This window comes from Streptomyces sp. NPDC026377 (assembly GCF_055567715.1).
This window is the reverse complement of record NZ_JBVHPV010000012.1, coordinates 113,592-228,439: the sequence shown is the minus strand read 5'-3', so window position 1 is coordinate 228,439 and position 114,848 is coordinate 113,592. Positions and strand designations below refer to the sequence as shown.

The window sequence follows — 114,848 nt, the reverse complement described above, 5'->3', positions numbered from 1 at the left end:
CACTGGCATGCGGTGAGGCGACCCCGACGGCCTCGACGGTCTCGTCCCGACGACCTCGTCCAGTCGGCCTCGCTTCCGACGCCCTCATTGTCCTGCACCGGGAGAGCGGGGCGTCCGCGGGCGCCGGTGCAGGCGCGCACCGCGTGCCCTGCCCAGCACCGGACGCGGGCGGGTACGCCACGCGAGCTGACACAAGGCTCCAAAGGCACGCCGGGAAGCCTGTGGGATCTCTTGCCTGTGTACCGGTCGGTAGCCACGAAGACTGGTTGGCTCCTGATGTCTACGAGGGGAACCGTGGGATGACCGGCATGCGAGGCTCACGCGTCGTCGCGCTCGGGCACTACCAGCCCGCCAAGGTGCTCACCAACGACGAGCTCGCCGCCATGGTCGAGACCAGCGACGAATGGATCAGGAGCCGGGTCGGCATCCGCACCCGCCATGTCGCCGGGCCGGACGAGCCCGTGGACGAACTGGCCGCGCACGCCGGCGCCAAGGCGCTGGCCGCCGCCGGGCTGGCCCCCGCCGACATCGACCTGGTCCTGGTCGCCACCTCCACCGCCGTGGACCGCTCCCCGAACACCGCGGCCCGGGTCGCCGCCCGCCTGGGCATGGGCGCGCCCGCCGTCCTCGACCTCAACGTCGTCTGCGCGGGCTTCACCCACGCCCTGGCCACCGCCGACCACGCCGTCCGGGCCGGCTCGTCCGCGCGGGCCCTGGTCATCGGCGCGGACAAGATGACCGCCATCACGGACTGGACCGACCGCACCACGTGCGTCCTGGTCGGCGACGGCGCGGGCGCGGCCGTGGTGGAGGCGTCGCAGGAGGAGCTGATCGGTCCGGTGCTGTGGGGCTCGGTCCCCGAGATGGGCCACGCCGTACGGATCGAGGGCACCCCGCCCGTCTTCGCCCAGGAGGGCCAGGCCGTCTACCGCTGGGCCACCACCCAGCTGCCGCCGATCGCCCGCCGGGTGTGCGAGCGCGCCGGGGTAGCCCCCGAGGAGCTGGCCGCGGTCGTCCTGCACCAGGCGAACCTCCGCATCATCGAGCCGGTGGCCCGCAAGATCGGCGCGGTGAACGCGGTGATCGCCCGCGATGTGGTCGACTCCGGCAACACCTCGGCCGCGAGCATCCCGATGGCCCTGTCCAAGCTGGTGGAACGCGGCGAGATCGGCACCGGCGACCCGGTCCTGCTCTTCGGCTTCGGCGGCAACCTGTCGTACGCGGGGCAGGTCATCCGCTGCCCGTGAGGCGTCGCGCGAGGGGGCGCGGGAGGTGACGGGGCGGTACGCGTGGGCGAGCGGCCGGTGCGGGTGCGGCGCCACCGGCCCGCCACCCTCCCGGCCTCCGGCCCGGGGCCTACGCGCCGCGCTTGCGCAGGGCGGCGAGCGCCCGGTCGGCGTGGACGCTCATCCGGAGCTCGCTCCTGACGATCTCCAGCACCCGCAGATCCCTGTCGATGACGAAGGTGACGCGCTTGGTGGGGGCGATGCTGAGCCCGCGCCGCACGCCGAACAGCTCCCGTACGGCACCATCGGCGTCCGAGAGGAGCGGGTAGCCGAAGGAGTGCTTCCGAGCGAACTCCGCCTGGCGCTCCACGTCGTCGGCGCTGATGCCCACGGGCTGGGCCCCGAGCGCCCGCAGCTCCCCGGCGATGTCGCGGAAGTGGCAGGCCTCGGCGGTGCAGCCCGGGGTGAAGGCCGCCGGATAGAAGAAGAGCACCACGGGCCCCTCGGCCACGAGCCCGGAGAGGGTGCGCAGGGTGCCGGTCTCGTCGGGGAGCTTGAAGTCGTCGACCGTGTCGCCAATTCTCATGCGCGCAGTCAACCACCCGGGGTGGAGGGAGGTCCGATGCCGGGCCAGCACCCGTCGCCCCCGGGCCAACGCCCCCGGCGGCGCTTGGCGGCCTGCGGACCAGGCCCCCCGCACGGCACCGGTGCGGCCGCCGCGGGTCACGCTGCGCACCGGGAGGACCACGCTCGGCCTCCACCCGGCCGACCACCGCCCAGAACGCCCGACGCCCCACCCATGCCAAGGCCCGCCACTCGCCTGACCACGCAATATGCGGGTGAAGACCACCTCGAACCCCTGGTAGAGTTATCTGTGTCGCCGCGGGGCACGAGCCCGCGAGACAGACACCTTGTCCGGGTGGCGGAATGGCAGACGCGCTAGCTTGAGGTGCTAGTGCCCTTTATCGGGCGTGGGGGTTCAAGTCCCCCCTCGGACACCAGCTGAGACCCCACTTCACGTGGGGTTTTCTGCTTTTCCAGGCCGTGGCGTGACCAACCACGTGACCAACGGCCCAGCGATCTTGCCCTGGGCCAGGGCGGCGAGACCGAGTCGGCCCGCGCTGGGCGCGGCCAGCCTCCGCGCCCCGTTCTTCCTGCCGGCCCGTATTCGATGGAGCCCTCATCCCAGTCGATGAGGGACCACGTCATGCCCAGGGCGTCGCTGCGCCGGACCCCGGTAGCGGCGTAGACGGTCCACAGAGGTCCGCTGAGGATGTTGTGGACGTGCCGCACACAGAGCAAGTCTCCCTATAGCCCGATGCGGTACACACGTTCCAGACCCGGCGCCCCCACCCCCCCAGCACCCCACCGGCAAGGAGCGGCAGTGATGACCGTTGTCAGCGTTTTTCTGACCCGTCTTGATGTGAAGGACGCCGTGATCGCCCTGCTGGCGGCGCCCGGCGACGGGCAGGGAGGTGCGGGCGGGGTCGCCGTGAAGGCAGAGTTCGGTGGACGGCCCGTCGAGGCCGCTCTCGAACGGGTTCATCGCTATGTCGACGAGCAGCTCGCCGACGCCCGGACGTACGGGGTCTGCGAGCAGTCCGTACGGGACGAACTGCGCGAGCTGATCGGCGGGGGCGAGGGAGGGCCGGGGGTGGAAGTCGCCGACCCGGAGGCCGATCGGGACGTTGCCCATCAGATCATCGCCGCTCTCGCCGCGCGGTACCCCCTCCCTCCGGACGTGCTGGCCGCCCTGCCCGTGGCCGAGTGAATATCCGACTCATCTGCTTGTTTTGGAAGGGAGCAAACTCCCATTTCTCCGGCGATACCGGAAAATCTTCCCCTCACTTTTCGTGCATCACCGCTGGTGAAGTAGACCTTCCGGTTGGTATTCTCAGCTCCGCGTCGCGAGCCGCCGTCGTTACGTCACCCACCCCACCCCTCACTCCGATCCCGAACACCTCTCAGGGGAGCGACACTTGAACGCCACCGTCATGTCCGCGGCCGACGCCGCCGCCTTCGCCGCCGCAGCCGCGCCCGCGGCCGAGCCCACCTGGGAATTCGTCGCCCGCGACCGGCACCCGGTCGGCTGACCGCCCGTTCTCGCCCGGCCCGCGTGGCCCGGCTCACCCAAGTCGCGTCCTGGTAGGGGCTGTTGGCCCGGGTGTTCGGATGTCTACCCTGTTACAGGCCTTGAGGGATGGAACGCCTGAGGGGGAGACGTATGAGCACCGATATCAGGAGCGGCACCGAGGACACCGAGCGCCCCGCCGAGCCGGCGAAGGGGGAGAAGCTGGCCGACTGGGCGGACGGGCGGCTCGGTATCTACTCCATCGCCCGGACCCAGATGCGCAAGATCTTCCCGGACCACTGGTCCTTCATGTTCGGGGAGATCTGCCTCTACAGCTTTCTCGTCCTCATCCTCACCGGCATCTATCTGACCCTCTTCTTCGAGCCGAGCGGTGTGGAGGTCGTCTACCACGGCTCGTACACCCCGCTCAGCGGCGTCCGGATGACCAGGGCCTACGAGTCCACCATCGACCTCAGCTTCGACGTCCGCGGCGGCCTGCTGATCCGCCAGGTCCACCACTGGTCCGCGCTGGTCTTCTGCGCCGGCCTGCTGGTGCACATGATGCGCGTGTTCTTCACCGGTTCCTACCGCAAGCCGCGCGAACTGAACTGGCTGTTCGGCTGGACCATCCTGTTCACGGCCCTCATCACCGGCCTCACCGGCTACTCGCTCCCGGACGACCTGCTCTCCGGCACCGGCATCCGCTTCGCCGACGGCGCGATCCTGTCGATCCCGGTGATCGGTACGTACATCTCCTTCTTCCTCTTCGGCGGGGAGTTCCCCGGGCACGACATCATCCCGCGGCTCTACTCGGCGCACGTGCTGCTGCTGCCGGGGCTCATCCTGGGGCTTGTCGTCACCCATCTGATCCTGGTCTTCTACCACAAGCACACCCAGTTCGCCGGGCCCGGCCGGTCCGAGAAGAACGTGGTGGGCGCGCCCCTGATGCCCGTCTACACCGCCAAGGCCGGCGGGTTCTTCTTCCTGGTCTTCGGGCTGCTGACCATCATGGGCGCGGTGGCCACCATCAACCCCGTGTGGGCGATGGGCCCCTACCGGCCCGACGTCGTCTCGACCGGCGCACAGCCCGACTGGTACCTGGGCTTCTCGGAAGGCCTGATCCGGGTGATGCCGGGGTGGGAGATCAACGCCTGGGGCCATACGCTCGCCCTCGGCGTCCTCATCCCCTTCACGCTCTTCCCGCTGCTGCTCGCCGCGATCGGCGCGTACCCGTTCATCGAGGCCTGGGTCACCGGCGACAAACGCGAGCACCACATCGCGGACCGGCCGCGCAACCACCCCGTCCGCACCGGCCTCGGCACGGCCTGGCTGGCCATGTACTTCGTGTGTCTGATCGGCGGCGGCAACGACCTGTGGGCCACCCACTTCCACCTCTCGATCAACTCGATCACCTGGTTCGTCCGGATCGCCTTCTTCGCCGGACCGGTGCTCACCTTCATCGTCACCAAGCGCATCTGCCAAGGACTCCAGCTCCGTGACCGGGAGAAGGTGCTGCACGGCCGGGAGAGCGGCATCATCAAGCGGCTGCCGCACGGCGAGTTCGTGGAGGTGCACGAGCCGCTCGACCAGGGGCAGCTCTACAAGCTCACCCACCACGAGCAGCCCGCGCCCTACGAACTGGGCCCGGAGGTCGACGAGAACGGCGTCCGCCGCAAGTTCACCCGCTCCCAGCGGCGGCGCGCCAAGCTCGCCAAGACGCTGTACGGGCCGGGCTCGCACGTCCCCAAGGCCACCGTCGAGGAGTACCGGCAGATCCACAGCTCCGGCCACGGCCACGGTCAGGGCCATGGTGTGGGCCACGGTCACGGTCAACAGGAGCTGGAGCGCGAGCGGGAGCAGCGGCCGCGCTGAACCCCCGGCCACCCCAACCCCTCCCTCCCCAGCGACCCGCCCACCCCCACCCCCTCAGCCCCCAGGACCCCGTCCCCCGCGACGGGGTCCTGTTCGCCTGCCGTACCGCCCCGTGACACGGATACGCCACCAGGTCTTCCGTATGGCTCGCTGTTCTTGGAACACTCCACTCCACGTCGCTTCTGTCCCCACACCCTTGCAGAGGTCACCTCACTCATGGCTGAACTCAATCGGCGCCGGTTCATGCAGCTCGCCGGTGGCACCGCGGCCCTCACCGTGCTGTCCGACAGCATCGCCCGCGCCGCCGCCATCCCGGCGCAGGGCAGCACCGGCAGCATCCAGGACGTCGAGCACATCGTCGTCCTGATGCAGGAGAACCGTTCCTTCGACCACTACTTCGGCTCGCTCAACGGCGTCCGCGGCTTCGGTGACCCGCGGCCGGTCACGCTCCCCAGCGGCAAGTCGGTCTGGCACCAGGAGGGCGGCGGCAAGGAGGTGCTGCCGTTCCGGCCCAAGGCCGACAACCTCGGCATGCAGTTCATCCAGGACCTCAACCACGACTGGGCGGGCGGCCACAAGGCGTTCAACAACGGCAAGTACGACCAGTGGGTGCCCGCCAAGACGTTCACCACGATGGCCTACCTCACCCGTGAGGACATCCCCTTCCACTACGCGCTCGCCGACGCCTTCACCATCTGCGACGCGTACCACTGCTCGTTCATCGGCTCCACCGACCCCAACCGCTACTACATGTGGACCGGGTACACCGGCAACGACGGCACCGGCGGCGGCCCCGTCCTGGGCAACGACGAGAAGGGGTACGGCTGGACGACCTACCCCGAGCGGCTGGAGAAGGCCGGGGTGTCCTGGAAGATCTATCAGGACATCGGCGACGGTCTGGACGCGGCCGGGGGCTGGGGCTGGATCAACGACGCCTACCGCGGCAACTACGGCGACAACTCGCTGCTGTACTTCAACAGCTACCGCGACGCCAAGCCGGGCGACGCGCTGTACGAGAAGGCGCGCACCGGCACGAACGCCAAGGCGGGGCAGGGTTTCTTCGACATCCTCAAGGCCGACGTGCAGGCCGGGAAGCTGCCGCAGGTCTCCTGGATAGCCGCGCCCGAGGCGTTCACCGAGCACCCCAACTGGCCCGCGAACTACGGCGCCTGGTACATCTCCCAGGTGCTCGACGCGCTCACCTCCAACCCCGATGTGTGGGCGAAGACCGCGCTGTTCATCACGTACGACGAGAACGACGGCTTCTTCGACCACATCGTGCCGCCGTTCCCGCCCTCCTCGGCGGGTCAGGGCCTGTCCACGGTCTCCACCTCGGCCGACTACCACGCCGGTGACCTCAGCCACGCGGCGGGCGCCTACGGGCTCGGCCAGCGCGTGCCGATGCTCGTCGTCTCGCCCTGGTCCACCGGCGGCTACAGCTGCTCCGAGACCTTCGACCACACCTCGATCATCCGCTTCATGGAGCGCCGCTTCGGCGTCCACGAGCCCAACATCTCGCCCTGGCGGCGGGCCATCTGCGGAGATCTGACCTCCGCGTTCGACTTCCGCAGGTCCAACACCGCGCCCGCCGCGCTGCCCTCCACCGCCGCCTATGTACCGCCGGACCGCGAGCGCCACCCGGACTACGTGCCGGTGCCGCCCACGACCGGCAGCGTGCCCAGGCAGGAGCGGGGCTCGCGCAGGACCCGGCCGCTGCGGTACGCGCCGTACGTGGACGGCTCGGCCAACGCCTCCACCGGCAAGTACACGCTGACCTTCAGCGGGGGTGCCTTGGCCGGGGCGCAGTTCCTGGTGACCTCCCCCAACCGCACCGACGGGCCGTGGACGTACACCACGGAAGCGGGCAGGACGCTCGCGGACAGCTGGAACACCGTGTACTCCCAGGGCGCCACCGACCTGACCGTCTTCGGGCCCAACGGGTTCCTGCGCACCTTCCGCAACCCCGGCAGGACCGCGGGTCCGGAGGTGCGGGCCCGGCACAACGCGGCCACCGGCAACCTCGACCTGACGCTGACCAACGCGGGCACGACCAGCGCGCGTCTGACGGTCACCGACGGATACGGCGGCGCCTCCCAGGCGCTGACCGTCCGGCCGGGCGCGACCGTCAAGTACACGGTCGACCTGACGTCGAGCAGGCGCTGGTACGACGTGTCGGTGGTGTCCAGTGCCGGTGCCGGGTTCCTGCGGCGGTTCGCCGGACACGTGGAGACCGGTACGGCGGGCGTCAGCGACCCGGCGATCCTGACCGTCTGAGCGATGCGGCCTCCATGGCCGGGCCGTCCCCGCGGGGGCGGCCCGGCCTCCGCGCAAGCGGCACCGCCCCCGCGTGAGCGGACCCCCGGCCGGACGAGCGGTCGGATCGGGCCAAACCGTATGACTCCGCCCCTTCGGATACGTGGTGGCGCGTCATACTGGTTCGGCCAGGGACCACGGCGGACAGGGGGAAGTACGTTGCTGGAGACGGTGAACGGGACCGGTGCGTCCCGGGGCGGGGGGCGGCACGCCGTCGTCATCGGGGGCAGCCTGGCGGGGCTGCTCGCGGCCCATGTCCTCGCGGACCACGCCGAGCGGGTCACGGTCGTCGAGCGCGACCGGCTCCCCGACGGCCCGGAGCCGCGCGGCGGGGTGCCGCAGAGCCGCCACACCCATGTGCTGATCCCGGGCGGGCAGCCGGCCTACGACGCGCTGCTGCCGGGCTTCTGCGAGGAGCTGATGGAGCTCGGCGCCCCTCGCGTCGGCGCGCCCAACGACATCGTGCAGTGGCAGGGGGGCCGCTGGTTCCGCCGCACCGAGGAGACCGCCAGCTTCCTCAGCCCGACCCGGCCCCTGCTGGAGTGGCTGGTGCGCCGCAGGGTGCTGGCGAACCCCCGGATCGAACTCGTCGAGGGCACCGAGACCGTGGGCCTGGCCGGTGACGCCGCGCGGGTGCGCGGGGTCCTGGTGCGCGAGCGGGGCGCGGCGGCCGTCGCCGCGGGCCGGGGGCCCCGGCTGCTCGCCGCGGACCTCGTGGTCGACGCCTCGGGGCGCGGCAGCCGGGCCGCCGAATGGCTGACCGCGATCGGCGCCGAACCGGCGGCCGAGGAGGTCCTGGGGACCGGTTTGGCCTATGCGTCCCGCGCCTACCGCACGGGCGGGGACGGTCCGGACGACGGTGACGTGCGCGGCCACTTCATCGTGCCCAACCCGGCCCAGACCTTCGGCGCGGCCGTGATGCCCGCCGAGGACGGCCGGTGGATGGTCACCCTCTGGGGCCTGCGCGGCGCCGAACCGCCGCTGGACGACCGGGGGTTCACCGAGTACGCCGACCGGCTGCCGCACCCGCTCGTCCGGCGCTGGCTGGAGGCGGCCAAGCCCGAATCGCCCGCCCTCGCCTACCGCACCACCGCGAACGTCCGCCGCCGCTACGACCGCCCGGGCCGGCGCCCCGCCGGGTTCCTGGCCACGGGCGACGCCCTGTGCGTCTTCAACCCGATCTACGGCCAGGGCATGACGGTCGCCGCCCTGAGCGCCGTCGCCCTGCGCGACGCGCTCGCCGGGGGCGGTCGTACGCCGACGACCCGGCGCGTGCAGAAGGCGCTGCTCGCGGCGGCGGGCCAGGCGTGGGAGATCTCGGCCGGGTCGGACAGGAACATGCCGACCGCGACGGGCGGCGCGGCGCGCAGCACCCTCGCCCACCGGATCTCCGGGTGGTACCTGGGACGGGTGGAGGCGCGCGCGCCCGGCGACCCGGCGGTCGGCAAGGTCTTCCGCGACGTGCTGTACCTCAAGGCGCCGGTGTCCGCGCTGTTCGCGCCGGGCATCGCGAAGGCGGTGCTGTTCGGTCCCGTACGGCCGACCCCGCAGGAACCGCCGCGGCGACGGGAGGGCTAGAGGCCGCTCACCAGCCGGGCCGTGTCGCGGCCCGGTCAGCTCGCCTCGGCCTCCGCCTCCTCGGCCGCACGCCCCAGGCCCTCCGCCGCGTCCGCGACCCGCCGCAGCAGATCGAGGAAGACCCCCTGCTCGGTGAGGTCCAGCGGGGCGAGGAAGACCTCGTTCATCCGGGCCGTACGGGCGGTGAGTTCGCGGTGCACCGCGCGGCCCTCGTCGGTGACGGCGAGCCGGGAGCGCCGGCCGTCGCGCGGGTCGCGCGTCTTGCGCAGCAGGCCGCGCCGGGTGAGCCGGCTGACTACCTCCGCGATCGTCGAGCGGTCCAGGCCCACGCGCTCGCCCACGCTGCGCTGGTCCAGCCCCGGGGAGGCGACCAGGGTGTTGAGCACGGCGAACTGCGGGGACGTGGTCTGCTCGGAGACCATCGTGTTCCACAGCAGGTGGTGGACCTGCTGGAGCCGCCGGGCCAGATGTCCGGGGTGGCTGCTCAAGTCGACTGCGGACACGGCCGGTTCCTCTCGTGCTGCCGCTCGTAGCGAGCGCTTTCGGTCAACCGCGTACGGTCAAGTGTTCAGCGCCCGGTGGGTGTTGACCCGCCCGAGTCGTCCCGTTAGCTTCGGGAGCGGTAGGTACTCAGTGCACTGACTAAACACTGACCCTACCGCTACGGGGAAGCGAAGGGCAGGGGGAAGCAATGGCCGAAATCCGAGGGCTGCGCGAGGCGGTGGCCGACCTGATCCACGACGGGGACACGGTCGCCATGGAGGGGTTCACACACCTCATCCCGTTCGCGGCGGCCCACGAGGTCATCCGGCAGGGCATCACCGATCTCACGCTGGTGCGGATGACCCCGGACGTGATCTACGACCAGCTCATCGGGGCGGGGCTGGCCAGGAAGCTGGTGTTCTCCTGGGGCGGCAACCCGGGCGTCGGCTCGCTGCACCGCTTCCGGGACGCGGTCGAGAACGGCTGGCCGCGGCCCCTGGAGCTGGACGAGCACAGCCACGCGGGAATGGCCAACCGCTATGCGGCGGGCGCCTCCCGGCTGCCGTTCGCGCTGCTGAACGGCTACCGGGGGAGCGACCTCGGGCGGCGTACGACAACGCTGTCAACCATCGACTGCCCCTTCACCGGACAGGAGCTGGCGGCGGTGGCCGCGGTCAACCCGGACGTCACGGTCATCCACGCCCAGCAGGCCGACCGGGAGGGCAACGTCCAGCTCTGGGGGCTCGCCGGGGTGCAGAAGGAGGCCGTCCTCGCCGCCGACCGGGTGCTCGTCACCGTCGAGGAGCTGGTCGAGGAGCTGGACCCGCGCCCGGGCGGCGTGGTGCTGCCGGGATGGGTCGTCGACGCCGTCGCCTGGGTGCCGGGCGGCGCCCATCCCTCGTACGCGGCGGGGTACTCGGAGCGGGACAACGACTACTACCGCGAATGGGACCGCGTCTCGCGCGACCGCGAGATGTTCCAGCGGTGGCTCAGGGAGTGTGTGACCGGATGAACGAAGGGCCGGCCCGGGGCGGACCCGGGGGCGAGGTGCTGATGGAGGTCGGCGCGGCGCGGGCCCTGGCGGGCGCGCGGACGTGCTTCGTGGGCATCGGACTGCCCTCCACCGCCGCCAACCTCGCCCGCCGCGTCCACAACCCCGGCCTGGTCCTGGTCTACGAGTCCGGTGCCATCGGCGCCAAACCGTCCCGGCTGCCGCTCTCGATCGGGGACGGCGAACTCGCCGAGACCGCCGACGCGGTGGTCCCGGTGGCCGAGATGTTCACCTACTGGCTCCAGGGCGGCCGGATCGACGTCGGATTCCTCGGCGCCGCCCAGATCGACCGGTACGCCAACATCAACACGACCGAGGTGGACCGCGGCCCGGGCCTGCCGCCGGTGCGGCTGCCCGGTGCGGGCGGCGCCCCCGAGATCGCCGCGCACTGCGGCGAGGTGCTGATCGTACTGCGCCACTCGCCGCGCGCCCTCGTCGAGCGCCTCGACTTCGTCACCACCCTGGGCCACGGCACCGGCCCCCGTGACCGCGCCCGGCACGGGCTGCGCGGCCGGGGCCCGGTCGCCGTCATCACCGACCTCGGCGTCCTGCGGCCCGATCCGGGGACCGCCGAACTGGTCCTGACCGAGGTGCACCCCGGCGTCACCGTCGAACAGGTGCGGGCGGCGACGGGGTGGCGGCTGCGGACCGCGGAGCGGGTGGGGGTGACACCACCGCCCAGCCGGACGGAGCTGAAGGAGCTGCACGCCCTCAAAACGGCCGGAAAGAGGCAGGGATGACTTCTCGTCAGCACTACGGAACGGCGCCCGACGGGCTCGACCAGCACGTCATCGCCACCGGGGCGGCCGACGTCCGGGCCGCCGTGCGGGACGCCGACCACCCACCGCGCGACTTCCCGCCGTACGTCGGCAGCCGGCTGCGCCACCCCCGCCGGCCACCGCTGGCCGTGCACGACCCGGAGGCCGTCGAGCTGCACGGGCCGGTCTTCGGCGCCACCGACGTCGGCCCGCTCGACCACGACCTGACCGCCCACCACCGGGGCGAGCCGCTGGGGGAGCGCATCACGGTCAGCGGCCGGGTCGTGGACCGCGAGGGACGGCCCGTCGCGGGCCAGCTCATCGAGGTCTGGCAGGCCAACGCGTCGGGCCGGTACGCCCACCACCTCGACCGGCACCGCGCGCCCCTCGACCCCCACTTCACCGGCTTCGGCCGCTGCCTCACCGACGCCGACGGGCGCTACGCCTTCACCACCATCCGGCCGGGCGCCTACCCCTGGCAGAACCACGAGAACGCCTGGCGTCCCGCGCACCTGCACTTCTCGCTCTTCGGGACCGCCTTCACCCAGCGGCTGATCACCCAGATGTACTTCCCCGGCGATCCGCTCCTCGACCACGACCCGATCCTGCTCGCGGTCCCCGACCGGGCCGCGCGGAGCCGTCTCGTGGCGGCGTACGACCCACGGCTCTCCGTCGCCGACGAGTCCTTGGGCTACCGCTGGGACATCGTGCTGGACGGCCCGTGCGCCACCGCCTTCGAGGAGGAGCAGCGGTGAGGCCCCCGACCCCCTCCCAGACCATCGGCCCCTTCTACGGCCACGCCCTGCCCTTCCCGGGCGGCGCCGCGATGGCCCCGCCCGGGCACCCCGACACCCTCACGCTGCACGGCCACGTCTACGACGGCGAGGGCGCCCCGGTGCCCGACGCCCTCCTGGAGTTCTGGCAGCCCGGCCCCGACGGCACCCGGACCGGCAGGCCCGGCTCGCTCGGCCGCAACGGCGTCGACTTCACCGGATTCGGCCGCGTCCCCACCGACGCGGCGGGCCACTGGACCCTGCGCACCCTGCCACCCGGCGGGGCCCCCTACCTCTGCGTCGCGGTCTTCGCCCGGGGCCTGCTGCACCACCTGTTCACCCGGGTGTACCTGACCGGGGCGCCGGACCCGCTGCTGGACTCCCTGGAGCCGGAGCTGCGCCGCACCCTGGTGGCCGTGCCCGACCCCGGCGCGCGCGCCCACCGCTTCGACATCCACCTCCAGGGCGCGAAGGAGACGGTGTTCCTTGAGTTCCACTGATCCCCCTGACACCACTGACCCCGGTCTCCTCCACCACCGCTGCGACGGCCCGGCGGGCGCCCCGGTGCTCCTGCTCGGGCCCGCCCTGGGCACGACCGCCGCCGTGTGGGACGGCGTCGCCCCCGGGCTGGCCGCCACCCACCGGGTGATCCGCTGGGACCTGCCCGGCCACGGCGGCTCGCCCACCTCCCCGGTCGGCGCGGGCGCCGGCGTCGGGGACTTCGCGCGCCTGGTGCTGCGCCTCGCCGACGCGCTGGGGGTGCGCGGCTTCTCGTACGCGGGTGTCTCATTCGGCGGAGCCGTCGGCCTGTGGATCGCCGCGCACCATCCGGACCGGGTGGACCGGCTCGCGGTGGTGTGCGCCTCGGCGGACTTCGGGGGCCGCGAACCGTGGCACGAGCGGGCCGCCGTCGTCCGCCGGGAAGGGATGGAGCCGGTCGCGGCGGGAGCCGCCGGGCGGTGGTTCACCTCCGGCTTCGAGGCGCCCGGGCCGCTCACCGACCTGCGTGCCGTCGACCCGCGCGGTTACGCGGCCGCCTGCGACGCCCTGGCCGGATTCGATCTGCGGACGGAGCTGAAGAAGATCGCGGCGCCGACGCTCGTCGTCGCCGGGCGGGCCGACCCGGTCACCCCGCCCGCGCACGCGCGGGAACTCGCCGACGCCGTGCCGGGAGCCTCGCTCGTGGAGATCGCGGGCGCCTCGCACCTGGCGCCGGTGGAGCGCCCCGAGGCCGTACTGGCCGCACTGCGCGGCCACTTCGCCCCGCCCGCCCCCGGGGGCGCCGCCATCCGCCGCGAAGTCCTCGGGGACGCCCACGTCGAGCGGGCCGAGGCCCGCGCCGACGCCTTCACCACGCGTTTCCAGGACCTCGTCACCCGGTACGCCTGGGGCGAGATCTGGGGAGACCCGACCCTCAGCCGGCGCGAGCGCAGCCTGATCACGCTGACCGCGCTGGTGGCCCGCGGGCACTGGGACGAGCTCGCCCTGCATGTGCGGGCCGCGCGGCGCGGCGGGCTCACCCCGGACGAGATCGGCGCGGCCCTGCTCCAGACCGCCGTCTACTGCGGGGTGCCCGCCGCCAACTCCGCCTTCGCCGTGGCCCAGCGGGTGCTGGCCGAGCCGCCGGCGCAGGCGGAGTGAGGGGCCGTCAGGCGCGCGGGACGTGCGAGGGACGGCCCCGGCCGCGGGTCAGCACGTACCCGCCCACCCCGGCGAGGGCCGCGAGCACGCCGCCGAGCGCCGTCCAGATCCAGCGGTCGGTCCACCAGCCTGAGGACCAGCCGTCCTCCGGCTCGGTCTTCGGGCCGCCCGCGCCCAGCGGCGTGGACAGGCTGCCGTCCACGGCGTGCGAGCCGCCCGCCTTCACCGTGCGGGGCTTCATCTCCGCCTTGACCGGCAGACCCCGCTCGGAGGCGGGCAGCCCGACGGCGGTCAGCCGTACGTAGTAGCTGCCCGGCAGCGGGGCGTTGGCCCACGCGTCCGCCCAGGCCACCACCGGCCGCAGCGTGCAGGAGAGCGTCACAGCGGTGGCGTCGGGCGCGGCCGTACGGGACTGCGCGCCGTACATGCACGGCTGGCGCCGGCGCAGCCCGTCGTACACGTCGATCCGCCAGGTCGTCGCCGCCTGGCGGCCCGCCGACGGCAGCGTCACCGTGGCGTCGACAGTGGGGCGCTGCCCCGCGTCGGCGGGGAAGACCCAGTACAGGTAGTCACCCGTCGACGCCGTGGCGGTGGCCCGCCGGCCCTGCTCGACCGGGGTCGCGGTGCGGAACGTGGTGCCCGCCTCCGTCGGCGCGCCGGTGGACTTGCCCGGCGCGGGCGACGGCGTACCGGCCAGTGCCGGGGCCGCCGGGACGAGCAGCGCCGCTCCGGTGAGCAGCGCGGCGGTCAGCATCCTCGGGGTACGCATCAGTTGGTCCTCCAGACGGCGACGCGCCAGCGCGAGATCCAGCCCCACAGCAGACCGGCGACGAAGCCGGTGAGCACCAGGACGCCCAGCAGCCACCAGCCGCGGCCGAGGCCGAAGGCGGCGACGTCGGACGGCCCGTCGGGGCCGTCGACGACGTCCACGGTCAGCTCGACGGGCATGCCCGGCGTGGTCTTCACCGACGCGGGCGCCGAGAAGGAGTTGCTGACCTGGAGGCACACGGTCTCGACGGTGTTCTTGTCGTCGTCCTCCTCGGCCTCGGGCTTGGGATAGCGCAGCCCCGTCGAGATCAGGTCGGTGCGGCCGTCGCCCGCCTCGGAGCCGCGGACGATCTCCCGGCCGTGCCGGGTGACGGCCCGCAGCAGGACGCCGTAGTCGTTGTTGACGGCACGGTCGGCGCCGACGCTGACGGCGGCCCGCAGCTCCTGGCCGGGCTTGACGTCGACCCTGTACCAGCGGTGCTCGCCGAACGTCTCACGGTCGGTGTACAGGCCGGGCCGCAGCTGCGGCGCGCTCGCGCAGCTCGCGGCGCCGCTGGTGGCCACCGGGACCACCACGGGGTCGGCGGCGCGGTCCACCGACTGCTTGACGCGGTCCTTGAGCTCGTCCTTGTGCTTGACCGAGGTGTACGTGCCGCCGGTCGCCTGTGCGATGCAGGTCAGCTGGTCACGCGTCTTGGCGTCCGGGTTGAGGCCGAGCGTGTCGATGACCAGGTGGATGCCCTGGGCGGCGATGTCGCGCGCCACCTCGCACGGGTCGAGCGGGGCGCAGGTGTCCTCGCCGTCGGTGATGAGCACGATCCGGCGGGTGGCCTCGCCGCCCTTGAGGTCCTGCGCCGCGCCCTGGAGCGCCGGGCCGATCGGCGTCCAGCCGGTCGGGGCGAGGGTGGCCACGGCCGTCTTGGCGTCGGTGCGGTCGAGCGGGCCGACCGGGTACAGCTGGCGGGTGTCCTTGCAGCCGACCTTGCGGTCGTTGCCCGGGTAGTTGGCGCCGAGCGTGCGTATGCCGAGCTCGACCTCCGGCGGGACCGAGTCCAGTACGTCGTTGAAGGCCTGCTTGGCGACGGAGATCCGGGACTGGCCGTCGATGTCGCGCGCCCGCATGGAGCCGCTGACGTCCAGCACCAACTCGACCTTGGGTGCGGCCTTCTGCGCGGACGGCCCGTCGGCCGCGACCGCGTCGGCCGGGAGGATACCGGTGGCGAGGGTGGCGAGCAGCGCGCCCACCCCGGCCGCCAGCCGTTTTCTGGTGATCATCGCCGGATCCTATGGAAGATCGGATCCCCGCCCAAATCCGGCGGGCGGGTTCCGGCGCCGAGGTGCCCGGGCCGCCGCGGCCGGCCGGGGGCCGCCCGTCAGGGATCGACGCGCTTGACGCTCTCCAGGAGCATGTCCAGCCACTCGGTGACCTTGTCCCGGTGCTTGTCCGTGGGGAGTTGGGCGGCGCGCCAGGCGATGCCGCGCACCCCGTGGTCCTGGAGCAGCCGCTCCAGCGGGTCCTGGCCGTCGGGGGCGAGCGCGTCGAGTTCGCGCTCCCGGTCGTGCTCGCGGGCGGCGAAGGCGTGCAGCAGCTCCTGTTCGGTGCGGAGCAGGGCGTCGGCGAGGGCCTCGCTGTCCTCGGCGGTGAGATAGCCCGCGTGGACCTTGAAGAAGCGCTGGATGGCGTCGCAGTGCTCCATGGTGGGGCGCCGGTCGCCGTTGATGAGCGCGCCGGCCTGCTGCCGGGACATACCGGCTCCGGCGGCGATCTCCTGCTGGGTGTAGGGGCGGCCGTTGGGTTTCAGCCGCGAGCGGCGCAGCGCCGCGAACCGCTGGAGGAACCGGGCCTGCACGTCCGGCTCACCGGCCTCCCGGCCGTCGAGCAGCGCCTGGACCACCTCGGCCGGGACCCCCGAGGCGTCGGAGAGCTGATGGACGTCGAAGACCTCTGCCTGGCTCATTCCGAGCTTGCGGGCCAGGTCGCCGACGCGGGCGGCGATGTCCCCCAGCGGGCCCGTGGCCGCCGGTCCCGGATCCGAGAAGCCGTCCGTCACCAGTCATTCTCCTAGATCACACGAGGTGCTCCACACAGCTCGGACACACAGTGAATATGTCGGGAGGCTACTTGCATACGCGGGGGAGAACCAGAACTTGCCACAGCTGTGGCGTATTTGAGGCGTTCTCGGGCCGGAATGCCACGATGGTTGACATTGTCTTGCGGACGGGAGCAGGATCGCAGCACGGTGCGAAGATCGACCGCTGTGCCATGAGGCCGCTGGGCCACGAGGACGCGGGGGACGGCAGGCGCACCGCGTGCCTGCAAGAGGAGTCGCGTTCTCGATGGTGGAAGAACCGTTGGTGAACAGGTCAACAGGCCCCGTGCCGAAGGAGGTGCGGGAAACCGCCGCCCCCGCCGCCGGCCGGTGGGGCGCCGAGGCGCGCGCCTACGTCGACGACCACATCGCGATGATGGACGCGACGGACCTGCCGTCCTTCCTCGTCGACCGCGGCTGGAACGTGGTGCACGCCAACTCCGCGTACGACACGCTCTTCCGAGCCGTGGGCCCCCACCCCACCGCGATGCCGCGCGACAACTTCCTGCGCTTCGTCCTCTTCCACCCGCACGCGGGCACCGTGCTCGCCCAGCACGAGACGAGTTGGTGCCTGCCGATGCTCGCGCAGCTCTCCAGCGCCCTGGAGCAGGACCCGCACGACCCCGAACTGCGCGCCGTGCGGCGGGAGATATCCGACGACCCGCTGATGAGCGCGGCCTACCAGCAGGGCCTGCCGCACTGGATGCGGATGGTCGGCGCGGCCGCCGTGGAGCACGACGGCGCCGTCCGGGCGGTGCGCCACCCGGACCCCGGCTGGGACGCCGTGGAGTGCCGGGTCCTCGACGAGTCCTCCGGCACCCTGGGCGAGCTGGGGCTGCGCCGGGTCACCCTGGTCCTGCGCCGCGAGCCCGCCGCACCCCGGGCGCACGAGCCCCGGAGCGCGCCCGCCCGGAGCGCGCCCGGCAACGTCGTGACCACCCGGCGCCGGGGCCATCTGAGTGTCGTCCGCGCGGACCCGGCACCGGCCGGAAGCTGACCGGAGCCCGCCGCGCCGACGCGAGGGCGCTGGCCGCCCCGCGCGGTGCCGGGGTGACGCCGGTGGAGCCCGGGCGACCCGGGTGAAAGGGGAGTGCGCCAGGGGCGCGTGAAGCTCGGCTGTTGGTCCGCTTAAGAAATCCTCGATGGACGGAGCGGCTCCTGCTCGGCAGATTGGTGATCAGCCATGGAACCATGGCCCTTTCGCCCCTCTTTGTACGTCCCGGGAGCCGCCCGCCATGAAGGCCCTTGTCAAGCAGCACGCCGAACCCGGACTGTGGCTCATGGACGTCCCGGAGCCGGAGACCGGCCCCGGCGATGTGCTGATCAAGGTGCTGCGCACCGGCATCTGCGGCACCGATCTGCACATCCGCTCCTGGGACGGCTGGGCGCAGGGCGCGGTCACGACCCCCCGCGTCCTCGGCCACGAGTTCGTCGGCGAGGTCGCGGCCATCGGCGCCGACGTCCAGGACATCGCGGTCGGCGACCTGGTCAGCGGCGAGGGCCACCTGGTCTGCGGCAAGTGCCGCAACTGCCTCGCGGGCCGCCGCCACCTGTGCCGCTCCACCGTCGGCCTGGGCGTGGGCCGCGACGGCGCCTTCGCCGAGTACGTGGCGCTGCCCGCCTCCAACGTGTGGGTGCACCGCACCTCGGTCGACCTCGACGTCGCCGCGATCTTCGACCCGTTCGGCAACGCCGTGCACACCGCGCTCTCCTTCCCGCTGGTCGGCGAGGACGTCCTGATCACCGGCGCGGGCCCGATCGGCATCATGGCCGCGGCCGTGGCCAAGCACGCGGGCGCCCGCAACGTCGTGATCACCGACGTCAGCCCCGAGCGCCTGGAGCTGGCCCGCAAGGCGGGCGCCACCCTCGCGGTGAACGTGGCGCAGTCCTCGATCGCGGACGCGCAGCGGCAGCTGGGCTTGCGCGAGGGCTTCGACATCGGCCTGGAGATGTCCGGCCGCGCCGAGGCCATGCGCGACATGATCGACAACATGACGCACGGCGGCCGGATCGCGATGCTCGGTCTGCCCGCGCAGGAGTTCGCCGTCGACTGGTCGAAGATCGTCACCTCGATGATCACGGTCAAGGGCATCTACGGCCGTGAGATGTACGAGACGTGGTACGCGATGACCGTGCTGCTCGAAGGCGGCCTGGACCTGAGCCCGGTGATCACCGGCAGCTACGCGTACCAGGACTTCGACGCGGCCTTCGACGAGGCCGCCACCGCCCGCAGCGGCAAGATCATCCTCGACTGGACCGCCTGAGTCCCCTCTCGGCACCTAGGAGCCCGAAGCATGTACGCGTCCGTCCGCGACGACCTCCGCAAGACCCTCGACGAGATCCGCGAAGCCGGTCTCTTCAAGCCCGAGCGGGTGATCTCCACCCCGCAGAACGCCTCGGTCGCCGTGCCCACCGGTGAGGTCCTGAACTTCTGCGCCAACAACTACCTGGGCCTCGCCGACCACCCCGAGGTGGTCGCCGCCGCCAAGGAGGCGCTGGACCGCTGGGGCTACGGCATGGCCTCCGTCCGCTTCATCTGCGGCACCCAGGACGTCCACAAGGAGCTGGAGGCGCGGCTCTCGGCTTTCCTCGGCCAGGAGGACACGATCCTCTACTCGTCCTGCTTCGACGCCAACGGCGGGGTCTTCGAGACCCTCCTCGGCGCCGAGGACGCGGTGATCTCCGACGCCCTCAACCACGCCTCGATCATCGACGGCATCCGTCTGTCCAAGGCCGCCCGCCACCGCTACGCCAACCGCGACATGGCCGAGCTGGAGGCGAGGCTCAAGGAGGCCTCCGGTGCGCGCCGCCGCCTCATCGTCACCGACGGTGTCTTCTCCATGGACGGCTATGTCGCCCCGCTCCAGGAGATCTGCGACCTGGCCGACCGCTACGACGCGATGGTCATGGTCGACGACAGCCACGCGGTGGGCTTCGTCGGCCCCGGCGGCCGGGGCACGCCCGAGCTGCACGGCGTCATGGACCGCGTCGACATCATCACCGGCACCCTCGGCAAGGCCCTCGGCGGCGCCTCCGGCGGCTATGTCGCCGCCCGCGCCGAGATCGTCGCCCTGCTGCGCCAGCGCTCGCGCCCGTACCTCTTCTCGAACTCGCTGGCCCCGGTGATCGCCGCCGCCTCGCTCAAGGTCCTCGACCTGCTGGAGTCGGCGGGCGACCTGCGCGAGAAGCTCACCGCCAACACCGCGCTCTTCCGGACGCGGATGACCGAGGCGGGCTTCGAGATCCTGCCCGGCGACCACGCCATCGCGCCGGTCATGATCGGCGACGCGGCCGAGGCGGCCCGCATGGCCGAGCTGCTCCTGGAGCGCGGGATCTACGTGATCGGCTTCTCCTACCCGGTGGTCCCGATGGGCCAGGCCCGTATCCGGGTCCAGCTCTCGGCCGCGCACTCCACGGCGGACGTGGAGCGGGCGGTGGCGGCATTCGTCGACGCCCGGGCGACAATGGCCGGGTGATCGACCCGCGCCGGCTCCGCATCCTGCGCGCCGCGGCGGACCACCGTACGGTGACCGCCGCGGCCGCAGCGCTCTATCTGACCCCCTCCGCCGTCTCCCAGCAGCTCGCCGCCCTGGAGCAGGAGACCGGCCACACCCTGCTGACCCGCAGCGGCAGGGGCGTACGGCTCACCGCGGCCGGCGAGATCCTGCTGGAACACGCCAACGCGGTCCTGGCGCAGCTGGAGCGGGCGGAGGCGGAGCTGGCGGCGTACGCGGGCGGCGCGGCCGGTGACGTGACCGTGGCGGCGTTCGCCACGGGCATCGCGGAGGTGCTGGCCCCGGCGCTGGCCCGGCTGCGCGGGACGCATCCCGCGATCCGGGTCCGGGTGCGCGACGCCGAGGGCGACGCGTCGCTGCCGATGGTCCTGGACGGCGAGGCGGACCTGGCGCTGGCGGTGGAGTACCGGGGCGCCCCCCGGGCGGACGACCGGCGCCTGGTCCGGGTCCCGCTCTACGCGGAGCCCTTCGACGCGGTGCTCCCGGCCGGGCACCCGCTGGCGCACGCGCCGGAGGTGCGGCTGTCGGCCCTGTCCGAGGACGACTGGATCGGCCCGTACCCCGGCAACCCCTGCCACGACGTGGTCTTCCTCGCCTGTGAGCTGGCGGGCTTCGAGCCGCGCCTCATCCACTCCTCGGACGACTTCCGGGCCGTGGTGGCGCTGGCCGACGCGGGGGCGGGGGTGGCGCTGGTGCCGCGTTCGGCGCTGCGCGGCATGGAGCGGAAGGACACCGTGGTGCGGCCCGTGGCGGGTCCCGCCGCCACCCGCCGCGTCTTCGCGGCGGTACGCAGCGGCGCCGAGCACCACCCGCTGATCAGCCCGGTCCTGGACGCCCTGGCGGGGGCGGCGGAAGGTCTGACGACGGGCTGAGCCCGGCGGGGGAGTCCGGTCCGCAGGGGCGGGGCACGACGTCCCACCCGGGGTCGGCGCGAAGGGCGGTCGAAGAGGCTAGGTCCATGCCGGTGCCGTTCCAGTCAGCTGGCATACCACCAGGTAGAGCGGGATGGGGGGCGTATAGGGGCTGGTGCCCTCGGGCCGGTGGATCAATCGTCGTCCCGGGTGCGGCGGAACCTTGGCGTCCGGGGCGTAGCGGGCCGGGTGCGGCCAGCTCAGGTCCTGGTCCGAGCCCGCGGGGACGATCCACCACCAGCAGTCCGCGTCCGCGAAGACGCACCCCGAGCGGGGCAGCCGCGCCAGGACCCGGAAGCCGTAGGAGGCGGGCACGGCGACCGCGTCGCAGCCCGCGGACGCCGGGAGCGCCGGCGGCAGCACCAGTGTGCTGCCGCCGGTCGCTCCGGCGCCCCCTTGCGAGCCGGGCCCCCGAGGCCCCCCAGCCTCATCCCGGCCGCCTCTGGACAGAAGTGTGTGTGCGCTCATCGGCGTGTACGGCTCGCCCCGAGCCGGGCCCAGACGATCCGGCCGGTGCCGCGCGGCACGGCGTGGCAGCCCCAGGCGACGCTGAGCGCGTCGACGAGCAGCAGCCCCCGGCCGCGCTCCTCGCCGTCGTCGGCGTCGCACAGTGTGGGCCCGGTCGCGCCGTACCCCTGGTCGCGGACGGCGACCGTCAAGTGGCCGGTGGTGAAGGAGAGTTCGCAGGACACCAGGGTGCCCGCGGTGTGCACGACGGCGTTGGTGACGAGCTCGGAGACGACCAGGGCGGCGGCATCGCCGACCTCCTCGCCGAGGCCCCACCGGAGCGTGATCTCGGCCGTGTGGCGGCGGGCCGCGGCGGCGGACTCGGGCCGGGCCGCCAGATCGAAGGCGTACCGGCGGACGTCGGGTACGGACGGGGTGGGGGCCGCGCCTATGAGCTGCGGGACGAGCGCATTACCAGGGGCCACGACCGGGTCCTCACAGTGGGGTGGCGGCGTCGCTCGCGACAGCCGCATGTGCGGGCGTTCACCGACCTACCTTCCCCCCATCCGTGACACTTGGCAAGAGGCACTCTGAAAAATGCAGAGTGCTGTGTTCTGGGCTGAGGTGGCATGGCACACTGCTCGGCAACAGGGTTAGGGGAGGTCTGACGTGAGTGAACCCCGGTCCGCCCCGACCGTGGGGCAGGTCGTGCTGGGCAGACGCCTGCAGGATCTGCGCGAGCGTGTGGGCCTGCGGCGCGAGGAGGCGGCCAAGGTCCTCCGGGTCGCCCCCGCGACGATCCGCCGCATGGAGACGGCCGAGGTCGCTCTGAAGATCCCGTACGTCCAGCTGCTGCTCAAGGCGTACGGCGTCGGGGACGAGGAGACGGACCGTTTCATCGAACTCGCCGAAGAGGCGAACAGGCCGGGGTGGTGGCAGCGCTTTCACGACATCCTGCCCGACTGGTTCAGCATGTACGTGAGCCTGGAGGGTGCCGCCTCGCTCATCCGGACCTACGAGCCGCACTTCGTTCCCGGCCTGCTCCAGACCGAGGAGTACGCGCGCTCGGTGATGGTCAGCGGCGCGCTCGGGCAGACGAAGCCCGCCGACATCGAACGGCATGTGGCGCTGCGCATGGAGCGCCAGTCGCTGCTCACCCGGGCCGACGCCCCCAGGCTCTGGGTGATCATGGACGAGACCGTGCTGCGGCGGCCGGTGGGCGGCCGTGACGTGATGCGCGGCCAGCTCGACCGGCTGCTCGAAGCGGCCGAGCTGCCCCATGTGACGATCCAGCTAGCGGAGTTCGCGTCCGGGCACCACCCGGGGACCTACGGCCCGTTCGTCCTCTTCCGCTTCGCCGTGCCGGAACTGCCGGACATGGTCTACAGCGAGTACCTCACGGGCGCGGTCTACCTCGACGCGCGCCCCGAGGTGGCGACCCATCTCGAAGTCATGGATCGCATGGCGGCCCAGGCCGCGACTGCACGACGCACGAAGGAGATCCTGGCGGATCTCCGCGAGGAGCTGTGAATGGATCACATATACAACGGCATGCCGGCCCGCGAGCTGGGGACCGAGGGCTGGCACAAGCCGTGGAGCGGGGGCAACGGCGGCAACTGCGTCGAGGCCATGAAGCTGGCCGACGGGCGGGTCGCGGTGCGCCAGTCGGCCGACCCCGAGGGCCCCGCTCTGATCTACACCAGCAACGAGATCGCCGCGTTCATCCTCGGCGCCAAGTCGGGACAGGCCGACTTCCTGCTGACGTGATCCACCGGACGGCCGCCGCCCGCCCCTCGGGGCCCGGGCGGCGGCCGAGCCGTGTCGGAGCTCGTCTCAGCCCACGTCGAAGACGTTGGGCAGCCCGAGCCGGTGGCGGAACCGGTCGTCGCGCTTGAGCGGCTCCAGCTCCGGGGCGCTGTAGAGCGGGGTCACCGAGCAGCGCGGGGCGCTCGAACCGGCCCGGTCCAGCAGCGCGTTGGCGGCGAGGCGGCCCGAGGTGTTGGCGCCCTCCATCGTCGCCAGGTCGATGGGGACGGCCACGTAGTCGCCCGCCAGATAGAAGCCGGGGATCCGGGTGGCCGCCGAGGGGCGGTTGTGGAACGTGCCGACCGGGTGGATCAGCAGCTCGTCCTCGTTCCTCGGCTCGGGGGTGCCGATACCGGAGACGCCCGGGTCCAGGAACCACGAGTGCAGCTTCCCGTCGCTCAGCACGGTCCTGCCGGTGTCGTTGACCGAGGCCTTCAGCTGCGCCCAGACCTCGCGCGCGACCTCCTCGCGGGTGCACTGCTTGGCGGTCCTGCCGTACAGCATCCCGGGCTTGTCCCACTCGGAGATGTCCACCGAGAGGCAGTCCGCCACCGTCCCGTCGCCGAAGTCGGCGCGGAAGTCGTGGTGCGGCCAGTGCTCGGCCTGGGCGATGGCGGTGAGCGACCAGGGGGAGTCGATGCAGTCGAAGTGGCCGTGCACCCCGTCGGGCCGCTCGGTCAGATAGAACTGGATGCCCGTCATCCAGTCCGTGCGCAGCTTGTCGCAGCGGGCCAGCTGCGGGTCGGCCGCGCGCATCGCGGCGCTCCAGGTGCGCCGGGCGTGCTCCACGGGCAGCGCGCAGACGTAGTGGTCGGCGCTCACCGTGCGGTGCGCCCCGCCCGGGTCCTCGACCACCGCCCCCGTCACCTTCGAGCCGTCGTACGCGAACTCCCGCAACGTCCAGCCCACCTGGAACCGCACGCCGAGGGTGCGCAGATGCGCGACCCAGGGGTCGATCCAGGCCTCGTTGGTGGGCGCGTCGAGGATGCGGTCCAGGGGGCCGTCCGCGCCCCGGCCGAGCGCGTTGAAGACGAACGCCTCCAGGAGCGAGCCCACCGTGCGGGTGCTGGCCTCCTCGGCCTTGGTGGCGACGATGTTGCGGGTGACGCCGACGGCGAGGATGCGCTGGTACTCGTGGCTCATCCGGCCCGCCCTGGTGAAGGTCCACCACGGCGTGGCCTCCCACTGGGTGTTGCGGCGCTCGTCGCAGCTGGTCAGGAAGGTGAGGAGCCGGTCCGCGAAGTACGCGATCTCGCGGGCGGGCAGCCGCTGGAAGGTGCCGAGCACCCCGGTGAGGGCGCGCCGCAGCGCGTCGGGGGTGAGCTGCTGCGGGGTGCCGGACCAGGGCAGCGGCAGCCGCAGGTCCTCGTAGCCGGTCCGGGCGAACATCATCTCTTTCGGCGCGACCAGGTTGTCCCAGACGCCGTGCGCGTTGCCCGCGAAGGGGATGCGCCGCATCGTGTCGGGCAGGTTGTGGTAGATCCCGGGGATGAACCGGAAGCCGTGCTCGGCCGGGAGCGGTCCGCGCCCGCCCCGGGCGCTGTCCGGGACGTCCATGCTGCGCGCCTTGCCGCCGAGCGCCCGGCGCTCGTAGAGCGTGACCTGGAAACCGCGTTCGGCCAGCTCGTGGGCGGCGGTCAGACCGGCCACGCCGCCGCCGAACACCGCCACCGACCGCCCGGCCGCCGCCGCGGACCCCGCACGGCCCGCGGCCGCCGCGGGGGCGGCCGTGTCGAGCCCCAGGGCGGTCGCCGCGCCCGCCACCGCCGTCCCCGCGACGAATGTGCGCCTCGTACTGCCCGAACGCTCCATGATGCCCCCTATTACCGGTGGTAACGGTCACGTCGGCGCAGGAGCATACGGCCGCGGCGGTCAGCCCGGAAGAGACAATCGAGCCCGGTGTTCCCCGGGCGTACGGCAGTTGCCGCCGTCCCGCCCGTCCCGCCCGGGCCGCGCGGCCGTACGGGAGCGGCCCCGAGCGGATGTGGTCAGATAGGGGCATGGCTCGTCGCACCCCCCGCCCCGCCCGCCCCAAGCCCCCCGTGGACTGCCCCTGCGGGCTCCCCGCGCCGTACGTCGAGTGCTGCGGGCGCTACCACGCCGGGCAGGCCGCGCCCACCGCCGAGGCCCTGATGCGCTCCCGCTTCAGCGCCTTCGCGGTCCAGGACGAGCCGTACCTCCTGCGCACCTGGCACCCCGACCACCGCCCCGCCGCCGTCGACTTCGACCCCGGGATGCGCTGGACCCGCCTGGAGATCCTGGACACCAAGGACGGCACCGCCTTCCACACCACCGGCGAGGTCGCTTTCCGCGCCCACTACACCGAGGGCGGCGGCGAGGGCTCGCTGCACGAACGGAGCCGATTCGTCCGGTACGAGGGTGCCTGGGTGTATCTGGACGCGGTGTTCACGAGCTGAACCGGATCGCGGCTTTCGGCGTCTTTTCCCGTGAACGGCCGCGATGGCCGGGATCAGGGGGAGAACATGTCCGACATCGCCGGGGACGAACTCGTCCCGTACACCGATCGCCTGCCCGTCCCGAAGGTGCTGCGCCCCGCCCGGGGCGAGGTGCGCCGGGAGACCGAGATCGCCGTGCGCCCCACCTGGGTGCGCCTGCACAGCCAGCTGCCGCCCACCCTGATGTGGGGGTACGACGGCACCGTGCCCGGCCCCACCATCGAGGTGCGGCGCGGGGAGCGCGTACGGATCGCCTGGACCAACCGGGTGCCGCGCGGCAGCACGTACCCGGTCACCGCCGTCGAGGTGCCGCCGCGCCCGCAGGGCACCCCGCCCGCCACCACCGAGCCGGGCCGCGGGGACGCCGAGCCCAGCGCGGACGTGGCGGCGCTGCCCGCCTGGACCGTGACGCATCTGCACGGCGCCCAGACCGGCGGCGGCAACGACGGCTGGGCCGACAACGCGGTGGGCGAGGGCGACGCCCAGCTCGCCGAGTACCCCAACGACCACCAGGCCGTGCAGTGGTGGTACCACGACCACGCCATGAACATCACCCGGTTCAACGTCTACGCCGGGCTCGTCGGCACGTATCTGGTGCGCGACGAGGAGGAGGACGCGCTGCGGCTGCCGCACGGCAAGCGGGAGATCCCGCTGATCCTCGCCGACCGCAACCTCGACACCGACGAGGACGGCCGCCTCGACGGGCGGCTGCTGCACAAGACGATCGTCGTCGACCCGAAGAACGCCGAGACGGGACGGCCGGTCACGGCCCCCTTCACCGGCCCCTTCACCACGGTCAACGGCGTCATCTGGCCGCACCTGGACACCGACGCCGCCTGGTACCGCTTCCGGCTCGTCAACGCCTCCAACGCCCGCATCTACGACCTGGTGCTCCTGGACGAGGACGACAACCCCGTGCCGGGGGTGCTCCACCAGATCGGCAGCGACGGCGGACTGCTGCCCGCCCCGGTGGCGGTCGGCTTCGACGCGGCGCTGCCCGCGCTGACCGTGGCGCCCGCCGAGCGCATGGACCTGCTCGTCGACTTCCGGGAGCTGGCGGGCCGCCGGCTGCGCCTGGTCAACAAGGGCGCGGGCAAGCCCGCCGGGGTGCCCGACCCGGTGAACAACGTCCGCTACCCCCACGTCATGGAGTTCCGGGTCCGCGAGTGCCGCGAGCGCGACGGCTTCGTGCTGCCGCAGGTGCTCTCCGGCTCCTTCCGGCGGTACGAGCACGGGCAGCTGCACCACGGCCACCGCCTGGTCGTGCTCACCCCGCCCGGCACCGTCGGGGGCGGTGGCCACCCGGAGATCTGGGAGATGGCGGAGGTCACCGACGCGCCCGACGAGCCGGTGGACGGCGTGATAAGGCTGCGGGGCGCCGACGGCACGGTGAAGACCTACCGGCGCATCGCCCGGACCTTCAACGACGGCCTCGGGTTCACCCTCGCCGAGGGCGCCTTCGAACAGTGGAGCTTCCTCAACCTCGGCGGCCCCGTCCACCCGATGCACATCCATCTGGCCGACTTCCAGCTGATGGGCCGTGACGCTTACACCGTGGCCGGGTTCGACCAGAAGCTCGGCGGCACCCGGACGCCGGTGGCCTACGACGCGGGGCGCCCGATCCCGCTCGCACCCAACGAGCGCGGCTTCAAGGACGTCTTCCGGGTCCCGGCGGGGCAGCTGGTGCGGGTGCTCGGCCGCTTCGACGGGGCGTACGGGCGGTTCATGTACCACTGCCATCTGCTGGAGCACGAGGACATGGGCATGATGCGGCCGTTCGTGGTGGCGCCCGCCGAGGCGCTCAAGTTCGACCACGCGGGCGGACACGGCGGCCACGACGGCCATGGAGGGCATACGGGCTGAGGCACGGAAGTTCCTCCATCTCGGGGCGCGGGGCGGGGCGGGGGCGGGGGCGAACCGGGGTGCGGCCGTCAGGGCCCGGCCGCCGCACCCACCGTCTCGCGCTCGGCCGGGGGGAGGCCGCCCGCCAGGTCCTCGGCGAGCAGCCGCTTGGCGATGGTGTCGGCGGCGGCCCGCAGCTCCGCGCTGCGCGGGCGGCCCCGGTCCCGCTCCAACCGCTCGTTGAGCCACTCCGACCAGGACGCACTGATCGCGTCGACCTCGCGCCGGCCCGCCCCCGTGAGCGAGAAGTAGGAGCCCTCGCGGGTCAGGAACCCCTCCTCGACCATCCGCTGGAAGACCGGCACCAGCACTTCCGGCGGCAGCCGGCGGCGGCCCGCGATCAGGCCGAGGCGCGCGTGCCCGACCATCCTGGTGAAGAGCTCCACCTGCATCACCGCCCAGGCGCCCGCGATGTCGAGCCGCGAGTCGGAGCGGGCCACGATGTGGCGGGCGGTGTCGGGGCCCGCGCTGCGGACGATCCTGCCGACGGACAGCTCCAGCAGCTTCTGCGAGTCCCCGGTGGACGGCTGCGCGAAGCCCTCGCCCATGTCGGTGGAGGAGGAGCGGGCGGAGTCGCGCAGCTCGACCTGCTTGAGGAAGAGCGCCACGAGGAAGCCGGCGGCCGCCACCGGCACGGTCCACAGGAACACGGTGTGCAGGGAGTCCGCGTACGCCCGGACGATCGGCTCCGCCGCGGCCGGGGGCAGCGACTTCAGGCCCTCGGGGGACTGCGCGGCCCGGGCGAGCGCCACCGGGTCCGCCCCGCCCGCCCGCGCGGCGGCGGCGATCCCGTCCGCCAGGTTGGGCTTGAGGGTGTTGGCGTAGATGGTGCCGAAGACCGCCGTGCCGAAGGAGCTGCCCAGCGTACGGAAGAAGGTCACCCCGGAGGTGGCGGTGCCGAGGTCGGCGTAGTCGACGGTGTTCTGCACGGCGATGGTGAGGACCTGCATGCACAGGCCGATGCCGAGGCCGAGGACGAACATGTACAGCGACTCCAGCCAGGCGCCGCTGTCCGGCCCCATCAGCGAGAGCAGATAGAGCCCCACGCCCATCACCAGCGCGCCGACGATGGGGAAGATCCGGTACTGGCCGGTCCTGCTCACCACGTTGCCGCTGAACACCGAGGCGATCAGCAGGCCGATCACCATCGGCAGGGTGCGCACGCCCGAGACGGTGGCGGAGTCGCCGTCCACGTACTGGAGGTAGGTCGGCAGGAACGTCATCGCGCCCAGCATCGCGAAACCGACGATGAAGCTGAGGACCGAGCAGACCGTGAAGACGGGGTTGCAAAAGAGCCGCATCGGCAGCATCGGCTGGGCGGCCCGGGTCTCCGCCCAGCAGAACAGGGCCAGCGCGGCCACGCCGCCCGCGAAGAGACCGAGGACGGTCGGCGAGGACCAGGCGTACTCGTTGCCGCCCCAGCTCGTCGCCAGGATCAGGGCACTGGCCCCGGCCGCGACGAGCCCGATGCCCAGGTAGTCGATGACCGGCTTGGCCGCCGAGCGGACCGAGGGAATGGTGCGGGCGGCGGCGACGACCACAAGGACCGCGATGGGCACGTTCACGTAGAACGCCCAGCGCCAGGTCAGATGGTCGGTGAAGAGCCCGCCCAGCAGCGGCCCGACGACGGTGGAGACACCGAACACCGCGCCGATCGCGCCCTGGTACTTGCCGCGCTCGCGCAGCGGGATGACGTCCGCGATCAGCGCCATCGAGGTGACCATCAGACCGCCGGCGCCGATGCCCTGGAGCGCCCGCCAGGCGATGAGCAGCGACATGTTGGTCGCAAGGCCGCACAGGAACGAGCCGGTGATGAAGACGACCGCCGAGACCTGGAAGACCACCTTGCGGCCGAAGAGGTCGCCGAACTTGCCGACGAGCGCCGTCGCGACGGTCTCCGCGAGCAGATAGGAGGTGACCACCCAGGACATGTGCGCGGCGCCGCCGAGGTCGGAGACGATCGTCGGCAGCGCGGTGCCCACGATCGTCTGGTCGAGCGCGGCCAGCAGCATCCCCAGCATGATCGTGCCGAACACGATGTTCCGCCGGCGGGCGTCCAGCACGGGCGGCGCGGCGGCTGCCGGGGGCGCGGTGTCGCTGGCTGTGCTCACACCGGCACCCTCACACCGCCGCAGGTGGGACGCATGCGGTGCGGGCCGTGCGGGTGACCGGACACGGACTCAGCCGGGCAGGGCCGCGCCCGTTCCGTCCGGTGTCCCCACGGGCGCCGGCGCCGGTGCGCACCGCAGCCTCGGCAGCGCCGGGACCGCCGCCAGGAACACCAGGGTGGTCAGGACGAACGGCCAGGTCAGCGCCTGGCCGCCGGCCGGGGCGAGCAGCGCGCTCAGCGCGGGGCCCAGGACGGTCGCGACCGCCGCCCCCGCCACCGCGAAGCCCAGGCTGAACCGGTCGGGGGCGAGCAGCGCCCCGCACAGGGCCATCGCCACCAGCACCGCGTTGTACCCCGTCGTCCCGTCCGCGATCCGCTCCGCCGGGGCGCCCAGCGCCCACGCCGTGAGGATGCCGACGGCGCTGCCCGCACACGCCATCGTCCCCGCGAGCCGGTCGGCGAGGAAGATCCCGGCGAGGAAGATCAGCCCCACGTACCACTGGGGCACCAGGAAGACCTGGGCGACGTTGGCGAAGAAGCCTTGCGCCAGCTCGCGCACTCCCAGCGCGACCGGCTCCTCGGCGGCGCGGGCGAGCGCGCAAGCGCCGTCGCCGTGGTGCCCCACCCGGTAAAAGCCCGGCGCCGCGAGCGTCATGGCGCTCGCCGTCAGACAGAAGGGGAGCGTCAGCGGCGGCAGGCCCCAGGGGCGCAGCACGGTGGCGGTGGCCGCGGTGACGACGGTGACCACCGCGCAGCCGCCCGCCGCGAGCAGTGCGGTGGACAGGTGCCCCGGCCCCAGGCCGACCGCGCAGCAGACGGCGACCAGACAGGCGTTGACCCCTTCGAGTCCGGCGGCGATCCTCGTCCGCTCCACGCCCAGGAGATGGGCGGTGGCGGTGCCGACGGCGGTGCCGAGCAGTCCGTACAGACCGTAGTGCCGGCCCGCCACGAAGAGCCCGACGCAGAACACCGCCCCGGTCACCGCGCTCGGCACCAAGTCCACCTGCGCCTGCCCCCGCAGGACGTGAACGGCGAACCGCCGCCACCGCGCGGCACGCTCCTGCCCCACTCGTGTCCCTCCCGTCCAGGGGCCCCGGCGGCCCAGGGCACTGTACGGGGGGCGGGGCCGGCCGGGGCAAGGGGTGCGCCCTGGTCGGAACCTCCCATGATCGCCGGTCCCGCTCGGTCGATCCGGTGGGATTGATTTCTGGTTACGCGGGGGTAAGTTGGCGGGTCAGTCAGCTCTCGTACCACCGGTTGGTGCTCCGTACCACTCCGCCCCGAGCCGAGCAGAGGAGTCGACGCATGGGCGTACGGAAAGATCTGAGGAGGGCCGTCCGGCGCGGTGATCCCACCGGGTCGGCCCGGGTGGAAATCGTGCGCCAGGGCGGTGAGGTGCGCGAGGTGCGGGTTGCCCCGCTCGCCGCGCCCGGGACGGGCAGCGTCGCCGACATCCCGTTCGCCAACGCCGCCGAGGCGCCGGACGCGGTGGCGCTGCGCCGCAGGCGCGGCGGGCGCTGGCAGCCGGTCACGGCCGCCGCCTTCGCCCGGGAAGTGGCCGACACCGCCAAGGGTTTGATCGCCTCGGGCCTCGAACCCGGCGACCGCGTCGCGCTGATGTCGCGCACCCGCTACGAGTGGGCCGTCCTGGACTTCGCGATCTGGGCCGCGGGCGGGGTGAGCGTGCCGGTCTACGCCACCTCATCCACCGAGCAGGTCGACTGGATCCTCGCCGACTCGGGCGCCCGGACGCTCATCGCGGAGAGCGGGGCCGAGGTGCGGACGGCCGGAGCGGCCACCGAGGGCCGCCGGGTCCTCGTCATCGAGGACGGCGCCCTGGCCCAACTGGCCATAGCCGGGCGGGGGGTGAGCGACGAGGAGCTCGGCAAGCGCCGCGCCGCACTCGGGCCCGAGACCCTCGCGACCCTCTGCTACACCTCCGGCACCACCGGCAAGCCGAAGGGCTGTGTGCTCACCCACGGCAACCTCTACACCGAGGCCGCCAACACCGCCGAGCTCGCCCACCCCGTCTTCAAGACGGCCGACGGCTCGCCCGCCTCGACCCTGCTCTTCCTGCCGCTCGCCCACATCCTCGGCCGCAGCCTCCAGATCGGCTGCCTGCTCGCCCGTATCGAGATAGGCCACTGGCCGAGCGTGAAGCCGGACGAACTACGGCCGCAGCTCAGGGAGTTCGAGCCCACCTTCATCGTGGGCGTGCCCTACCTCTTCGAGAAGATCCACGACACCGGGCGGGCCACCGCCGAGCGCATGGGCCGCGCAGCGTCCTTCGACCGCGCCCACCGGACCGCCGTACGCTACGGCGAGGCCGCCCTCGACCGCCTCGTGGGCACGGGGAAGGGCCCCGGCCCAGGGCTCCGGCTCGCGCATGCCCTCTACGACCTGCTGGTCTACCGGCGCGTCCGCAAGGAGCTGGGCGGCCGGCTGCGGTACGCCATCAGCGGCGGTTCGCCCCTCGACCGAGAGCTGAGCCTCTTCTTCTACGCCGCGGGCATCCTCGTCTACGAGGGCTACGGCCTCACCGAGACCTCCGCCGCCGCCGTCATCACCCCACCGCTCGGCCCGCGCCCCGGCACGGTCGGCCTGCCCGTGCCCGGCACCGCGGTCCGGATCGCCGACGACGGAGAGGTCCTGGTCAAGGGGCCGATCGTGTTCGGCGGGTACTGGAAGGACGCGGCGGCCACCGACACCGTCCTGGACGACGGCTGGTTCGCGACCGGCGACCTCGGCCGGTTCGACGAGGACGGCTATCTCACCATCACCGGCCGTAAGAAGGACATCCTGGTCACCTCCGGCGGCAAGAACGTCTCGCCCAGCGTCCTGGAGGACCGCCTGCGCAGCCGCCCGCCGGTCGGCCAGTGCCTGGTCGTGGGCGACAACCGTGCCTACGTCGCCGCGCTGGTCACCCTCGACCCGCAGGCGCTGGAGCACTGGCTGGCGGTGCGCGGGCGGCCCGTGGACACCCCGGTCGCGGCCCTGGTGGACGACGAGGAGCTCGTCGCGGACGTGCAGAAGGCCGTGGACCACGCCAACGCGGCCGTCTCACGGGCCGAGTCGATCCGCCGGTTCCGACTGGTGGCGGGGGAGTTCACCGAGGAGAACGGGCTGCTGACCCCGTCCCTGAAGGTCAGGCGGCGGGCGGTGGCCGCCGTGTACGCGCGCGAGATCGAGGAGCTGTACGAGCGGAAGTGAGAGGGGGGCCCGGTAAGGGGTCGGCCCGCTCGCGCAGACGCATCGCGCGCAGCACGATCTCGGTGGCGAAGCGGCGCTCGGGGTCGGCCAGCCGGTCCCCGAAGGCCGCGTCGAGGTTGCGCATGCGGTAGCGGACGGTCTGCGGATGGATGTGCAGCACCTCGCCGATCTGGGCGGCGGTGCCCCGGGTGGCGAGCCACGCCCGCAGGGTCTCGGTCAGACGCTCGCGGCGGGTCTGCGTATGGCCCTGGAGCGGGGCCAGTTCACGGGACGCCAGCAGCTCCACGAGCGCCGGGTCCGACATCAGCAGCAGCGTGACCAGATGGTCCGCGCTGTGCACCACGGGCTCCTCGGTGATCACCCCGGACAGCGCGAGGCCGAGCGCCTGGCGGGCCCAGCGCAGCGAGTCGGCCGCCCCGGCCGGCGCCACCGTGGGCCCGGCCGCCGCACGCGCCCCGCCGAGCGCCTCGACGAGGGACGCCTGACGCTCCTCGTGCAGGGCGCCCGGCACCAGCAGATACGGCTGCGGGTCCCCGAGGTCCATGAGCACGTCGTCGTGCAGGGCGGTGCGGGCGGGGTGGGCCCCGGCGCTCAGCGCGACCAGGGTCAGCTCCTCCGGGAGCTGCCAGCCCGCCCGTTCGGCCAGCTCCACCAGGGTGGCCCGGGGGGTACCGCCGCCGGAGGCGATCAGCCGCAGGATCTTCCTGCGCAGCTCGTCCTGGTTGTCCCCGGCCGACGACCTGGCCTGGAGGTAGCCCTCGCCGGCCAGCGCCTCCAGCTGGTCCACGTACGCGAAGAGGGTGTCCGCGAAGGACAGCATGAAGACGGGGGAGAGGTTGTAGCGCTTGCCCAGCTTCTTGGTGTGGCGCAGCGCGACCCGCGCGCCGACCCGGAAGGTGCCGCGCAGGGTGTCCAGGCTGCCGCCCCGGGAGGCGGCGAACCGGCCGAACGTACGGATCATCTCGTCGCGCAGCGGCGACGGCACCGAGGGCCGTACCACCTGGTCCACGAAGATGGTCAGGCTCTGCTCGATCGCCGAGTGCACGAACCGGCCGTGCGGACCCGCGAAGACCTCCGCGAACTCCGGGTACGCGCGGACGACCTCGGTCTTGATCTCGTCGAGCAGCGGGGGGAGTTCGGGCCACATGATGGTGGCGAGCTCCCGGGGGATCGGACCCAGCTGCTCCGAGGAGGCCGATGCGTGGAGGGCGTTCGGCATGCGCTGTCCCTTTCACTGGCCGGGACGTACGGCTCGACGTTCGGCTCGGGTGGGCGACGCACCGTGGGCCTTCTGCGGGGCCGACGTCAACTCACAACATCTGCAACATAGACCAGCCCGCTCCCGAGGGCACCCGTGCGTACGGAGGAAATGTGTGCCCCGTGACGGGTTCTCGTTGCGGCCGGACACAAAGATGCTCGCCCCGGCGCGGAAGGGGCAATGGGATGGCCCGAACACGGCTGAAAACGTTGACCTGTGGACGAATTTCCGGGCGCGGCCGGACGAGGGGCAATAACGTGCGTGCGCGTGGCGGCCGGAAGACCGGGCGGCCGGATTCAGCCGTCGGGTATTGCACCGCCCGATTCCGCGCGCGTAGCGTCCTCGGTGCCCCGGGGCAGACGGCACTCGCCGCCCCTCACGGCGGGCCGCCGCCCGCTCCCCGGCGGCGCGGCCCACGCCCCCAGGGCTGCGGATCCCGGCGGGGCCCCGCGATCCGTCCCCCCCGGACCGCGGGGCCCCGCTCCTGCGTGCGCCCCGGTTCCGTACGCCTTCCGGTTCTGCGCGCGCCCCGGTTCTGTGCCGCCGTTGACAAGGCCGGCACCCGGAATTGTGGCGCCGGTGACAAATTGGCGCCGACGGGCGCGGAGATCGGAGATTCGCGCGGAAGCGGTATTGCGGCACGGGGTTACCCGTACGTAACGTCACGGCGACATCGGCCGTTCCCGGCGCCCGCAGACCCCCTATTCACAGGAGCCAAGCCATGGGCGGTGCATTCGACCGGCGTGGTGCCGTTATCGCCGCCGCGCTGGGCGTGACCGTGCTTCTCCTCGGCCTTGTTCCGGCATCGGGGACCATCGCGCGAAATCGGGAGACGGGTGTTCAGGCCCTTTACGACTGCGGGTCGGGCCCCGTCCGCCGGGCCGTCGCCGTGGGCTTCCTCGGCGTCTATCCGACGGACGGCCGCCCCGGGCAGCCGCTGCGGACCGAACGGTTCTCCGTACGCCCCGAGCTGACCTCGGAGGTCGCCGCCGCGCTCCTGCCCCCGGGCACCACGGCGGTCACCGGAACCGCCCGGCTGGCCGTGGAGGTCGCCCAGAACGGGGCGTCGGCCCGCGCCGACTGGGCGGGGCTCTCCGCCCCGCCTGCCTCCAAGGGCGAGGGGCTGCGGCCGGTGTTCACGGGCGAGGTACCGGCGATCACGGTGGGGAGGAGTGGTGAAGTGGTGTTGAGCGCGAGCGAGTTGACCCTGCTCCTCCAGGCAGCGCCCGCACCGGCCCCCCCTTCGGGGCCGCCCCCGGCCTCGCCTCCCGCCCCGCCGCCGGCCCCCGCCCCGGACCCCGTTCCCGCACCGGCCAGCGCTCCCGCACCGGCCCCCGCTCCCGCACCGGCCCCCGCCCTCTCCGCGTCGCCCGGCCCGGCGCAAACCCCCGCCTCCGCGGCGCCGTTGGAGCTGCGGTGCACCCCCGTGAGCCCGCCCGGCCCCCGGCTCGCCGCATGGACGGTGAGCGAGCCCACGGCCCCGGGCACCGCCACCGGCCCCACATCCGCCTCCACGACGCCTTCCCCCGCCCCCGGCGCCGGGGGCGGCGGGCCCGCGATCCAGGTCGGCCCCGCCCCGCTCGCCACCGCGCCCGTCTGCCCGGCCGACCCGCCCGCCGGGGAGCTCGACCCGAGCCGGCTGCCGAAGCCGCCGCCCGGCGCGGTCGAGGGCCGGCTGGGCGCCTCGCTCTGCGTGGTGGCCGTCGGCTACGCCACTGTCCACAAGCTGGGCAGCGCGATGGTCGTCAACGATCCGCACGGCAGCCCCGGTCCGATGCACCTCAACCTCGGCAAGCGCACGGTCAGCGCCCCGGACTACGACGAGTCGGACTCGGTGGGGCTCCTGCGCTTCCCCGACGCCTCTTCCACCTTCCTCACCTTCGGCTTCCAGCCCACCAGCGCGCTGGTCACCTTCGAGCCGGAGCCGGTGACCGTCGTCAACGTCCGGCGCGGCGAGACCTTCACCACCACCATCGCCTACCGGCAGCATCTGCGCGTCCACGACGTACGCCTCAACGGCGTACCGCTGGAGGTGGGGCCGCGCTGCCGCACCGTGCGGCCGTTCGACACCGTCCTGAGCGGCGCGTACAACTTCCTGACCGGCGGCATCCTCGACGGCCGGATCACCATCCCGCCCTTCGCCGGCTGCGGCAGCCGGGGCGAGGACCTGTCGCCGCTGTTCACCGCCGCCCTCTCCGGCCCGGGCAACGCCGTCCGCATCCGGCAGGGGCAGCTCGCGGGCGCCGGGAGCGCCCCGCCCGTCCCCGAACTGCCCCCGCGCTGAGGAGCCGCGAAGCCATGGGAATCGACGTGGTCGTCGAGGGGCTCACCAAGGCCTTCGGACGGCAGACCATCTGGCAGGACGTCACCCTGACCCTGCCCGCCGGGGAGATCAGCGTGATGCTCGGCCCCTCCGGCACCGGCAAGACGGTGTTCCTGAAGGCGATCGTCGGACTGCTCCGGCCGGACCGGGGCCGGGTCCTGGTCGACGGCGTCGACATGGCCAACAGCCGGGAGAAGGACATCTACGAGGCCCGCAAGCTCTTCGGGCTGCTCTTCCAGGACGGCGCGCTCTTCGGCTCGATGAGCCTCTTCGACAACATCGCCTTCCCGCTGCGCGAGCACACCCGGAAGAAGGAGTCGGAGATCCGCCGGATCGTCATGGAGCGCATGGAGGTGGTGGGCCTGGTGGGCGCCGAGCGGAAGCTGCCGGGCGAGATCTCCGGCGGGATGCGCAAACGGGCCGGGCTCGCCCGGGCACTCGTCCTCGATCCGCAGATCATCCTCTGCGACGAGCCGGACTCCGGGCTGGACCCGGTCCGCACCTCCTATCTCTCGCAGCTCCTCATCGACATCAACACCCAGCTCGACGCGACCATGCTGATCGTCACCCACAACATCGACATCGCGACCACCGTCCCCGACAACATGGGGATGCTGTTCTGCCGCGAACTGGTCGCCTTCGGGCCGCGCGAGGTGCTGCTGACCAGCGACGAGCCGGTCGTCGAGCAGTTCCTCAACGGGCGCAGGGCCGGTCCCATCGGCATGTCGGAGGAGAAGGACCGGGCGACCCTCGCCGAAGAGGCCGCGCACGCCCCGGCCCTCGGCCCGCCCGCCCGGCGCACCCTCGCCCCGCAGCTCGAACCCACCCCCGGCCTGCCGCCCCGCCGCGCGGTCCAGCGCCGCCGCGCCCGGGTGCGCACGCTCCTCGACGAGCTCGCGCCCGCCGCCCGCGCGGCCGTCGAGGCAGACCTGCGGGGCACGCCACCGGGCGGCCTCGACAGCACGCTCGTACGGACCCGGCCCCTGCGCACCTACGAGGGCGGGGGGCTGCGGTGACCGCCCCCGCCGAGTCCGGACCCGGGCCCGCCGGAGCGCCGGCGCCCCGGCCGCCGCTGCGCGTCCTCGACCCGCTGCGCGAGATGGGCAGGCTCTTCGCGCTGGGCCTCACCGTCGTACGGCTGACCTTCCGGCGGCCCTTCCAGACACGGGAGTTCGTCGAGCAGTTCTGGTTCATCGCCAGCGTCACCATCCTGCCCGCGATGCTGGTGACGATCCCGTTCGGCGCGGTCATCGCCCTCCAGGTCGGCTCGCTCATCCAGCAGTTCGGCGCCCAGTCCTTCACCGGCGGCGCCAGCGTGCTCGTCCTGGTCCAGCAGGCGAGCCCGCTGATCGTGTCGCTGCTGATCTCCGGGGTCGCGGGCTCGGCGATCTGCGCGGACCTGGGCGCACGGACGATCCGCGAGGAGCTTCAGGCCATGGAGGTCATGGGCGTCTCCCCGGTGCAGCGGCTCGTCGTGCCCCGGGTCCTGGCGGTCATGTCGGTCGGACTGCTCCTCAACGGTCTGGTCTCGGTGGTCGGGACGCTCGGCGGCTACTTCTTCGCGGTGATCGTGCAGCACGGCACCCCGGGCGCGTACCTCGCCGGCTTCTCCGCGCTCGCCCAGCTCTCCGACCTGCTCATCGGCGAACTCAAAGCCGTGCTCTTCGGGTTCATCGCCGGGGTGGTCGCCGCCCACCGGGGCCTCAGCCCCAAGGGCGGCCCGAAGGGCGTGGGCGACGCCGTCAACCAGTCCGTCGTCTTCACCTTCCTGATCCTCTTCTTCGTCAACATGGTCCTGACGGCCCTGTATCTGCGGCTCGTCCCGGCGAAGGGGCTCTGACATGGCGCTCCTGGACCGGGCCCGAGGCCGTACGCGAGAGGACGGCGCACCCGGCACACGCGAGCCGGGCAGATGGCTGAGGTGGCTGGACCGGCCCGGCGACGAGGCGCTCTTCCACCTCCGCGCCCTGCTGTGGATCCCGCGCGCGGTCCGCCGCTACCCCAAGGAGGTCCAGCGCCTGTTCGCCGAGGTCACCTTCGGCAGCGGGGGCCTGAGCGTCATCGGCGGCACCGTCGGCGTGATGATCGGCATCACCGTCTTCACCGGCACCGTCGTCGGCCTCCAGGGGTACGCGGCGCTCAGCCAGATCGGCACCGACGCCTTCACCGGGTTCGTCTCCGCGTACTTCAACACCCGCGAGATCGCCCCGCTGGTCGCCGCGCTCTCCCTCTCCACCACGGTGGGCGCCGGCTTCACCGCGCAGCTCGGCGCGATGCGCATCAACGAGGAGGTCGACGCCCTGGAGAGCATGGGCGTACGGCCCCTGCCGTACCTCGTCTCGACGCGGATCGTGGCGGGCACGGTCGCCATCGTCCCGCTGTACGGGATCGGGCTGCTGGGGTCGTTCCTGGCGTCGCGGGCAGTCACCGTCCTCTTCAACAACCAGTCCACCGGCACCTACGACCACTACTTCCACCTCTTCCTCGCCCCCACCGACGTGCTGCTCTCCTTCCTCAAGGTGCTGGTCTTCAGCGTTCTGGTGATCATGGCGCACTGCTACTACGGCTACCGCGCCACGGGCGGCCCGGCGGGTGTCGGCGTGGCCGTGGGCCGGTCGGTGCGGACCGCGATCGTGCTGATCAGCGTCGCCGACTTCTTCCTCAGCCTGGCGCTGTGGGGCGCCACGACCACGGTGAAGGTGGCGGGATGAGCGCGCCCGTACGGGAGCGGCCGACGGTGGCCCCGGTCCGGGCGCGCCCGGCGGACTCCGTGCTCGCCCGCCGCCGCAGACTGGCCGGTCTGCTCTATCTGCTGCTGCCCCTTCCGCTGGTCTGGCTCTCGCTCGCCTTCTACCACCACGACTTCGAGGACACCGCCCGCGTGACCGTGGAGGCAGGTTCGGTCGGTGACGAGATGCGTCCGCGGGCCGACGTGAAGCTGCGGGGCGTGGTCATCGGCCGGGTCGAGAAGATCGACACCGACGGCGGGACGGCCCGGCTCACCCTCGCCATGAAACCGGGGCAACTGCGCCGGGTGCCCTCGGACGTGTCGGCCCAGCTACTGCCCACCACGCTCTTCGGCCAGCGCTATGTGGCGCTCGTACCGCCCGCCCGGCCCTCCGCGAGGCCGCTGGCGCCCGGCAGCGTCATCCCCCGGGACCGCAGCCGCAACGCCGTCGAGCTGGAGACGGCGCTCGACCACCTGCTGCCGGTGCTCACCGCCGTACAGCCGCAGAAGCTGTCGGCCACGCTGACGGCGGTGGCGGACGCGCTGCGCGGACGCGGCGACAAGCTCGGCGCCTCCCTGGAGCAACTCGACGACTACCTGGGCAGGTTCAACCCGCTGCTGCCCGTGCTCAACCGGGACGTCAGGGAGTTCGTCCGGGTGGGCGAGGGGTACGCGCGGGCGGCGCCCGACATCGTCGACGCGCTCTACGACGCGACCACCACCAGCGCCACCCTCGCCGCCGAGCAGCGGCGCCTTGCGGCGGTCTACGGATCGGTGACCACCTCCTCCAGGGACCTCACCACCTGGATCCGGCAGAACCGCGACAACCTCATCCGCGTCACGGCCGCGAGCCGCCCCACCCTGCAGATCTTCGGCCGGTACGCGCCCGCCTTCCCCTGCACCCTCAAGACCCTGGCCGACTTCGTCCCCGCCATGGACCGGGCGCTCGGCAAGGGCACCGACGAGCCGGGGCTGCACGTGGACGTGACAGTGGTCCCCGACCGGGGCGCCTACCGCCCGGGCCACGACACACCGGCCTACACCGCCGGGGGCGGCCCGGCCTGCTACCCGGTGCCCTACGGCGGCGGCCAGGCGTCCGGGAGGGCTCCCACGAGCGCCGCCGCGCCCCTGGCGACCGTGGGCGGCGGACTCGGCGTCGCCAACTCGCCGCAGGAGAACACCCTGGTGAACGAGGTGCTGGCGGCCGGGGACCGGAGGATGCCCGCCACCTTGCCCGACTGGTCGAGCGTGCTCGCCGGACCGGTGCTGCGCGGCACGGACGTGAGGCTGCGATGAACCCGCCGACGACGGGCACGACGACGGAGGCGAGGACGAGGTGAACCGCGCGCCCCTCACCGGACCGCTGATCAAGTCGGCGGTCTTCGTCCTGGTCACGGTGGTGGCGACTGCCGTGCTGGCCCTGAGCATCAGCGACACGGGCGTGGGCGACAAGGACACGTACAAGGCGTGGTTCACCGACGCCACCGGGCTCACCGAGGGCGACTCGGTCCGGATCGCGGGCGTCGAGGTCGGCCGGGTCGAGTCGGTCGAGATCGTCCAGCGGCGGTACGCGCAGGTGCGGTTCTCCGTCCGGCGGGGCCGGGCCCTGCCCGCCTCCAGCACCGCCGCCGTCAAGTACCTCAACATGGTCGGCCAGCGCTATGTGGCGCTGGAACGCGGCGCCGGCCCGGTCGGAGAGCCGCCGCTGCGGCCCGGCGGGACCATCCCGCTGCGCCGCACCTCGCCCGCCCTGGACCTCACCCAGCTCTTCAACGGGTTCCAGCCGCTCTTCCAGGGCCTCTCCCCGGCCGAGACCAACAAGCTGGCCGGTTCGGTCGTCCAGGTCCTCCAGGGCGAGGGCCCGACCGTGGAGAGCCTGGTCACCAGCATCGGATCGGTCACCAGCACCCTCGCGGCGAAGGACGCGGTGATCGGTTCGGTCGTCGACAACCTCACCACCGTGCTGCGGACCGTCAACACCCGTGAGAGCCGGCTCACCGGCCTCATCGACACCCTCGACGAGCTGGTCTCCGGCCTCTCCGGTGACCGCAAACCCATCGGCCGGGCGGTCAGCTCGCTGGCGGCCCTGACCACCAGCACCGCGGGACTGCTGGACGAGGGCCGCGAGCCGCTGCGCGGCAGCATCGACCAGCTCGGCCGGGTCTCCGCCACTCTCGCCGACAACAGCCCGCTGCTGGAGGAGTTCCTGCGCCGCACCCCCGCCAAGATGCGGGCCCTGACCGGCGCCGCCTCGTACGGGAGCTGGCTCAACCTCTACCTCTGCGAGGCGAGGGTCACCGGCGTCGCCACCGACGACGGCAGCCCGCCCCCCACCGGCATCGCGATCAAGGACCGGAGGTGCCGCCGATGACCCCCGTACGCATCCGTGGACCGCGCCCGCCCGGGGCCGCCCGCAGACCGGTGGCCGAACGGCACCCCGTGGCGATCGCCGTCGTCGGGCTGCTCACCATGGCCCTGATCGGCCTGCTCGTCTACGACGTCGAGGCGCTGCCGTTCGTCGGCGGCGGCACCCGCTACACCGCCGACTTCAAGGAGTTGGCAGGGCTGCACCCCGGCGACGAGGTCCGGATCGCGGGCGTGAAGGTCGGCGAGGTGAAGACGGTCGGGCTCGACGGTCCCAAGGTGAAGGTGGGGTTCACCGTCAAGGACGCCTGGGTCGGGGACGCCAGCACCGTCGGCATCGCCATCAGGACGCTCCTGGGCTCCAAGTACCTCGCGGTCGACCCGCGCGGCACCGGGTCCCAGGACCCCCACCGGCGCATCCCGATCACCCGCACCACCTCACCCTACGACGTGCTCGACGCCCTCGACGGGCTGGGCGAGACGGTGGGCGAGCTCGATACGCGCACCCTCGCCAAGAGCTTCGAGACGCTCTCGGCCACCTTCCGGGGCACCCCGCCCAAGGTGCACAAGGCGGTCACCGGGCTGGCCGATCTGTCGCTGGCCATCGCGAGCCGGGACGAGCGGATCACCCGGCTCCTCAAGGGCACCGACCAGGTCACCAGGACCCTGGACGGCAAGAAGGACCGGGTGCGCGACCTGCTCACCGAGGGCGGGCGCCTCCTCGCCGAGGTCGGCTACCGCAGGGACGCCATCCACGGGCTGCTCACCGGCGCCCAGGAGCTGAGCGTCCAGCTCAGCGGTGTCGTGGCGGACAACCGGGCCCGGCTCGGCCCCGCGCTCGACTCGCTCGGCCGGGTCACGGCGGTGCTCTCCAGGAACAAGGCGAGCCTCGACCGCGTCCTGGCGCAGGCGGGCCCGTACTACCGGCTGGTCGGCAACACCCTCGGCAACGGCCGCTGGATGGACAGCTATCTGTGCGGCCTCGTCCCCCCGTCGTACCTGCCCCCGGGCACCGCGCCGCCCCGCGGCTGCATGCCCCCGAAACCGGCGAAGGGAAAAGGGAGTTGAGACTCTCACGCATCGCACCGACCAGGGTGCGCGGGCTCCTCGTCCTCGGCGTCGCCTTCACGCTGCTGCTCGCGGGGACCGTCTCGGCCGTCGCCGTGCGCGTCCTGGGCGACGACGGCGCCCTGCGCCTCACCGCCTACTTCGACCGCACGGTCGGCGTGCACGAGGGGTCGGACCTGCGCGTGCTGGGGGTGCGGGTCGGCAGCGTCGGCCGCATCCGCCCCGAGGGCACGCGGGTGCGGATGAGTCTGCGCGTGGACAAGGGCGTACGGATCCCCCAGCTCGTCCAGGCGGTCGTGGTCGCCCCCAGCGTCGTCTCCGGCCGCTTCGTACAGCTCAGCCCCGCCTACAGCGGCAGCGGACCGGTCCTCGCGGACGGCGCGGTCATCCCGCGCGAGCGGACCGCGACCCCCATGGAGATCGACGAACTCGCCGACAGCGTCAGCGCCCTCGTCGACGCGCTCGGCCCCACCGGCGCCAACAGCAAGGGCGCGCTCTCCGGCCTCATCGACACCGCCGCGAAGAACCTCAAGGGCAACGGCGACGCCGTCGGCCGTACCGTCCAGCAGCTCGGCGGCGCCGCCAAGGTCCTCGGCGGCTCCAGCGCCGACCTGGTCAGGACCGTGCGCCAACTCCAGTCGTTCGTCACCATGCTGAAGGAGAACGACGGTACGGTCCGCACCACCGAGCAGCAGCTCTCCGACGTCACCACCTTCCTCGCGGGTGAGAAGGACGACCTCGCCGCCGCACTGCGGCAGCTCGGGACCGCCCTCGGCCAGGTGAAGACCTTCATCCGCGACAACCGGGGCAGGCTCAGGCAGCAGGTCGACCGGCTCGCCACCCTCACCCGCTCGCTCGTGGACCAACGCGCCTCCCTGGGCGAGGCTCTGGACACCCTGCCGCTCGCCGCCGCCAACCTGGAGAACGCCTACAACCCGGCCATCCGCACCATCGACGGCCGCGCCGACCTCAACGAGCTCGGCCCGCTGCCCCTGCCCGCCGCCGAGACCTACGGGAGCCGCGCGCCGGAGGCCGGGCGATGAGGCGGGGCGCGGCGCGCGCGGGTCTCGCGCTGTGCGCGGCGGCCGTCGTCACCGGGCTCGCGATCACGCCGGGCGGCCTCGGGTTGCCGTCGTTCCGCGGCATCGAGGACCTGCCGCTGCCCGGCGGCGCCGACCTCGGCAGCCACCCGTACCGCGTCACCGCCGTCTTCAGGGACGTCACCAGCCTCTTCCCCCAGTCCGCCGTGAAGGTCAACGACGTTCCCGTCGGCCGGGTCGAGAAGATCACGGCGGGCGGCGACGACTGGCTGGCCCGGGTGACCATGCGGGTCAACGGCAAGGTGCGGCTGCCCGCCGGCGCCTACGCCAATCTGGAGCAGTCCAGCCTGCTGGGCGAGAAGTACGTCCAGCTCGTCGCCCCCAAGGATCTCGCCCCCCGCCCCGACCTCAACGACACCGCCGGCCCGCGCACCACCGGCCCGCGCACCGCCGCCGCCACCCGTGACCTCGCGCCGCTGGCGGACGGCGACGTCATCCCGTTGGCGCGCACCAACCGCAACGCGGAGGTGGAGGAGGTCTTCGGCGCCCTGTCGATGCTGCTCAACGGCGGCGGAGTGCAGCAGATCAACACCATCACCCGCGAGCTCAACCGCGCCCTCGACGGCCGCGCGTCCTCGGCGCGTTCCGTCCTCACCCGGATCAGCGCCTTCGCCAAGGACCTCGACACGCACCGCGGCGACCTCACGGACGCGCTCGGCGCCCTCGACCGGCTGTCGTCGACCGTGGCCGCGCGGGACGCCCGGGTCGGCACGGTGCTGGACCGGCTCGGCCCCGGCCTCACGGTCCTGCGCGACCAGCGCGGCTCGCTCGTCACCATGCTCAGGTCCCTGGACACGCTCTCCACGGCGGCCGTCGGCACCGTGGAGCGCACCCGGGCCGACCTGGTGGCCGACCTGCGCGCGCTCGCCCCCACCTTGAAGGGCCTGGCCGACGCGGGCCGGGACCTGCCCGCCTCGCTCCAGGTGCTGATGACGTACCCGTTCACCGACGAGGTGCTCAGCGGAGTCAAGGGCGACTATCTGAACGTCTACCTCAAGGTCGCCGCCGCCCCCGGCACCCTGATCCTGCCCGAGCACACCACGCCCGCGCCGACCGGGAACACCCTGCCACTGCCCCCGGTCGGGGAAGGCGGTGTCCGGTGATCACCCTCGGCACGCACATCAAGAACGTCGCCTTCCTGCTGCTCGGCGCGCTGGTGCTCGGCTACATCGCGGTGACCTACGCGGACCTCGGGCGCTTCGTCGGCGCGCCCGGCTCGTACACCGTACGCGTCCAACTCGGCGAGACCGGCGGCCTGTTCCCCGGGGCAGGAGTCACCTATCGGGGTGTCGACGTGGGCCGGGTCCGCGGTATCGCGCTGACCCGGGACGGCGTGGAGGCGCGCCTCGCCATCGACGACGGCACCCCGCCGATCCCCGCCGACCTGGACGCCAAGGTGGCCGGTCTGTCGGCGGTGGGAGAGCAGTACCTCGACCTCGCTCCCCGCACCGACCGCGGCCCCTACCTCCACGACGGCGACACCGTCGCCCGCCGGGACACCAGCACGCCCGCCCCCATCACCCGGCTCCTGACCGGCATCGACTCCCTGGCCGCGTCGGTGCCGACGGACGAGCTGCGTACGGCCGTCGACGAACTCGGCAGAGCCTTCGCCAACCAGGGCACCAACCTCCAGGTGCTCCTGGACTCGGGCAGCCAGTTCCTCAACGCCGCCGACCAGGCCCTGCCCGCCACCACCCGACTGCTCACCGACGGGGAGACCGTGCTGAGAACCCAGGCCGACAGCACCCGTGCCCTCACCTCCTTCGCCACCGGGGCCCGCACCCTCGCCCGGCGTCTGAAGGACTCCGACTCCGACCTGCGCCGGGTCATCGACGAAACACCGGACACGGCCGACGAGTTCACCGCGCTGCTGCGGGACACCGACCCCGGTCTGAGCGTGCTGCTCGCCAATCTGACCACCACCTCCGAGCTCCTGGTGACCCGGCAGCACGGCACCGAGGAGCTGATGGTGCGGCTGCCCCGGGTGGCCGCCGCGGGCTCCAGCGCGGTCGGCCCTGCCGGGGTGGACTTCGGCATGGTGACCACCTTCTTCACACCCCTGCCCTGCACGAAGGGGTACGAGGGCACCCGCTACCGCGACGGCCTCGACACCTCCCCGAACACCCGGGTGAACACCGGGGCGCGCTGCACCTCACCGGCCGCGAGCGGCCAGAACGTCCGGGGGTCGGGCAACGCCCCCAGGGGCCCGGTGCCCGCGCCGGCGGTGCCGGGCTCGCTGTCGGGCTCCTCGACGGGGTCGCCCACGGGCTCGCTGACGGGCTCCGGCGGGGCGAGCGGCGTGCTGGGCGCGCCCTCCGTGCCGCCGGACAGCCCCACGGGCCTCGCCGGACTGCTGGGGCTGGGGGAGTGAGGGCATGAGAGTCCGACGGCTCGCCTGGACCCTGGGACTGGTGCTCGCCCTGGCCCTGTGCGGGGTGTCGGCGTGGACGTACGCCCGCGCCCGGGGCGACGGCGATCTGGCGTACGCGCACAGCCGCGACGCGGCACTCGCCGACGGCCGCCGCCACCTCGCCCGGCTGAACTCCCTCGACGCCCGCGACGTCGACGCGGACCTGGCCGACTGGCTGGAGGCGACGACCGGTCCGCTCGGGGACGAGCTGCGCGCGACCCGCGCCAAGAGCGCCCAGGTCCTCAAGGAGCAGGGCACCACGACCCGCGCCGAGGTCACCGACGCGGCCGTCACCGAGCTCGACACCCGCTCCGGCACGGCCAGACTCATCGCGACCGTACGCGTCGAGGCGCGGCCCCGCACGGGCGCCCCGGCCACCGACCGCAAACGCTTCGAGGCGGGCCTGGCGCGCACGGGCCACGGCTGGAAGCTCACCTCCCTGACCGCGGTCGCGGTCGGGACGGGCTGAGGGGAGGGGCGACGATGACCACGACCGAGAAGCAGCCGGATACCCCGGCGCCCGCCGCCGAGGACCGGCCGAAGAGCGCGGCCCCCGCCCCCGGAGAGGGGCGGGACACCACGGTGGCTGCTACCGAGGAGCGGCTGGACGCCACGGACCCCGCTCCTGAGGAGCGGCCGGACACCACGGACCCGGCCGCCGAGGAAGCAGTCCCGGCCCGTCCCCGTACGCGCCGCCGCCTCCTGCTGCCGCTGCTCATCGCGGCCCTGCTGGCTGCGGGCGGAGTCCTCTCGCTGCTCGCCGGGCAGTCGAGGCACGACCCGGCCACCGCCAACCGCGCCCTGACCGACCGCGCGGCGACCGACGAGGTGCTGGCGGAGGTGGGGACGGCCGCGACCAGGGTGTTCAGCTACGACCCGGCCACCCTGACCCGCACCCGCGACGAGGCGCGCGTGCTGCTGCGGGGCCAGGCGGCGAAGGAGTACGACGCGCTCTTCGCGCAGGTCCGCCGACGCGTGGCGGAACAGCGGCTGACACTCACCACCAGGGTCGCCCGCGCCGGGGTCACCCGGCTCACGGCCACCCGTGCCGAGCTGCTGCTCTTCCTCGACCAGACCGGTGTGCGGCGCGGCGGCAGCGCGACGACGGTGGCCGCACAGCTTTCGGTGTCCGCCGCGCGCGAGGGCGGCCACTGGCGGATCACAGCGATCAAGGCCCGCTAGGGCGAGTGGGGAGGTGCCATGGCACGGAGGACATCGGCCACGCGCGGACGGCCGCCGCTTACGGCAGCAGCCGGGCTCGCGGCAGCGCTGGCCTGCGCGTTCGCGGTGTGGACGGGAAGTTCCTGGTACGCGGAGGCACATGACGAGCGGGCCGCGTTCTCCCGTACCAGGGACGAGGTGCTGCAAGCGGGGGAACAGGGCGTGCAGAACATGAACACCCTCGACCACGGCGACCTGGCCCACGGCCTCGACCTCTGGGAGGAGTCGGCCACCGGCGACCTGCTCAAGGAACTCAGGGACAGCAGGAAGCAGTTCGCTCAGCAGGTCGAGAAGGCCGGAACCACGACCACCGCCAAGGTGCTCTCCGGCGCGGTCACCGAACTCGACGAACGGGCGGGCCGGGCCCGGGTGATGGTCGCGACCCGCGTCACCGTGGTCGCCGCGGACCGGCGGACCAGCACCAAGGACAGCCGGATGCTCGGCGAACTCACCCGCACCCCGCAGGGCTGGAAGCTCAGCAGGCTGGGCCAGGCGCCGGTCGGCGACGCGGCCGCACCCTCCGCCGCCCCGTCCGGCGGTACGACCACCCCCAGCGGCAGCTGACCCGGAGGCCCGCGATGTCGACCACCCGCCACCTCGTCAACCGGCAGCGCCGCCTGGCAGCGGCCCGCCCGCCCGTCCCCCGGCCGACCGGTCCCGGGACCGCCGATCTGGGCCAGGCCCCGTCCGAGCAGGCCCCCTCCGGGCAGCGCCGGACACCCGCCCCCCGGCGTACCGCACGCGCAAACCCCGGCCCCGGCCCCGGTCCCAGGCCGCCCGTGGCCCGGCCCGTCAGGAGCCGGTTCCTGCCGTGGCCCACGGCCCTCGCCGCCCTGGCCGTACTGCTCTCCGCGTTCTCCGTCCTCGCTTACGTCCAGGGGGGACGCGGCGACAACGACGGCGCCGGGCACAACACCGCGCTGGCCGACACCGCCCGGACCAGCGAGGTGAAGGGCGCCGTCGAGGAGGCCGTGCGGGGGATCTTCTCGTACGACCACACCGACCCGGCCAGGACCGAGGCGGCGGCCGCGCGCCTGCTGACCGGCGCGGCCGTGACGCAGTACCGGAGCCTGATGGGGCCGGTCCGCGAGCAGGGGCCACGGCAGAGACTCGTGCTGACCACCACGGTCACCGACAGCGGCGTCGAGGTCGTCGACGGGGACCGGGCCCGTGTGCTGGTCTTTGCCGACCAGGCGAGTACCCGTACCGGCAAGGGCGGTGGCACCACCGTCGCCGCCGCGATGTTCGCCGTCGACGCGGTCCGCCGGGACGGCGCCTGGCGGATCGCCTCCCTCGACACCTTCCAGCGCGCACCGGGCGCCCCGACCGACCAGGGCAAGGAGTGAGGGCCGTGTTTCCTCGACAGCCGACCCGACGGCCGACCCGACAGCTGAAGCGGGCCGCGGCGCACCTCGCGCTGCTCGCCGCCGTCGCCGTACCGGCCACCGCGTGCGGCTCCTCGGCGCAGCCGCCGCCCGAGGTGGACTGGGCGGGCGGCGTCTGCGCGCACCTGGCGGACAGCGGGGCCGGACTCGCGGTGCCCACGGTCGACCGGACGCAGCCGGAACGGGCGAAGAGCCGGCTGGTCACCTTCCTCACCGCGCTCTCCCAGCGGCTCGGGGCGCTGCGCACGGACCTCCAGAAGGACGGGGCCCCGCCCGTCGACGGTGGCGCGAGCGCGCTGGGCACGGCCCTCGCCCGGCTGGACCGGGCACGTACGTCGGTGGGGGACGCGGTCACCACGCTCTCCCGGGCCCAGGTCACCGACGAGAAGTCGCTGAAGTCGGCGCTGGACGCGGCGGGTTCGTCCCTGAAGGCGGTGAGCGCCTACAAGGGTCCCGCCGACGACCTCCGGACGGACCCGAAGCTGCGGAAGGCGTTCGACGACAACCCGGACTGCGCGGCGGCCGTCAAGGCGGCCGGGGGCGGGGAGGGGGTGCGCGATGGCTCATGAGACGACTGGCCGTGCCGAACGCCCCGGCTCCGGGCGTCGCGAGCCCGGGCGCCACCCGGGGTCCGAGCGCTCCGGGGCCGAGCATCCCCGGCCCGAGCCCTGCGGATCCGAGCGTCCAGGACCCGAACGTCCCCGGCCCGAGCCCTCCGGACCCGACTGCCCCGGACCCGACCCGCACCAGCCCCTGTCTGAGCTCTCGCCCGGGCAGCGGCTGGCCGTCGTCGTCGCGGCGGGCGCCGTCGCCCTCGGGCTGCTCGTCCACACCGGCGCGACCTTCCTGCACCTCGCCCCGCGCAACGCGGCCACCGACGCCATCGGCGGCACGGTCAACGCCTACATGGCCCCCGAGTTCTCCCAGAGCTGGCAGCTCTTCGCGCCCGACATCACCCGCACCATGACGGCGGTCGCCGCCCGCGTCGAACTGCGCGCGGCGGACGGCACCCTGCGGACCGGGCCCTGGCGGGACCTGACCGCGCAAGACCTGGCCGAGCTGCGCGGCAACCCCCTGCCCAGCCGCATCCGCCAGCAACTCGCCACCGCCTGGACGAAGATGCTGACCTCGCACGACCCCCAGCAGCGGCCCATCGGCGCGGCCGGGCTCGACAGTGAGCAGTACCTCAAGCGCCTCGCCCTGTCCCGGATGCCCGCCACTCCGCGGGGGGCGCGCGTGGAACGGATCCAGTTCCGCTCCACCGACACCACCGTCCCGCCCCCGCCCTGGAAGACGCGCGCCCCCCGCACCGCGCCGGTGGTGCGCCTCTACCCGTGGTGGCCGGTGGGCGCCGCCGACTTCGCCGAGGGGCGTACGTCATGAGCGTCATGAGACCTCACCCGGCTGCCGACGGGGCGGGGCCGTCGAGGCTCGACCGGATGCTGGGCCGGGCGTGCGACCCGCGCGTGTGGGCCCATCAGAGCGCGGCCGTACGCATCGGACTGGCCGGGATCTGGCTGCTGCTGCTCGTCCACGAGTTCTGGCGGCGCCGGAGCATCTGGGGGCCGGACGCACCGTGGAGCCGGCGTCTCGCGGAGCACGCGCTCGACCGCAGCCACGCCTTCAGCGTGCTGCGCTGGTCCGGGAGCGAGCTGTGGTTCGAGGTGTTCTACCTGCTCTCGGTGGCCGTCGCCGTGGCGCTCCTGCTCGGCTGGCGCACCCGGACGACCTCCCTGCTCTTCCTCATCAGCGTCCTCTCCCTCGACCACCGCAACGAGAACGTGCTCAACGCGGGCGACACCATCTTCCGCATCACCGCGGTCTACCTCGTCTTCACCCGGTGCGCCCAGGTGTGGTCGCTGGACGCGCGCCGGCGCGGGCGCGTCGCGGAGACGGGCGACCGTACGGGCACGGCGCTGTGGACGGGCTGTGGCCTGGTCCTCGTCTGGTCGACGCTCCTGGGGCTGCTCGGCGGCGGCTGGGCGCTGCTGCTGTGGGGCTGCTGGACGGGCCAGGCGGTGTGGCGCGGGATGCGCGGCCGTCCTGGCGTGCGCCGCACGCTGGAGCTGATCGGCCATCTGCTGCACAACGGCGCGGTGGCGATGATGATGATCCAGCTGTGCCTGCTGTACGCGTCGGCAGGCTGGTACAAGATCCAGGGCGCGCCCTGGCAGGACGGTACCGCCGTGTACTGGTCGGCCGGGCTGGACTGGCTGGAGCCGTACCCCGCGCTCTCGCACGCCCTCTCCTCACACGCCCTGACCGTCCTCGCCCTGACGTACGGAACGGTGCTCGTGCAGGTCGCCTTCCCCTTCAGCCTGCTCGACCGGCGGGTCAAGAACGTCCTGCTGGCGCTGCTGTTCGCCGAGCACATCGGCATCGGGCTGCTGCTCGGACTGCCGTACTTCTCGCTTTCGATGATCGCGGCCGACCTGGTTTTCCTGCCGACCGGGTTCCTGGTGGCCACGGGGGAGTGGGCGGGCGTGCTGCGGCGGCGCCTGAGGGGCGGCAGACGGCCGGCCCCCGACGCCTGGGGCGCGGAGGCCGGCCTGGCGGCCCGCTCGGAGGAAGGGGAGGGCGTCACCCCTTCTTGGCGAGCGTCATGCTGATGGTGTTGCCCGGGCCCGAGGTGAAGGCGCTCAGGATGTCGTTGAGCGCGCCGCAGCTCTTCAGCGGGGGCAGGGTGTAGGTGCCCTTGAGCTTGCCTCCGCTCAGCGGGTCGAACCTGCCGTCCGAGGTGAGGTTGATGTCGGCGGCGGTACCGCTCTTGCAGTCCGCGCCGCCGCCCAGCGGGATGCCGAAGACGGCTATCTGGGGGAGCTTCACGTACATGCTCGACCTGGTGGTGAGGTCACCGGCGGTGTTGAGCGTGCCGTTCGTCCGGCCCACCTGCTGGAACTCGATCTTCGCGGTCGCCGGGAGGAACCCGAGGATCGAGAACTTCCCGGAGGTCGGGTTCAGCGTCAGGTCCGCGTTGTACGTGCCCGAGCCGAGGTCGAAGTCGGCCTCGATCCCCCCGGCCAGCGCGGCGGTCCCGTTGGCGGCCTTGATGGTCGAACTGCCGGTGAGGCCGTAGCTCAGGTGGACGGGTGGGTTGGGGTTGGTGGGGTCTGTGGGGTTGGTCGGGTCAGTCGGGTCAGTCGGGTTGGTGGGGTTCGTTGGGTTGGTCGGGTCGGTTGGGTTGGTGGGATCCGTCGGGTTCGTTGGGTTGGTCGGGTCGGTCGGGTCGGTCGGGTTGGTGGGGTTCGTTGGGTTGGATGGGTCAGTTGGGTTGGTGGGGTTCGTGGGGTCGGTTGGGTTGGTCGGGTTCGTGGGGTTGGTCGGGTCGTTGTCGACGACCTTGAAGCGGTGCAGGGTCTTGTCCGTCGACGTCAGGGTGCACGCCGCGTCGAACGTGTCCTTCCCCGTGACCAGTTGAACCGGCTTGCCGTTGGCATCCCGCGCGATCATGTCGTGCAGTGCGATGTTGTTGACGTCGATGCTGCCGTCGCCGGTCCGGTCGAAGGTCAGCGAGGGCGCGTGGCCGGTGGCGAGGACCGAGAAGTCGGCGGGCGGGCTGGGGATGTTGCCCTTGGCCACGTCGTTCTCGACCTTGATCCCGGAGAGTGGCCCGGACGGGGTGTTCACCGTGACGTCGGCGGTGGCCTTGCCCTCCAGGGTCTTGGCGCCGACCAGTCCGAGGCCCTGCGCCGCCCGGGAGCTCACTAACGTGTTCGCGTCGATTTGGAAGGCCGGGGTCGCCTGGCCCTTCGGGATCTCGGACGGGATGTCGGCCGTGATGGTGATCTTGATCGGGTCGGCGCCGATCAGGGGGAGGACGCAGGAGTAGTCCTGCACCAGCTTGGCCGGTGCCGCCGTCGCCGTACCCGCCGCGGTGGCCGACACCGTAGTGGCGACCACGCCGATGGCCGCGGTGACGGCCAGCGTCGACAGCGTCCCCTTGGTCCGCTTCCTCTGCATTCCCATGAGCTGCCTTTCGCAGTGGTGAAACCATTGTTTCCGGACCGGAAACTACTGAGCGGTAAGGTGGGGGTCAAGGTTAAAATCGGTACCGGACGGACCGTAAATTGCGAATTGGCAGCACCTGATGAATCGATCGGCCTTTTTTCGTTGTCCGGTGCGTGTTCTCCCCTGGGTGCGGACGTGATTTCGGACGGATGTGAAAAGGGCGTGAAGCGCCGTTGACCGCACTTACCGGCCTCAGTACTTTCCTGGAGGTATGGGAGTCTCCAAAAGCAGAACCAGGCTGAAATGCGCGCTCGGCGCTCCGGCGGCCCTAGCGCTGGCGGGCGGCGCGCTCCTCTCGTACGGGGCGGGAGGGGCGGCAGCCGTGGAGGCCCGGCTCTCGCAGACGTACGAGTGCGCGTTCCCGCTGATCGGGGCGGATCCGCTCAAGGTGGCGATCACCGCCGAGCTGCCCGCCACGGTCCCGGTGAACACGCGGACGGGCGCGATACGGATCGACGCGCTGTCCACGGTGAGCGCGCGGGCGGCCCAGGGCCTCGGGCTCGTGGGCGCGAAGAGCGTGGAGGGCGTCGCCTCGGCGAGCGCCACGGTGAACCTGCCGGGTGGCGACCAGCTCGACGTCGGCGTGGACACCACCGTGGCGAAGGCCGAAGTGCCCAGCCCGCCCAGGGACTTCGAGGTCAGGGCATCCGGCGCGGCTCCCTCGCTCTCCTTCCGCAGGCCCGGCGCGGCCACCCTCGACGTCAACGCGCTCACGCTGAAGCTGACGGCCCGGGACGCGGCGGGCAGGATCGTGAGGCTGCCCCCGTACGGGGACGTGTTCGAGGCGCCCTGCACCCTCAAACCGGCCGACCAGAACAGGACGCTGCACCGGTTCACCATCACCGGCGCCGACCCCACGGGCCCGAAGCCCACCGGCCCAGGCTCGCCCACCCCCGCCAGCCCCTCTCCGACCGGCTCCGCGACGACCGGTCCGACCCCGACGGGTCCGACCCCGACCGGTCCGAGCCCCACGGGTCCCGGCGGCACCGCAGGCCCCACCGCGACGAGCGGCGGCCCGCGTGGCGGCACCTCCGTCCCGCCACCGGGGACGACCGAAGGCGCGAGCGGTGTGACCGGCACCTCCGGCGGCACCGGCCTGGTCACCCACGTCAACGGCCCCCGCAGCGGCGGCGGCAGCCTCGCGGGCACCGGTGCCGCCACCGCGGGCCGGCTGCTCGCCGGTGCCGGAGTGCTCGGCGCGGCGGGCATCGTGGCCTTCCACTACGCGCCGCGCCGCATCCGGGGCGAGAGCGACGACACCGAGGCGTGAGCCGTCCGCGCATGGCTCCTTCCCGTACAACCCCCTTCGTACGGCCCCCTCCGTACGGTCGCCACCGCCACCGCCACCGTCTTCGGCGGGGCGGGCGACAAGCGCCGGACCCGTGACCCCGCCCCGACCCGTCACCCCGCCCCGCCCTGGCCCCCCTTCACCCTTCCCGGGCCGCCGCGCGCCGCCGCAGCACCAGCCACACCGCCCCTCCGGCCAGCACGAGCCCGGCGAGGGCGACGACCGTCCAGTTCACCGTGGCGTAGCCGACCTCGGCGCTCTCGACCAGGTCACCGGCGGTGTCGGAGGCGGTCACCTCGACGTTCCCCCAGTCCACGAGCGGCGGCCCGACCCACTTCTGGGTCACCTCGACGCGCTGGCCCGGCAGCAGTTCGGCGGGCAGCCGCCGGCCCGGCGGCTCGAAAGCGGTGTGCCCGAACACCCCCTTCGCGCGCAGGGTGACCTGCGGCGAGAGCATCACGTTGCCGCTGTTGACCAGCGCGTACGAGATGGTCGCGGCGCGACCGGTCCCCGGCACCAGCGGGGCGCTGTAGCGGAAGCGCACGTCGTCGATCCGCAGCCCCTGTACCCGGGCGCCGTTCACCTTCAGATAGACGCGGGCTCCGACGGCCTGCTGGACCGCGACGCCGTTCCCGTCGGAGCTGCCCAGCCGGGTGTCCAGGGCCACGATCGCGCCCGGGTGGTCACCGGGCTCGGCCCCCGCGGGCACGGTGAGCGTGAACGGGACGGTGACCTGGCCGCCGCCGGGAACGGTCACCTCGCTGCGGTCCAGACGCGTCCAGGCCCCGACGCCGGTCATCCGCTCGGCCTTGTTCCGTACCGCGAAACCGCCGTCGCGCGGGGTGTTGTAGCCGTCCGTCCCGTACAGCTGGAAGGTTGCCGTCCGGGCGTCGAGGTTCTTGATCGTCACCTGGTCGCGGACGGTGGCCCCCCGGTCGGCGGCCATCCGGAAGTACGCCCGCGCCGGTGTTTTGGGGCCGCTCCGATGCACCGGGAAGACCGACCAGCGTCCGTTGTCGGCGGCGTGGGCGGACGGCAGCGGCAGAGCGGCGAACGCCGCGAGCAGCCCGAGGACGACGAGAAGCGGCGCCGGGCGCCGCGGAGTGCTGCGGTGGCTCATACGGTTCCCCCTCATGGGGCCGGAAGCGGGGACGGAGGTCGGGAGCGAGGAGGGGACGGAAGCGGGCCGGTCGCTGGGTGCGACCGGCCCGGGGGAGGCGCGACTCACGTCAGGGTGAGGGTGAGCACGGCCTTGTAGTCGCCCGCGGCGGTCGTCGCGGGGATGGCGAGGGAGAGCGCGCTGTCCACGGTGAACCGGCCGCCGGTGGCGGGGGCGTCGGGCGCTCCGGCCAGGGTGGCGCCCACCGTTCCGACGGGGCCCTCGGTCCCGGCCACGCAGTTGCTCTTGGAGCCCGGCGCGGAGACGCACGAGGGCTTCCAGCGGAGCTTGTCCGCGGCGATCGAACCGGCCGTACCGGTGAAGTCGGTGACCTTGCCGGTCAGCGACCAGCCGGTGGCGCCGTTGCGGTCGTCCTTGACCGTGACGGTCTGCATATTGCCGCTGGAGACGCCGCCCACGCCCTGGTCCACGGCGGACAGGGCCACATTGTCACCGGGCTGGCTCATGGAGAGCGTCCCGGCCGCGGCCTTCACCTGGGTGCTCAGGTTCTGCTGGGCAGTGGAACCGGAGGGGGCGGTCGGGTCGGTGGGGTTGGTCGGGTTGGTCGGGTTGGTCGGGTTGGTTGGGTCGGTCGGGTTGGTGGGGTTCGTAGGGTTCGTGGGATTGGTGGGGTCGGTCGGGTTGGTTGGGTTCGTAGGGTTGGTGGGGTCGGTCGGATTGGTCGGGTTGGTGGGGTTCTTCGCCACGACCTTGAAGCTCGCGAGGATCTTCTCCGACGACTTCAGCGTGCACGGCGCGTCGAACGTGTCCTTGCCCGTGACCAGCTGGATCGGCTTCCCGTTGGCGTCGCGCACGATCATGTCGTGCAGGCCGATCCCGTTCACCTCGATCCGCGCGTCACCGGGGGTGTTGAAGGTCAGCGAGGGCGCGTTGCCTTTGGCGTTGACCGTGAAGTCGGCCGGCGGGCTCGGGATGTTGGTCTTCTCGACCGTGTTCTCCACACCGATTCCCGAGAGCGGGCCGTCCGGCGTGTATACCGTGACGCTCGCCCTCGCCATGCCTTCGAGCGTCTTGCCACCGACCAGGCCGAGCCCCTGCGCCGCCCGTGAGCTCACCTTCGTGGCCGCGTTCACCGCGAATGCGGGAGACGGCGTACCGGCCTCGATCTCGGTCGGTATCTCGGCCGTGATGGTGGCCTCGATCGGGTCGTTGCCGATCAGCGGGAATACGCACTCGTACTGCTGGACGAGTTTCGCCGGTGCGGCTTGCGCGGCCCCGGCTCCCGCGAAGCCGAGAAACCCCGCGACGACACCGCCGACGGCGGTGACGGCCAGGGCGGTTCGCGCCCCGGACTTCCTTTGCCGAGCTCCCATGAGGTACCTCTTGTGTGTTGTACGGACAGGGAAGTTCCGCGTTTCGGATGCGTAAACTACTTGCGAGTAGGGAGACGGTCAAGGCGCCGGATATGCAAGGGTGTCCAAGGGGCCGGTCATTCCTGTTTCTTGTCACCGCGGTGAGTAAGGCCATGCCTTTTCTTGTCTCCGCCGCACACATGCTCACCTGCGTGACAAATTCTGGAATTCGGCCGGAATGGAAACGGGAGGAAAAGGGAGGGGAAAAAGAGGATTCCGGAACCCCGGAGGGGCATGAGGGCCCGCCCGTATGCGGCAGCGGGCCCCGCGAGGGGTGTCCGGCGGGGACCCGCGGCCACTCCCGCGACGATTGCAATGTGATGACACGTCAGATATGACGGAACGTCAGGGAAGGTGGAGCCCATGGGGAAGCCGGGACGGCCGAGGAAGGCGCGGCAGGGTGTGAGGCGCCCTGGCAGCCGCTCCCCGTGGTCGGTATGGTCGGCCCCGGCCGAACGGCAGGCGACCGCGTCGGCCCGCAAGAGACCACGCCTGCCCTCATCGCCCCAGGGTGCCGTCGAGCGCCCCCGCCCCACCGTGCGTCCCCGCCCCACCGTGCGACCCCGCACCACCGCAACTCCCGGCAGCGGTACGACATCCGGCACCAGCGCACGTCCCCGTATCAGCGCACCTCCCGGCAGCGGCACGAGCTTCACCGGCGGCCCGGGACCGTCGGACGGCCCCACCCCCGGGCTGTCCGGCGGTCCCGCCGCTCCCGTGCTCGCCGCTGCCGTCACCCCCCTCGCGGCACCATCGGTCTGATTCGGAGTGTTCATGACGCCCGTAGCGCCGAACCCTGGACTTGTCATCGCAGTGAGCCCGTTAGGTCTGCCCGACCCGCGTCCGGTCGCCGCGGTCCGCCGGGCCGGCGGCTTCGGAGTGCTGGACCTCGGGTCGGGCGACCGCCGGGCCAGAGAAGCCCTCGCCCGCGCCCACCGCTGGACGTCCGGCGTCTTCGGCGTCCGGGTCGGGCCTTCCTGCGCGCTGACGCCCGAGGAGGTGGCCGAGGAGTGCGGCGGCGCCCTGCCGCCCGTGGTGCTGCTCGCCTCAGACGCCCGCTGGAAAACCGGCCGGCTGAGTGGCCGGACCCGGGTGATGGCCGAGGCGGGCGACCGTGACGAGGCGCGCTGGGCCGTGGCCGATGGCGCGTACGGACTCGTGGCGCGCGGCAGTGAGTGCGGGGGCCGAGGCGGCGAACTGAGCACCTTCGTCCTGCTCCAGGCGCTGCTCGCCGACCCGGCGTACGACCTGCCCGTGTGGGCCTGCGGGGGCATCGGTCCGCGTACGGCGGCGGGTGCCGTGGCCGGGGGCGCCGCCGGGGTCGTCCTCGACACCCAGCTGGCGCTGCTCGCCGAGTCGGGGATCGCCGACGAGGCGGCCGCCGCGCTGCGTGCGATGGACGGGTCCGGGACGACCGTGGTCGACGGGGTGCGGGCGCTGCGCAACGCCCGCACCGGCCTTGAGCTGCCCGTCGGGCAGGACGGGTTCCTCGCCGTCGCGTTCGCCGACCGGTGGGGCACCGTGGCCGGTGCCGTACGCGGGGTGCGCGAGGCGATCCTCGGCGCGGTCACCGACCCCGCCGCACCCCGGACCCTGGCGGCCGGATCTCCCATGGCGCGGGCGCTCGGCACCCGGCTGCCGGTCGTGCAGGGCCCCATGACCCGGGTCAGCGACCGGGCGGGCTTCGCGGCGGCCGTGGCGCGCGAGGGGGCGCTGCCGATGCTGGCGCTCGCCCTGTCCGACGGTGAGCAGAGCCGCACCCTGCTCGAACGCACCCGTGACGAACTGGGCGGACAGCCCTGGGGCGTGGGCATCCTCGGCTTCACCGACACCCGTCTGCGGGCCGAGCAACTGGCCGCCGTGCGGGCCGTCCGGCCCACCCACGCGATCATCGCCGGGGGCCGCCCCTCCCAGGCGAAGGACCTGGAGGCGGCCGGTATCCGGACGTTCCTGCATGTGCCGTCGGCGACGCTGCTCAGCCAATTCATTGACATGGGCATGCGTAGGTTTGTCTTCGAAGGTGCCGAATGCGGCGGACATGTCGGGCCGCGCAACAGCTTTCCGCTCTGGGAGGCGCAGTTGGCGGTGGTCGAGGAGTACGTGGGGCGCGCGCCCGGCGCCGCGGGCGACTTCCAGGTGCTGCTCGCGGGCGGCATCCACGACGAGCGCTCCGCGGCCATGGCCGCCGCGCTCACCGCTCCGCTCGCGGCGCGCGGGGTCGCGGTCGGCATCCTGATGGGGACCGCCTATCTCTTCACGGCCGAGGCCGTCGCGTGCGGTGCGATCCAGCCGGTCTTCCAGCGCCAGGTGATCGCCGCCGGGACCACCGCGCTGCTGGAGAGCGCCCCGGGCCACGCCACCCGCTGTGTCGCGAGCCCGTACACCGCCGACTACGCGGCGACCCGCGCCCGCCTGCGCGCCGAAGGCACCCCCGACCGGCGCGCCTGGGAGGAGCTGGAGCGGCTGAACATCGGGCGGCTGCGGATCGCCAGCAAGGGCGTGGAGCGCGCCGGCGCCGAGCTCAGGCCCGTTTCCGAGCAACGCCAGCTCGACGCCGGGATGTTCATGGCCGGGGAGGTGGCCGTGCTGCGCTCGGCGGCCACGACCGTGGGCGCGCTGCACGACGCCGTGAGCCGGGGCGCCACCGCCTTCGCCGAGCGGCGCGCGGCCGGGCTGCGCGAGACCCTGGGGGCCGCCGGGGAGAGGGCCGAGGAGCCCGCCGCGCGACCGCTGGACATCGCCGTCGTGGGCATGGCCTGCATGTTCCCGCAGGCCCCCGACCTCGCGACGTACTGGGCCAACGTCGTCGGCGGGGTCGACGCGGTCACCGAGGTCCCCGCCGACCGCTGGGACCAGGAGATCTACCACGACCCCACCGGTGAGCGCCCGGGCACCACCGTGTCGCGGTGGGGAGGCTTCCTGCCCCCGATCCCCTTCGACCCGTTCGCCTACGGCATCCCGCCCGCCTCGCTCGGCAGCATCGAGCCCGTACAGCTCCTCGCCCTCGAAGCCGCGCGGCGGGCCCTCGACGACGCGGGCTACGGCGACCGGCCCTTCGACCGCTCCCGTACGTCCGTGGTCTTCGGCGCGGAGTCCGGCAGCGACCTGTCCGGCGCCACCACCCTGCGCACGGTCCTGCCCGGCTATCTCGGCGAGATACCGGCGGCCGTGGAGGAGCAGTTGCCGAAGCTCACCGAGGACTCCTTCCCCGGCATGCTCGCCAACGTCATCGCGGGCCGGATAGCCAACCGCCTCGACCTGGGCGGCGCCAACTACACCGTCGACGCGGCCTGTGCCTCCTCGCTCGCCGCGCTGGACGTGGCCTGCAAGGAACTCGCCTCCGGCACCAGCGAGATGGTGCTCTGCGGCGGCGCCGACCTGCACAACGGCATCAACGACTATCTGCTCTTCTCCTCCGTCCGCGCCCTCTCCCCGAGCGGTCGCTCCCGTACGTTCGACGCCCGTGCGGACGGCACGGTCCTGGGCGAGGGCGTGGCCTGTGTCGCGCTGAAACGCCTCGCCGACGCGGAGCGGGACGGCGACCGCGTCTACGCCGTGGTCAAAGGCGTCGGCAGCGCGAGCGACGGCCGCTCCCTCGGACTCACCGCGCCCCGGCCCGAGGGCCAGCGGGCCGCGCTGGAACGGGCCTACCGGGCGGCCGGGATCTCGCCCGCCCGGGTCGGCCTGGTCGAAGCGCACGGCACCGGGACCGTGGTCGGCGACCGCACCGAACTCGCCACGCTGACCGAGGTGTTCACCGAGGCGGGCGCGGCGCCCGGCGGCTGCGCCCTCGGCTCCGTCAAGTCCCAGCTGGGGCACACCAAATGCGCGGCGGGCCTGGCGGGGCTGATCAAGGCGGCGATGGCCCTGCACACCGGGATCACCCCGCCGACCCTCCACCTCCAGGAGCCGAACGCCGCCTGGTCGCCCGCGACCAGCCCCTTCGCCTTCCACGCCGAGGCCCGGCCCTGGGCGGCGCCGGCGGCCGAACGGGTGGCCGGGGTGAGCGCGTTCGGCTTCGGCGGCACCAACTTCCACGCGGTGCTCACGGCCCACACCGAGGCCGCGCCCCCGGAGGCGGGGTACGAGACGTGGCCGGCCGAACTGTTCCTGTTCCGCGGCGCGGACGCGGCGGCGGCCGGGCGGGAGGCGGAGTGGCTGCTGGGCGAACTGGGCGAACCGGACGCGCCGGGCCCCGGCCCGCGACTGCGGGACCTGGCCCTGGCGGCGGCCCGACGCACCGGGAGCCGCCCGGGAGCGGTGCGGATCGCGGTGGTGGCGGAGAGCGTGGAGGACCTGCGCGGGCTGCTGCGCGAGGCGGCGGCGGGGGAGCGGGGGCGGGGGGTGTATCTGGCGGACGAGGGAGGTGGTGTCGGGGCCGGGGCCGGCGGCCCGGGGGCCGGTGATGCCTGGACCGGCGGCCGTGCGGTCGACAGCCCTGCGGTGGCCGACGGCCCAGCGGTGGCCGACAGGCTCGCGGTGACGGGCAGGCCCGCCGCGACGGGTAGGCCCGCAACCACCGACCCCGCCGCCACCGACAGCGCGGCGCCCGCCACCACCAACTCCGCCAAATCCGACAGCGCGGCGCCCGCCACCACCAACCCCGCCGCCACCGACAGCGCGGCGCCCGCCACCCCCACAGCCCATGATCACCCCACCCCCACCGCCGTCCCCAAAGTCGCCTTCCTCTTCCCCGGGCAGGGCAGCCAGCGCCCCGGCATGCTCGCCGAGCTTCTGGTCGCCTTTCCCGAGGCCGCGTATCCGGTGCGGCAGGGCGGGGCGTACGCCTCGGCGCTCTATCCGCCGCTGGCCTTCGGCCCCGGCGCCGCCGAGCGGCAGCAGGATGCGTTGAAGGACACACGGCAGGCCCAGCCCGCCCTCGGTATCGTCGGTCTGACCGCCAGTCGCGTGCTGGAGGCGGTCGGCGTCCGCCCCGACATGGCCGCCGGGCACTCCTACGGCGAGCTGGTGGCCCTCGCCGCCGCCGGGGCACTCACCCCGGACGCGCTGCTCGATCTCAGCGCCCGCCGCGCCGAGTCCATCCTCGACTCGCTCGGGGACGACCCGGGCACCATGGCCGCGGTCACGGCCGCCCCCGCCGACGTGGAGCGCGTCCTCGCGGACGCCGGGCTCGGCGGCCGGGTCGTGGCCGCCAACCGCAACGGCCCCCGCCAGACCATCGTCTCCGGCCCCACCGCCCTGGTGGACGAGGCGATGGACCACCTCCGGGGTGCCGGACACGACGTCCGGCGCATCCCGGTCGCCTGCGCCTTCCACAGCCCGCTGGTCGCGGGCGCGGGCGAGCGGTTCGCCACGGCCCTGGCCCACCACACCGTCAGATCGCCGGAGTTCCCGGTCTGGGCCAACCGGACGGCCGCCGCCTATCCGGCCGCGCCCGACGGCGTACGCGCCGAACTGGCCGCGCAGATCGGCTCCCCGGTGTGCTTCGCCGAGCAGGTCGAGGCGATGTACGCGGCGGGCGCGCGCATCTTCGTCGAGGCGGGCCCCGGCACCGTGCTCACCGGCCTCGTCGGCCGGATCCTGGGCGACCGGCCGCATCTGGCGGTCGCCTGCGAGCCCCGGCCCGGCGCGGGGCTGCGGGGACTGCTGGAGTCGCTGGCGCGGCTCGCGGTCGCCGGTGTGCCCGTACGCGCCGGGCGGCTCCTCCACGGCCGGGGCGCGGTGACGGAGCGGCCCGAACCGCCCGGCTGGACCGTGGACGGCCAGCTCGTGCGCACCCGGTCCGGCGATCTGCTGCCCGGAGCCCTGCAACCGGCCCGACGGGTCAGTCTGGAGACGAGCACGGTGACGCGAGACGGCGACGCACAGCACGAGCTCATCGCGGACTTCCTGCGCACCACGCGAGAGTTGGTCGCGGCCCAACGGGACGTGCTGCTCACGCACTTGGGGGCGACGGGGGCCGCCGTCCCGCCGCCGCCCGTACCTCCTCGTACGGATGCCGTAGCACAGGCCGCGCGCCCGGCCGAGTTCTTGGCCGTGGCCGAGGCAGAGGAGAGCGCGCCCGCCGACGTGCCGCGCCCGGCCGTCGTGGACATCGAGCAGGCCGTCCTCACCGTCATCAGTGAGCGCACCGGCTACCCGGTCGACATGATCGAACCGGACCTGGACCTCGAAGCGGACCTGAGCATCGACTCCATCAAGCGCACCGAGATCGTCGGCGAGCTGGCCCGCCACCTCGCCGGGACCCGCACCTTCGACGACGCGGAGATGGAGGAGCTGTCGCGGGCCCGGACGGTCGCCGCGATCACGGCCTGGATCACCGGGCACGAGACGGGCCCCGGGCCGCAGCCGGTCGCCGGCGCCCCCGCCCCGACGCCCGTACCCACCGCCATCGCCTCGGCCGAACCCACCGCCATCGCCTCGGCCGAACCCGCTCCCGGATCCGGAGCCAGGCCCGAATCCGGATGCCGATCCGACCCCGGGCCCCGACTCGACCCCGACTCCGGCCCCGACCCCGCCCAGGGCGTGGCCCCGCGCCGCTTCCTCCTGGAGGAGACCCCTCTCCCCCTGCCGTCCGCCCCGCCGGACGCCTCCCTCCACGGCAGGCGCTACGCGCTGCTCGGGGGCGGGGCGACCGCAGAAGAGCTGACGGCGCGGCTGATGCGGCTGGGCGCCGAGGTCGTCGCGTACGAAACGGACCGGCGGCTCGACGCGGCCGACGGCCCGCTCGACGGGGTCTTCCATCTGGGCGCCGTCGTCCCCGCGGCCCCCGCCGACGGCCCCCCGCCGCTGCTCCCCGGCGCCTTCGAGGTCGTCCGCGCCGCCCTGCGCCTCCGGCCGCGCGCGCTGATCTGCGGCAGGACCGCACCCGGCGCCGGGGAGGAGGCGGGGGCCGGGCTGCCCGGCCTGTTCCGGACCGTCGGGCGCGAGTACGAGGACGTGGTCGCCCGCGTCGTCGACCTCGACCCGGCGGAGACGGCCGCGCGCCGCGCCGAATTCCTGCTGGCCGAGCTGTACGCCGAGGACCGCGCCCCCGTCGTCACGCGCACCGCCACCGGACGGTACGGCCCCACGCTCGTGGAGCGCCCCCTCGGCGCTCTGGCGCGGAGGGGGGCGGGCCCAGCCGGGGACGGGGCGGCCGAAGCGGCGGCCCTCGGGCTGGACCGCGACAGCGTCGTGCTGCTCGCCGGTGGCGCACGCGGCATCACCGCGGACTGTGCGCTGACGCTCGCGGCGGCCTCCCGCTGCCGGATCGAGCTCCTCGGCAGGACCCCGCTCCCCAGCGGGCCCGAGGACCCGGAGCTCGCGGGCGCCGCGGACGCGCCCGCGCTGCGGGCGCTGCTCGCCGCCCGTGGCGACCTGGCACCCGCCGCGATCGAACGCGAGGTCGGGGCCGTGCTGGCGGCCCGCGAGGTCGCACACACCCTGGACCGGCTGGAGCGGCTCGGCAGCCCCGCCGCGTACCGCGTCACCGACATGCGCGACGGCGCGGCCGTGGCCCAGGCGGTCAAGGAGATCCAGGCCGAGCACGGGCGCATCGACCTGGTGGTGTACGCGGCGGGCGTCATAGAGGACCGGCTCATCGAGGAGAAGGACCCCGAGTCGTTCCGCCGGGTGTACGCCACGAAGGTGGACGGCGCCCGCGCGCTGCTCGACGCCGTCTCCCAGCTCGCCCACGGCCCCCGTACGGCGGTGCTGTTCGGCAGCGTCTCCGCCGTACTCGGCAACCGTGGGCAGGGCGACTACGCCGCCGCCAACGACGCGCTCGCGGGCCTCGGCGAGCGGTGGGCGCGGCGCACCGGGCGGCGGGCGCTGACCGTGCACTGGGGGCCGTGGGCGCCCTCGGCGGAGCACGGCGGCATGGTCACTCCGCACCTCGCCCGGGAGTACGCCCGGCGCGGGGTGGCCCTCATAGAGCGCGAGGAGGGGGCGCTCGCCCTGCTGCGGGAGCTGGCCTGGGGCGACGAGTCGGTCACCTCCGTCGTCTACACGGCGTCGGGCTGGTGAGATGAGCGACCAGCGGTCAGGGGCAAACGAGGTGAGGGAGCGTCAAGTCCCGGTCGCCATCGTCGGGATGGCCGTCCTGCTGCCCGGCGCCGAGGACCTGGACGCGTACTGGCGCAACCTGGTCGACGGCGTCGACGCCGTACGGGAGGTGCCCCAGGGGCGCTGGGACCCGGTGTACTACCGGCCCGGCGACCCGGGCGGCGCGGCCGACCGGATCTACTGCCGGCGCGGCGGCTTCGTGGACGGCCTCGCCGCTTTCGACGCGGCCCGCTTCGGCATCATGCCGGGCTCGGTGGCGGGCACCGAGCCCGATCAGCTCATCGCGCTCTCCGTCGCCGCCCGCGCGCTCGCGGACGCGGGCGGCGAGGAGCGGCTGCCCGACCGCGGACGGGTCGGCGTGGTCCTCGGCCGGGGCGGCTACCTCGGTCCCGGCCTGGTCCGCCTGGACCAACGCGTGCGCATCGCCCACCAGTTGACGCACACCCTGGGCGAGCTCCTGCCCCACCTCGGCGCCGACCAGCTCGCCCGGGTGCGGGCCGCCTTCACCGAGACGCTGGGGCCCGAGCACCCGGAGTCCGCGATCGGGCTCGTCCCCAACCTGGTGGCCTCCCGCATCGCCAACCGCCTCGATCTGCGGGGACCGGCGTACACGGTGGACGCCGCCTGCGCGTCCTCGCTGATCGCGGTCGACCAGGCGGTGGGCGAACTGGCCACGGGCCGCTGCGACCTGATGCTGGCGGGCGGGGTCCACCACTGCCACGACATCACGCTGTGGAGCGTCTTCGCCCAGTTGCGCGCCCTCTCGCCGAGCCAGCGCAGCCGCCCCTTCCACGCGGCGGCCGACGGCATCCTCATCGGCGAGGGCACCGGAGTGGTCGCCCTCAAGCGACTCGTGGACGCCGAACGCGACGGCGACCGCGTGTACGCCGTGATCCGCGGTACCGGAGTGGCGGGCGACGGCCGCGCCGCGGGGCTGATGAACCCCCACCCGGGCGGCCAGACCCGCGCGGTCCGCCAGGCCTGGCGGGCGGCGGGCCTCGACCCGCGCGAGAGAGGCTCCCTCGGCCTCCTGGAGGCCCATGGCACCGGCACCCCGGCGGGCGACGCGGCGGAACTCGCCACACTGGCCGAGGTGTTCGGTCCCGGTACGGACGACCCGGCCGCCCCCGTCATCGGCTCGGTGAAGTCGATGATCGGCCACTGCATGCCCGCGGCGGGCGTCGCCGGGCTGGTGAAGGCGGCCCTCGCCGTGCACCACGCGACCCTGCTGCCGACCCTGCACTGCGAGGACCCGCACCCCGCGCTCGCCCGCACGCCGTTCCGCCCCGCGTCCGCCGCCCGCCCCTGGGAGGGGCCGCTGCGCCGGGCCGCCGTCAACGCCTTCGGGTTCGGCGGGATCAACGCCCATGTGGTCCTGGAACAGGCGCCGGGAGCCGTGCCCGCCTCCCGCCGGGCGACCGTCCGCGAACCGGAACGGGTACTGCGCCTGACCGCCGCCACCCCGCGTGAGCTGTCCCGGCTCCTGGACGCCGACGACGCGGCCGTACGGGAGCGGGGCGCGGCCGTGCCGTACGGGCCGGGCACACCCGCCGCCGCCCGCCTCGGCATCGTCGACCCGACCGCGAAGCGGCTGGCCCTCGCCCGCCGCGCGGTGGCCCAGGGCCGCCCGTGGCGCGGTCGCGGCGACGTGTGGTTCGCCCCGCGCCCACTGCTCGGGGAGGCGGGCGGCGGCAAGGTGGCGTTCGTCTTCCCCGGCCTGGAGGCCGAGTTCGCGCCCCGGGTGGACGAGGTGGCCGAGCACTACGGACTGCGGCTGCCCGGGCGTACCTACAGCGGGGCGACCGACGTCGCCCGGCACGGCCTCGGCGTGCTGCGCGTCGGCCGGGTCCTCGACGAGGCCCTGCGCGCGCTCGGCGTCCACCCCGACGGGGTGGCCGGACACAGCGTGGGGGAGTGGGCCGCGATGATCGCGGGCGGGATGTTCGCGGCCGACAGGGCCGATGACTTCTTCGCCTCCTTCGACCCCGACTCCCTGCGGGTGCCGGGCCTGGCGTTCGCGGCGGTCGGCGCGTCGGCGGCCGTGGTGGGCCGGGCGCTCGCCGACTGGCCCGACCTGGTCCTCTCGCACGACAACTCGCCCGGCCAGTCGATGGTGTGCGGCCCCGAGCGGCCCGTCGAGGAGTTCGCCGCGAAGCTCCGGGCCGAACGCGTGATCTGCCAGGTGCTCCCCTTCCGCTCCGGCTTCCACACCCCGATGCTCGCCCCGTACCTCGGCCCCATGAAGCGGGGCGTGGACGCGGCGGAGCTCCTTCCGCAGCGGGTCCCGGTCTGGTCCGGGACCACGGCGGCGCCGTTCCCGGCCGACCCCGACGAGGTCCGCGCCCTGTTCGTCCGCCATCTCCTGGAGCCGGTGCGCTTCCGGCCGCTCGTCGAGGCCCTGTACGCGGCGGGCTTCCGCGCCTTCGTCCAGGTGGGCACCGGCCGGCTCACCTCCCTGATCGACGACACCCTGAAGCCCCGCGACCACCTCGCCCTCCCGGCCAACTCCCCCCGACGCGGCGGGCTGGCGCAGCTGCTGCGGGTGGAGACGGGACTGTGGGCGGAGGGGTACGCACTGAAGCCGCGCCGACCGGACGGCCCGCACCTGGCTCCCCGGCCGGACGAGCCGGGCCACGCCCTTCGGCCTGGCGGCTCAAACCGCGTCCCTCGGCCGGACGGCCCGCGCCCCTCCTCGGCCCCCGTCCCCCTCGACCTCACAGCCGCGCTGGTCCCGATCGAACCCCGCCGTCTGAACGCGTTACGGGACGAGCTGCGCCCTCGTACGGACGGGGGCGAACTGTCGCGTGACACAGGCGGGTTGGCCGAGGCGGTCACCCGGCGCCACCCCGTCGCCGCCGAGCTCGACGCGCTGCTGCGGGAGACGGCCGACAGCGTCACGGCTGTCCTGGCGGCGGCCGCACCGCGGGCGACCGGCCGTCCGGCCGCCGTCCCGGCCCGCGAGCAGCGCACCCGGATCCGCGTCTCGACCGAGACCATGCCCTACCTCCTCGACCACTGCTTCTTCCCGCAGCGGCCGGGCTGGCCCGAGCAGGCCGACCGGCATCCGGTCGTCCCCGCCACCACCGTTGTGCACCATGTGATGGCCGCCGCCGAGCGGGCCGAGCCCGGGCAGCGGGCCGTCGCCGTGCACGACGTCCGGCTGGAGAAGTGGGTCAACGCCATCCCGGCCGTGGACGTGACGGTCACCGCGCGGCCGCAGGGCCCCGGACGGTGGGCCGTCGCGTTCGGTCCGTACGCCCGTGCCGTCGTCGAACTCGCCCCCGCCCACCCCGCTCCACCACCCGCCCCACCCCTCGACACGGCCGACGAGCGCCCGCCCGGCCATGTGGCGGCCCAGATGTACGAGGACCGTTGGATGTTCCACGGACCCGCCTTCCAGGGCGTCACCGCGCTGAACGGGATCGGGCCCGGCCACGTCCGGGGCACGATCACCACACCGCCCGCGCCCGGCGCGCTCCTCGACAACGTGGGCCAACTCCTCGGCTACTGGCTGATGTCGACCCACGCCTCGCGGACCGTGGTCTTCCCCGTCGCCCTGGAGCGGGCCCGCTTCTTCGGGCCGCACCCGCCGGCCGGCACCCCCGTCGACTGCCACGTGGTCATCACCTCGCTCACCGAGGACACCCTCCTCGCCGACGCCCGGCTGACCCTGCCCGACGGCACGGTGTGGGCGGAGCTCACCGGGTGGCGCGACCGCCGCTTCTCCGGGCTCGACGCGCGCAGGTCCGGCGGATACCCCGAACACCTGGCCCTCGCCGAGGCCCGCCCCGGCGGCTGGTGCCTGCTGCGGGACCAGTGGCCGGACCCGGCCTCCCGCGACCTGCTGATGCGGATGCAGCTGGGCCGGGCCGAGCGGGAGGCGTACGAGGCGAGGCCGCCGCGCGGCCGACGGCAGTGGCTGCTCGGCCGGATCGCCGCCAAGGACGCGGTACGGCGGTGGCTGTGGGAGCACGGCGAGGGCGCGGTGTTCCCGGCCGAGATCGAGATCGTCAACGAGGAGTCGGGACGGCCGCGCGCGGTGGGAACGCACGGCCGCACCCTCCCGCCGCTGGACCTGTCCCTCGCCCACCGGGGCGACCTGGCGGTCGCGCTGGTACGCCCGCCCGGGCCCGGCCCGTATCCGTACGGCGTCGGCATCGACGTCGAGGAGATCGCCGACCGCACCCCGGCAACCCACCGCGTCGCCCTCGGCCGCCGCGAACTCGCCCTCGTCGAGCGGCTCGTGGCCGCGACCGGGGAGTCCGGGGCCCGGTGGTTCACCCGCTTCTGGGCGGCCAAGGAGGCCGTCGCCAAGGCGGCCGGGACCGGGCTCGGCGGCCGGCCGCACGCCTTCGAGGTGACCGACGCGGCTCCCGGCGCCCTCACCGTCACCGTCGGCGGCCGCCGCCACCACGTTTCCTGCGCCCTCGTCACCGACACCCACGTCGTGGCCTGGACCACGTCCGCGCCGCCCACCGAGGAGAGTGCCCTGTGACCACCAGCGAACGGCCGACCGCTCCCGCCCCGCCCCCCGACGAGGAGACCGTCCTGGCCGAGATCGCGCGGGCGATCGTGGCGGTGCTGGGGGACTACGCCCCCGACCCCGCCGACATCCGTCCCGACACCCTCTTCGGGGACGACCTGGAGCTGGAGAGCATCGACCTCGTCATGCTCTCCGGACACCTGGAGGAGCGGTACGGGGAGCGGGTCAACTTCGCCGAGTTCGTCGCCGGTCTGGAGATCGACGAGATCATCGCGCTCACCGTCGGCCGGCTCGTGGCCCATGTGGTCCAGTGCCTCGCCGCGGCCCCCGGACCGGGAGCCGCGCGATGGTGATGATCCAAGCCAACGGGCTCGGGCTGCACGTCCAGCGGCTCACCCCCAGGGACCGTCCGCCGAGAGGGACGGCCGTGTTCGTCCACGGCGCCTTCATCGACAGTCTCGCCAGCTACTACTTCACCCTCGGCCCGGTCTTCGCCGCCGCCGGATACGAGGCCGTCATGTACGACCTGCGCGGGCACGGACGCAGCGAACGCCCTCCCTCGGGCTACACCCTGGAGCACTTCACCGCCGACCTCGACGCCCTGCTCGACGAGCTGGAGATCGACCGCCCGGTCCACCTCGTCGGCAACTCCTTCGGCGGCACGGTCGCGCTCGACTACGTCGTGCACCGGCCCGAGCGCGTCGCCACCGTCACCGTGATCGAGTCCGGGCCCGCCAGCCGCACCTGGTCGGACACCATGGCGGCGGCGCTGCGGCACGCGGTGGGCATGCCCGAGGACGACGCGCTGCTGTGGTTCACCGAGCAGTACGGCACGCTCTCCTCCACCCGGACCGGCGACGCCCGCCACGACGCCCACATCCGCCGGCTCGGCCAGGCCGCCGGGCGCCTGGTGCGCTCCACCACCATCGCCGAGGACATCCCCGGCGGCCGGGTCCTCACCGACGAGCAGCTGGGCCGGGTGCGCTGCCCGGTCCTGCTGATCAACGGCCAGGAGGGCCTGGTGGCCGCCGAGGCCGCCCGGCTGCGGTCGCTGCTGCCGCGCTGCCGGGTCGCGGTGGTGCCGGGGCAGAAGCACTCGGTCCTGGTCGAGGCGTCCGACGCGGTCGCCGAACTGGCCCTGAGCTGGATCCGCGACCATACCGCCGCTCTGCCCGAACCCACCGCGGCGGCCTTGGCGCCGGGCGAACCGGGGCCGGTCCGGTGAGCCGCTTCCTGTTCGTGGTGCCGCCGCTGACGGGCCATGTCAACCCGGCCGCCGCCGTCGCCGCGGAACTCGGCGCCCGGGGCCACGAGGTGGCGTGGGCGGGCCGCCCGGAGGTCGTGGAACGGCTGGCGGGGGAGAAGCCCGTGGTCTACGCGTGCGCGGGCCCCGACGGCATCGGCGGACGGCCGCCCGAGCTGCGCGGGGTCGCGGCCCTGAAGTTCCTCTGGGCGCGCTTCCTCGGCCCGCTCGCCGAGGCGATGGCGCCCGGGGTGGCGGCGGCGGTCACCGCCTTCCGGCCGGACGTGGTGGTCGCCGACCAGCAGACCGTGGCGGGCGCCCTGGTCGCCGAGCGGCTCGGGGTGCCGTTCGCCACCTCCTCGACCACCTCGGCCGAGCTCACCGACAGCATGGCGGGGATGCCGGGCGTGCACAGCTGGCTCACCGGGCTCCTGCACGAGCTGCGGCAGCGCCTCGGCGACCCGGCCGCCACCCACGACCCGCGCTTCTCCCCGCTGCTCACCCTCGCCTTCACCACCCCCGAGCTGACCGGCCCGTACACCACCCCCGACACCGGCCTGCGCTTCGTGGGCCCGGCGCTGGCCGCCCGGCGCACGGCCACCGGGGACTTCCCCTGGCACTGGCTGGACCTGGCGCCCGGTACACCCGCCGTGCTGATCACCCTGGGCACGGCCAACACCGACGCGGGCGGACGCTTCCTCGCCGAGAGCGTCGCCGCGGTGCGCGCCCGCGCCGGACGGCTGCGGGCGGTGGTCTGCGACCCCGGCGGGCTGCTCGGGGAGGTGCCGCCGGGACCCGACGTCCTGGTCGCCGCCGAGCTGCCGCAGGTCGCGCTCCTGGAGCGGATGTCGGCGGTGGTCTGTCACGCGGGCCACAACACCGTCACCGAGGCGCTGTGGCACGGGGTACCGCTGGTGGTCGCCCCGATCCGGGACGACCAGCCGGTCGTGGCGGCCCAGGTGGTGGCCGCCGGGGCCGGGGTGCGGGTGAAGTTCGCGCGGGCGGGGCGCGAGCAGATCGGCGCGGCCCTGGACGCGGTGGTGACCGGGCCGGGCCACCGCGACGCGGCCCGGCGGATCCGGGACGCCTTCCGCGCCGCCGGGGGCGAGTCGGCCGCCGCCACCCACCTGGAGAAGCTCGCCGCGGAACAGCCCTCACAGAGCCCCCCATCCCCGTAGAGAGGGACGCACATGCCCGACAGCGAACGGATCGCCGCCCTCCGCCCGTCGTACCAGGAGGAGCTGGCCCGCGGCACGGCCCGCTTCTTCCTTCCGCCGCGCACCGACTGCCCCTGGTGCCACGGCCGCGACCTGCGCCGCAAGTTCCGCACCACGGACCTCATCCAGGGCAAGCCCGGCCACTTCGTCCTCGACGAGTGCCGGGGCTGCGGGCACGTCTTCCAGAACCCGCGGTTGAGCCAGGAGGGCCTCGGCTTCTACTACCGGGACTTCTACGACGGCCTCGGCGCGGAGACCACCGCCAAGATGTTCGAGGGCAACGGCAGCGCGAAGCGGTTCCGGCGCAGTGCCCGCGCGCTGCGCCGGGTCGCCCAGCCGCGCCGGTGGCTGGACGTCGGCACCTCGCTCGGCCACTTCTGCGCCGCCGCCAAGGAGGTGTTGCCCGACACCGAGTTCGACGGCCTCGACATGGGCGAGGGCGTCGAACTCGCCGCCAAGGAGGGCCGGGTCGAGGAGGCCTACCGGGGCCTGTTCGTGGAGCTCGCCGAGGAGATGGCGGGCCGCTACGACGTGGTCAGCATGTTCCACTACCTGGAGCACACCGCCGACCCGCACCGCGAACTGGACGCGGCGCACACGGCGTTGGCGCCGGGCGGACGGCTGCTGATCGAGGTTCCCGACCCCGAGTCGCTCTCCGGGCGGCTGCTCGGCCGGCGCTGGCTTCCCTGGTTCCAGCCGCAGCACCTCAACATGGTCCCGATGGGAAATCTGTGCGCACGGCTGCGCGAGCTGGGCTTCACCGTCGAGGTGGCCGAGCGGCGCGACGCGCACATCCCCGCCGACCTGGTGTGCGCGGCCTGGTTCCTGTTCGACCGGCTGCTGCCGCGCGACGACGCGCCCTGGCGGCCCCGCCGCCCCGGCCCGGTCGCGCGGGCCGCGCGCTTCACACTGGTGTGGGCGGCCGTGCCGGTGCTGGTCGCGGTGTACGCCCTGGATCAGCTGCTCAACCCGCTGCTGCGGCGGACGCGGTTCTCCAACGCGTACCGGGTCATCGCCCGCAGGGACGGGTGAGGGCCGCGGGTACGGGAGGTCCGCCGGGACGGGTGAGCGCCGTTCAGCCGCCCGAGAGCACCTGCGCCAGGTCGTAGGAGACCGGTTCCTCCAGCTGGGTGTACGTACAGCTGTCGGGGGACCGGTCGGGGCGCCAGCGGCGGAACTGGGCGGTGTGGCGGAAGCGGTCGCCCTCCATGTGGTCGTAGGCCACCTCGCACACCCGCTCCGGCCGCAGCGCCACCCACGACAGGTCCTTCTTGCCCGTCCAGCGGCTCTGCGCGCCCGGCAGCCGGGCCCCCGCGTGGGCGGCCTCGTCCAGCCAGGCGGCCCACGGGTGCCCGCCGCCCACCGGGTCGTCCATCAGCAGCGGGGCCAGCTCCGCGATCAGCTCCGCCCGGCGCTTCATCGGGAAGGCCGCGCAGACCCCGACGTGCTGGAGGGCGCCCGAGCCGTCGTACAGGCCCAGGAGCAGCGAGCCGAGGACGGGGCCGCTCTTGTGGAAGCGGTAGCCCGCCACCACCACGTCGGCCGTGCGCTCGTGCTTGATCTTGTACATCAGCCGGGCGTCCGGGCGGTAGCGCAGGTCCAGCGGCTTGGCCACCACCCCGTCGAGCCCGGCGCCCTCGTACCGCTCGAACCACTTCCGGGCCTGCTCGATGTCGGTGGTGGCGGGTGCCAGGTGCACCGGTGGGGCGACGCCGTCCAGGGCCCGGGTCAGGGCCGCCCGGCGCTCGCTCAGCGGGGTGTCGAGCAGCGAGTCGTTCCCCAGCGCCAGCAGGTCGAAGGCGACGAAGCTGGCCGGGGTCCGCTCGGCCAGCAGGTTCACCCGGGAGGCGGCCGGGTGGATGCGCTCGGTGAGCTGGTCGAAGTCGAGGCGGCCCCCGCGCACGATGACGATCTCGCCGTCCACCACGCAGCGCCGGGGCAGCCGTTCCTTCAGGGCCCGGGCAAGCTCGGGGAAGTAGCGGGTGAGCGGCTTGCCGTTGCGGCTGCCGATGACGATCTCGTCGCCGTCGCGGTGCACGATCGCCCGGAAGCCGTCCCACTTCGCCTCGTACTGCATCCCGGGCGGGATCCTGGCCACCGACTTGGCGAGCATCGGCTTCAGGGGCGGCATCACCGGCAGATCCATACCGTAGATTCTCGCCGGATTGTTCCGATATGCGCCATTTACGGCGCGCACCTACCGTGGCCTGCATGGGCACGAGCAAGGGTGAGGCCGTGGAGCTGGACGTGGCCGGGCGGGCCGTCCGGCTGTCCAACCCGAACAAGGTGTACTTCCCGGAGCGCGGCTACACCAAGCTGGACGTGGCCACGTACTACCTGGCCGTCGCCGACGGAATCACCCGCGCCCTGCGCGACCGCCCGACCACCCTGGAGCGCTACCCGGACGGCGTGGAGGGCGAGTCCTTCTTCCAGAAGCGGGCCCCCAAGAACCTGCCCGAGTGGATCCCGACCGCCCGGATCTCCTTCCCCAGCGGCCGCCACGCCGACGAGATCTGCCCGACCGAGGCCGGCGCCGTGCTGTGGGCCGCGAACCTGGGCTGCCTCACCTTCCACCCGTGGCCGGTGCGGCGCGAGGCCAGCGACCACCCGGACGAACTCCGCATCGACCTGGATCCCCAGCCCGGCACCGGCTTCGACGACGCGGTCCCGGTCGCCCATGAGCTGCGCGCCCTGCTGGAGGAGTCGGGCATCCGGGGCTGGCCCAAGACATCCGGCGGCCGGGGCATCCACGTCTTCGTCCCCATCGAGCCGCGCTGGACCTTCACCGAGGTGCGCCGCTGCGCCATCGCCGTCGGGCGGGAGCTGGAGCGGCGCATGGCGGGGAAGGTCACCACCGCGTGGTGGAAGGAGGAGCGCGGCGAGCGGATCTTCGTCGACTACAACCAGACGGCCCGCGACCGCACCATCGCCTCCGCCTACTCGGTCCGCCCCAAGCCGCACGCCCCGGTCTCCGCGCCGCTGCGCTGGGAGGAGCTGGACGACGTCCGCCCCGAGGACTTCGACCTGCGGACCATGCCCACGCGGTATGCCGAGGTGGGGGACGTCCACGCGGACATGGAGGACCACGCCTTCGGCCTGGAGCCGCTCCTCGAACTCGCGGCCCGCGACGAGCACGACCACCGGCTGGGCGACATGCCGTATCCGCCGGACTATCCCAAGATGCCGGGGGAGCCCCTGCGGGTGCAGCCGAGCCGGGCCAGGAAGAAGGACTCCTAGGCGGGCGGCCGGTGCCGCCCCGCCGCGACGGCGCGGGCGTCCTGGCCGTGGACCGCTACGCCGTGGGCGGCCGGCGCTCGGCCGGGGGCAGCAGCAGTATCTCCAGCGCCTGGGCGCACGCGCGGGCCTGCGCCAGGAACCAGGCGGCGCGCTCGTCCGTCATCACCGCGGGCGCGGCCCGCAGCGACAGGGCGAAGCGGGCGTGTCCGACCCGGTCGAGGACCGGCACGGCCAGGGTGCGCGTCCCGTACGCGGCGCCGTACGCGCCCGGGACCGTCTCGCTCTCCTCGCGCGCGAAGCCGTCGGCCCGTACGTCCGCCAGCTCCCCGTCGAGCGCCGCGTGTCCGTCCGGGCCGGGCCAGGCGAGCAGCACCCGGCCCGGCGCGGTCGAGCGCAGCGGGCGGCGCAGCCCCGCCATCGGCGGCACCGGCCCGCCCGCGACGATCACCGCGTGCGGGCCGCTGCGCAGCGCGAGGTCGGCGACGGCGCCGGTCCGCGCGGTGAGGTCGGCGAGCTCGGGGGCGGCCAGATGGAGGCCGCGCCGGTGGTAGGAGAGGCGGCCGAGCTCGGTCATGGCGGGCCCGAGCCGGTAGCGCGCGGTGCGCACGTCCTGTTCCAGGAACCCCGCCCCGACGAGCGTGCGGGCCAGCCGATGGGCGGTGGAGACGGGTAACCCCAGGCGCCGGGAGAGATCGGACGCGCTGAGGTCGGGGCCGTTGTCGTGGAAGGAGTGCAGCACGTCCAGGGCGCGCTGCACGGCCTGCGCGCCGGTCGGGGTGCGCACCGTGGTGGCCTCGGTCATATCGGCTCCCTGGCGGGTCGTGATCGACGAAGAGCTCCACACTACGGCCGGGCGTTCTGGTCGCTCAGGGCAACGGCGAAGGCGGCCGGAACCGCTGCCGTCGCGTGATCGGCAGGCCGTAATCGGCCAAAGACGCGGCGGCGGGGGAAGATCGCTCGACGAGGGCGGCGAAAGGCGTTCAACGATCATTGACCGGACGTTGATCCGGCCCGGCCAGCATGGACGGCATGTCGATCAACACCACCATCGCCGGGCCGGAACTGGCCTGGCAGGAGACCGCGTTGTGCGCCCAGGCGGGGCCCGAGTTCTTCTTCCCGGCCCCCGGCAGCTCGACGCGGGAGGCCAAGCAGCTCTGCGGCGGCTGTGAGGGCCGCCAGGCCTGCCTGGAGTACGCGCTGGCGAACGACGAGCGGTTCGGTGTCTGGGGCGGCCTCTCCGAGCAGGAGAGACTCCAGCTCCAGCGCAGCCGCGGAGCGCGGCGCGGCCGGGCCTGAGGGGTCGAGCCACGAACCCGGCCGGCTCAGGAACGGCCGGGTTCCTCCGGCGGACGCGCGTGCCCGTTTCGGGGGCGGGCCGCGCGTCCGCACCCCCGCACCGCCCCCGTGGCCGCCCCACCGGATCCGGTCGTTCCGGTGCAGGATGCCCCACAAGCCCTGGCACGTCCGGCCCCGGCCGGTCATGCTGGGCGGGTCGAGGAGCCGATGTCACGGCATGGGGGGCGTGGTGAGGAGAACGGGCACGGCGGCGCGGGCGTACGACTACATCGTGGTGGGAGCGGGTTCGGCGGGCTGCGTGCTCGCGGCGAGGCTCTCCGAGGACCCCGGCGTGCGGGTCGCGCTCGTCGAGTCCGGGCCGCGCGACCGCAACCCCGGGATCCGTGTCCCGGCCGCCTTCCCCAGGCTCTTCAAGACCGCCTACGACTGGGACTTCACCACCGTCGGGCAGAAGGAGCTGGGCGGGCGCGAGCTCTACTGGCCGCGCGGCCACACCCTCGGCGGCTCCTCGTCCGTCAACGCCATGATGTGGGTGCGCGGCCACCGCGCCGACTACGACGCCTGGGGTGAGGCGGCCGGGCCCGCGTGGGCGTACGACGCGTTCGTGCCGTACTTCCGCCGGGCCGAGCGCTGGACCGGCCCGGCGCCCCAGGACTCGGTGTACGGCACCGGGGGGCCGCTGTGGATCTCGCCGCTGCGCGACCCCAGCCCCCTCACCCTCGCCTTCCTCGCCGCCTGCCACGACCGCGGCCTCACGGGGCTCAGGGAACTCAACGGCCCCGACCACTCCGGATACGCGACGACCCCCGTCAACCAGCGCGATGGGCGCCGGTGGAGCGCCGCCGACGGCTACCTCCGGCCCGCCGCGCACCGCCCCAACCTGGATGTGCTCACCCGGACCCGGGTGCGCGGGCTGGAGTTCGAGGGCAGCAGGGTCACCGGAGTGCGCACCCAGGGCGCCCCGGGCATCCTCACCGCCCGCCGCGAGGTGATCCTCAGCGCGGGCGCCATCGGCTCGCCGCAGCTGCTGATGCTCTCGGGCATCGGTGACCCGGACCGCCTGCGGGAGGCGGGAGTAGAGGTCAAGGTGGCCTCGCCGGACGTCGGCCGCCATCTGCAGGACCATCTCGCGTACGCGGTGACCGTGCGCTGTCCCCGCCCCGTCACCCTCACCGGCGCGGACACGCTCTCCAACCTGGGCCGCTTCGTGCTGCGCGGCCGGGGTCCGCTGACCTCCAACCTGGCGGAGGCGGTGGCGTTCGTGCGGACCCGGCCCGGCCTGGTGGCGCCGGACATCGAGCTGATCTTCGCCCCGGTGCCGTTCGTCGACCACGGGCTCACCCCGCCCACCGAACACGGCCTCACCGTCGGGGTGGTCCTGCTCCAGCCCGACAGCGAGGGCCGCGTCGAGCCCGCCGGACCGTCCGCGGCTCTCCCGCCACGGATCGACCCCGGCTATCTGACCGCGGAGGACGACCTGCGCCGGCTGCTGGTGGGGGTGCGCCGGGCGGAGCAACTGCTGGCCACCCCGGCGCTGGCCGAGCACACCTCGGGGCCGCTGGCGCCCTACCCCGGCGTGGTCGACGACGAGACGCTGGCCGCGGCGGTGCGCGCGTCGGCCGAGTCGCTGTACCACCCGGTGGGCACCTGCCGGATGGGCGCCGACGAGGGCTCGGTCACCGACCCCCGGCTGCGGGTGCGCGGCACCGAGGGGCTGCGGGTGGTCGATGCCTCCGTCATGCCGCGCATCACCCGCGGCCATACCCACGCCCCGACGGTCGCCCTCGCGGAGAAGGCGGCGGAGCTGATCCGTCAGGACGCGCGACAGCCGTTGCGCGGGGCCTGAGGCGCACGGCTGTTACGCACCATGCCGGGGCGCGCGGGAGACGTCAGGCCTTGCCGCGGGCCAGCATCCGGGCCTTGCGCGCGGCGAGCTTCTCGTCGAACTTGCTCGCCTCCGCGTCGAGACCGCCCATGTACAGGCCCAGCTCCTCCTGCGCCTTCAGCCCCTCCGGGCCGAGCCCGTCGATCTCCAGGACCTTCAGGAAGCGCAGCACGGGCTGGAGCACGTCGTCGTGGTGGATGCGCAGGTTGTAGATCTCGCCTATGGCCATCTGGGCGGCGGCCCGCTCGAAGCCGGGCATGTTGTGGCCGGGCATCCGGAAGTCCACCACCACGTCGCGTACCGCCCGCATGGTCAGATCGGGAGCCAGCTCGAAGGCCGCGCCCAGCAGGTTGCGGTAGAAGACCATGTGCAGGTTCTCGTCGGTCGCGATCCGCGCCAGCATGCGGTCGCAGACCGGGTCGCCCGACCGGTGGCCGGTGTTGCGGTGCGAGATGCGGGTGGCCAGCTCCTGGAAGGCCACGTACGCCACCGAGTGCAGCATCGAGTGGCGGTTGTCGGACTCGAAGCCCTCCGCCATGTGCGCCATGCGGAACCGCTCCAGCTGGTCCGGGTCCACGGCGCGCGAGGCGAGCAGGTAGTCGCGCATCACGATGCCGTGCCTGCCCTCCTCGGCGGTCCAGCGGTGCACCCAGGTCCCCCAGGCGCCGTCCCGGCCGAAGAGGCTGGCGATCTCGTGGTGGTAGCTGGGCAGGTTGTCCTCGGTGAGGAGGTTCACCACGAGCGCGATCCGGCCGATGTCGGTGACCTTGGACTGCTGCGGCTCCCACGCCTCGCCGTCCTCGAAGAGGCCGGGGAAGTTGCGGGCGTCCGACCACGGCACGTAGTCGTGCGGCATCCAGTCCTTGGCCACCTTCAGGTGCCGGTTGAGCTCCTTCTCGACGACCTCTTCCAACGCGTACAGCAGCCGGGCGTCGGTCCACGCGTCCGAAGTGCCGAGGTGGGGGGAGGTGATCGTCACGAGGGTGCTCCAGGGGGACGGGGAAGGGGGACGTGTACCTACGCCTACGTAGGTTACGAGACCGTAGGTTAAGCGCGCGATAAGGCCCCAGCCAAGTCCCGCCTTCCCCCCATTTCGCTACTCTCCGTCATTCCCGCAGCTCATGCCGGACCGAAAAGAGACAACTCCGACATCCTCACTGGCCGTCACGGACCTCTTCGGCGGTGGTGTCCCGCAGCTCTCCGTCGAGCAGCAGCCACCGGGTGACCCCGATCGACTCCAGGAAGGGAACGTCGTGCCCGGCGACGATCAGCGCTCCCTCGAAGGAGGCCAGCGCCTCGGTGAGCCGCCGGACGCTCGCCATGTCCAGGTTGTTCGTCGGCTCGTCCAGGATCAGCAGCTGCGGCGCGGGCTCGGCGAGCAGCAGCGTGGCGAGCGAGGCCCGGAAGCGCTCGCCCCCCGAGAGGGTCCCGGCCGGGCGGTCGGCCCGGGCCCCCTTGAAGAGGAAGCGGGCGAGCCGCGCCCGGATCGTGTTGGCGGTGGCGCCCGGCGCGTACCGCGCGACGTTCTCCGCCACGCTCAGCTCGTCGTCCAGCACGTCCAGGCGCTGCGGCAGGAACCGCAGCGGCACATGTGCCACCGCCTCCCCGGCCGCCGGGGCGAGCTGCCCGGCCAGGGTGCGCAGCAGGGTCGTCTTTCCGGCCCCGTTGCGGCCGACGAGGGCGATCCGCTCCGGTCCGTGGATGTCGAGGCTGCCCAACACCCCTTCTGTGTACGGCAGCCGCAGCTCGCGCAGAGTCAGCACGCTCCGGCCCGGGTGGACCTTGGTGTACGGCAGTTCGACACGGATCTCGTCGTCGTCCCGGACCGCCTCCACGGCCTCGTTCAGCCGGTCCCGGGCCTGGGCGAGGCGCTCGGTCTGGAGGATGCGGTGCTTGCCCGCCGACACCTGGGCCTCGCTCCGGCGGCCATTGGCGATGATCTTCGGGACCCGCTTGTTCTCGTAGCTCTTCTGGCCGAACCGCTGACGCCTCGCCAGTTTGACGTGGGCGTCGGACAGTTCGCGCTTCTGGCGCTGGACGTCGGCCTCGGCCGTGCGCACCATCCGCTCGGCCGCCTCCTGCTCCACGGCCAACGCCTCCTCGTACGCCGAGAAGTTGCCCCCGTACCAGGAGACCTCGCCCTCGCGCAGATCCGCGATCTGGTCGACCAGGTCGAGGAGTTCGCGGTCGTGGCTGACCACGACCATCACGCCGGGCCAGGCGGCGACCGCGTCGTAGAGCCGCCGCCGGGCGCGCCGGTCGAGGTTGTTGGTGGGCTCGTCGAGCAGCAGGACGTCGGGGCGGCGCAGCAGCAGCGCGGCCAGGCGCAGCAGCACCGACTCGCCGCCGGAGAGCTCCCCGATGGTCCGGTCGAGGCCGACGCCGTCGAGGCCGAGCTGTCCGAGCGCGGCCCGGGCCCGCTCCTCCACGTCCCAGTCGTCGCCGACCGCCGTGAAGTGCTCCTCGCTCGTGTCGCCCGCCTCGATGGCGTGCAGCGCGGCCCGCACCCGGTCGATGCCGAGGGCCTCGTCGACCCGCATCCCGGTGGCCATGGTCAGGTTCTGCGGCAGATAGCCGATCTCGCCCGTGGTGACGACCCGGCCGCCGGTGGGGGTGAGTTCACCGGCGAGCAGCCGCAGCAGCGTGGACTTCCCGGAGCCGTTGAGACCGATCAGCCCGGTGCGGCCGTGGCCGACGGCGAGCTGGAGGTTGTCGAGGACGCGGGTGCCGTCGGGCCAGGCGAAGGAGAGGTCGAAGCAGCCGATGTGCGTCGAGGACGCGGAGTACGTAGACATGGATGTCTCCCTGTTGCGCGGAAGAAGAGGGGGCGGGGGCAACGGGAACTGAGACACCGGTGTCAGGGCAGCGGGGATAAGCGGAAGGGCCCTGGTCGTGGAGGACGGCTCGGAGGCAGGTCACACCGCGCGCAACACCGAAGGGAGTGCGCGAAACGGTGTCTCAGATGCCTCAGACGAGCAACGTCCTACTCCGATCGACGACAACAGGGCCGAGAAGAACGTACGACGGGGCGCCGGGGCGCCGCAAACGATTTACGGCAGGGGACTTTGCGCCAGGCGGGCCTGGTCAGCGGGCGTCGCGCAGCAGCGCGGTGAGGTCACCGTCGAGGTCGAGGAAGTGGTGCTCGTGGCCCGCGGGCACCATCAGCTGGGTGCGCTTGAGGAAGCGGCGCAGCTCGGAGGTGCGGATGTGCACCATCGCGGTGCCCTCCGGCGCGTGGAACTCCACGACCGTACGGTCGAACCCGTACGGCCGGACCCGCACGTCGCCCATGCCCGCGGAGGTCTCCACTCCCGCCTCCAGGAGTTCGCGCGAGAACGCCCAGCAGACCTCCACCCCTTCGAGGGTGGCGGGCGCGGGGAAGACCATCCGCACGGCGAACGGGTCCTCGCGGTCGTAGCTCAGCGTCGCGGGGACGGTCTGGACCCGCGGGTCGGAAGCGATCAGGCGGGCCTCGACGGCTTGCTCGATGACAGTGGACAACGCCCTGTTCCCCTAACCTCACGACCGGGTACTTCTCTTCCTGCTGCTCACGAAGACGGCAGAAGACACGGCTGCGTGCACCCGAGCCGGGGGTGAGCTGTGTCACCTGACCGCTACGTGTGCGTCACTTTCCGGTGCGTCACCGCTCGCTCCTGTCCATTGCCTAACGGGCTCCGGATTGATGGCGATACGGTCGAATTTCGCCCTCTGGACGGCCCTCACCGGGTCGGCTAGCTTCCAGCGCCATGAAGCCCATGGGGAAGACGAGACGCATGCTGTCGGTGGGGCTGGGCGCGGCGGCGCTGGCGGGCGCGCTGACGGCGCCGGCCCAGGCGCACGGCCACGACGAAGGCCGCCCGGCACCGGTCTGGCAGCCGACGCCGACCGGTACGGACGCCCGGTTCCGGGGGCTCTCGGCGGTGAGCCGGAGCACGGCCTGGGTGGCCGGCTCGAAGGGCACGGTGCTGCGCACCACCGACGGCGGGCGCACCTGGCGCGATGTCTCCCCTCCGGGCGCGGAAGGGCTGGAGTTCCGGGACGTGAAGGCCTGGGGGTCCCCCCGGACGGAGTCCGGGGGAGGACGGCGGGCCGTGGTGCTCGCCATCGGGGAGGGCGAGGCGTCCCGGGTCTACCGGACCGAGGACGGCGGAACCACCTGGAAGGAGTCGTTCCGCAACCCCGACCCCCGCGCCTTCTACGACTGCCTCACCTTCTTCGACGAACGCCACGGGCTGGCCGTCTCCGACCCGGTCGACGGCAGGTACCGCCTGCTGTCCACGGCCGACGGCGGCCGCTCCTGGAAGGTGCTGCCGTCCGCCGGTATGCCGGAGGCGCTGCCGGGTGAGGCCTCGTTCGCGGCGAGCGGCCAGTGCCTGGTCTCCTCCGGCCCGCGCGATGTGTGGCTCGCCACCGGGGGCGCCGCCACCGCGCGCGTCCTGCACTCCGCGGACCGAGGGGTGACCTGGACGGCGACCGACTCGGCGATCCCGGCCGGTGACGCGGCGCGCGGAGTCTTCGCCCTCGCCTTCCGCGACCGTACGCACGGGATCGCGGTCGGCGGCGACTACCGGGCCGGACAGCCCTCGCCGCGCGCCGCCGAGCACACCCGGGACGGCGGCCGTACCTGGTCCCCGGCGGCGGCCCCGGTCGCCGCCTACCGCTCCGGCGTCGCCTGGCTGCCCCACAGCCGGTCGGCCGCGCTCGCGGTGGGCCCCACCGGAACCGACGCGACCACCGACGGGGGCCGCACCTGGCGGACCGTCGACACCGGCTCGTACGACACCGTGGACTGCGCACCGGACCGGGGCTGCTGGGCGGCGGGGGAGAAGGGCCGGGTGGCCCGGCTCGCGCGCGCGGGGCATCGGGGCTAGCCGGTGGGCAGCTCCTGCCGGTAGGCGCCGAGTCCCGGGGCCACCTTGGTCGCCAGGAACTCGGTGATCCGGTACGCGCACACGCCGTTGACGCTGAAGGGGTCGGTCGCCGCGATCTCCTCGATCGCCGCGCGGTCGTCCCCGACGGCCAGGATGACCCCGCCCTCACGGGGCTCCTTGCGGCCCGAGGCGATGAACACACCCGCCTCGTACTGCCCGTTGAGCCAGGCGACATGCGCGTCGAGCAGTTCGTCGACGCGGGCGAGGGGGGCCGTGTAACTCAGGTCCAGTATGAACATGATCGGCAGGCTACTCCGGGCCCCTTTCCCCGCGGGCCCTAGGGTGAGGGCATGGTGACGCTCACAGAGATTCCCCCGGGCTGGCCCGCCGACGAGGCCGGGGCGCTGGCCGTGCAGGACGAACTGCGCGGCCGCGTCGTGCTCGACGAGCCCGGCCCGCCGCCCGGCACCGGCCTGGTCACGGGTGTGGACGTGGCCTACGACGACGAGCGGGACGTCGTCGCGGCGGCGGCCGTCGTCCTGGACGCGGCCACCCTGGAGGTCGTCGAGGAGTCCACCGCCGTGGGCCGGGTCGCCTTCCCGTACGTGCCGGGACTGCTCGCCTTCCGGGAGATCCCCACGGTCCTGGCGGCCCTCGGAGCGCTCAGCACCGGGCCGGGCCTGGTGGTCTGCGACGGGTACGGGCTCGCCCACCCCCGCCGCTTCGGTCTCGCCTCCCACCTCGGCGTGCTCACCGGGCTCGCGGTCATCGGCGTCGCCAAGAACCCGTTCACCTTCACCCATGAGGAGCCGGGCACCCGGCGCGGAGAGGCCTCGGCGCTGGTGGACGCGGGCGGCGAGGAGGTGGGCCGGGCGCTGCGCACCCGCGACGGCGTCAAGCCGGTGTTCGTCTCCGTCGGTCACCGGGTGAGCCTGGACAACGCCTGCGCCCATACCCTCCGGCTGACCCCGCGTTTCCGGCTGCCGGAGTCGACCCGGCGCGCGGACGCGCTGTGCCGCGAGGCACTGCGCGCCGCGCTCCGGCCCGCGGGGGCACCGGCCGACTAGCGGGCGTCGGCCACCCGGAAGCGGATGCCCGCCTTCTGGACCCGGGCCAGCAGGGCGTCACCCATCGCGGTGACGGTGGTCAACTGCCCGGCGAGGCCGGGCAGTTCGTCGAGGGCGAGGCTGAGGGCGCCCTCGGCGAGGATCTTGGCCGTCTCGTCGTACCCCGGGTCGCCGCCCGAGACCTCGGTGAACACCCGGCGCCCGCCGCCCTCCCCGACGAACCGCAGCGAGAACCAGCTGCGGTCCCGGCGCTCCTGGTCGGGGCCGCTGCCGGGCTCGTAACGGCTGATCAGCCATCGCCGCGCGGCGGGCAGTTGGGCGACACCGAGAGCCGCGCCCGCACCGGCCACCGCGCCCAGCGCCATCGGCAGCCGGCGCACCGCCGCGAAGTGGCGGTAGCGGAAATCGGGTCCGTAGCGCTCGTTCGCCGAGGCGGAGCGGGCCACCACCGTCGGGTCCAGGACCGGCAGCGGCAGCGCCCAGGCGCCGGTCTCCCGGCTGAAGCGCGGGGTGCCGAGCGGGGCCCTGGCCCGGCGCCCGACCAGGCGCGGCTCGTGCAGCCGGCGCTCCCGGGCCGCCTTGAGCTGCTGCGGGCTGCGGCCCATGGCGGTGAGCGCGGAGGCGAACGTGCCGCCGGAGAACATCGCGTTGGAGCGCACGAAGCCGTCCACCCGCAGCGGTACGCCCTCGGGAAGCTGCCGGACCGTGTAGTACACGCCCAGGTCGCACGGCACCGAGTCGAAGCCGCAGGCGTGCACCAGCCGCGCACCGGTCTCCCGGGCCCGCGCGTCATGGCGCACGTACATGGTGTCCACGAACTCCGGCTCGCCGGTGAGGTCGAGGTAATCGGTCCCCGCCTCGGCGCACGCGGCGACCAGGCCCTCGCCGTACCAGACGTAGGGGCCGACCGTGGTGGCCACCACCCGCGCGGACCCGGCGAGGGCGCGCAGCGCGTCGGGGTCGGCGGAGTCCGCCGTGATCAGAGGCAGCGAGGCGCACGCGGGGTCGATGGCGGCGAGCTCCTCGCGCAGCGCCTCCAGCTTGGCGGTGGACCGCCCCGCCAGTGCCCAGGCGCACCCCTCGGGCGCGTGCGCGGCCAGGTACTTCGCCGTGAGGGTGCCCACGAACCCGGTGGCCCCGAAGAGCACGATGTCGTACGGCCTCGCGGCGCGCCGTGACCGCTGCCGCGCCGCCCGCTCTGCCCGTTCTGCCCGCTCCAAGGGGGGTCCCTCCGCTTCTGCTCCGGCCGCGCTCCCGCACCGATGTCGGTGGCTGAGGCTAGCGTGAGAAGCGGTGCCGTGGGTGATCAAGGACGGGGGGAACTCCGCTCGGCGCAAACCAAGCGCTTGCTCGCGCAAGGGGCTTGTGCGGAGTGGAACGTGTTCTTAGCATCACTGCTGTTACATCAGTTGTGTCACAGTGCTGGGGGCTCGATGACAGGTTCGGGGAACGGCCCGCTCACCGGGGTGCGCGTGGTCGAGCTGGCGGGGATCGGGCCCGGCCCGTTCGCGGCCATGCTCCTGGCCGACCTCGGCGCGGACGTGGTGCGGGTCGACCGGCCGGGCGGCGCGGGTCTTGCCATCGACCCGGCGTACGACCTGACCAACCGCAACAAGCGCTCCGTACTGATCGATCTCAAGGCGAAGGACGGCCCCGCGCGCGTCCTGGACCTGGTGGAGAAGGCCGACATCCTCGTCGAGGGCTACCGTCCCGGCGTCGCCGAGCGCCTCGGGGTCGGGCCCGAGCAGTGCCTGGCCCGCAACCCCGGGCTCGTCTACGGACGGATGACCGGCTGGGGGCAGGACGGACCGCTCGCCGCCCGCGCCGGGCACGACATCGCGTACATCGCCGTCACCGGCACCCTCGGCATGATCGGCCGGGCGGACGAGGCGCCGACCGTCCCCGCCAACCTGGTCGGCGACTACGCGGGCGGCTCGCTCTACCTCGTCGTGGGTGTCCTCGCCGCCCTCCAGCACGCCCGCGCCACCGGCCAGGGGCAGGTCGTGGACGCCGCGATCGTGGACGGCGCCGCCCACCTCGCCACGATGATCCACGGCATGCTGGCGGCCGGCGGCTGGCAGGACCGGCGCGGCGCCAACCTCCTCGACGGCGGCTGCCCGTTCTACGGCACCTACGAGACCGCCGACGGCCAGTACATGGCGGTCGGCGCCCTTGAGCAGCAGTTCTACGAGGAGTTCATCCAGCTGCTCGGGCTCGACGCCGTGGCCCCGGCCCGCAAGGACCTCGCCCGCTGGGAGGAGCTGCGCACCGCCATCGCCGAGCGGTTCCGCACCCGTACGCGCGAGGAGTGGACGACCGTCTTCGCCGGGTCGGACGCGTGCGTGGCGCCCGTGCTCTCGCTGCGCGAGGCCCCGGCCCATCCCCACCTCGCCGCCCGCGCCACCTTCGTCGAGCACGGCGGCCTCACCCAGCCGGCGCCCGCGCCCCGGTTCTCGGCCACCCCCGGCGCCGTCCGCCGTCCGCCCGCCCTGCCCGGCGCCGACACCGCCGAGGTGGCCCGCGACTGGGGCGTGCCGGAGCTCGCCGGGACCGGGAACGCCGAACCCACCGAGGAGAACGACCGTTGAAGCGGCAGATCTTCACCGCCGAGCACGACGCCTTCCGCGAGAGCGTCCGCACCTTCCTCGCCAAGGAGGTCCTGCCGCACTACGAGCAGTGGGAGAAGGACGGCATCGTCTCGCGCGAGGCCTGGCTGGCCGCCGGGCGCCAGGGCCTGCTCGGGCTCGCCGTGGACGAGGAGTACGGGGGCGGCGGCACCGCCGACTTCCGCTACAGCGCCGTCCTCGCCGAGGAGTTCACCCGCGCGGGCGCCTCGGGCCTGGCGATCGGGCTGCACAACGACATCATCGGGCCCTATCTGACCGGGCTCGCCACCGAGGAGCAGAAGCGCCGCTGGCTGCCGGGTTTCTGCGACGGCTCCCTGGTCACGGCGATCGCCATGACCGAGCCCGGCGCCGGGTCCGACCTCCAGGGCATCGCCACGCGCGCCGAGGACCGGGGCGAGTACTGGCTGCTCAACGGCTCCAAGACGTTCATCTCCAACGGCATCCTCGCGGACCTGGTGGTCGTCGTGGCGAGGACGACACCCGAGGGCGGCGCCCACGGTCTGTCCCTGCTCGTGGTGGAGCGGGGCATGGAGGGCTTCGAGCGGGGCCGCAACCTCGACAAGATCGGCCAGAAGGCCCAGGACACCGCCGAGCTGTTCTTCACCGACGTACGGGTCCCCAAGGACAACCTCCTCGGGGAGCTCAACGGCGCGTTCGTCCATCTGATGACCAACCTGGCGCAGGAGCGGATGGCCATCGCCGTCGCCGGGATCGCCGCCGCGGAGCACCTGCTGGAGATCACCACCGAGTACGTGAAGGAGCGCGAGGCCTTCGGGCGGCCGCTCGCCACCAAGCAGCACGTCCGCTTCGAGATCGCGGAGCTGGCCACCGAGTGCGCCGTCACCCGTTCGTTCCTCGACCGCTGCATCGTGGATCACTCGAACGGGGAGCTCGACGCCGTGCACGCCTCGATGGCCAAGTGGTGGGCCACCGAGCTCCAGAAGCGCACCGCCGACCGCTGTCTGCAACTGCACGGCGGCTACGGCTACATGAGCGAGTACCGCGTCGCCAAGGCGTTCACGGACGGACGCGTCCAGACCATCTACGGCGGGACGACCGAGATCATGAAGGAGATCATCGGTCGTTCCCTGCTCGGCTAACCCTCTGTGAAAGGCTTTTCCGTGAGCACCGAAGCGTATGTGTACGACGCGATCCGCACCCCGCGCGGGCGGGGCAAGGCCAACGGCTCCCTGCACGGCACCAAGCCGATCGACCTGGTCGTCGGTCTGATCCACGAGCTGCGGGGACGCTTCGCGGACCTCGACCCGGCGGCGATCGACGACATCGTTCTCGGCGTGGTCGGCCCCGTGGGCGACCAGGGCTCCGACATCGCCCGGATCGCGGCGATCGCCGCCGGGCTGCCGGACACCGTCGCCGGAGTCCAGGAGAACCGCTTCTGCGCCTCGGGCCTGGAGGCGGTCAACATGGCCGCCGCCAAGGTCCGTTCGGGCTGGGAGGACCTGGTGCTCGCGGGCGGTGTCGAGTCGATGTCGCGGGTGCCGATGGCCTCGGACGGCGGCGCCTGGTTCGCCGACCCGATGACCAACTTCGACACCAACTTCGCCCCCCAGGGCATCGGCGCCGACCTCATCGCCACCGTCGAGGGCTTCACGCGCCGCGATGTCGACGAGTACGCGGCGCTCTCCCAGGAGCGGGCGGCCGAGGCATGGAAGGACGGCCGGTTCGCCCGGTCCGTCGTCCCCGTCAAGGACCGCAACGGCCTGGTCGTCCTCGACCACGACGAGCACATGCGCCCGGGCACCACGGCAGACTCGCTCGCGTCCCTGAAGCCGTCTTTCGCCGCCATCGGGGACATGGGCGGCTTCGACGCCGTGGCCCTCCAGAAGTACCACTGGGTGGAGAAGATCGACCACGTCCACCACGCGGGCAACTCCTCCGGCATCGTCGACGGCGCCGCTCTGGTCGCCATCGGCTCGCGCGAGGTCGGCGAGCGCTACGGCATGACCCCGCGCGCCCGGATCGTCTCCGCGGCGGTCTCCGGCTCCGAGCCGACGATCATGCTCACCGGTCCCGCCCCCGCCACCCGCAAGGCGCTCGCCAAGGCCGGGCTGACCATCGACGACATCGACCTCGTCGAGATCAACGAGGCGTTCGCCGGTGTGGTGCTGCGCTTCGCCCGGGACATGGGCCTCCCGCTCGACAAGATCAACGTCAATGGCGGAGCCATCGCCATGGGCCACCCGCTGGGCGCCACCGGCGCGATGATCCTCGGCACCCTCGTCGACGAGCTGGAGCGCCGCGACCGGCGCTACGGCCTCGCCACCCTCTGCGTGGGCGGCGGCATGGGCATCGCCACCGTCGTCGAGCGTCTCTGACCGTCCTCTTCCCGGCCAACCCCGTTACGGAGCACCATCACATGGCAGTCATGTCGACGAGCACCACCATCCGCTGGGAACAGGACGAGACCGGCGTGGTCACCCTCGTCCTCGACGACCCCAACCAGTCCGCCAACACGATGAACCAGGCCTTCAAGGACTCCCTCGCGGCCATCGCCGACCGCGCCGAGGCCGAGAAGGACTCCATCCGCGGCATCATCTACACCTCCGCCAAGAAGACGTTCTTCGCGGGCGGCGACCTCAAGGAAATGATCGAGGTCGGTCCCGAGAACGCGCGCGAGGCGTTCGAGACCGGCACCGCCATCAAGAACTCGCTGCGCCGCATCGAGACCCTGGGCAAGCCGGTCGTCGCCGCCATCAACGGCGCGGCGCTGGGCGGCGGTTACGAGATCGCCCTCGCCAGCCACCACCGCGTCGCCCTCGACGCCCCCGGCTCCAAGATCGGCCTGCCCGAGGTCACCCTGGGCCTGCTCCCGGCGGGCGGCGGCGTGACCCGTACCGTAAGGCTGATGGGCATCGCGGACGCGCTGCTGAAGGTGCTCCTCCAGGGCACCCAGTACTCCCCGCGCCGGGCCCTGGAGAACGGACTGGTCCACGAGGTCGCGGCCACGCCCGAGGAGATGCTCGCCAGGGCCCGCGCCTTCATCGACGCGAACCCCGAGTCCCGGCAGCCCTGGGACGTGCCCGGCTACCGCATCCCGGGCGGCACCCCGTCGAACCCGAAGTTCGCCGCCAACCTCCCGGCCTTCCCGGCCAACCTGAAGAAGCAGCTGAACGGCGCCCCCTACCCGGCCCCGCGCAACATCCTCGCCGCCGCCGTCGAGGGCTCCCAGGTCGACTTCGAGACCGCCCAGACCATCGAGGCCCGCTACTTCACCGAGCTGGTCACCGGCCAGACGGCGAAGAACATGATCCAGGCGTTCTTCTTCGACCTCCAGGCCGTCAACTCGGGTGCCAACCGCCCCCAGGGCATCGCCCCGCGCCCGGTCCGCAAGGTCGCCGTCCTCGGGGCGGGCATGATGGGCGCGGGCATCGCCTACGCGTGCGCCCGGGCCGGCCTGGAGGTCGTCCTCAAGGACGTCTCGCCGGAGGCCGCGCGGAAGGGCAAGGCGTACTCGGAGAAGCTCCTCGCCAAGGCGCTCTCGCGGGGCCGCACCACCGAGGCCCAGCGCGACGAGCTGCTCGCCCGCATCACCCCGACCGCCACCGCGCGGGACCTGGCGGGCTGCGACGCGGTGATCGAGGCGGTCTTCGAGAGCACCGCGCTCAAGCACCAGGTCTTCCAGGAGATCCAGGACATCGTCGAGCCGGACGCACTGCTCTGCTCCAACACCTCGACCCTGCCGATCACCGGCCTCGCCGAGGGGGTGACGCGCCAGGCCGACTTCATCGGGCTGCACTTCTTCTCGCCCGTCGACAAGATGCCCCTGGTGGAGATCATCCGGGGTGAGCGGACCGGTGAGGAGGCGCTGGCCCGCGCCTTCGACCTGGTCCGACAGATCAAGAAGACCCCGATCGTGGTGAACGACTCGCGCGGCTTCTTCACCTCGCGCGTGATCGGCCAGTTCATCAACGAGGGCGTCGCGATGCTCGGCGAGGGCGTCGAGCCCGCCTCCATCGAGCAGGCGGCGGGCCAGGCGGGTTACCCCGCCAAGGTGCTCGCCCTGATGGACGAGCTGACCCTGACCCTCCCCCGCAAGATCCGTGACGAGACGCGGCGGGCGGTCGAGGAGGCGGGCGGCGTCTGGCCCGGCCACCCGGCGGACGAGGTCATCGACCGCATGGTGGACGAGTTCGGCCGCCCCGGCCGCAGCGGCGGCGCGGGCTTCTACGAGTACGACGGCGACGGCAGGCGCCTCCGGCTGTGGCCGGGGCTGCGCGAGCACTTCGGCAAGCCCGGCGCGAACGTCCCCTTCGAGGACATGAAGGAGCGGATGCTCTTCGCGGAGTCGCTCGACACCGTGCGCCTCTTCGAGGAGGGTGTGCTCACCTCGGTCGCCGACGCCAACATCGGCTCCATCATGGGCATCGGCTTCCCGGCGTGGACGGGCGGCGTGCTCCAGTACATCAACGGTTACGAGGGCGGACCCGGGGGAGAGACCGGTCTGCCGGGCTTCGTGGCCCGTGCCCGCGAGCTGGCCGAGCGCTACGGCGACCGGTTCCTGCCGCCCGCGCTGCTGGTGGAGAAGGCGGAGAAGGGCGAGAAGTTCACGGACGCGTGAGCGAGGTGAGCGAGGTGACGGACGGGGGAGGCGGTTCCCCGCCCGTCACCCCGGTCCTCACCCCGCCCCTCACTCCGTTTCGCTCTCGGCGCGGAAGGCCGCCCGCAGCTCCTCCTTGAGCGAGCGCTGGAACGCGGTGACCAGCGCCTGGACCACCATCGGCTGCATATGGGCCGACAGCGACCGCATCGCCGCCACATGGTCGGGGTCCGATTCCCGCTCCCGGTAGGGGTTCCACACCTCGTCCCGGAACAGCCGCGTCAGCTCGTGCGCGGCCGAGCGGGTGTGCTCCAGGAGGACCGTCCGGGCCGCCAGGATCGTCTCGTGCGCGATCGGCACGTCCAGGAGCTGCACCCCGAGCGCGAGCAGACCGGGGTCGACCAGGAACGCGTCGCTCTCGCCCTCGGTCCGCTCCAGGACGCTCATCGCGGCCAGCCGGTCGAGGTCGGTGTCGGACAGCGCCCGCCCCGCCCTACGCTCCAGCTCGGCCCGGGTGGTCTCCTCGGCCGTGTCCGGCGCCCAGGAGGCGACCACGGCCCGGTGGATGGCCAGGTCGTGCGCGCTGAGGCCGGGCGGCAACTGCTCCAGGTACCGCTCGATCGCGGCCAGCGTCATCCCGTGGTGCTGCAACTCCTCGATCAGCGCGAGCCGGGACAGATGCGCCGGTCCGTAGTGGCCGACGCGCCGGGGGCCGATCGCGGGGGGCGGCAGCAGACCACGGGTGCTGTAGAAACGGATGGTGCGCACGGTGACTCCGGCCCGGGCGGCCAGTTCGTCGACCGTCAGGGTCGGCTCCTCGGTCTCCGTCGCCATGGCGGTGCCTCGTTTCCCCGGGTGCGCGGACTGCGACGCAACAGTATTGCTGTCTCACCACTGTTGTCACCCACGCCGAGCGCCACGCCGTGCGCCACGCCATACGTCCCGCCGTTGGCCGTCCGGGGGAGCGGGCCGCCCGGCTCAGCCGCCCGCGACCAGCGGGTAGTGGTCGGAGAGGTTGGTGTAGGTGTAGCTCTTGCCCCAGCTGCCCACCGTCCAGGGCGCCGACGCCTCCTTGACCACGGTGTTGTTCCAGCCCGAGGGCCGGGCGTGCCCCTGGTAGTGCAGCACGTAGTCCAGGTCCTCGCGCGGCTCGCCGGGGTAGCGGTAGGCGGCGATCGAGTTGTCCGCCGTGTCGAACGAGTACGGGTGGCCGGTCCGCGAGTCGGCCCCGGCCAGGCCGCCGTCGGCGAGCATCGAGGCGTACTCGGAGCTGTGCGAGTCGACGTTGAGGTCACCTGCGAGCATGACCTCCTCGTTCGCCGGGACGTTCCTGGCGTCGAGGAACGCCTTGACCGCCTTGAGCTGGAGCGAGCGATCCCTGGCGGCCTCGCCCGCCGCGCACCCGGAGTCGGTGGACTGCAGGTGCGTGCCGACGACGTGCACCCTGGTGCCGTTGACGTTCAGCACCACGTAGGCGATGCCCTTGTTGGACCACCAGTCGGCGCCGCAGGCGTCCTTGAAGATCATTTGCTCCTTGCGCAGGATCGGCCACTTGCTGAGCACCGTGACGCCCCCGTCCTCGGGGGTGGTCGAGGAGTACGAGCCGCTCGTCGCGTCCCAGCCGTCCTTGCTCCGGCCGACCACGGGCGTCTGGTACGGGTACTGGGCGGCGGCGGTCCGCTTCAGCGCGTCCGAGGCGGAGTTGTCGAACGCCTCCTGGAGGACGACCACGTCGTTGCCCTGGAAGAAGGGCGCGGCCGGTATCGCCTGCGCCCGGTGCTCCTGGCCCCAGTTCGGGTAGAGGCTCGTGCTCATCAGGAAGGTGTTGTACGAGAGCACCTTCAGCCGGGGCGCGTCCGTGGCGGCGGTGGCGGCCGAGGCCGAGGGGGTGGCGGCGGCCAGCGTGGCGGCCGTGAGCGCGGCGGCGAGGGCCGCGCCGGGGACACGGCGGAGCGCGGAGTGCGGCACTGGAACTCCTGTGGGTGGAGTGGGGGTTGGACTGGCGCGCACATCAAACCAGCCACAGTTACTTCGGGGTAACCGTCTGGTGGCGCCTTTCTTGCCGGGGCCGGAACGCGGGCCCTGGGGCCGCGGGGCGGTGGTGACAGGTGGGGTAATTTGTGATCTGTCATCTGGTAACTCTGGATACATGATCGAGAGCCGTACGCCGCCCGTCCCCGCTCCGCCACCGCCCGGCGGTGTCCTGTGGAGCCTCGCGGGCGACGTGCGGATGCTGCTGACGCTGCCCGCCGCCCTCACCCTCCAGGTCGCGCACCCGGCCGTGGGCGCCGGGGTCGACGAGCACTCCGTGTTCCGCACCGACCCCTGGGGGCGCGGTGAGCGGTCCCTGCGCTCCCTCCAGCTGTGGGTGTACGGCGGCGAGGCGGCCGCCGAGGAGGGGCGGCGGCTGCGCAGGCTGCACCGGAGCATCCGGGGCACCGACACCCGGGGCCGCGGCTACCACGCCCTGACCCCCGCCAACTACGCCTGGGTGCACGCCACCGGCTACCCCGTCTTCGCCCACTCCCAGAAGTATCTGAACCGCCCCCTCACCGAGGCCCAGGAGCGGCGGATGTACGCGGAGTGGCTCCAGGTCGGACGGATCCTGGGCATCCACGACCGGGACATGCCGCAGACCATCGAGGAGTTCTGGCCGTACTACCGCGGGGTGCTGGCCGAGGAGATCGCCGCCAACAGGGTCGTCGAGGAGCTCCTGTCCCTCGACGCGCGGGTCCCCGCACCCGACCGGGGCCCGCTCCCCGTCCGGCTGCTGCTCAGGCTGCTGTGGCCGGTGCTGCTGCCCCGCATCGCGCGCTTCCGGCGGTTCGTGACCATCGGGTTCCTGCCGCCGGACGCCCGCGAGGCACTGGGCCTGGAGTGGACCGACGCGCAGGAGCGCGCACTGCGCCGGTTCGGCCGCGTGGTGCGGGCCGTCGTACCCGTTCTGCCCGAGCGGCTGCGCTTCCTTCCGCTCGCCCGCGAGGCGCGGGCGCGGGCCCGGGGCGCCCGGCCCCGGGGGTCCAGGCCGACGCCCGTGTGACCAGGGCGGTCGCTCCTCGTACGCGCGGCGGTGGTGCGGTGCCACGCACAGCGGAGGCGAGCGGGGTGCGCCGCCGGGGGCGCCCGGCCTCCGGCCGCGGATCCCCGCGCCCCCGGAAGGGCGCGGGGATCCGCGCGAGGAGCCTTGGATCGCCCCGCGGTCGCGTCACACGGCGGAGCGGGGTCAGCGGTGGTCGTGGAGGCCGTTCGTCGCCGCGATCTTCTTCCAGGACTTCGGCTGCGCCGGCGGCACAGCGGCTGCCACCCCGGCCTTCTTGGCGGCCGGGGCCGCGGGCTTGGAGGGCTGGTACAGCCAGGTGTCGAAGAGCCCGGCCAGCGGCTTGCCGGTGGTCTTCTCCGCGTACCGCACGAAGTCGCCGACGGTGGCGTTGCCGTACTGGCGCGCCGTCGGCCAGCCCTTCAGGAGCGTGAAGAAGCTCTTGTCGCCGACCGCGTTGCGCAGCGCCTGGAGGGCGAGCGCGCCCCGGTCGTAGACGGCGAGGTCGAACTGGTTCTCCGGGCCCGGGTCGCCCGGCTTGACCTTCCAGAACGGGTCGTCGGCCGGGTGCTGCGCGTAGACGTAGTCCGCGAGCTCCCGCGCGGTGCCCTCGCCCTCCTTCTCCGACCAGAGCCACTGGGCGTAACGGGCGAAGCCCTCGTTGTTCCAGATGTCCTTCCAGCCGTTCACCGAGACGCTGTCGCCGTACCACTGGTGGGCCAGCTCATGGACGACGACCGAGACGTTGGCGCCGTTCGCGAACTGCCGGGGGCTGTAGTACGGCCGGGTCTGCGTCTCCAGGGCGAATCCGGTGGTCACGTTCGGCACATAGCCGCCCACCGAGTTGAACGGATACGGACCGAAGACGCCGCTCAGCCACTCGGTGACCTCCTTGGTGCGCTCGACGCTGGCGCGCGCGGCGCCGTCGTTGTCGCCCAGGTCCTTGCTGTAGGCGTTGATCACCGGCAGACCGTTGGCGGTGGTGTCGGTGGTGACGTCGAACCTGCCGATCGCGAGCGTCGTCAGATAGGTCGCCTGCGGCTTGTTGGAGCGCCAGTTGTAGCGGGTCCAGCCGAGCTTGGAGCTCTGCGACTGGAGCGTGCCGTTGCTGATCGCCTGGGTGCCGTCCGGCACCAGTACCGACACGTCGTAGGTGGCCTTGTCCAGCGGGTGGTCGTTGGAGGGGAACCACCACACGGCCGAGTCGGGCTCCTGCGCCGCCACCCCGCCGTCGGGGGTGCGGTGCCAGGCGGTGTACCCGTCGATGCTCAGCTCGGACGGCTTGCCCGCGTACTTCACCACCACCGAGACCGACCTGCCCCGGGGCAGCGGCGCGGCCGGGGTGATCTCCAGCTCCTGGGAGCCGGACTTGGCGTACTTCGCGGGGGTGCCGTTGACCCGCACCTCGCTCACCGCGAGCCCGAAGTCCAGGTTGAAGCGGGAGAGGTCCTGCGTGGTGGTGGCGAGGAGGGTCGCCGTGCCCTCCAGGAGGTCGGTGGCGGGCTGGTACTTCAGCCGCAGGTCGTAGTGGGAAACGTCGTAACCGCCGTTGCCGCTGCTCGGGTAGTAGGGGTCGCCGATACCCGGCGCGCCCGGAGTGAAGTCGGCGGCCGATGCCGGGATCGCCAGCAGCACAGACGCGGCGAGCACGCTCGGGGCGAGGATTCTGCGGTGCACGAGTGCTCCAAGTCGTCGGGGTGAACGATCTCTTGGGACCCTATTCAGCGCACGCCCGCCAAGTCATGTCCATGGCCCCTGCTGTCACACGATCGCCATTGCGCCGACATGGAGAGGTGTCCGCCGCAGGCCGCTTCCCGACCGTGCCTGCCCCCTTTTGCACGGGAGTTGACGGGAGTACCGTCCGCTTCCATGCCGATTCCTGCGCGGTCCACCCGCACGAGGTTCAGATCGCTTGGGGCGCCCGGCCGGGCGCACCTGCTCGTGGTGGCGGTCGCGGCCGCCCTGACGGCCCTGTTCCTCTCCCCGGCGGGTGCCCAGGCGGCCCGCGTCAAGGAGAGCGCTCCCGTCTACTCGTACGAGAACGCGATACGCGAATCCGTCTGGGTCGACACCCGGCTCGACGCGGACGGCGACGGCAGGAACGACCGGGTCGCCGTCGACATAGTCCGCCCCCGCGAACCCGCGAGCCGGGGCCGCGGGGTCCCGGTCATCATGGACGCCTCGCCGTACTACGCCTGCTGCGGGCGCGGCAACGAGAGCCAGCGCAAGACGTACGACGCGCAGGGCCACGTCGTGCAGATGCCGCTCTTCTACGACAACTACTTCGTGCCGCGCGGCTACGCCTTCGTCGGCGTCGACCTGGCCGGAACCAATCGGTCCGACGGCTGCGTAGACATCGGCGGGCCGTCCGACATCCAGTCCGCCAAGGCGGTCGTCGACTGGCTGAACGGCCGCGCCCGCGCGTACACCACCCGCACCGGGAGCCTGCGGGCGAGCGCGGACTGGAGCAACGGCAGGACCGGCATGATCGGCAAGAGCTGGGACGGCACCATAGCCAACGGCGTGGCCGCCACCGGGGTCGAGGGCCTGAAGACCATCGTCCCGATCAGCTCCATCTCCTCCTGGTACGACTACTACTTCGCCCAGGGTGCCCCGCTCTACGACTCCGGGCCCGACTGGCTCTCCCAGTACGTCGAGAGCCCCGGTGCCCGGGCCCACTGCGACGCGGTGCAGCGGAAGCTGGTCGAGGGGGCCCCGCGCACCGGTGACTGGACGCCGCTGTGGAGCGCGCGCGACTACGTGGCCGACGCGGGCAGGGTGAAGGCGAGCGTGTTCGTGGTGCACGGCATGCAGGACCTGAACGTGCGCCCCAAGAACTTCGGCCAGTGGTGGGACGCGCTGGCGGCGCACGGTGTGGAGCGCAAGATCTGGCTCTCCCAGACCGGGCACGTCGACCCCTTCGACTACCGCCGCGCCGACTGGGTCGCCACCTTGCACCGGTGGTTCGACCACTACCTCCTCGGCTACGACAACGGCATCGAACGCGCGCCGATGGCCGACGTCGAACGCCACCCCGACCAGTGGTCCACCGACCGGACCTGGCCCCCGGCCGGCACCCGTGACGCCGTGCTTCGCCCGGTGGCGGGCTCCGCGCCCGGCGTCGGCGGCCTCGCCCTGAAGCCCGCGCCCGCAGGCGCGACCGAGACGTTCACCGACGACCCCGGGCTGGACGAGGCCGCGTGGGCGGCGGCCGTGGACCGCTCCACCCCGGAGAAGGCCGGGTTCACGACCGGGCCGCTCACCCGCGACCTGCGGCTCTCCGGCTCCTCCACCGTCACCGTCACCGCCACCCCGACCACCACCAGCGCCCACCTCTCAGCGGTCCTGGCCGACCTCGGCCCCGACACCATCCGCGACTACGGCGGCGCCGGCGAGGGCATTGTCACCGGCACCGACCGCACCTGCTGGGGCCAGAGCACGGCCGGGGACAGCGCCTGCTTCAAGGTGACCGGCGCCGCCACCAAGGCCGTCGACTTCACCGTGGTCAGCCGTGGCTGGGCCGACCTGGGCAACTACGCGGGCGGCACCGGACAGCCGCTGACGCCGGGCAAGGCATACACGATCACCCTCGACCTGCACGCCACCGACCACGTCGTCCCGGCCGGCCACCGCCTCGCGCTGATCGTCGCGGGCACCGACCGTGACCTCATCGAGCCGCCCGCGAGCCGCCCCACCCTCACCCTCGACCTGGCCCGCACCTCGGCGAAGCTGCCCCTCCTCGGCGGCACGGGGGCGTTCCGGCGGGCCACCGCCGGCGCCCCGCACTCCCTCGCCCCCAAGGCCCCGCACCCGGCCGGGGTCCACGCCCCACGCCCGGCGCGCCCGGTCCCGGGGGCCCGGTGAGGGCCCGCACGGTGCTCCTCGGCCTCACCGGAGCCGCACTCGCCGTGCCCCTGGTGACGGTCCCGGCGCGGGCGACCGCGAGCCCGCCGCGTACCGCCTTCGAGACGAGCGCCGGGGCGCGCTGGACCGGCGAGGCGGAGGAGCGGGACTTCCTGGCGGCCGTCGCCCGGGGCGGCCACCGCACCTCGGTCACCCGGATCGGCACCACCACCCAGGGGCGCCCGCTCCGGCTGGTCCGCGTCGGCAGCGGGCACACCGCCCACCGGATCCTGCTGGTGTGCAGCCAGCACGGCGACGAACCGGCGGGCCGCGAGGCCTGTCTGGCCACCGTCCGCGACCTCGCCTACGCCGAGGACCGCGCGACCCGGCGGCTGCTGGCCCACACCACGCTCTACGTGGTGCCCACCGCCAATCCGGACGGCCGGGCCGCCGACACCCGCGTCAACGCCGACGGCGTCGACGTCAACCGCGACCACATCGCCCTGCGGACCGCCGAGGCCCGGGCCGTCGCCGCCGTGCTCCGCGACCAACAGCCCGATGTCGTCTACGACCTGCACGAGTACAGTGCCACGCCCCGGTACTACGACAAGGACCTGTTCGACCTGTGGCCGCGCAACCTCAACACCGCACCGGCGGTGCACGAGGAGGCCCGGACGCTGTCCCGGGCGTACGTACGGCGGGCCGCCCGCGCGGACGGCTACTCCACCGGCACCTACGGCATCTGGACCGACCCGGTCACCGGCGAGCCGGTCAAACAGGTCGCGGGCGACGGCCAGGAGCGCATCCTGCGCAACACGGCGGGCGTCAAGCACGCCGTGGGCCTGCTCATCGAGAGCCGCGTCGACGCGGCGACCGACGCCGAGAAGGCCGACCCGGCGCTCAACAACCGGCGCCGGGTCCTGTCCCAACTGAGCGGAGTGCGCGGCCTGCTGGCCTTCACGGCCGAGCGCCGGGGCAGCGTCGGGGCGGCTACCACGGCGGCCCGCCTCGCCGGACACCGCGACCGGGGGCCGGTCTACCTCGGCGGCGCGGACAACGAACCCGCCACCCCCGCGCAGACCCTCGCCGACCCGCCCTGCGGCTACCGCCTCACCGCCGCCCGGTACGCCGAGGTGAAGGACCGCCTCGCCCTGCACGGCGTCCGGGTGCGGCGGTCCGGGGACGGTGTGTTCGTCCCGCTGCGCCAGCCGCTGCGGGCGCTCGTGCCCCTGCTGCTCGACGCCCGTGCGCCGTACGGGCTGACGGCGGCCGAACCCGTACAGCACTGCTGAGACGGGTTTCTCACCGGAGGGGAGCGCGGGAGGTGGCCAGTGCCGCCGCCTCCCGCGCACACCCCCAGGCCACGGTGACCCCGGCGCCGCCGTGCCCGTAGTTGTGCACGAGGAGCCCGCCGGACGCGGTGGACTCCGCCTCGACGCGCACCCCGGTCTCCCGCACCGGGCGCAGCCCCACCCGGTGGGCGAGCACCCGCGCCCCCGCGATCTCGGGCCGCACCCGCGCACACCGCTCCACGATCCGCGCGGCGACGGCCGGGTCCGGGGTGAGGTCCCACGCGCCGTCCTGCGCGGTGCCGCCGAGCAGCAGCCCGTAGGGCTGCGGGAAGAAGTAGGTCGTCTCGCCCGCGGAGTCGTCCACGCGGGTGTACCACTCGCTCACGCCGGGGTTCTCCACGACCACCAACTGGCCGCGCACCGGCCGCAGCAGGGGGTCCGGGACGAGCGTACGGGCGCCCAGGCCCGTACAGTTGACCACCACCGGAGCGTCGGGCAGCGTGTCGGCCGTCCGCGTCTCGACCGTCCCGCCCGCCGCCTCCAACCGCTCGCGCAGCCAGGCCAGATGGACCGGCATGTCGATCAGGGGTATGCGCGCCCGCACTCCTTGCGCCGACTGGTGCAACCCTGCCACCTCGGCCGCCCACGGCCCCAGTTCACCGAGCCGGAGCCCCGCTTGCAGCCCCTCCACCAGCCGTACCCCGGTCCTGCCGGGATCGGCGGCCAGCTCCTCGTACACCCGCAGGGAGGCGAGTGCCCAGTCGCCGACGCGCCCGGCGGGCTCGATGCGGTACGGCCACCACAGCGCCCCCGCGACCGCCGAGGTCGTCAGCTCGGCCGGATCCCTGCTCCACACCCGGACTTGGCGGCCCGACTCCGCCAGGACCACCGCCGTGGTCAGACCGATGACACCGCCACCCAGCACGATCATCTGCTCGCTCATGAAGGGACGGTAGCGGATGGGTGACACCGTGCTCGGAACAGCCCCAGAGGGGAATACTCAGCACATGTCTGCCGCGTACGCGACCTTCGCCCTCGCCCCCGCGATGCGGGCGGGCGACGTCGCGGGGGCCGCCGGGCCGCCCCAAGTGCACCGCGAGTTCCTGGACTTCGTCGTCAACGGCCGTCCGCTGCTGCACCAACTCGCCGACCTGGACGCCGTCTCCCCGCTCGCGGCCGACGTACCGCCCGCCGTCCTCGGCGCCCAGGTGCGCGGCCTGCTCCTGGAGACCGGACCGCCGCTGGCCCACGGACGGTACGTGGTCTATGCCTGCCCGGAGTGCGAGGACCTGGCGTGCGGGGCGGTCACCGCCGTGATCGAGCGCTGCGGGGACGACATCATCTGGCGGGACTTCGCCTGGCAGACCGAGCCGGTGCCCGATCTGGTGCTCAACGGCTACCACGGGATAGGCCCGTTCCGCTTCCGCGCCCAGGAGTACAGAGCCGCCCTGGAACGGCTGCTCGGCGACGAGCCGCCCCGACGCCGGGTCCTGCTGGTCGGGGCCCGCGCGAGCGTCCTCGGCAGGCTCGCCGCCGCCCTGCGCTCGATCGGCATCGGCGCGGACATCGTGCACGAGGTGACCGACGCGATCGACGAGGAGCTGCGCGGTTACGGGGCGGTCGCCTTCGGCCGCGCGGTCACCGAGGCCGAACGCACGGCGGTGCGCGCCGCGTTCACCCGCGCCCGGGCGCGCCCCGTGTACGTGACGGGCCTCGCCCCCATCACCCCGCTCCTGGTGGCGCAGGTGGAACAGGCCCTGGACCGCACCCCGCTCGCCCAGCGCCGGCTCACCTATCTCTCCGCCTCCCCGGACGAGGCACGGCTCGCGGTCGGCGCGACCTGCCGGGTCCGGCTCACCGCCTACCGCCTGGACCGGCTGCGCCGCGTCCACGCCCAGGAGGTCCTGGACACCGTCCTCGACCCGGGCCCGCACCGCATCCCACTGGACGAGCGCGCCCTGCGCGGGGAGGCCTTCCTGGTGGCCCGTACCACGGGCGGCGTGATCACGACGGCGGTGGCGCGCTGAAACGGTCCGCTCGGCGGGTCCGGGGCGTCCCGGCGGTCCGTGCGGCGGCCTCGGGGTCCCACCCGGACCCGGCCGGCCGGGGCCCCGGTGAACCGCGCGGGGGCCCGGGTCCCACCCGGACCGGCCGGCCGGCGACCCGGCGATCCGCTCGGCGGCCCCGGGGTCCTCGTGCGGACCCGTCGGCCGGGGCCGGGGCGCCCCAGTAGGATCGGTGTCCTCATGACTGCCACTCTCGTCGCCAAGGACCTCGCCGCCGGCCACGGCGACCGCACCCTCTTCGCCGGGCTCGACCTCGTCGTCGCCCCCGGTGACGTCATCGGCCTCGTCGGGGCGAACGGGGCGGGCAAGTCCTCCCTGCTCCGTCTGCTCGCCGGACTCGACACCCCGGAGGAGGGCGAGCTGCGGCTCTCCCCGCCCGGCGCCACCGTGGGACACCTGCCGCAGGAGCCGGACCGGCGCCCCGGCGAGAGCGTGCGCGCCTTCCTGGCCCGCCGTACCGGCGTGGCCGCCGCCCAGGAGGCCATGGACGCCGCCACCCAGGCCCTGGTCGAGGGAGCGCCCGGCAGCGACGACGCGTACGCCGAGAGCCTGGAGCGCTGGCTCGACCTCGGCGGCGCCGACCTCGACGAGCGCGCCGAGGAGGTCGCGGCCACCCTGGGCCTGACCATCGGCCTCGACCAGCCGATGACGGCCCTCTCCGGCGGCCAGGCCGCCCGCGCGGGACTGGCCTCGCTGCTGCTCTCGCGCTACGACGTGTTCCTGCTCGACGAGCCCACCAACGACCTCGACCTCGACGGTCTGGAGCGCCTGGAGTCCTTCGTCAAGGGCCTGCGCGCGGGCACGGTCGTGGTCAGCCACGACCGCGAGTTCCTCACCCGCACGGTCACCAAGGTGCTCGAACTCGACCTCGCCCAGCAGCAGATCACGCTCTACGGTGGCGGCTACGAGGCGTACCTGGAGGAGCGCGCCACCTCCCGCAGGCACGCGCGCGAGGACTTCGAGGAGTACGCCGACAAGCGCTCGGCCCTGGAGAGCCGGGCCCTGATGCAGCGCGGCTGGATGGACAAGGGCGTCAAGAACGCCCGCCGCAAGGCGGGCGACAACGACAAGATCGGCCGCAAGTTCCGCAGCGACGCCAGCGAGAAGCAGGCGTCCAAGGCCCGCCAGACCCAGCGCATGATCGAGCGCCTGGACGTCGTCGACGAGCCCCGCAAGGAGTGGGAGCTGCGGATGGAGATCGCCACCGCCCCCCGGTCGGGCGCCGTCGTCGCCACCCTCAGCCAGGCCGAGATCCGGCGCGGCGACTACACCTTCGGCCCCGCCACCCTCCAGATCGACTGGGCCGACCGCGTGGCGATCACCGGCGCCAACGGCGCGGGCAAGTCCACCCTGCTCGCCGCCCTGCTCGGCCGCATCCCGCTGGACGCGGGGCGGGCCGTGCTCGGCTCCGGCGTCGTCGTCGGCGAGGTCGACCAGGCCCGGGGCCTCTTCGTCGGCGACGAGCCGCTGCTGGAGGCGTTCTGCGCGGCCGTTCCCGACACCGAGCCGGCCGAGGTGCGCACCCTGCTGGCCAAGTTCGGGCTGCGGGCCGACCATGTGCTGCGCCCCGCCGCCTCGCTCTCACCGGGCGAGCGCACCCGGGCCGCGCTCGCCCTGCTCCAGGGCCGGGGCGTCAACCTGCTCGTCCTCGACGAGCCGACCAACCACCTCGACCTCCCGGCGATCGAGCAGCTGGAGTCCGCCCTCGACTCCTACACCGGCACCCTGCTCCTGGTCACCCACGACCGGCGCATGCTGGACGCGGTCCGCACCACCCGGCGCGTCGAGGTCGCCGACGGCAAGGTCACCGAGCAGTAGGACGCCGACGGGGCGGGCCGCCCCAGGGCGGCGGCCCGCCCGCCCCGCCCGTCGGCCCCGCCCGCGCGTGGCAGGGCTGACGACGGGCAGCAGGCGGCCCCCGCCTCCCTTACCCGCGCCCCTTGGGGTCCAGCAGTCCCGCCTTGCGCAGGGCGTCCGCCATCGCCCCGTTCGCCGGAGGCGGCGGCGCCTGACGGCCACCGCGGTCCCGGCCGCCGCCGCCCTGCCGCTGCTGCTGGCGCTGCTGCGGCGGGCGCCCGCCGCGCTGCTCCCGCTTCGGGCCGCCGCCCGAGGCGTTCGCCGTCGTCTCGTCCTCCAGCCGCAGCGTCAGCGAGATCCGCTTGCGCGGCACGTCGACGTCCAGGACCTTCACCTTGACGATGTCGCCCGGCTTGACCACCTCGCGGGGGTCCTTCACGAACTTGTCGGACAGCGCCGAGACATGCGCGAGGCCGTCCTGGTGCACACCGATGTCGATGAACGCGCCGAACGCCGCCACGTTCGTCACCACACCCTCCAGCACCATCCCCGGCTCCAGGTCGCCGATCTTCTCGACGCCCTCCTTGAAGGACGCCGTCCTGAAGGCGGGCCGCGGGTCGCGTCCCGGCTTCTCCAGCTCGCGCAGGATGTCCGTCACGGTCGGCAGACCGAAGGTGTCGTCCACGAAGTCGTCCGGCCGCAGCGAGCGCAGCACCGCCGTGTTGCCGACCAGCGCCGCCACCTCGCTGCCCGTGGTCTTCACCATCCGGCGCACCACCGGGTATGCCTCGGGGTGCACGCTGGAGGCGTCCAGCGGGTCGTCGCCGCCACGGATGCGCAGGAAGCCCGCGCACTGCTCGTACGCCTTCGGGCCCAGGCGCGCCACGTCCTTGAGCGCCTTGCGGGAGCGGAACGGGCCATTGGCGTCGCGGTGCGCCACGATGTTCTCGGCGAGCCCGGCGCCGATGCCCGAGACGCGCGAGAGCAGCGGCGCGGACGCGGTGTTGACGTCCACCCCCACGCCGTTCACACAGTCCTCCACGACCGCGTCCAGCGAGCGCGAGAGCTTCACCTCGGAGAGGTCGTGCTGGTACTGGCCGACGCCGATCGACTTGGGGTCGATCTTCACCAGCTCGGCGAGCGGGTCCTGCAGGCGCCGGGCGATGGAGACGGCGCCGCGCAGCGACACGTCCATGTCCGGCAGCTCCTGCGAGGCGAACGCCGACGCCGAGTACACGGAGGCACCCGCCTCGGAGACCATCACCTTGGTGAGCCCCAACCCGGGGTGCCTGCTGATCAGTTCACCGGCGAGCCTGTCGGTCTCGCGGGACGCCGTGCCGTTGCCGATGGCGATCAGCTCGACCGCGTGCTCCTCGGCGAGCCGGGCCAGCTTGGCGAGCGCCTCGTCCCACCGGTTCGCCGGGACGTGCGGGTGGATCACGTCCGTCGCGACGACCTTGCCCGTGGCGTCCACGACGGCGACCTTCACGCCGGTACGGAACCCGGGGTCCAGGCCCAGCGTCGCGCGTGTGCCGGCCGGGGCGGCGAGCAGCAGGTCGCGCAGGTTCGAAGCGAAGACCCGCACCGCCTCGTCCTCGGCGGCCGTGCGCAGCCGCAGCCGCAGGTCGATGCCGAGGTGGACCAGGATCCGGGTGCGCCACGCCCAGCGGACGGTGTCGGCCAGCCACTTGTCGCCCGGGCGGCCCCGGTCGGCGATGCCGAAGCGGCGCGCCACCATGTTCTCGTACGCCGAGGGGCCGGGCGTGGCCGCGTCCTCGGCGGAGCCCTCCGGCTCCAGGACGAGGTCGAGGACGTCCTCCTTCTCGCCGCGCAGCATCGCCAGGACCCGGTGCGAGGGCAGCGCGGTGAACGGCTCGGTGAAGTCGAAGTAGTCGGCGAACTTGGCGCCCGCCTCCTCCTTGCCCTCGCGCACCTTCGCCACGAGGCGGCCCTTGGTCCACATCCGCTCGCGCAGCTCGCCGATGAGGTCGGCGTCCTCGGAGAACCGCTCGGTGAGGATGGCGCGGGCGCCGTCCAGGGCCGCGGCCGGGTCCGCGACGCCCTTGTCGGCGTCGACGAACGCGGCCGCCGCGGTGAGCGGTTCCACCGAGGGGTCGGTGAGCAGCCCCTGTGCCAGCGGTTCCAGGCCCGCCTCGCGCGCGATCTGCGCCTTGGTGCGCCGCTTGGGCTTGAAGGGCAGATAGATGTCCTCCAGGCGCGCCTTGGTGTCGGCGGCACGGATCTGCCGCTCCAGCTCCTCGGTGAGCCTGCCCTGCTCGCGTACGGAGTCCAGGACCGCGGTGCGGCGGTCCTCCAGCTCGCGCAGATACCGCAGCCGCTCCTCCAGGGTGCGCAGCTGGGCGTCGTCGAGCATCTCGGTCGCTTCCTTGCGGTAGCGCGCGATGAACGGCACGGTCGACCCGCCGTCGAGCAGCTCGACCGCGGCCTTCACCTGCCGCTCCCGTACGCCGAGTTCCTCGGCGATCCTGCCTTCGATGGACGTCGTCACGATCCCGTACCGCCTTCTCGCAGAGCCTGAAGGCGCCATTGTGGCAGGCGGCACCGACAACAGGGGGTCAGCCCTTGCCGATGAGGTCGGCCGGGAACGCCCCGGCGGCCACCGCCGTCATCAGCAGTCCCCGGGCCAGCTCGGTCAGCCGGTCCACACCCTCGGCGCCGAGCAGTTCGTACGGGGCGAGGTCCAGCCGGTCGGTGCGGTCCTCGACCTCGGCGCGCAGGGCGGTGCCCGCCTCGGTCAGCTCACCCTCGGCGTCCAGGAGGCCGCGCTCGCGCAGCCGCGCGGCGGCCGCCTCCCAGTCCGCGCGCCGCCAGCCGCGCGAGCCCAGCACCCAGCGCGGTGCCATGCCCTTGCCGGTGGCGGTGTGGCTGACCAGCGCCTCCAGCGGGTCCAGGCCCGCGTCGAGGAGCGCCATCAGATGGCCGTCGCCGCGGTGCTCGCGCAGCAGCGTGGCCGCGTGCCAGTACGCCAGGTGCGGCTCCTCGGGGACCGGCAGGTCGGCGTGGGCGGCGTACAGCGGCCGGGCGTGCCGGGTGCAGCCCTCGGTGGCGCGCAGCGCGAGGCGGGCGGCCTCGGCCATCTCCGGCGAGGCCACGACGTCCTCGCCGAGCAGGCGCCGCAGGGTGCGGTCGGCGGCCCGCAGCCGGGCGTCCAGGACCGCCTGGGGGGAGGCGATGTCCCACACCCCGGGCACGTGGCGGGCGACCAGCTCGTGGTTGAAGTTGTAGAAGGTTGCGGTGATGGTGCCGGGCCCGACGGCGCCGAGCGCGGCGGCGCGCCCGGCGAAGTAGGCGGCGCGCTCGTCCTCGATGCCGAGCCGCTTGAGCTCGTCGGTGTAGTCGGGGGAGAAGTAGACCGTCGAGTGCAGCGGGTTGACGGAGTTGTGGCAGCGGCGGCCGGCGCGGGGCGGGAGAGACGTCATAGCCGCAGGTTACCGACTGGTCGGTACGGCGTGAAGCCCCGAGAGGGGACGGGCGCGCCGCGGCTAAAGCGGCGGGGCGCTCCCGCTCCGCGCGGCAGCGCCCCGCCCCGCTCAGCCCGACGCGGTCCAGCCGAAGCGCGGCGCCCTGCGCTCCAGGAAAGCGGCGACGCCCTCGGCCCTGTCGCCGCTGTCGCGCGCCTGCTCGCTCCAGTACGCGTCCCGGTCGGTGCGGCCGTTCGCGAACTCCTTGGCCGCCGCCTGGGTCAGCTGCGAGCGGGCGGTGAGGACCCGGGTGAACTCGCCCACCCGCTTGTCCAGCTCACCGGCGGGGAGCACCTCGTCCACCAGGCCGGTCCGCAGCGCCCGCGCCGTGTCGATCAGCTCGCCCGAGAACAGCAGGTACTTGGCGGTCGACGGCCCCACCAGGGCCGCCAGGCGGCGGGTCGAGGAGGAGGCGTAGACGATGCCGAGCCGCGCGGGCGTGATCCCGAAGGAGGCGCCCTCCTCGGCGAAGCGCAGGTCGCAGGCGGCCGCGAGCTGGCAGCCGCCGCCGACGCAGTGGCCGCGCACGGCGGCCAGCGTCGGCTTGGGGAAGGCGGCGAGCGCCTCCTCGGCCCCCACCGCGAGCGACCGGGGGTCCTCGTCCGGGCCGGGCGCCCGCAGCGAGGAGATGTCGGCGCCCGCGCAGAACGTCGGCCCGGCGCCGGTCAGCACCAGGGCCCGTACGGCACGGTCGGCGGCCAGTTCGCCGAGCAGTGGCGGCAGCGCCCGCCACATCGCGGCGGTCATCGCGTTGCGCTTGGCGGGGTTGCTGATGACGACGGTGGCCACGCCGTCGGCCACGGTGTGCTCCAGCTGCGGCTCCATGCGCCGGATGCTATCCGGGCGGACGGCTCCTATGATCAAGAGGGGGCCGGCCCGGCGACGCACGAGGAGACGCTGATGGTTGCACCCTCATCCGCACGTGACAGCAGGAAGCTCCGCCGCGGTTTCGGCCTGCTGACCGTCCTCGGCGCGATTCTCGCGCTCGCGGGGCTGGTCGGACTCGTCTACACGGGCGTGGCGACCCTGACCTCGATGCTCCTGTTCGGCTGGCTGCTGCTGGTGGGCGGCGTGGTCGGGCTGGCCCACGCGATCCAGTCGCGCGGCGCCAACTACTTCTGGCTCGGCGTGGTGGTCGCGGCCCTGAACATCGCGGCCGGCGTGGTGGTCATCCGTCGCCCGGAGGGCTCGGCCGAGGCGCTGACCATGTTCGCCGCGCTCCTCTTCCTCACCGGCGGGGTCTTCCGGCTCGCGGGCAGCGTGGTGGTGCGCGGGCCGCAGATGGGCTGGACACTGGTCCAGGGCGCCTTCGGGGTGCTGCTCGGGGTGCTCGTCCTCGCGAGCTGGCCCAGCAGCAGCCGCTATGTGATCGGCTGCTTCTTCTCGCTCGCCCTGCTCTTCGACGGCCTCGGCCTGATCGCACTCGGCATCGGCGGGCGGCACATCGTGGGTCTGGTCACCGACTCGCGCACATCCGCGGGCCTCCGAGGCAGCGCCTCGTCACCGCAGACACCCCCGCAAGCCGTGGCAAAACCGTCAGATGGCGATCAGGTTCGCTTTGAAAAGTGACATGCGTGGGCGATGTCGATCAGAAGGCGTCGATACTCGCTGACTTCTGTTCAGTCGACCGGTGCGGACGATGTCACTCCCCACTCTTGACCAAGAGCCTGACAGCCGACTGCGAGGGTGGGTGCCGGAATATGGAGATCCGCGGGAGCGTGCCACCCGACGCCGCACCGGCCAGGCCGTTCCCGTACGAGGGGGTCTGGCGCTTCACGGCCCCCGCCGTCGACGCCTCGGTCCCGCAGGCCCGGCACGCCGTACGCGACCTGCTCCGCCGCCAGGGCGTGCCGATCCACGACGACCTCGTCCAGGGCCTGCTCCTGATCGTCTCCGAGCTGGTGACCAACGCGGTCAAGCACGCGGCCCTGCTCTCCCCGCAGGTGGCCGTGGAGGTCGCCATCGGCGCCGAGTGGATCCGGGTCTCCGTGGAGGACAACCACCCCTACCGCCCCAAGGCGCTGGAGACCGACTACGGTCAGACCGGCGGTCGCGGACTGCTGCTGGTGCGCGAGATCACCTATGAGGCGGGCGGGGCCTGCGACGTCGAGCAGACGGCGGGCGGCGGCAAGATCATCTGGGTGGCCCTGCCGCTGACCCCGGCCGCGGGCGGCATCACCAGCCCGCGGCAGGCCCTGTGAGCTCGCGGACCGCGGGCCGGGCCGCGTCGAGCACCGTCATGAACCAGGCGGAGAAGGTGGCCCGCTCGTGCAGCGCGGCCAGCTCCTGCGGGGAGACGAAGGCGGTCTCGTAGACCTCCTCCGGGTCCGGCCGCACCGGCGACTGCACCAGACCGACGAAGAGGTGGTTGTACTCCTGCTCCACCAGGCCCGAGTCCGGGTCCGGGTGGTTGTAGCGGACCGTGCCGCCCTCGGCGAGCAGCGAGGGCGAGACGCCCAGCTCCTCGTGGGTGCGCCGGGCCGCCGCCGCGAAGGGGGACTCGCCGGGGTAGGGGTGCCCGCAGCAGGTGTTCGACCAGACGCCGGGGGAGTGGTACTTGCCGAGCGCGCGGCGCTGGAGCAGGAGTTTGCCCGAGGGGTCGAAGAGGAAGACCGAGAACGCCCGGTGCAGCAGACCCGGCGCCCGGTGGGCGGAGAGCTTCTCCGCGGTGCCGATGGTGGTGCCGCTCTCGTCGACCAGTTCGAGCATGATCTCTTCGGCGGTCCCGTTCGACGAGCTGCTCGCCGTAGTGGCTGGTGTGGTCGGCATAACCATCCTTCGCTTCGGTCCTCGGCTGCCAAGTCTGCCGTACAAAAGCGGCGTGTCCGCACTTCGACGGGCGGCGCATGTCCGTAATGCGCCGGGTGCGCGACACCGTCGAAGAAGGGATCGTGCCCAGCCGCACCGACGCGGAACCATCGAACATGTGAACGAGATGGCTGCCCGGGGCGTGGCCGCTCAGTGGCAGAGCCGGGCCTCGTGGGCCGCGTGGCCGCTCGGCTCCAGCTGGAAGGTGCAGTGCTCCACGTCGAAGTGGTCACCCAGGCAGCCCTGGAGATCGTGCAGCAGCCGCTCGTGGCCCACCGAGTCCAGCGCCTCCTGGCTGACCACCACATGGGCCGACAGCACCGGCATCCCCGAGGTGATCGTCCAGGCGTGCAGGTCGTGGACGTCCTCGACGCCCGGCAGGGCCACGATGTGCGCCCGCACCTCGCTCATGTCGACACCGCGGGGCGCCGCCTCCAGGAGAACGTCCAGCGTCTCGCGCAGCAGCTTCACCGTACGCGGGACGATCATCAGGCCGATCACGAGCGAGGCGATGGGGTCGGCGGCCTGCCAGCCGGTCGTCATGATGACCGCGGCCGAGAGCAGCACGGCCACGGAGCCGAGCGCGTCCGCGAGGACCTCCAGGAAGGCGCCGCGTACGTTGATGCTCTCCTGCTGGCCACGGACCAGGAGCGAGAGCGAGACCATGTTGGCGACCAGGCCGATCAGGCCGAAAACGATCGTGGTCCCACCCGAGGTGTCGGCGGGCTCCACGAACCGCTGGACGGCTTCGTACAGCACGTATCCGCCGACGCCGAGCAGCAGCAGGCAGTTGGCGAGGGCGGCCAGGATCTCGGCCCGCGCGTAGCCGAACGTCCGGTTGTGGCCGGCCGGGCGGTTGGCGAAGTGGATGGCGAGCAGCGCCATCGCGAGCCCCAGGGCGTCCGTCGCCATGTGCGCGGCGTCCGCGACCAGGGCCAGCGAGTCCGCCAGCAGACCGCCGACGATCTCGACCACCATCACGCCGAGCGTGATGCCGAGGGCCACCCGCAGCCGCCCCTTGTACGCCGCGGCGGCCGTCCCGGTCGGCGCCGGCCCGCCGTGCGCGTGTCCGTGGTCGTGCCCAGCCCCCATGGAAGGCCACCTCTCAGACTCTTGGCATGGTTGTGCGATCTGCGTACGAAGGGTCAGTGAACTACGGGCGGGGGGTATGGGGCAACACGGCACTGAACACCGTTGTCATCTGCTCTGACCTGCGGAAACGTCCCCGCTGCCGGGTGTGCGCGAGCTGCGTACAGGCGTCGCAGGTCACAGCGCCGCCCCGGCGCGCACGAGGGCGCGCGGCCCCGGGCCCGGCGGACGGGGGGCGGTTTGTGGGGCACGGCCCTGATCGACGATGATGATCCACGCGGCAGCCCCCTGCCGCAGGGCCCGTTCGGGGCGTAAACGGGCGATGAACTCCCGGTTCCACGCATCCGATAGCCTCCCGATAGCCTCTGCCGACACGCCGCCCGCCGCATGGTTTTGGGCCGGTGCCGGACATCAGCCATGCCAGCTCCAAGGAGTGAGTTCGTCTGTCGACCGCCATCCTGACCGGCCTGCCGGTCCCCGGGTCGCAGCTCGGGCCCGAGCTGCGCTCGCTGGGCTTCGACGTACGGTCCGCCCAGCGGCCCGAGGACCTGCCCGGCCTGCTCGCCGAGGTTCCGCCCGGTGAGCGGGTCGCCCTGGTCGACCCGTCCTTCGTGGGCCACACACACGCCCTGCGCCTCGCCCTGACCGACCCCCGGTTCCCGGCGGCCGCGATCCCCGGCGCCCTGGCCGTCCAGGCGGAGGCCCGCCCCGCGCTCGCGCGCTCCCTCGCGGAGCGCGCCGGGCCCGCCGTCGCGGCCGAGGGGGGCGCGGCGGTCGCCGTCAACGCCCCCGCCACCGCCGCGGGCGTCCTCACCGACCGCCTCGCCGCCGCCCTCCAGGACGGCGGCGTCGCCGTGCACCGTCCCGAGCTCGGCTCGCTGGTGGCCACCGTGCCCGCCGGGCCCGAGGCCGCCTTCGCCGCCCGCAAGGCCGTGGACGCGGTGGACGACGAGGCCGTGCGGCTGCGCAACGCCGTGAAATCCCGCGACGGGTTCTTCACCACGTTCTGCATCAGCCCGTACTCGCGCTACCTCGCCCGCTGGTGCGCGCGCCGGGGCCTGACCCCCAACCAGGTCACCACCGCCTCGCTGCTCACCGCGCTGATAGCGGCCGGCTGCGCGGCGACCGGCACCCGTGCCGGCTTCGTGGCCGCCGGAGCGCTGCTCCTCTTCTCCTTCGTCCTGGACTGCACCGACGGGCAGCTCGCCCGCTACTCGCTCCAGTACTCCACGCTCGGCGCCTGGCTGGACGCCACCTTCGACCGGGCCAAGGAGTACGCGTACTACGCGGGCCTGGCGATCGGCGCGGCCCGTGGCGGCGGCACCGACGACGTCTGGGCGCTCGCGCTCGGCGCGATGGTCCTTCAGACCTGCCGCCACGTCGTGGACTTCTCCTTCAACGAGGCGCACGTCGTGGGCACTGGCGCCGACGCCAACACCAGCCCCACCGCCGCCCTCTCCGACAAGCTCGACGCGGTCGGCTGGACGGTCTGGGTGCGCCGGATGATCGTGCTGCCGATCGGTGAGCGCTGGGCGATGATCGCCGTGCTCACCGCGGTGACGACCCCCCGGACCGTCTTCTACGCGCTGCTGATCGGCTGCGCGTTCGCGGCCTGCTACACCACGGCCGGGCGGGTGCTGCGCTCGCTGACCCGCCACGCCACCCGGACCGACCGGGCCGCGCGAGCGCTCGCGGAGCTGGCCGACTCCGGGCCGGCGGCCGAGCTCGTGGCGGCGGCCCGCTTCCGCATCAAGGGCGCCTGGACCGCTCCGGTGCTGGCCGCGGTCGGCGCCGTGGCGCTGCTGAGCGCGGCGCTCACCCAGCCCTTCGGCAGTCGCCAGGTGATCATCGCGGCGGCCTTCTATGCGATCACCTCCGGTCTCGCGGTCTCCGCGCCCCTCAAGGGCGCCCTCGACTGGCTCGTGCCGCCGTTCTTCCGGGCCGCCGAGTACTGCACGGTCCTGGTCCTCGCCGCCCGCTCCGAGGTCGACGGGGCCCTGCCCGCGGCCTTCGGGCTGGTGGCGGCGGTCGCCTACCATCACTACGACACGGTCTACCGCATCAAGGGCGGATCCGGCGCGCCGCCGCGCCTGCTGGTCCGCCTGACCGGCGGCCACGAGGGGCGGACGCTGGTGGTCGCGGTGCTCGCCGCGACCCTCGCCGACCGCGGCACGGACTTCACCCTGGCGCTCACCGCCCTCGCGGCGGCCCTGGCGCTCCTGGTGGTCGTGGAGTCCATCCGCTTCTGGGTGTCCTCCGGAGCACCCGCAGTACATGACGAAGGAGAAACGGCATGATCGGCCTCGTACTCGCAGCCGGTGCGGGACGGCGTCTGCGCCCCTACACCGACACGCTCCCGAAGGCCCTCGTGCCCGTCGACGGCGACACGACCGTCCTCGATCTCACCCTGGCCAACTTCGCCGAGGTGGGCCTGACCGAGGTCGCCGTCGTCGTCGGCTACCGCAAGGAAGCCGTGTACGCCCGCAAGGAGGAGCTGGAGGCCAGGTACGGCGTCACGCTCACCCTGATCGACAACGACAAGGCCGAGGAGTGGAACAACGCCTACTCCCTGTGGTGCGCGCGCGAGGTGCTGAAGCGGGGCGTCATCCTCGCCAACGGCGACACCGTGCACCCGGTCTCCGTCGAGAAGACGCTGCTGGCCGCGCGCGGCGAGGGCAGGAGGATCATCCTCGCCCTGGACGCCGTCAAGCGCCTCGCCGACGAGGAGATGAAGGTGATCACCGAGCCCGGCAAGGGCGTGCGGCGCATCACCAAGCTGATGGACCCGGCGACCGCCACCGGTGAGTACATCGGCGTCACCCTCATCGAGCCGGAGGCGGCCGAGGAGCTCGCGGACGCCCTCGAAGCCACCTTCGAGCGCGACCCCGACCTCTACTACGAGGACGGCTACCAGGAGCTCGTCGACCGCGGCTTCACCGTCGACGTGGCGCCCATCGGCGAGGTCTCCTGGGTCGAGATCGACAACCACGACGACCTCGCGAAGGGCCGTGAGATCGCGTGCCAGTACTGACCCGGCTCATCCCGTCGCCGGTCGTCGTCGACATCAGCCGGGGGGCCCTGGACGACCTGGCGGGCCTCCTGGCCGACCAGCGGATCTCCGCCTCCGGCAAGCTGGCGATCGCGGTCAGCGGCGGCTCGGGCCAGGCGCTGAGCGAGAAGCTGGCGCCGGTGCTGCCGGGCGCCGACTGGTACCCGGTCGCGGACGGCACCATCGACTCGGCCGTGCGGCTCGCCGACGACATCAAGGGCAAGCGGTACGACGCGGTCGTCGGCCTGGGCGGCGGCAAGATCATCGACGTGGCGAAGTACGCCGCCGCGCGGGTCGGGCTGCCCATGGTGGCGGTCGCCACCAACCTCTCGCACGACGGCATCTGCTCGCCGGTCTCGATCCTGGACAACGACAACGGCCGCGGCTCCTACGGCGTGCCCACGCCCATCGCGATGGTGATCGACCTCGACGTCATCCGCGAGGCCCCGGTCCGCTTCGTCCGCTCCGGCGTCGGTGACGTGATCTCCAACATCTCCGCGATCGCGGACTGGGAGCTCTCGCACCGGGTCAACGGCGAGCCGGTGGACGGTCTGGCCGCGGCCATGGCCCGTACCGCGGGCGAGTCCGTGCTGCGCCACCCCGGCGGCGTCGGTGACGACGAGTTCCTCACCGTCCTGTCCGAGGCGCTGGTGCTCTCCGGCATCGCCATGTCGATCAGCGGCGACACCCGCCCCTCCTCCGGCGCCTGTCACGAGATCAGCCACGCCTTCGACCTGCTCTTTCCCAAGCGTTCCGCGCTCCACGGCGAGCAGGTCGGCCTCGGCGCCGCCTTCGCCATGCACCTGCGCGGCGCCACCGAGCAGTCCGTTCTCTTCGCCCAGGTGCTGCGCAGGCACGGCCTGCCCGTGCTCCCGGGGGAGATCGGCTTCTCCGCCGACGAGTTCGTCCGGGCGGTGGCGTACGCGCCGCAGACCCGGCCGGGCCGTTTCACGATCCTGGAACACCTCAACCTGTCCGCAGACCAGATCAAGGACGCTTACGCCGACTATGCAAAAGCCATCGGTAGCTGAACTCCGCCCGGTCGTGCACCCGCCCGGCGTCAAGGACCGGCGGAGCGGCGAGCACTGGGGCGGCCGGCTCTACATGCGCGAGATCTCCCTGCGCGTCGACCGGCACCTGGTGACCACCCGGGTCACGCCCAACCAGCTGACCTATGTCATGACCGTCGCCGCCGCCCTCGCGGCTCCGGCCCTGCTGGTCCCCGGGA

The 114,848-nt window shown here is 73.3% G+C and carries 93 protein-coding genes and 1 tRNA gene (1 of these 94 only partly in view); 64 read left to right on the top strand and 30 right to left on the bottom strand.

Annotated features, from left to right (window positions below; genetic code table 11):
• The first annotated feature begins 308 nt into the window (after positions 1-308).
• Positions 309-1,247, top strand: a complete 939-nt coding sequence (locus tag ACZ4MU_RS24555) for a beta-ketoacyl-ACP synthase III (RefSeq protein ID WP_467880443.1) — start codon at positions 309-311, stop codon at positions 1,245-1,247.
• A gap of 109 nt (positions 1,248-1,356) precedes the next feature.
• Here the strand turns inward: ACZ4MU_RS24555 and ACZ4MU_RS24550 are convergent, their stop codons facing one another.
• Positions 1,357-1,812, bottom strand: a complete 456-nt coding sequence (locus ACZ4MU_RS24550) for a peroxiredoxin (RefSeq protein ID WP_467880349.1) — start codon at positions 1,810-1,812, stop codon at positions 1,357-1,359.
• Between the two features lie 327 nt (positions 1,813-2,139).
• On the opposite strand from ACZ4MU_RS24550, the gene ACZ4MU_RS24545 reads away from it, so the two are divergent.
• The 5 genes from ACZ4MU_RS24545 to ACZ4MU_RS24525 all read left to right on the top strand — a co-directional run bounded on the left by ACZ4MU_RS24545 (position 2,140) and on the right by ACZ4MU_RS24525 (position 9,060).
• Positions 2,140-2,227, top strand: a tRNA-Leu gene (locus ACZ4MU_RS24545).
• Positions 2,228-2,613: 386 nt separating this feature from the next.
• Positions 2,614-2,997: a hypothetical protein gene (locus ACZ4MU_RS24540; RefSeq protein WP_467880347.1), complete on the top strand. Its 384-nt coding sequence runs from the start codon at positions 2,614-2,616 to the stop codon at positions 2,995-2,997.
• 453 nt (positions 2,998-3,450) lie between these two features.
• On the top strand, positions 3,451-5,169 hold the full coding sequence (gene qcrB, locus ACZ4MU_RS24535) for a cytochrome bc1 complex cytochrome b subunit (RefSeq protein ID WP_467880344.1): 1,719 nt from the start codon (positions 3,451-3,453) through the stop codon (positions 5,167-5,169).
• A gap of 216 nt (positions 5,170-5,385) precedes the next feature.
• Positions 5,386-7,443 carry a phosphocholine-specific phospholipase C gene (locus ACZ4MU_RS24530; RefSeq protein WP_467880342.1) on the top strand — a complete coding sequence of 686 codons (2,058 nt, stop codon included), beginning with the start codon at positions 5,386-5,388 and terminating at the stop codon, positions 7,441-7,443.
• A 198-nt stretch (positions 7,444-7,641) separates the two neighbouring features.
• Positions 7,642-9,060 (top strand): FAD-dependent oxidoreductase, encoded by a 1,419-nt coding sequence (locus ACZ4MU_RS24525; RefSeq protein WP_467880341.1) that lies wholly within the window; start codon positions 7,642-7,644, stop codon positions 9,058-9,060.
• 35 nt (positions 9,061-9,095) lie between these two features.
• Here ACZ4MU_RS24525 and ACZ4MU_RS24520 read toward each other — a convergent pair whose 3' ends face one another.
• The gene (locus tag ACZ4MU_RS24520; RefSeq protein WP_467880338.1) at positions 9,096-9,563 is read right to left on the bottom strand and encodes a MarR family winged helix-turn-helix transcriptional regulator; all 468 of its coding nucleotides are present in this window, start codon (positions 9,561-9,563) and stop codon (positions 9,096-9,098) included.
• A gap of 188 nt (positions 9,564-9,751) precedes the next feature.
• Here ACZ4MU_RS24520 and ACZ4MU_RS24515 point away from each other — a divergent pair, with 188 nt between their 5' ends.
• Genes ACZ4MU_RS24515 through pcaDC form a run of 5 tightly spaced genes read left to right on the top strand, consistent with a single transcriptional unit; the run spans position 9,752 to position 13,766 of the window.
• Entirely contained in the window at positions 9,752-10,555 is an 804-nt protein-coding gene (locus ACZ4MU_RS24515; protein WP_467880334.1) for a CoA transferase subunit A, read from the top strand.
• Positions 10,552-11,334 carry a CoA-transferase subunit beta gene (locus ACZ4MU_RS24510; protein WP_467880331.1) on the top strand — a complete coding sequence of 261 codons (783 nt, stop codon included), beginning with the start codon at positions 10,552-10,554 and terminating at the stop codon, positions 11,332-11,334. The genes ACZ4MU_RS24515 and ACZ4MU_RS24510 overlap by 4 nt, the downstream gene beginning before the upstream one ends.
• Positions 11,331-12,107 carry a protocatechuate 3,4-dioxygenase subunit beta gene (pcaH, locus tag ACZ4MU_RS24505; RefSeq protein WP_467880328.1) on the top strand — a complete coding sequence of 259 codons (777 nt, stop codon included), beginning with the start codon at positions 11,331-11,333 and terminating at the stop codon, positions 12,105-12,107. Before ACZ4MU_RS24510 ends, pcaH begins: the two co-directional genes overlap by 4 nt.
• Positions 12,104-12,625 (top strand): protocatechuate 3,4-dioxygenase subunit alpha, encoded by a 522-nt coding sequence (gene pcaG, locus ACZ4MU_RS24500; protein ID WP_467880326.1) that lies wholly within the window; start codon positions 12,104-12,106, stop codon positions 12,623-12,625. Before pcaH ends, pcaG begins: the two co-directional genes overlap by 4 nt.
• Complete coding sequence (gene pcaDC, locus ACZ4MU_RS24495) at positions 12,612-13,766, top strand: bifunctional 3-oxoadipate enol-lactonase/4-carboxymuconolactone decarboxylase PcaDC (RefSeq protein ID WP_467880324.1); 1,155 nt, start codon at positions 12,612-12,614, stop codon at positions 13,764-13,766. Before pcaG ends, pcaDC begins: the two co-directional genes overlap by 14 nt.
• A 7-nt stretch (positions 13,767-13,773) precedes the next feature.
• Here pcaDC and ACZ4MU_RS24490 read toward each other — a convergent pair whose 3' ends face one another.
• From ACZ4MU_RS24490 to ACZ4MU_RS24480, 3 genes are all read right to left on the bottom strand, one after another.
• Positions 13,774-14,535, bottom strand: a complete 762-nt coding sequence (locus tag ACZ4MU_RS24490; RefSeq protein ID WP_467880321.1) for a hypothetical protein — start codon at positions 14,533-14,535, stop codon at positions 13,774-13,776.
• On the bottom strand, positions 14,535-15,809 hold the full coding sequence (locus tag ACZ4MU_RS24485; RefSeq protein WP_467880318.1) for a VWA domain-containing protein: 1,275 nt from the start codon (positions 15,807-15,809) through the stop codon (positions 14,535-14,537). The genes ACZ4MU_RS24490 and ACZ4MU_RS24485 overlap by 1 nt, the downstream gene beginning before the upstream one ends.
• Before the next feature lie 98 nt (positions 15,810-15,907).
• Positions 15,908-16,585 carry a helix-turn-helix domain-containing protein gene (locus ACZ4MU_RS24480; RefSeq protein WP_467880315.1) on the bottom strand — a complete coding sequence of 226 codons (678 nt, stop codon included), beginning with the start codon at positions 16,583-16,585 and terminating at the stop codon, positions 15,908-15,910.
• 304 nt (positions 16,586-16,889) lie between these two features.
• Between ACZ4MU_RS24480 and ACZ4MU_RS24475 the strand changes: the two genes are divergently transcribed.
• The 4 genes from ACZ4MU_RS24475 (at position 16,890) to ACZ4MU_RS24460 (ending at position 21,011) form a co-directional block, all read left to right on the top strand.
• Positions 16,890-17,621, top strand: a complete 732-nt coding sequence (locus ACZ4MU_RS24475) for an MmyB family transcriptional regulator (protein ID WP_467880312.1) — start codon at positions 16,890-16,892, stop codon at positions 17,619-17,621.
• A gap of 238 nt (positions 17,622-17,859) precedes the next feature.
• A complete protein-coding gene (gene tdh / locus ACZ4MU_RS24470) occupies positions 17,860-18,888 on the top strand; it encodes an L-threonine 3-dehydrogenase (RefSeq protein WP_467880309.1) in 1,029 nt (342 codons plus the stop codon).
• Between the two features lie 30 nt (positions 18,889-18,918).
• A complete protein-coding gene (locus ACZ4MU_RS24465; RefSeq protein ID WP_467880306.1) occupies positions 18,919-20,100 on the top strand; it encodes a glycine C-acetyltransferase in 1,182 nt (393 codons plus the stop codon).
• Positions 20,097-21,011: a LysR family transcriptional regulator gene (locus ACZ4MU_RS24460; protein WP_467880303.1), complete on the top strand. Its 915-nt coding sequence runs from the start codon at positions 20,097-20,099 to the stop codon at positions 21,009-21,011. The genes ACZ4MU_RS24465 and ACZ4MU_RS24460 overlap by 4 nt, the downstream gene beginning before the upstream one ends.
• A 78-nt stretch (positions 21,012-21,089) precedes the next feature.
• On the opposite strand, the gene ACZ4MU_RS24455 is transcribed toward ACZ4MU_RS24460, so the two are convergent.
• Both ACZ4MU_RS24455 and ACZ4MU_RS24450 read right to left on the bottom strand, forming a co-directional pair.
• Complete coding sequence (locus ACZ4MU_RS24455) at positions 21,090-21,518, bottom strand: hypothetical protein (protein WP_467880300.1); 429 nt, start codon at positions 21,516-21,518, stop codon at positions 21,090-21,092.
• Positions 21,515-21,982, bottom strand: coding sequence for an ATP-binding protein (locus ACZ4MU_RS24450; RefSeq protein WP_467880297.1), 468 nt, complete (start codon positions 21,980-21,982; stop codon positions 21,515-21,517). The genes ACZ4MU_RS24455 and ACZ4MU_RS24450 overlap by 4 nt, the downstream gene beginning before the upstream one ends.
• Positions 21,983-22,166: 184 nt before the next feature.
• Here ACZ4MU_RS24450 and ACZ4MU_RS24445 point away from each other — a divergent pair, with 184 nt between their 5' ends.
• Both ACZ4MU_RS24445 and ACZ4MU_RS24440 read left to right on the top strand, forming a co-directional pair.
• Complete coding sequence (locus tag ACZ4MU_RS24445; protein WP_467880294.1) at positions 22,167-23,027, top strand: helix-turn-helix domain-containing protein; 861 nt, start codon at positions 22,167-22,169, stop codon at positions 23,025-23,027.
• On the top strand, positions 23,028-23,264 hold the full coding sequence (locus ACZ4MU_RS24440; protein ID WP_067166531.1) for a DUF397 domain-containing protein: 237 nt from the start codon (positions 23,028-23,030) through the stop codon (positions 23,262-23,264). It begins immediately after the preceding gene.
• 66 nt (positions 23,265-23,330) lie between these two features.
• Here the strand turns inward: ACZ4MU_RS24440 and ACZ4MU_RS24435 are convergent, their stop codons facing one another.
• Positions 23,331-25,115: a hydroxysqualene dehydroxylase gene (locus ACZ4MU_RS24435; RefSeq protein WP_467880290.1), complete on the bottom strand. Its 1,785-nt coding sequence runs from the start codon at positions 25,113-25,115 to the stop codon at positions 23,331-23,333.
• Between the two features lie 188 nt (positions 25,116-25,303).
• On the opposite strand from ACZ4MU_RS24435, the gene ACZ4MU_RS24430 reads away from it, so the two are divergent.
• The gene (locus ACZ4MU_RS24430; RefSeq protein ID WP_467880287.1) at positions 25,304-25,720 is read left to right on the top strand and encodes a YchJ family protein; all 417 of its coding nucleotides are present in this window, start codon (positions 25,304-25,306) and stop codon (positions 25,718-25,720) included.
• A gap of 66 nt (positions 25,721-25,786) precedes the next feature.
• Entirely contained in the window at positions 25,787-27,622 is a 1,836-nt protein-coding gene (phsA, locus tag ACZ4MU_RS24425) for an O-aminophenol oxidase PhsA (protein WP_467880284.1), read from the top strand.
• Positions 27,623-27,690: 68 nt separating this feature from the next.
• Here the strand turns inward: phsA and ACZ4MU_RS24420 are convergent, their stop codons facing one another.
• On the bottom strand, positions 27,691-29,772 hold the full coding sequence (locus tag ACZ4MU_RS24420; protein WP_467880281.1) for a DHA2 family efflux MFS transporter permease subunit: 2,082 nt from the start codon (positions 29,770-29,772) through the stop codon (positions 27,691-27,693).
• Between the two features lie 69 nt (positions 29,773-29,841).
• Positions 29,842-30,840, bottom strand: a complete 999-nt coding sequence (locus ACZ4MU_RS24415) for an urea transporter (RefSeq protein WP_467880278.1) — start codon at positions 30,838-30,840, stop codon at positions 29,842-29,844.
• 236 nt (positions 30,841-31,076) lie between these two features.
• On the opposite strand from ACZ4MU_RS24415, the gene ACZ4MU_RS24410 reads away from it, so the two are divergent.
• Positions 31,077-32,981, top strand: coding sequence for an AMP-dependent synthetase/ligase (locus ACZ4MU_RS24410; protein ID WP_467880275.1), 1,905 nt, complete (start codon positions 31,077-31,079; stop codon positions 32,979-32,981).
• On the opposite strand, the gene ACZ4MU_RS24405 is transcribed toward ACZ4MU_RS24410, so the two are convergent.
• Positions 32,917-34,200 (bottom strand): PucR-like N-terminal domain-containing protein, encoded by a 1,284-nt coding sequence (locus ACZ4MU_RS24405; protein WP_467880272.1) that lies wholly within the window; start codon positions 34,198-34,200, stop codon positions 32,917-32,919. The two genes, ACZ4MU_RS24410 and ACZ4MU_RS24405, sit on opposite strands and share 65 nt — an antisense overlap.
• A 760-nt stretch (positions 34,201-34,960) precedes the next feature.
• On the opposite strand from ACZ4MU_RS24405, the gene ACZ4MU_RS24400 reads away from it, so the two are divergent.
• From ACZ4MU_RS24400 to ACZ4MU_RS24320, 17 genes are read left to right on the top strand one after another with little or no spacing between them, the layout of a single operon-like run.
• Positions 34,961-36,523 carry a hypothetical protein gene (locus ACZ4MU_RS24400; protein ID WP_467880269.1) on the top strand — a complete coding sequence of 521 codons (1,563 nt, stop codon included), beginning with the start codon at positions 34,961-34,963 and terminating at the stop codon, positions 36,521-36,523.
• 14 nt (positions 36,524-36,537) lie between these two features.
• Entirely contained in the window at positions 36,538-37,578 is a 1,041-nt protein-coding gene (locus ACZ4MU_RS24395; RefSeq protein WP_467880266.1) for an ABC transporter ATP-binding protein, read from the top strand.
• Entirely contained in the window at positions 37,575-38,402 is an 828-nt protein-coding gene (locus ACZ4MU_RS24390; protein WP_467880263.1) for an MlaE family ABC transporter permease, read from the top strand. Before ACZ4MU_RS24395 ends, ACZ4MU_RS24390 begins: the two co-directional genes overlap by 4 nt.
• Position 38,403: 1 nt before the next feature.
• The gene (locus ACZ4MU_RS24385; protein ID WP_467880260.1) at positions 38,404-39,273 is read left to right on the top strand and encodes an MlaE family ABC transporter permease; all 870 of its coding nucleotides are present in this window, start codon (positions 38,404-38,406) and stop codon (positions 39,271-39,273) included.
• Positions 39,270-40,586 carry an MCE family protein gene (locus ACZ4MU_RS24380; RefSeq protein WP_467880257.1) on the top strand — a complete coding sequence of 439 codons (1,317 nt, stop codon included), beginning with the start codon at positions 39,270-39,272 and terminating at the stop codon, positions 40,584-40,586. Before ACZ4MU_RS24385 ends, ACZ4MU_RS24380 begins: the two co-directional genes overlap by 4 nt.
• 40 nt (positions 40,587-40,626) lie before the next feature.
• Positions 40,627-41,661 carry an MCE family protein gene (locus tag ACZ4MU_RS24375; RefSeq protein ID WP_467880254.1) on the top strand — a complete coding sequence of 345 codons (1,035 nt, stop codon included), beginning with the start codon at positions 40,627-40,629 and terminating at the stop codon, positions 41,659-41,661.
• Complete coding sequence (locus tag ACZ4MU_RS24370; RefSeq protein WP_467880251.1) at positions 41,658-42,722, top strand: MCE family protein; 1,065 nt, start codon at positions 41,658-41,660, stop codon at positions 42,720-42,722. The genes ACZ4MU_RS24375 and ACZ4MU_RS24370 overlap by 4 nt, the downstream gene beginning before the upstream one ends.
• Positions 42,719-43,765, top strand: a complete 1,047-nt coding sequence (locus ACZ4MU_RS24365; RefSeq protein ID WP_467880248.1) for an MCE family protein — start codon at positions 42,719-42,721, stop codon at positions 43,763-43,765. The genes ACZ4MU_RS24370 and ACZ4MU_RS24365 overlap by 4 nt, the downstream gene beginning before the upstream one ends.
• A complete protein-coding gene (locus tag ACZ4MU_RS24360) occupies positions 43,762-44,925 on the top strand; it encodes an MlaD family protein (protein WP_467880245.1) in 1,164 nt (387 codons plus the stop codon). Before ACZ4MU_RS24365 ends, ACZ4MU_RS24360 begins: the two co-directional genes overlap by 4 nt.
• On the top strand, positions 44,922-46,193 hold the full coding sequence (locus ACZ4MU_RS24355) for an MlaD family protein (protein ID WP_467880242.1): 1,272 nt from the start codon (positions 44,922-44,924) through the stop codon (positions 46,191-46,193). Before ACZ4MU_RS24360 ends, ACZ4MU_RS24355 begins: the two co-directional genes overlap by 4 nt.
• Positions 46,194-46,197: 4 nt before the next feature.
• Complete coding sequence (locus ACZ4MU_RS24350; protein WP_467880239.1) at positions 46,198-46,701, top strand: hypothetical protein; 504 nt, start codon at positions 46,198-46,200, stop codon at positions 46,699-46,701.
• Positions 46,702-46,715: 14 nt separating this feature from the next.
• Positions 46,716-47,414: a hypothetical protein gene (locus ACZ4MU_RS24345; RefSeq protein ID WP_467880236.1), complete on the top strand. Its 699-nt coding sequence runs from the start codon at positions 46,716-46,718 to the stop codon at positions 47,412-47,414.
• 18 nt (positions 47,415-47,432) lie between these two features.
• Positions 47,433-48,017 carry a hypothetical protein gene (locus ACZ4MU_RS24340; RefSeq protein WP_467880233.1) on the top strand — a complete coding sequence of 195 codons (585 nt, stop codon included), beginning with the start codon at positions 47,433-47,435 and terminating at the stop codon, positions 48,015-48,017.
• Between the two features lie 14 nt (positions 48,018-48,031).
• The gene (locus tag ACZ4MU_RS24335; RefSeq protein ID WP_467880230.1) at positions 48,032-48,799 is read left to right on the top strand and encodes a hypothetical protein; all 768 of its coding nucleotides are present in this window, start codon (positions 48,032-48,034) and stop codon (positions 48,797-48,799) included.
• A gap of 5 nt (positions 48,800-48,804) precedes the next feature.
• A complete protein-coding gene (locus ACZ4MU_RS24330; RefSeq protein ID WP_467880227.1) occupies positions 48,805-49,407 on the top strand; it encodes a hypothetical protein in 603 nt (200 codons plus the stop codon).
• Entirely contained in the window at positions 49,397-50,221 is an 825-nt protein-coding gene (locus tag ACZ4MU_RS24325; protein ID WP_467880225.1) for a DUF5819 family protein, read from the top strand. Before ACZ4MU_RS24330 ends, ACZ4MU_RS24325 begins: the two co-directional genes overlap by 11 nt.
• The gene (locus tag ACZ4MU_RS24320; RefSeq protein ID WP_467880222.1) at positions 50,218-51,447 is read left to right on the top strand and encodes an HTTM domain-containing protein; all 1,230 of its coding nucleotides are present in this window, start codon (positions 50,218-50,220) and stop codon (positions 51,445-51,447) included. The genes ACZ4MU_RS24325 and ACZ4MU_RS24320 overlap by 4 nt, the downstream gene beginning before the upstream one ends.
• On the opposite strand, the gene ACZ4MU_RS24315 is transcribed toward ACZ4MU_RS24320, so the two are convergent.
• Positions 51,419-52,804, bottom strand: coding sequence for a DUF6801 domain-containing protein (locus tag ACZ4MU_RS24315; RefSeq protein WP_467880219.1), 1,386 nt, complete (start codon positions 52,802-52,804; stop codon positions 51,419-51,421). The genes ACZ4MU_RS24320 and ACZ4MU_RS24315 overlap by 29 nt on opposite strands.
• A 253-nt stretch (positions 52,805-53,057) precedes the next feature.
• Here ACZ4MU_RS24315 and ACZ4MU_RS24310 point away from each other — a divergent pair, with 253 nt between their 5' ends.
• Positions 53,058-54,116 carry a DUF6801 domain-containing protein gene (locus ACZ4MU_RS24310; RefSeq protein ID WP_467880216.1) on the top strand — a complete coding sequence of 353 codons (1,059 nt, stop codon included), beginning with the start codon at positions 53,058-53,060 and terminating at the stop codon, positions 54,114-54,116.
• Between the two features lie 157 nt (positions 54,117-54,273).
• On the opposite strand, the gene ACZ4MU_RS24305 is transcribed toward ACZ4MU_RS24310, so the two are convergent.
• Both ACZ4MU_RS24305 and ACZ4MU_RS24300 read right to left on the bottom strand, forming a co-directional pair.
• Positions 54,274-55,254, bottom strand: a complete 981-nt coding sequence (locus ACZ4MU_RS24305) for a COG1470 family protein (RefSeq protein WP_467880214.1) — start codon at positions 55,252-55,254, stop codon at positions 54,274-54,276.
• Positions 55,255-55,358: 104 nt separating this feature from the next.
• Positions 55,359-56,627 (bottom strand): DUF6801 domain-containing protein, encoded by a 1,269-nt coding sequence (locus ACZ4MU_RS24300; protein ID WP_467880211.1) that lies wholly within the window; start codon positions 56,625-56,627, stop codon positions 55,359-55,361.
• A gap of 813 nt (positions 56,628-57,440) precedes the next feature.
• On the opposite strand from ACZ4MU_RS24300, the gene ACZ4MU_RS24295 reads away from it, so the two are divergent.
• The 6 genes from ACZ4MU_RS24295 to ACZ4MU_RS24270 all read left to right on the top strand — a co-directional run bounded on the left by ACZ4MU_RS24295 (position 57,441) and on the right by ACZ4MU_RS24270 (position 72,648).
• A complete protein-coding gene (locus tag ACZ4MU_RS24295; RefSeq protein WP_467880209.1) occupies positions 57,441-64,634 on the top strand; it encodes an SDR family NAD(P)-dependent oxidoreductase in 7,194 nt (2,397 codons plus the stop codon).
• Between the two features lie 67 nt (positions 64,635-64,701).
• Positions 64,702-69,168 (top strand): beta-ketoacyl synthase N-terminal-like domain-containing protein, encoded by a 4,467-nt coding sequence (locus ACZ4MU_RS24290; protein ID WP_467880440.1) that lies wholly within the window; start codon positions 64,702-64,704, stop codon positions 69,166-69,168.
• On the top strand, positions 69,165-69,509 hold the full coding sequence (locus tag ACZ4MU_RS24285; protein ID WP_467880206.1) for an acyl carrier protein: 345 nt from the start codon (positions 69,165-69,167) through the stop codon (positions 69,507-69,509). Before ACZ4MU_RS24290 ends, ACZ4MU_RS24285 begins: the two co-directional genes overlap by 4 nt.
• Positions 69,503-70,381 carry an alpha/beta fold hydrolase gene (locus ACZ4MU_RS24280; RefSeq protein WP_467880204.1) on the top strand — a complete coding sequence of 293 codons (879 nt, stop codon included), beginning with the start codon at positions 69,503-69,505 and terminating at the stop codon, positions 70,379-70,381. The genes ACZ4MU_RS24285 and ACZ4MU_RS24280 overlap by 7 nt, the downstream gene beginning before the upstream one ends.
• On the top strand, positions 70,378-71,577 hold the full coding sequence (locus tag ACZ4MU_RS24275; protein ID WP_467880201.1) for a glycosyltransferase: 1,200 nt from the start codon (positions 70,378-70,380) through the stop codon (positions 71,575-71,577). Before ACZ4MU_RS24280 ends, ACZ4MU_RS24275 begins: the two co-directional genes overlap by 4 nt.
• A 12-nt stretch (positions 71,578-71,589) precedes the next feature.
• Entirely contained in the window at positions 71,590-72,648 is a 1,059-nt protein-coding gene (locus tag ACZ4MU_RS24270; RefSeq protein ID WP_467880198.1) for a class I SAM-dependent methyltransferase, read from the top strand.
• Between the two features lie 43 nt (positions 72,649-72,691).
• On the opposite strand, the gene ACZ4MU_RS24265 is transcribed toward ACZ4MU_RS24270, so the two are convergent.
• Entirely contained in the window at positions 72,692-73,762 is a 1,071-nt protein-coding gene (locus ACZ4MU_RS24265) for an ATP-dependent DNA ligase (RefSeq protein WP_467880196.1), read from the bottom strand.
• A gap of 65 nt (positions 73,763-73,827) precedes the next feature.
• Here ACZ4MU_RS24265 and ligD point away from each other — a divergent pair, with 65 nt between their 5' ends.
• Positions 73,828-74,853 carry a non-homologous end-joining DNA ligase gene (ligD, locus tag ACZ4MU_RS24260; RefSeq protein WP_467880193.1) on the top strand — a complete coding sequence of 342 codons (1,026 nt, stop codon included), beginning with the start codon at positions 73,828-73,830 and terminating at the stop codon, positions 74,851-74,853.
• Between the two features lie 55 nt (positions 74,854-74,908).
• Here the strand turns inward: ligD and ACZ4MU_RS24255 are convergent, their stop codons facing one another.
• The gene (locus tag ACZ4MU_RS24255) at positions 74,909-75,655 is read right to left on the bottom strand and encodes an IclR family transcriptional regulator (RefSeq protein ID WP_467880190.1); all 747 of its coding nucleotides are present in this window, start codon (positions 75,653-75,655) and stop codon (positions 74,909-74,911) included.
• A gap of 227 nt (positions 75,656-75,882) precedes the next feature.
• Between ACZ4MU_RS24255 and ACZ4MU_RS24250 the strand changes: the two genes are divergently transcribed.
• Positions 75,883-76,149 carry a WhiB family transcriptional regulator gene (locus ACZ4MU_RS24250; protein ID WP_467880187.1) on the top strand — a complete coding sequence of 89 codons (267 nt, stop codon included), beginning with the start codon at positions 75,883-75,885 and terminating at the stop codon, positions 76,147-76,149.
• 217 nt (positions 76,150-76,366) lie between these two features.
• Positions 76,367-77,995, top strand: a complete 1,629-nt coding sequence (locus tag ACZ4MU_RS24245; protein ID WP_467880184.1) for a GMC family oxidoreductase — start codon at positions 76,367-76,369, stop codon at positions 77,993-77,995.
• A 43-nt stretch (positions 77,996-78,038) separates the two neighbouring features.
• On the opposite strand, the gene ACZ4MU_RS24240 is transcribed toward ACZ4MU_RS24245, so the two are convergent.
• From ACZ4MU_RS24240 to ssgD, 3 genes are all read right to left on the bottom strand, one after another.
• Positions 78,039-79,013: an acyl-ACP desaturase gene (locus ACZ4MU_RS24240; protein ID WP_467880181.1), complete on the bottom strand. Its 975-nt coding sequence runs from the start codon at positions 79,011-79,013 to the stop codon at positions 78,039-78,041.
• Positions 79,014-79,188: 175 nt separating this feature from the next.
• Positions 79,189-80,829, bottom strand: coding sequence for an ABC-F family ATP-binding cassette domain-containing protein (locus tag ACZ4MU_RS24235; RefSeq protein WP_467880178.1), 1,641 nt, complete (start codon positions 80,827-80,829; stop codon positions 79,189-79,191).
• A 289-nt stretch (positions 80,830-81,118) separates the two neighbouring features.
• Positions 81,119-81,535 carry a spore wall synthesis regulator SsgD gene (gene ssgD / locus ACZ4MU_RS24230; protein ID WP_467880175.1) on the bottom strand — a complete coding sequence of 139 codons (417 nt, stop codon included), beginning with the start codon at positions 81,533-81,535 and terminating at the stop codon, positions 81,119-81,121.
• A gap of 245 nt (positions 81,536-81,780) precedes the next feature.
• Here ssgD and ACZ4MU_RS24225 point away from each other — a divergent pair, with 245 nt between their 5' ends.
• Entirely contained in the window at positions 81,781-82,905 is a 1,125-nt protein-coding gene (locus ACZ4MU_RS24225) for a WD40/YVTN/BNR-like repeat-containing protein (protein WP_467880172.1), read from the top strand.
• On the opposite strand, the gene ACZ4MU_RS24220 is transcribed toward ACZ4MU_RS24225, so the two are convergent.
• Positions 82,902-83,204, bottom strand: coding sequence for a YciI family protein (locus ACZ4MU_RS24220; RefSeq protein WP_467880169.1), 303 nt, complete (start codon positions 83,202-83,204; stop codon positions 82,902-82,904). The genes ACZ4MU_RS24225 and ACZ4MU_RS24220 overlap by 4 nt on opposite strands.
• Before the next feature lie 51 nt (positions 83,205-83,255).
• On the opposite strand from ACZ4MU_RS24220, the gene ACZ4MU_RS24215 reads away from it, so the two are divergent.
• Complete coding sequence (locus ACZ4MU_RS24215; protein WP_467880166.1) at positions 83,256-83,972, top strand: endonuclease V; 717 nt, start codon at positions 83,256-83,258, stop codon at positions 83,970-83,972.
• Here the strand turns inward: ACZ4MU_RS24215 and ACZ4MU_RS24210 are convergent.
• On the bottom strand, positions 83,969-85,192 hold the full coding sequence (locus ACZ4MU_RS24210; protein ID WP_467880163.1) for a saccharopine dehydrogenase family protein: 1,224 nt from the start codon (positions 85,190-85,192) through the stop codon (positions 83,969-83,971). The two genes, ACZ4MU_RS24215 and ACZ4MU_RS24210, sit on opposite strands and share 4 nt — an antisense overlap.
• 213 nt (positions 85,193-85,405) lie before the next feature.
• On the opposite strand from ACZ4MU_RS24210, the gene ACZ4MU_RS24205 reads away from it, so the two are divergent.
• The 4 genes from ACZ4MU_RS24205 to ACZ4MU_RS24190 are packed head-to-tail and all read left to right on the top strand — an operon-like array spanning position 85,406 to position 91,178.
• Positions 85,406-86,560, top strand: a complete 1,155-nt coding sequence (locus tag ACZ4MU_RS24205) for a CaiB/BaiF CoA transferase family protein (RefSeq protein WP_467880160.1) — start codon at positions 85,406-85,408, stop codon at positions 86,558-86,560.
• Complete coding sequence (locus ACZ4MU_RS24200; protein ID WP_467880157.1) at positions 86,557-87,699, top strand: acyl-CoA dehydrogenase family protein; 1,143 nt, start codon at positions 86,557-86,559, stop codon at positions 87,697-87,699. The genes ACZ4MU_RS24205 and ACZ4MU_RS24200 overlap by 4 nt, the downstream gene beginning before the upstream one ends.
• Before the next feature lie 21 nt (positions 87,700-87,720).
• The gene (locus tag ACZ4MU_RS24195) at positions 87,721-88,935 is read left to right on the top strand and encodes an acetyl-CoA C-acetyltransferase (RefSeq protein WP_467880154.1); all 1,215 of its coding nucleotides are present in this window, start codon (positions 87,721-87,723) and stop codon (positions 88,933-88,935) included.
• Between the two features lie 50 nt (positions 88,936-88,985).
• On the top strand, positions 88,986-91,178 hold the full coding sequence (locus ACZ4MU_RS24190) for a 3-hydroxyacyl-CoA dehydrogenase NAD-binding domain-containing protein (protein ID WP_467880151.1): 2,193 nt from the start codon (positions 88,986-88,988) through the stop codon (positions 91,176-91,178).
• A 69-nt stretch (positions 91,179-91,247) separates the two neighbouring features.
• Here the strand turns inward: ACZ4MU_RS24190 and ACZ4MU_RS24185 are convergent, their stop codons facing one another.
• Positions 91,248-91,991, bottom strand: a complete 744-nt coding sequence (locus ACZ4MU_RS24185) for a MerR family transcriptional regulator (protein WP_467880148.1) — start codon at positions 91,989-91,991, stop codon at positions 91,248-91,250.
• 144 nt (positions 91,992-92,135) lie between these two features.
• Entirely contained in the window at positions 92,136-93,125 is a 990-nt protein-coding gene (gene sph / locus ACZ4MU_RS24180; RefSeq protein ID WP_467880146.1) for a sphingomyelin phosphodiesterase, read from the bottom strand.
• Between the two features lie 181 nt (positions 93,126-93,306).
• Between sph and ACZ4MU_RS24175 the strand changes: the two genes are divergently transcribed.
• The gene (locus ACZ4MU_RS24175; RefSeq protein ID WP_467880143.1) at positions 93,307-94,197 is read left to right on the top strand and encodes an oxygenase MpaB family protein; all 891 of its coding nucleotides are present in this window, start codon (positions 93,307-93,309) and stop codon (positions 94,195-94,197) included.
• 183 nt (positions 94,198-94,380) lie between these two features.
• Here ACZ4MU_RS24175 and ACZ4MU_RS24170 read toward each other — a convergent pair whose 3' ends face one another.
• On the bottom strand, positions 94,381-95,871 hold the full coding sequence (locus tag ACZ4MU_RS24170) for a M1 family metallopeptidase (protein WP_467880140.1): 1,491 nt from the start codon (positions 95,869-95,871) through the stop codon (positions 94,381-94,383).
• A 192-nt stretch (positions 95,872-96,063) separates the two neighbouring features.
• Here ACZ4MU_RS24170 and ACZ4MU_RS24165 point away from each other — a divergent pair, with 192 nt between their 5' ends.
• Positions 96,064-98,058: a Xaa-Pro dipeptidyl-peptidase gene (locus ACZ4MU_RS24165; RefSeq protein ID WP_467880137.1), complete on the top strand. Its 1,995-nt coding sequence runs from the start codon at positions 96,064-96,066 to the stop codon at positions 98,056-98,058.
• The gene (locus tag ACZ4MU_RS24160) at positions 98,055-99,329 is read left to right on the top strand and encodes a M14 family metallopeptidase (RefSeq protein WP_467880134.1); all 1,275 of its coding nucleotides are present in this window, start codon (positions 98,055-98,057) and stop codon (positions 99,327-99,329) included. Before ACZ4MU_RS24165 ends, ACZ4MU_RS24160 begins: the two co-directional genes overlap by 4 nt.
• Before the next feature lie 10 nt (positions 99,330-99,339).
• Here ACZ4MU_RS24160 and ACZ4MU_RS24155 read toward each other — a convergent pair whose 3' ends face one another.
• Complete coding sequence (locus ACZ4MU_RS24155) at positions 99,340-100,272, bottom strand: FAD-dependent oxidoreductase (RefSeq protein WP_467880131.1); 933 nt, start codon at positions 100,270-100,272, stop codon at positions 99,340-99,342.
• Between the two features lie 64 nt (positions 100,273-100,336).
• Here ACZ4MU_RS24155 and ACZ4MU_RS24150 point away from each other — a divergent pair, with 64 nt between their 5' ends.
• Both ACZ4MU_RS24150 and ACZ4MU_RS24145 read left to right on the top strand, forming a co-directional pair.
• A complete protein-coding gene (locus tag ACZ4MU_RS24150) occupies positions 100,337-101,356 on the top strand; it encodes an oxidoreductase (protein WP_467880128.1) in 1,020 nt (339 codons plus the stop codon).
• A 219-nt stretch (positions 101,357-101,575) separates the two neighbouring features.
• Positions 101,576-103,213, top strand: a complete 1,638-nt coding sequence (locus ACZ4MU_RS24145) for an ABC-F family ATP-binding cassette domain-containing protein (protein WP_467880125.1) — start codon at positions 101,576-101,578, stop codon at positions 103,211-103,213.
• Positions 103,214-103,322: 109 nt separating this feature from the next.
• Here the strand turns inward: ACZ4MU_RS24145 and ACZ4MU_RS24140 are convergent, their stop codons facing one another.
• From ACZ4MU_RS24140 to ACZ4MU_RS24130, 3 genes are all read right to left on the bottom strand, one after another.
• Positions 103,323-105,701 carry a Tex family protein gene (locus tag ACZ4MU_RS24140; protein ID WP_467880122.1) on the bottom strand — a complete coding sequence of 793 codons (2,379 nt, stop codon included), beginning with the start codon at positions 105,699-105,701 and terminating at the stop codon, positions 103,323-103,325.
• Positions 105,702-105,768: 67 nt separating this feature from the next.
• Positions 105,769-106,632: an SCO6745 family protein gene (locus ACZ4MU_RS24135; protein ID WP_467880120.1), complete on the bottom strand. Its 864-nt coding sequence runs from the start codon at positions 106,630-106,632 to the stop codon at positions 105,769-105,771.
• Between the two features lie 111 nt (positions 106,633-106,743).
• Complete coding sequence (locus tag ACZ4MU_RS24130; protein WP_467880117.1) at positions 106,744-107,499, bottom strand: enoyl-CoA hydratase/isomerase family protein; 756 nt, start codon at positions 107,497-107,499, stop codon at positions 106,744-106,746.
• Between the two features lie 75 nt (positions 107,500-107,574).
• On the opposite strand from ACZ4MU_RS24130, the gene ACZ4MU_RS24125 reads away from it, so the two are divergent.
• Both ACZ4MU_RS24125 and ACZ4MU_RS24120 read left to right on the top strand, forming a co-directional pair.
• A complete protein-coding gene (locus ACZ4MU_RS24125; RefSeq protein WP_467880114.1) occupies positions 107,575-108,243 on the top strand; it encodes an HdeD family acid-resistance protein in 669 nt (222 codons plus the stop codon).
• 131 nt (positions 108,244-108,374) lie between these two features.
• A complete protein-coding gene (locus tag ACZ4MU_RS24120) occupies positions 108,375-108,875 on the top strand; it encodes an ATP-binding protein (RefSeq protein WP_467880111.1) in 501 nt (166 codons plus the stop codon).
• Here ACZ4MU_RS24120 and idi read toward each other — a convergent pair.
• The gene (gene idi / locus ACZ4MU_RS24115; RefSeq protein WP_467880109.1) at positions 108,850-109,443 is read right to left on the bottom strand and encodes an isopentenyl-diphosphate Delta-isomerase; all 594 of its coding nucleotides are present in this window, start codon (positions 109,441-109,443) and stop codon (positions 108,850-108,852) included. The two genes, ACZ4MU_RS24120 and idi, sit on opposite strands and share 26 nt — an antisense overlap.
• A 189-nt stretch (positions 109,444-109,632) precedes the next feature.
• A complete protein-coding gene (locus tag ACZ4MU_RS24110; protein ID WP_467880106.1) occupies positions 109,633-110,574 on the bottom strand; it encodes a cation diffusion facilitator family transporter in 942 nt (313 codons plus the stop codon).
• Positions 110,575-111,014: 440 nt separating this feature from the next.
• On the opposite strand from ACZ4MU_RS24110, the gene ACZ4MU_RS24105 reads away from it, so the two are divergent.
• The 4 genes in view from ACZ4MU_RS24105 to ACZ4MU_RS24090 are tightly spaced (each overlapping or abutting the next) and all read left to right on the top strand, a layout consistent with a single transcriptional unit that may run on beyond the window.
• A complete protein-coding gene (locus tag ACZ4MU_RS24105) occupies positions 111,015-112,868 on the top strand; it encodes a DUF5941 domain-containing protein (protein ID WP_467880437.1) in 1,854 nt (617 codons plus the stop codon).
• Positions 112,865-113,602, top strand: coding sequence for a phosphocholine cytidylyltransferase family protein (locus tag ACZ4MU_RS24100; protein ID WP_467880103.1), 738 nt, complete (start codon positions 112,865-112,867; stop codon positions 113,600-113,602). The genes ACZ4MU_RS24105 and ACZ4MU_RS24100 overlap by 4 nt, the downstream gene beginning before the upstream one ends.
• The gene (locus ACZ4MU_RS24095; RefSeq protein ID WP_467880101.1) at positions 113,590-114,651 is read left to right on the top strand and encodes an iron-containing alcohol dehydrogenase family protein; all 1,062 of its coding nucleotides are present in this window, start codon (positions 113,590-113,592) and stop codon (positions 114,649-114,651) included. Before ACZ4MU_RS24100 ends, ACZ4MU_RS24095 begins: the two co-directional genes overlap by 13 nt.
• A protein-coding gene (locus ACZ4MU_RS24090; RefSeq protein WP_467880098.1) for a CDP-alcohol phosphatidyltransferase family protein crosses the window boundary here: on the top strand, positions 114,629-114,848 show its beginning. 560 nt of this gene lie beyond the right edge of the window; only the first 220 of its 780 coding nucleotides appear in the window; the start codon lies at positions 114,629-114,631; its stop codon lies off the right edge, out of view. Before ACZ4MU_RS24095 ends, ACZ4MU_RS24090 begins: the two co-directional genes overlap by 23 nt.

Excerpts from the sequence above, each read along its gene's own strand:
- ACZ4MU_RS24175 (WP_467880143.1), top strand. The coding sequence starts at position 93,307 with ATGATCGAGAGCCGTACGCCGCCCGTCCCCGCTCCGCCACCGCCCGGC.
- ACZ4MU_RS24405 (WP_467880272.1), bottom strand. The coding sequence starts at position 34,200 with ATGCCGAACGCCCTCCACGCATCGGCCTCCTCGGAGCAGCTGGGTCCG.
- ACZ4MU_RS24150 (WP_467880128.1), top strand. The coding sequence starts at position 100,337 with ATGTCTGCCGCGTACGCGACCTTCGCCCTCGCCCCCGCGATGCGGGCG.
- ACZ4MU_RS24385 (WP_467880260.1), top strand. The coding sequence starts at position 38,404 with ATGGCGCTCCTGGACCGGGCCCGAGGCCGTACGCGAGAGGACGGCGCA.
- ACZ4MU_RS24490 (WP_467880321.1), bottom strand. The coding sequence starts at position 14,535 with ATGCGTACCCCGAGGATGCTGACCGCCGCGCTGCTCACCGGAGCGGCG.
- ACZ4MU_RS24325 (WP_467880225.1), top strand. The coding sequence starts at position 49,397 with ATGGCTCATGAGACGACTGGCCGTGCCGAACGCCCCGGCTCCGGGCGT.
- qcrB (WP_467880344.1), top strand. The coding sequence starts at position 3,451 with ATGAGCACCGATATCAGGAGCGGCACCGAGGACACCGAGCGCCCCGCC.
- ACZ4MU_RS24350 (WP_467880239.1), top strand. The coding sequence starts at position 46,198 with ATGAGAGTCCGACGGCTCGCCTGGACCCTGGGACTGGTGCTCGCCCTG.
- ACZ4MU_RS24270 (WP_467880198.1), top strand. The coding sequence starts at position 71,590 with ATGCCCGACAGCGAACGGATCGCCGCCCTCCGCCCGTCGTACCAGGAG.
- ACZ4MU_RS24515 (WP_467880334.1), top strand. The coding sequence starts at position 9,752 with ATGGCCGAAATCCGAGGGCTGCGCGAGGCGGTGGCCGACCTGATCCAC.
- idi (WP_467880109.1), bottom strand. The coding sequence starts at position 109,443 with ATGCCGACCACACCAGCCACTACGGCGAGCAGCTCGTCGAACGGGACC.
- ACZ4MU_RS24345 (WP_467880236.1), top strand. The coding sequence starts at position 46,716 with ATGACCACGACCGAGAAGCAGCCGGATACCCCGGCGCCCGCCGCCGAG.
- ACZ4MU_RS24280 (WP_467880204.1), top strand. The coding sequence starts at position 69,503 with ATGGTGATGATCCAAGCCAACGGGCTCGGGCTGCACGTCCAGCGGCTC.
- ACZ4MU_RS24550 (WP_467880349.1), bottom strand. The coding sequence starts at position 1,812 with ATGAGAATTGGCGACACGGTCGACGACTTCAAGCTCCCCGACGAGACC.
- ACZ4MU_RS24215 (WP_467880166.1), top strand. The coding sequence starts at position 83,256 with ATGGTGACGCTCACAGAGATTCCCCCGGGCTGGCCCGCCGACGAGGCC.
- ACZ4MU_RS24380 (WP_467880257.1), top strand. The coding sequence starts at position 39,270 with ATGAGCGCGCCCGTACGGGAGCGGCCGACGGTGGCCCCGGTCCGGGCG.
- ligD (WP_467880193.1), top strand. The coding sequence starts at position 73,828 with ATGGGCACGAGCAAGGGTGAGGCCGTGGAGCTGGACGTGGCCGGGCGG.
- pcaH (WP_467880328.1), top strand. The coding sequence starts at position 11,331 with ATGACTTCTCGTCAGCACTACGGAACGGCGCCCGACGGGCTCGACCAG.
- ACZ4MU_RS24315 (WP_467880219.1), bottom strand. The coding sequence starts at position 52,804 with ATGGGAATGCAGAGGAAGCGGACCAAGGGGACGCTGTCGACGCTGGCC.
- ACZ4MU_RS24430 (WP_467880287.1), top strand. The coding sequence starts at position 25,304 with ATGGCTCGTCGCACCCCCCGCCCCGCCCGCCCCAAGCCCCCCGTGGAC.
- ACZ4MU_RS24435 (WP_467880290.1), bottom strand. The coding sequence starts at position 25,115 with ATGGAGCGTTCGGGCAGTACGAGGCGCACATTCGTCGCGGGGACGGCG.
- ACZ4MU_RS24300 (WP_467880211.1), bottom strand. The coding sequence starts at position 56,627 with ATGGGAGCTCGGCAAAGGAAGTCCGGGGCGCGAACCGCCCTGGCCGTC.
- ACZ4MU_RS24310 (WP_467880216.1), top strand. The coding sequence starts at position 53,058 with ATGGGAGTCTCCAAAAGCAGAACCAGGCTGAAATGCGCGCTCGGCGCT.
- ACZ4MU_RS24465 (WP_467880306.1), top strand. The coding sequence starts at position 18,919 with ATGTACGCGTCCGTCCGCGACGACCTCCGCAAGACCCTCGACGAGATC.
- ACZ4MU_RS24540 (WP_467880347.1), top strand. The coding sequence starts at position 2,614 with ATGACCGTTGTCAGCGTTTTTCTGACCCGTCTTGATGTGAAGGACGCC.
- ACZ4MU_RS24185 (WP_467880148.1), bottom strand. The coding sequence starts at position 91,991 with ATGGCGACGGAGACCGAGGAGCCGACCCTGACGGTCGACGAACTGGCC.
- ACZ4MU_RS24125 (WP_467880114.1), top strand. The coding sequence starts at position 107,575 with ATGGTTGCACCCTCATCCGCACGTGACAGCAGGAAGCTCCGCCGCGGT.
- ACZ4MU_RS24100 (WP_467880103.1), top strand. The coding sequence starts at position 112,865 with ATGATCGGCCTCGTACTCGCAGCCGGTGCGGGACGGCGTCTGCGCCCC.
- ACZ4MU_RS24485 (WP_467880318.1), bottom strand. The coding sequence starts at position 15,809 with ATGATCACCAGAAAACGGCTGGCGGCCGGGGTGGGCGCGCTGCTCGCC.
- ACZ4MU_RS24340 (WP_467880233.1), top strand. The coding sequence starts at position 47,433 with ATGGCACGGAGGACATCGGCCACGCGCGGACGGCCGCCGCTTACGGCA.
- ACZ4MU_RS24295 (WP_467880209.1), top strand. The coding sequence starts at position 57,441 with ATGACGCCCGTAGCGCCGAACCCTGGACTTGTCATCGCAGTGAGCCCG.
- ACZ4MU_RS24110 (WP_467880106.1), bottom strand. The coding sequence starts at position 110,574 with ATGGGGGCTGGGCACGACCACGGACACGCGCACGGCGGGCCGGCGCCG.
- ACZ4MU_RS24225 (WP_467880172.1), top strand. The coding sequence starts at position 81,781 with ATGAAGCCCATGGGGAAGACGAGACGCATGCTGTCGGTGGGGCTGGGC.
- ACZ4MU_RS24530 (WP_467880342.1), top strand. The coding sequence starts at position 5,386 with ATGGCTGAACTCAATCGGCGCCGGTTCATGCAGCTCGCCGGTGGCACC.
- ACZ4MU_RS24120 (WP_467880111.1), top strand. The coding sequence starts at position 108,375 with ATGGAGATCCGCGGGAGCGTGCCACCCGACGCCGCACCGGCCAGGCCG.
- ACZ4MU_RS24245 (WP_467880184.1), top strand. The coding sequence starts at position 76,367 with ATGGGGGGCGTGGTGAGGAGAACGGGCACGGCGGCGCGGGCGTACGAC.
- tdh (WP_467880309.1), top strand. The coding sequence starts at position 17,860 with ATGAAGGCCCTTGTCAAGCAGCACGCCGAACCCGGACTGTGGCTCATG.
- ACZ4MU_RS24205 (WP_467880160.1), top strand. The coding sequence starts at position 85,406 with ATGACAGGTTCGGGGAACGGCCCGCTCACCGGGGTGCGCGTGGTCGAG.
- ACZ4MU_RS24320 (WP_467880222.1), top strand. The coding sequence starts at position 50,218 with ATGAGCGTCATGAGACCTCACCCGGCTGCCGACGGGGCGGGGCCGTCG.
- ACZ4MU_RS24555 (WP_467880443.1), top strand. The coding sequence starts at position 309 with ATGCGAGGCTCACGCGTCGTCGCGCTCGGGCACTACCAGCCCGCCAAG.
- ACZ4MU_RS24335 (WP_467880230.1), top strand. The coding sequence starts at position 48,032 with ATGTCGACCACCCGCCACCTCGTCAACCGGCAGCGCCGCCTGGCAGCG.
- ACZ4MU_RS24135 (WP_467880120.1), bottom strand. The coding sequence starts at position 106,632 with ATGACGTCTCTCCCGCCCCGCGCCGGCCGCCGCTGCCACAACTCCGTC.
- ACZ4MU_RS24165 (WP_467880137.1), top strand. The coding sequence starts at position 96,064 with ATGCCGATTCCTGCGCGGTCCACCCGCACGAGGTTCAGATCGCTTGGG.
- ACZ4MU_RS24395 (WP_467880266.1), top strand. The coding sequence starts at position 36,538 with ATGGGAATCGACGTGGTCGTCGAGGGGCTCACCAAGGCCTTCGGACGG.
- ACZ4MU_RS24510 (WP_467880331.1), top strand. The coding sequence starts at position 10,552 with ATGAACGAAGGGCCGGCCCGGGGCGGACCCGGGGGCGAGGTGCTGATG.
- ACZ4MU_RS24155 (WP_467880131.1), bottom strand. The coding sequence starts at position 100,272 with ATGAGCGAGCAGATGATCGTGCTGGGTGGCGGTGTCATCGGTCTGACC.
- ACZ4MU_RS24190 (WP_467880151.1), top strand. The coding sequence starts at position 88,986 with ATGTCGACGAGCACCACCATCCGCTGGGAACAGGACGAGACCGGCGTG.
- ACZ4MU_RS24220 (WP_467880169.1), bottom strand. The coding sequence starts at position 83,204 with ATGTTCATACTGGACCTGAGTTACACGGCCCCCCTCGCCCGCGTCGAC.
- ACZ4MU_RS24370 (WP_467880251.1), top strand. The coding sequence starts at position 41,658 with ATGACCCCCGTACGCATCCGTGGACCGCGCCCGCCCGGGGCCGCCCGC.
- ACZ4MU_RS24305 (WP_467880214.1), bottom strand. The coding sequence starts at position 55,254 with ATGAGCCACCGCAGCACTCCGCGGCGCCCGGCGCCGCTTCTCGTCGTC.
- ACZ4MU_RS24440 (WP_067166531.1), top strand. The coding sequence starts at position 23,028 with ATGGATCACATATACAACGGCATGCCGGCCCGCGAGCTGGGGACCGAG.
- ACZ4MU_RS24400 (WP_467880269.1), top strand. The coding sequence starts at position 34,961 with ATGGGCGGTGCATTCGACCGGCGTGGTGCCGTTATCGCCGCCGCGCTG.
- phsA (WP_467880284.1), top strand. The coding sequence starts at position 25,787 with ATGTCCGACATCGCCGGGGACGAACTCGTCCCGTACACCGATCGCCTG.
- ACZ4MU_RS24265 (WP_467880196.1), bottom strand. The coding sequence starts at position 73,762 with ATGGATCTGCCGGTGATGCCGCCCCTGAAGCCGATGCTCGCCAAGTCG.
- ACZ4MU_RS24145 (WP_467880125.1), top strand. The coding sequence starts at position 101,576 with ATGACTGCCACTCTCGTCGCCAAGGACCTCGCCGCCGGCCACGGCGAC.
- ACZ4MU_RS24255 (WP_467880190.1), bottom strand. The coding sequence starts at position 75,655 with ATGACCGAGGCCACCACGGTGCGCACCCCGACCGGCGCGCAGGCCGTG.
- ACZ4MU_RS24455 (WP_467880300.1), bottom strand. The coding sequence starts at position 21,518 with ATGAGCGCACACACACTTCTGTCCAGAGGCGGCCGGGATGAGGCTGGG.
- ACZ4MU_RS24360 (WP_467880245.1), top strand. The coding sequence starts at position 43,762 with ATGAGGCGGGGCGCGGCGCGCGCGGGTCTCGCGCTGTGCGCGGCGGCC.
- ACZ4MU_RS24410 (WP_467880275.1), top strand. The coding sequence starts at position 31,077 with ATGGGCGTACGGAAAGATCTGAGGAGGGCCGTCCGGCGCGGTGATCCC.
- ACZ4MU_RS24130 (WP_467880117.1), bottom strand. The coding sequence starts at position 107,499 with ATGGAGCCGCAGCTGGAGCACACCGTGGCCGACGGCGTGGCCACCGTC.
- ACZ4MU_RS24250 (WP_467880187.1), top strand. The coding sequence starts at position 75,883 with ATGTCGATCAACACCACCATCGCCGGGCCGGAACTGGCCTGGCAGGAG.
- ACZ4MU_RS24235 (WP_467880178.1), bottom strand. The coding sequence starts at position 80,829 with ATGTCTACGTACTCCGCGTCCTCGACGCACATCGGCTGCTTCGACCTC.
- ACZ4MU_RS24290 (WP_467880440.1), top strand. The coding sequence starts at position 64,702 with ATGGCCGTCCTGCTGCCCGGCGCCGAGGACCTGGACGCGTACTGGCGC.